Origin of the sequence: Actinopolymorpha sp. B9G3 (assembly GCF_040120725.1) — a bacterium.
Taxonomy (GTDB): Bacteria; Actinomycetota; Actinomycetes; order Propionibacteriales; family Actinopolymorphaceae; genus Thermasporomyces.
On record NZ_JBEEAB010000006.1, the window covers coordinates 169,860 to 285,202 of the forward strand.

A 115,343-nucleotide genomic window follows, 5' to 3' on the forward strand; every position below is an offset into this window, starting at 1 on the left:
GTCGGCGACGGACACCACCGACTGCGCCTCGTCAGCGGCACCGGTCCGCGGCGAAAGCCACCGCGCGGTGGCGGTCGCGACCTCCCCGTGCGCACCGGGCCGGAGGTTCACGACGTAGAGCGCGGTCACGCTGTGCCCCGGACCCACCTCGCCCCCGTCGACGACGTCGTTGCGGAAGTCCTGGTCGGCGACGGCGCGGTTCTCGAAGCCGATGAGCTGGTAGCCGGCAACGTTCTCCGGGTTGAACGCCACCTGCGCCTTCGCATCGCGGGCGCGCACCGAGAGGGTCCCGGGCAGCCGGTCGACGAAGAGCCGCCGGGCCTGCTCCACCTGCGAGACGTAGACCGCGAACCCCTCGCCGTTGTCGGCGAGCTGCTCCATCAGCTGGTCGCCGTACTCCCGGCCCACGCCGACGCAGAGCAGCGCGATGTCCTTGCCGGCGCTCTCGCGTACCTGCGCCAGGATCCCTTCGTGGGTGACGTTCCCGGTGTTGGCGAGGCCGTCGGACAGCAGGATCACCCGGTTGGCGACGCCCTCTCCGAACCCGTCGCGCGCCACCCGGTAGCCCGCGACGAGGCCGGCCTCGAGGTTCGTGCTGTCCTCCGGCGCGAGCTGGTCGACGGCCTGGTGCAGGTCGGCCCGCTCCCACACCGGCGTCATCTCCTGGATCACCCGGGCCTGCGTCGAGTAGGCGACGATGGCTACGGCGTCCGAGGGCCGGAGCTGGTCGATGAGCGTGTGCAGGGCGTCCTGGACGAGGTCGAGCCGCCCGGGTTCGCGCATCGATCCGGAGACGTCGACGACGAAGGTGAGGTGGGCGTTCGGCCGCGTTCCGTACCGCTCCGCGCGGGTCTGCAGCCCCACCCGCATCAGCCGGGTGTCGGTCGCGACGATGCCGCCGTTGTCGACCCTCGGCCCACCCCACGCCGGCAGTCGGAACCCGTCGGTGTGGACGCCGATGCCGTCGCCCGTGGGCTGCGGATAGTCCTGGGCGAACGCGTTGATGAACTCCTCCGGCCGTACCTGCGCCGGATCGGGGAGCGACCCGTCCGAGAGCACCCGGCGGGCGTAGTCGTAGGACGCGGTGTCGACGTCGAGCCCGAACGTCGACAGGTTGTCGTCGTACGGACGGAGAGCGCGGGAGTCGACGGCGGCGTCGCCGTCGGCACGGAGCCCGCTCTCGGGTGCGGCGCCACCCTGCGGAGCCATGGGGGCGGCGCCGGAGTTTCCGTCGTACGCGGAACCACCGCCGGGCGCGCTCTTGCCCGCCTCGCCTGGAGCCGCCCGCTCCCGCCCTTCGCTTCCGGCGGCGCCAGGCGCGGTATCGCCGGAGCAACCGGCGAGCAGGAGCAGGGCGGCACTGGCGGTGACGGCGATCGCGGTACGTAGCTGGGTCACGGCGGGATGTCCCTTCACGCGGGAATGCGATGTGCCGAGGGACGCGCTACCCCCGCCGGACGTTGCCCGCGGGCCCGATTCGCTTCACCCGTCGTCAGTCGCCGGCGGCCCCGCGCGCGACCAGAACCGCGCGTACGGCGTCCGAACCCCGGGCCTGTTCGGGAACCGGCGCGCCCGCGTCGAGCAACAGTTCCACGGTGCGCGGGTAGTCGCCGTGGCGTACCTCCTCCACCGTGCGCATCGAGGGTCCGCCGTGCGGGTCGTGGCAGTTCTCGGACCCGTGGCAGGCCATCTGCACGGAGTTGGAGTGGTACGTCGAATCCACCGCCGCAGGATCCGCGCCTGCCGCCAACAGCAGCTCGACCGCATCGGCCTGGCCACACCACGCGGCCCGTTGCAGCGCCGTCATGACGCCGTCCGGGGCGGCGTCGACGTGAGCTCCCGCGGCCAGTAGGTGCCGCAACAGCGAGACGTTGTTCGCCTGTGCGGCGTTCCGCAACACGTCTGGGTGCGGTTGTACGCCGGCCTCCGGCGACTTCGCACCAGACAGCAACGCAGCGACGGCGCGGTCGTCGTCGCTGGCCAGGGACTCGTCGGCACCGTGGGCGAGCAACAGGTCCACCTGGTCCATCCGCCCGTTGCGGAGTGCCTTGCGAAGGTGCGCGCCGGACTGGTGGTTCGGGTCGGCGCCGTGGGTGAGGAAGAGCTCCACCATGGCAAGGTTGTCGAAGTCCAGTGCCCTGCCCAGGCAGTACGACACCTTCTCCGGGTCCGGTCCGGCATCCAGGAGCAGCCGGGCGCAGGTGATGTCGGTGAACTCCGCCGCGTGGTAGACGGCCTCGTTGCCGCCGTTCTCGTCCGGGTCCGCTCCGGCATCGAGCAGCATCGCCGTGAGTTCGGCGTTGTTGGCGATCCCGGCGGCGGCGTAGAGCGGTACCTGCAGGTGCCCGTGGTCATCGGTGTAGCCGGCGTCCGGATCGGCACCGGCGTCGAGAAGGAGCCGGGCGACGGCGACGATCCGGGCCTCGCGGTCATGATCGGCCTGGCGTGAGTCGGTGCGGAGGAAGCGGGAGAAGCAGGCGTACGTCAGGGGCGGCCAGTCCGACGGCGCAGTCCTGCGGCTGGCGGCTCCAGGGTCGCGGTCAAGCCGGCGGCGTACCTCGTCGACCTCGCCTGTGACGCACGCGGCCGCGAGATCGTGGCGGGCGAGCTCGGGATCGGCGTCGAGCAGGGTACGGGCCGTGCGGATGTCCGAGGAGCACGCCGACCGCACGAGCATCGCGGCACGCTGGTCGAGATCGAGCGCGCGGGTCTCCACGTAGGTCTTGAGGCGCGGCCAGGACGCGAACCCGTGCTCACGCGCAACGGCCAGCTGGGCCTCGGCGAGCTGAGCGAACTCGCCGTCTCGCCGGCGCTTCTTGGCCTCGTCACGCAGCCTGCGCAGGTCCGGCCGCGGAGGCAGCGTACGAAGAGGCCGCGGCGCGGCGGACGGCGGCTGCGACGAGTGGTCGGAGCCTTGGTCAGGGCCACGGCCATCAGGACCACGGCCATCAGGGCCACGGCGATCGGGGCGAGGGCCATCAGGGCCGGGGTGATCGGAGTCAGGGCGATCGGAGTCAGGGCGAACGGGGTCAGACACGACGTGCTCCTTCACCGGCTCCGGGGGTCCGCACACCGAAACCGAGAAGCGTCGCAAGTCGAGGACCGCTCGGTCACCGCTGCACCACTCAGGTGGGCTGTGAGCCCTGTCCGCGGACCGGACGCGCCCTGCGCGCGGCCGCCAGGATAGGCCGCCGCAACCTCACTCGTCCACGGCCGCCCCGGCAGGTGGGAAGCGGCACCCACCCGACTCCGGGCAGGATGGTGGGCATGAGCACACCGCACAACCTGCTGGGCGAACCGCCCGCGACCCGGCTGCCCGAAGACACCGAGGCGCGCGCAGCCCTCGACGGCGGCGCTGATCCCGCGGAGGTCGCCCGCGCCCACCCGACGTACTCCCTCGCCTGGGCGCTCCTCGCGGAGCGCGCACTCGCCGACGGCCGAGACATCGAGGGCTATGCGTACGCCCGGGTCGGCTACCACCGCGCCCTTGACGCCCTACGTCGGAACGGCTGGCGCGGCCATGGCCCGGTGCCGTGGGAACACGAACCCAACCGCGGCTTCCTGCGGGCGCTGGGCTCGCTGGCCAAGGCGGCGGACTCGATCGGCGAGGACGACGAGGCCGAGCGCTGCACGACGTTCCTCTTCGAGTCGAGCAGCACGGCGGCCAAGGAGCTCGGCCTGCACGCCTGAGTCGAAGCGGATCAACGGCGGCGGACCCGGACAGCCCGGCGGCGGATGTCCAGTTCGGCCGCCGCCGATCGTCTCTTCTCCGCGGCGACGCAGCGACGCGGCGACGCGCCTCCGCGGCTACGCGGCGTCGAGGGTGGCGACCTCGTCGGCGGACAGGGAGAGCTCGGGCGCCTGGGCGGAGTCGCGAATCGACTCCGGCCGACTCGCGCCAGGAATCGGGATCACCACCGGCGACTTCGCCAGCATCCAGGCCAGGCAGACCCGCTGCGGGCTGACCCCGTGCGCCTTTGCGATCTCCGCGAACGCCGCATGCCGGGAGCCGAGCTCACCCGCCCGGGAGATCCCGCCGAGCGGGCTCCACGGCAGGAACGCGATCCCCATCTCGTGGCACAGCTCGAGTTCTGGCTCGCTGCTCCGGAACGCCGGGGAGTACTGGTTCTGCACCGAGACCAGCCGCCCCCCGAGCACCTCGTTCGCCTCGCGGATCTGCGCGACCGTGGCGTTCGAGATTCCGGCGCGTAGGATCCTGCCCTCGTCGAGCAGGTCGCGGAGCGCGCCGACCGACTCGGCGTACGGAACATTGGGATCCGGCCGGTGGAACTGGTAGAGCCCGATCGCCTCGACCCCGAGCCGCTTCCGCGAAGCCTCGCACGCGGACTTGAGATAGGCCGGCGAACCGTTGGCCGTCCACGAACCGTCGCCCGGTCGCAGATGGCCACCCTTGGTGGCGACGATGACGTTCGAGGTGTCACCGCCGTAGCTCGCCAGACACTTGGCGATGAGCGACTCGTTGTGGCCGACCTCTCCCGCGTAGAGGTGGTAGGCGTCGGCGGTGTCGATGAGGGTGACGCCGGCGTCGAGCGCGGCGTGAATCGTGGCGAGGCTGCGCGCCTCGTCGGGGCGACCTTCGATGGACATGGGCATCGCGCCCAGCCCGATCGCGCCGACCTGCACATCGCCGAGCTGGCGGAGTTTCATGGACGGTCCCCTTCTACGGTGATCAACGGCTCGCGGGAGTATGCACGTACCCGTTCCGGGCGGTCGCCCGGCGGTTGAGCGCCGGCGTTTCCTCGCCAGGATCGGACCCTCGGCCGCCATCTGTCCAACAGCAGAACGTTCTGGGATTCAGCACGCGAGCTGATGGAAAGCGCAGGTCAGGAACGCCTTGCCCGCCCGTGGCAGCCACCACGTCCCGCGGGACGCCGATCAGGAGACAGGCCCTACGTCCCGGGAGGGGAGGTCGGGTGGGTGGGGACGAAGACCCGCCATCCGTACGCGGGAACGTCGAGCGGATCGGCAATGTCCTCCGGTTCGCCCGGCTCCACCCCCGGCCCCGAACTCGCGCCGATCACCATCCGGGCGATCGAGTCAGCCAGCCCATCCGGGAAGCGGTACGCCTCGTCGGCGACGTTCATCAGCACCACCACCTCGCTGCGTGGTCCGCCCGGCGCAGCTGCGGTGTCCGCCGCCGTCACCCGGTAGGCGAATGCCCGGTTGGTGAGGTGCTCGACCGTGGAACGCCCGTGGACCAGCCACGGATGGCGCCGACGGAGGCCGATCAGCCGCTGATGCAGGCGGTACACCGGCCACCCGGACTCCGACAGCCCGGCAGGTGAGTCCGGGAACACCGGCCGGATCGCGTCGTCACCACCCTCGCGTTCCTCCTTGATCCCCCGGAACCCCTGCTCGTCCCCGGCGTACACACTCGGTACCCCGCCTACGGTGAACAGGACCACGAGCGCATGTCCGACCAACTCGGCACGGTCGAGCCTGCTCGCCAGCCGTGTCACGTCGTGATTGCCGACGAAGGTCAGCGGGCAGAACGCCTCGACGAAGCTGTCGTGCCGCTCCAGCGCCCAGGCCAGTTCGAAGAAGTTCCGGTCGCGGAGTGAGCTCCAGATCGCCTTCCACAGTTCGTACTGCGTCACCGAGTCCAACCCGCTCTCGGCGACGTACCCGGCATAGTCGCCGTGGATCATCTCCCCGACGAACCACGCCTCCGGATTCCGCCGCCGCACCTCCGGCAGGACGCGGCTCCAGAACGTCGGTGCCACCGCGTACGCGGCGTCCAGCCGCCACCCGTCGGCGCCCCGAGCGAGCCAGTGGTTCATGACGTCGATGACGTACGCCGCGACCGCGGGCAGGTCGTGGTCGAGGGCGGCGAGACGGTCGTGCCCCTCGAAGGTGACGTGGCGGCCGTCCGGCCCGCGCCGGAGCCACGCGGCCCGGGTCGACTCCTCCTCCGGTGCCTGCCCACCGCTCGGGAACCCCCGCCCCACATGGTTGAACACGCCGTCCAGCAGGATCCGCAGCCCGCGCTGACGGGCCGCCGCCACCAGCCGGTCGAAGTCGGCGGCGTCGCCGAGTCGCGGGTCGATCCGGAGATGATCCACCGTGTCGTAGCCGTGGGTCTCGGACGCGAAGATCGGCCCGAGCACCAGCCCCGAGCAGCCGAGCTCCACGGCATAGTCGAACCAGGGTTCCAGCCGGCTCAGACGATGCCGGACCTCGGCTCCCGGCGGCAGCGCGACCGGCTCGGCGCCGAGAAAGGGCAGCGGAAGGAGGTGCCACCAGATCGCGTGGTCCACCCAACCGCCCATCGACGCTCCTCACCTCGGATCACTTCCGCCGCGCCGTCGGACACATACCCCGTCGCCGGACACGCGCACCAGGGCGGACGGCGAAAACACCCCCGGCCTAGGCCGGCATGAGCGCCCTGGCGGTGCGCTCCCGCGCCGGGTTCAGGCGGCCGGCACGACCATCCGCAGGCTCTGGGGCACGACCTTCCAGGTACACCGCTGCTCGGTGCCGCTGTCCTGGCCGTCGCAGGTCATCCAGAACCGCTGGCCGCAGACCTTGATCTCCCGCGCCCGGACCGTCTGGATGTCCGTACGAACGATCGGGTGCGGACGGCGGAGCCAGTGCCGTGCCGCGGACACAGGGTCGACGGCGAAGCCCACGACCAGCTCTGCGTGACCGTCCGCTCTCGCCGCGCACGAGGCGACCGTGGACCCGGCACCCGGCCGCGGCGACGAGGCCGACGACATCGCGGACCTGCCGTTGGTGACCGCGACCGACCACACCGGCCGGTCGAAGTCGGTCACCACCTCGTCATCGGCCTCGATGCGTACGTGGAGGGCTCGCGGCCGCACTGACCCACGGCGACGGGCGGGACGACCGAACGCGGACAGGGGCCCGTGGTCGCCGAAGCCGTCCCGGCCACCGCCCAACCCCCACCATCCCGGCGTGCCACGCGCGGGGCAGCGGCCCAGGTGTACGGCATTGACGACTACCGAACCCCGGCAGTCGACGAGCAGATCGAACCGGCGCTCGACGCCGGCGAGCACCGTCTTGGCGGCGACGTCCGGATCAGGCGGAACCCCCGCCCCGCAGGCGAAGCCGCGGCCGGAGCCGTCCGGCAGAACGGCGAGCAACGCGTCGTCCAGCTCGTTGCGTCGGTGCAGGGCGGCGACCACCGAATGGAGGTGCCGGTCACCGCCGGCCACCACCACCGTGCGCCCGCCGCGCCGGTGCAGGGCGCCGTCGAGCTCCCCAGGCAGCCGTACCCGAACCGCCTGGACGTCGGCCTCCGCGCGCAGGGTGTCGATGGCGGCCTGGACCTTGTGCTCGTCCACACCGTCGGCGTCGGGAGGGATCACCACGAGCAGGGACTCCACGCACGGCACCCTACCGCCTGCTCCACTGCCCATGGCGCTGCCGAAAGGGGCCCGGACGGGGGTGGACTATCCTGGGCCCGCAAGAGCCGGCTGCCCCAGGTTCGCTGCGACGAGCCGGGATCCGCGACCCGGCAGCGGAGCGAGCCACCTCACTCCTGGCGCTCGTTCCGCAGGTGGCGGCCGGACGTCCGCCATTCGGAAGGACCCCTGATGCCCGCGATCGTGCTCGTCGGTGCCCAGTGGGGCGATGAGGGCAAGGGCAAGGTCACCGACCTGCTCGGCAGCTCGGTCGACTACTGCGTCCGCTACCAGGGCGGCAACAACGCCGGCCACACGGTGGTCGTCGACGGCGAGTCCTACGCCGTCCACCTGCTGCCCTCCGGCGCCATCACGCCCGGCTGCGTACCCGTGATCGGCAACGGTGTCGTCGTCGACCCGGCCGTGCTGCTGGACGAGATCAGCATGCTCGAGGGCCGCGGCGTGAGCTGCACGAGTTTGCTGATCTCGGCCAACGCGCACCTCATCGCGCCGTACAACACCGTCATCGACAAGGTGACCGAACGCTTCCTCGGCCACAACCGGATCGGCACCACCGGACGCGGCATCGGACCGACGTACGCCGACAAGGTCAACCGTCTCGGCATCCGCGTCCAGGACCTCTTCGACCCCGGCATCCTGCGCCAGAAGGTCGAAGGCGCCCTGCTCCAGAAGAACAACCTGCTCGTCAAGGCGTACAACCGGCGCGCCATCGGTGTCGACGAGATCGTCGACGGGTTCCTGCGCTACGTCGACCCGCTACGTGGCTACGTCACCGACACGTCCGCAGTGCTCAACACGGCCCTGGACGGCGGCAAGGTCGTCCTGCTCGAGGGTGCCCAGGCGACGATGCTCGACGTCGACCACGGGACGTATCCCTTCGTCACGTCCTCGAACCCGACCGCGGGCGGGGCGTGCATCGGCGCCGGAATCGGCCCGACCCGGATCGACAAGGTGATCGGGGTGCTCAAGGCCTACACCACGCGGGTCGGTGCGGGCCCCTTCCCCAGCGAGCTGTTCGACGCCGACGGCGAGCATCTTCGCAAGGTCGGTGGGGAGTACGGCGTGACGACGGGACGGGCGCGCCGGTGTGGCTGGTTCGACGCGGTGATCGCGCGCTACGCCACCCGGGTCAACGCGTTCACGGACTACTTCCTCACCAAGCTCGACGTGCTGTCCGGCTTCGAGCGGGTGCCCGTGTGTGTGGGCTACGACGTCGACGGCACAAGGTATGAGGAGATGCCGATGACGCAGACCGACTTCCACCACGCCCGGCCGATCTACGAGTACCTCGACGGCTGGTGGGAGGACATCTCCGGCTGCCGGTCGTTCGAGGACCTGCCGAAGGCGGCCCAGGCGTACGTCAAGGCACTCGAAGAGCTCATCGGCGCTCCCGTCGCCGGCATCGGCGTCGGACCCGGGCGGGACGAGGTCATCGCCCTGCGGCCACTGCTTTGACCGTACGAAGCGCGGCGCTGGCGGGTGCGGCGTCAACGGCACGGAGCAGCCGGACGGGTGCGGCGCCGACCGTACGGAGCTACCGGCCTGGGACCTTTCGCGTGGCGGCGCCGGTTGCCCTCGCCCGTGGCGGCGCGAATGACCACGCTGAGCATGCCTGTGGAGCCTCACCAGGCGTCGGCGCCTGTTCCGGGTGCCACAGGCATGCTCAGCGTGGTCATTCGCCGGGCCGGCTCGCGGGCGACGTGGAACGGTGGTTCCTGTGAACGGCACCGCCAAGACTCTCCTCATCGTCGATGCGGCGAACGTCGTCGGCTCCGTACCCGACGGCTGGTGGCGGGACCGGCTCGGCGCGACGATCCGGCTCCGCGACACCCTCGCCCCCCTCGCGTCCCGTGGAGTCGACGCGATCGCCGAGCCGCCGCTGGAGGTCGTCCTCGTGGTGGAGGGCGCCGCACGGAAGGTGCCGGCGACGCCGGAGGTACGCGTGATCCCCGCATCCGGCTCGGCGGACGACACGATCGTGGAGTTGGTCGCGGCCGAGGACGCCCAGGACTCCCGCCGGGTCGTGGTGGTGACCGCCGACCGCGGCCTGCGGGACCGGGTGCTGGCGTTCGGCGCCGAAGTCGCCGGCCCGCGAACCGTCTACCCCGCCCCCGACTGACTCCCAGACATCACCGGCCGAAGGCCAACCGTCTGCGCGGCTGAGCGAGTCCGGCGGCGGCGGTCGGGAGGGGTCGTCTAGGGTCGCTTGCCATGGACGTACTCGTCGTGGGCGCCGGCGGCCGCGAACACGCCCTCGCCCTAGCTCTGCGCCGCGATCCCACCGTCGACACCGTGCACGCCGCCCCCACCAACCCCGGCATCGCCGAGGTGGCCGAGGCCCATCCACTGGACATCTCCGACAACGACGCCATCGCCGACCTGGCCGAGAAGCTGGGCGTGGACCTGGTCATCATCGGACCCGAAGCGCCGCTCGTGGCCGGTGCCGCTGATGCCGTACGCAGCAGAGGGATCACCTGCTTCGGCCCTTCGCGACAGGCGGCGCGGATCGAGGGGTCGAAGGCGTTCGCCAAGGAGGTCATGGCGGCTGCCGGTGTACCCACCGCGATGGCGCACGTGTGCGAAAAACCCTCCGAGGTGGCCACCGCCCTCGACGCCTTCGGTCCGCCGTACGTCGTCAAGGCCGACGGGCTCGCCGCCGGCAAGGGCGTCGTGGTCACCGTCGACCGCGACGCCGCCCTCGCCCATGCCGAAGGATGCGACCGGGTCGTCGTCGAGGAGTTTCTCGACGGCCCGGAGGTGTCGCTGTTCGCGCTGACCGACGGCGCCACCGTCATCCCGATGCTGCCGGCCCAGGACTTCAAGCGCGTCGGCGACAACGACGAGGGGCCCAACACCGGTGGGATGGGTGCGTACGCCCCGCTGCCCTGGGCGCCGCCCGGCCTCGTCGACGACATCGTCGCCCGGGTCGTGCAACCCACGGTTGACGAACTCCGCCGGCGCGGGACGCCGTTCGCGGGGCTCCTCTACGCGGGCCTCGCGCTCACCTCCCGCGGCCTCAGGGTAGTGGAGTTCAACGCCCGCTTCGGCGACCCCGAGACGCAGGTGCTGCTCCCCTTGCTGCGTACCCCCCTCGCCCCCGTCCTCCTCGCCGCGGCCACCGGCACGCTGAGCGAGGTCGAGCCGCTGCGCTGGCACGCCGGCGCGGCCGTCACGGTCGTCATCTCGGTGGCTGGCTACCCGGACGCGCCACGGACGGGCGACGTGATCGAGGGGCTCGACGACGCCGCCGCGTTGGACGGCGTGGAGATCCTGCACGCGGGAACGACGCTCGACGCCGCCGGGCGCCTCAGCACGTCCGGCGGGCGGGTGCTGGCTGTCACCGCGCAGGGCAGCGACCTGGCGAGCGCCCGCGACCGGGCCTACGCTGCCGTCTCCCGGATCCACATCGCCGGATCCCACCACCGGCGCGACATCGCGGCCAGGGCGGTTCAGGGCGAGGTACGAACGCCCGGTATGTGACGTCTTCCCCGAGCAGGGGGCTTGTCGTGGCGGAGGTTCCCGCACGCACGTCGGGATCGCAGGAAGGCACGCCCGTCGACGTCACGTTCGGGCGGCGGGACCCTTACGCAGTCAGGCCGGCTGGTAGGTCAGGCAGTCCACCTCGTTGTGCTGGTAACCGACGACGATGCCGGCGGCCTGGCACTCGAGGTTGACGTTGTGCTGGCACTCGGCCATCTTGCAGGCACCGACGTGGCCGACGGACGCGGGATCTCCTCCCTTGAAGGCCACGTCGTAGAACGTGTCGCACTGGGCGCCACGGGAGTCGCCGACCGTGATGGCGAGAGCGTGGCAGGCCTGATCGCGGTTGTACGCACACGACTCCGCTGCACACCGGTTCACTACGGGCATATCCATACCGGCGGCCTTCCCAGATCTTGACGTTTTGTAACGCCCGTCCGGGCCAGCGCAGTCACGCCGGGTCCGAATCCCGCCGGCCCGCCACGCCTGCGCTGGTTAGCGTTCGAAGCCAACGACGTCAGCACAGTAGGAAGGAACCCCGCCTCCATGGACCTGCACCTGTCAGATCGCGTGGCCGTTGTCACCGGCGCCTCGAAGGGCATCGGACTGGCGATTACCCGGACCCTGGTCGCCGAGGGCGCGCGCGTGGTCGCCACGTCCCGCAAGAGCACGCCGGACCTCGATGTCTTGCTCGGGCCGGCCGTCCTTCATGTCGCCGCTGACCTGATGGATCCGGATGCGCCGGCGATGGTCCTGTCGCGCGCTGAAGAGGCGTTCGGGGGTGTGGACATCCTGGTGAACAACGCGGGTGGGCAACCTCCGGGAGTCACCTTCCCCCGTGGCTCTTTCCTGGACGCGACCGATGACGACTGGCGGGCGACGGTCGAGTTCAACCTGTTCTCGGCGGTCCGCGCGGTGCGTGCCGCCATCCCGCTGATGCTGAAGCGGGGCGGCGGCTCGATCATCAACGTCTCCTCCATGATGGCCTGGCAGCCGTCACCGACCAACCTCGACTACTGCGCGGCCAAGGCGGCGATGACCAGTGCCGCGAAGGGTTTGTCGGAGGAGTTCGCACCGCGCGGTATCCGGGTGAACACGGTCTCCCCGGGGCCGGTGCGTACGCCTTGGTGGACCGACGCCGGTGGTGTCGCCGACATGTTCGCAGCTCAGGCCGGCGCTGATCGGGACACCGTGCTGGACACGATCGTCCCGGAGTCGATGCGTCTGTCCACCGGCCGCATGGTCGACCCACAGGAGGTCGCCGACGCGGTCGCCCTGCTCGCCTCGCCGCGTTCTGCCAGCACGACGGGTGCCGACTTCATCGTCGATGCGGGATGTCTCAAGTCCGTGTGACCGCATTCGTTCGCGCCGGGTGACCGCATTCGTTCGCGCCGGCATACGCCACGTCGACACGTCGACGGCTACGAACCCCCGCCTCCACAACCGCCGATGGCGCCGCGATGAACGTCATCTCACGAAGGGGAGCCAAGAGCGGCGTCCTCCTGACTTCCCCTTCGCCTGTGTCACCGCGGAAGCGTGGAGCTTGCGGGCATGAACGCGTCAGGAACCGGAGGAGTTGTACTCGTCCCGCCAGGCGATCCACTTCTCGACCGTGCTCAGGTCGTAGTCGGGTCCGTTGACGCCGAGCGTGAACTGCGTGATCCCGGCGTCGAGCAGCGGCTTGGCGACGTCCTCCGGCGTACCCTCGGGCGCGCCGGCGGACCGCTCGATCTCGGCCGGGTCGCGGCCGATGTCGGCGCACCAGTCGTCGAGGACCTTGCGCTTGCGTTCGAGGGTCGAGGCGTCGCCGAACCCGTGCCAGATGTGGGCGTACTGCGCGGTGTAGCGGAGGGTCTTGCGTTCGCCGCCACCGCCGATGAGCACCGGGATGTCCCGCGTCGGCGCCGGGTTCAGCTTGCCCCAGCGGGCGGTGATCCGCGGCAGGGCCTCGGACAGGTTGTCGAGCCGGCCACCGGCGGTCCCGAAGTCGTAGCCGTACTCGGTGTAGTCGCGTTCGAACCAACCGGAACCGATACCGAAGATCAACCGGCCATCGCTCATGTGGTCGACCGTGCGGGCCATGTCGGCGAGGAGCTCGGGGTTGCGGTAGCTGTTGCAGGTCACCAACGCGCCGATCTCGACCCGGGACGTCTGCTCCGCCCAGGCACCCAGCATGGTCCAACACTCGAAGTGCTTGCCGTCGGGTTCGCCGTAGAGCGGGAAGAAGTGGTCCCAGTTGTAGATGATGTCGACACCGGCCTCCTCGGCGCGCGCGACGGCATCGCGGATCTGGGAGTAGTCGGCATGCTGGGGTTGGATCTGAACGCCAATCCGTACTGGTCTCGTCATGATGTGAACCTAACGGACCGCCGCAACCCCGCTCCCGACGATCACCGGGTCAGAGCCGATCAGCGTTCAGGACGTAGAAAAGTACGAGTACGGCGGCCATGGCAGCGGGGGCGAGGAATGTCCCGATCATGCTGCGGTGCAGTCGGCGGCGCGCGGCGGACAGCGCGTGGCTCGATAACGGTGCGACGACTGGCGCGGCGGCCGATGCCATGGGCATGAGCGGGAGCCACGCGGTGACGGTGAAGCCACCGTCAGTGGGGCGTGCGTCCAGGGTGCCGCCGACGAGCCGGACCCGCTCGTCCAGGCCGATGAGACCGTAGCCCTGGATGCCGTCGGTCTGTGGTGGGGCCATCGGCGGAGCACCGTTGACGACGGTGACGACGATCCCCTGCTCGCCCTCGTCGTGGCGTCGCAGGGTCACCGTCACCGAAGCGCCGGGTGCGTGCTTGATCGCGTTGGTGAGCGCCTCCTGGACCACCCGGTAGGCGGCGCGGGCCGTGACGTCCGGCACGGGTGTGTCGAACTCGGCCGTGGCGTCTTCGAGGGTCACGGCAACTCCGGACGCCGCCGCCTGCGTCACGAGCGACTGCACGGTGCCTCCCGCGGGAACGACGGGCGGCGTCTCGCCGTCGTCCCTCAGCATCCCGATGATCTCGCGCAGCCGATCCGTTGCCGACGCCGCCGCCTGCCGCAGCTCCCCGGCCGCCTGCTGCCCTTGCGGGCCGATCCCCGTGGTCACCTCGAAGCCCGCCGCCCGAACGGCGATCAGGCTCAGCTCGTGGCCGAGGGAGTCATGCATGTCGCGGGCGATCCTGGCCCGCTCCCGCAACCGGACCTGGTTGGCCACCAGACCCTGCTCCCGCTCGAGTCGCTCGGCGAGTTCCCAGCCGGCGCGGAGCAGTTCGGCCCGCTGCAGGACGTACTGGCCGGCGGTCCACGGGAGAGCGACCTGGAGGACCATCGTGCTCGCGAGGGTGAACCAGTCCTGGGCCGTTCCCTCCTGATTCACCACGGCGAAGGCCAGGGCCACGGCGCACAGGGCGGCCAACAGCTGCACCACGGACCGCCCCCCGGCCGTCCGCCGGCCGAGCAGGAATGCCAACGTCACCTGGGCAAGGGTCAGCTGCTCGCAGTAGAACTCCCTGGTCACTGCCAGAGCGAGGACCGTGGGAAGCACCACCGCGACGAGCGGGACGCTCCGGGACACGAGCACGGCGCCCGCCAGCAACGCCACCGCCACGGCCTGGAACATCGGCATGGACAAAACGGAACCCGGCGGCAGGCCGTCGTCGCTGAGGAACACCGGGGCCGTGATGGCGGCCCAGACCAGGAAGTCGACAGCGCGACGACTGCCGAACATCCTCCAGATCCGCTCCACGGGCGACAGGCTACGGGCACGACCGGCGGAAAGAGCTGACGAACGACAGTACGGCTCACTGACGATCGTGCGCAGTCGGGGGCAGCCGACGATCCGTAGGTTCGCGAGCGTGATAAGCCTGAGAGACCTCACCAAGCGCTACGGCGCCAAGACTGCCGTCGACGGACTGACGCTCGAGCTCACACCTGGGACGGTCACGGGGTTCCTCGGCCCCAACGGCGCCGGCAAGTCCACCACGATGCGCTTGATCCTCGGCCTCGACGCTCCGACGGCCGGGACGGCGCTGGTCTGTGGACGCCGGTACGCCGAACTCGACCAGCCCCTGCGTACCATCGGCGCATTGCTGGACGCCAAGGCCGTCCATCCCGCCCGCTCTGGCCGCGACCATCTTCGGGCGATGGCCCGGAGCCAGCGCATCCCCGCGTCCCGGGTGGACCAGGTGCTGGCCCTGACCGGGATGACGGAAGCCGGGCGGCGGCGCGCCGGCACCTACTCGCTGGGGATGAGTCACCGGCTCGGTATCGCGGGCGCCCTCCTCGGTGATCCGCAGATCCTCATGCTCGACGAGCCCGTCAACGGCCTGGACCCCGACGGCGTGCGCTGGATCCGGACTCTGCTGAGGTCACTGGCGGCTGAAGGACGCACCGTCTTCATCTCCTCGCACCTGATGAGCGAGGTGGAGCAGACGGCCGACCGGCTTGTCGTGCTCGGCAAGGGTCGCCTGATCGCGGACGAGCCGATGGCGAACCTGCTCACCGGCACCGGGACGAAGGTGCGCGGACCCCAGCTCCACGCGCTCGCTGACGCGCTGGACGACGCCCGCTGGTCAGGGCCTGACGAGCTCACCGTCACCGGTGTCCATCCCGAGCAGGTCGGTGCGCTGGCCCACGAGCTCGGGCTCATGCTCTACGAGCTCAGTCCGGTCGAGCCGACGCTCGAGGAGTCCTACATGAACCTGACCGCCGACAGCATCGAGTACGGAGCCGAAGCATGACCACGACGTCCTTTCCGCCGGCCGCCACCACGTCCCTTCCGGCGGCCGCCACCGTGGCCTCGACCGCGGCCGCCGAGTGGATCAAGCTGCGCACACTGCGTTCGACCTGGTGGTTCGTGGGCGGCTCCGCCGCCATCATGGCACTCGTCGCCATGCTGGAATCCGACGACGGCGACCCCACGACCGTCCTCGCGGTATCCGTTGCCACGGCAGCCCTGTCCAACTTCCTCCAGTACACGCTCGCGGCGTTCGCGATGCTCGCCATCACAGGGGAGTTCGCCTTCCGGAGCATCGCCGTCACGTGCGCGTGTACGCCCTCGCGCACCCGCGTCATGCTGGCCAAGGCCGTCGTGGTGGGGTCCACGGTCCTGCTCGTCGGCACCGGGGTCGCGGTCCTGGGCGTCGGTGTCGCCGCCGTACGGTTCGGCGAGCTGGGCGCGCTCGACTCGACCCACGTCGCCGACATCGCGGCCATGGGCGTCTACCTGTCCCTACTCGGCGTGCTCGCACTCGGCATCGGCACCCTCGTCCGCCGGACGGCCGGCGGTCTGGCGATCCTCGTCCTCCTGCTCCTCGTCGTCCCCGAGGTCATGGTGCTCGTGTCCGAGCGGCTGGGCGCTCCGGTCATTGCCACGATCGCGGACTACACGCCGTCGCCCGCGGGGTGGCGGCTCATGTCCGGAGACTGGGAGTACGGGCTGGTCCTCGCGGCCTGGGCGACGCTCACGATCGCAACGGGTATCTGGGCCCTGCGCACCCGCGACGTCTGAGCCGCTACTCGCCCTCGGAGTCGTCTACCAGGCCGGCCCCATGGGCGAGCACCGCCGCCTGGACCCGGTTCTTCAGAGCCAGTCGGGCCAGCAACGTACTGACGTAGGCCTTGACCGTCCCCTCGGTCAGGAACAGCCGCTGGCCGATCTCGGCGTTCGACAGTCCTGCGCCCAGGAGGGCCAACACCTCGCGCTCACGCGGCGTCAGCCTGTCGAGGCGTTCCTTCGCCGCCGTACGCCGGGTCACCTGGCCGTCGTTGACCAGCTGGATGACCCGGTGCGCGACCTTCGGCGAGAGGTACGACGCACCGCCGTATGCCGCCCGCACCGCGGCCATGAGTTCGTACGGATCACCCGCCTTCAGCAGGAATCCGCTCACGCCGCTCTCGAGCGCCGCCCCGATGTACTCGTCCTCGGAGAAGGTGGTCAGCATGATCACCGCGGTGTCCGGGACGACCCTGCGCAACTCTGCCGCCGCACTGAGCCCGTCGAGCACGGGCATCCGGATGTCCAGCAGGGCGACGTCGGGCCGGTGCACCCGAGCGGCCTCGACGGCCTCGCGCCCGTTGCCGGCGTCGGCGACCACGTCGATGTCAGGTGCGGCGGCCAGGATGGCCCTGACGCCGGCCCGCATCATCGCCTCGTCGTCCGCCAGCAGCACCCGGATCACGCCCCGACCGTACTACCAGGCACACCCGCTTGGCGGCGTCCAGCGACGCGTCCGAGCTCTGCGCGGCGGTTTCCATGATCATGAAGGAAAGGCGGCTATACGCCCGCAAACTTTCATGATCACGATCATGATCACGGGGGTCGACGCCTTCGGGGAACCGAGGGCGCGAGGGGTGATCCGGGGCGGGACCGCGACCGGCGGGCGGCCTGCGGGAGAATGGGGTACGTGCCGCCACCGGTGATCCCCGACGTCCTCGCCGCCCGCTACGCCTCCGCCCCCCTGGTGGAGCTGTGGTCGCCGGCCCACAAGGTGATTCTCGAACGCCGACTCTGGATCGCCGTGCTCCGGGCGCAACGCGACCTCGGTGTCCCGGTGTCCGACGGCGTGATCGAGGCGTACGAACGAGTAGCCAGCCAGGTCGATCTCGACTCGATCCGCGAGCGGGAGCGCCGCACCCGCCACGACGTCAAGGCACGCATCGAGGAGTTCTGCGCCCTCGCAGGTCACGAGCACATCCACAAGGGCATGACCAGTCGCGACCTCACCGAGAACGTCGAGCAGCTCCAGATCCGCGCCTCCCTCGAGCTCGTCCGCGACCGCATTGTCGCCGCGCTGGCACGGCTCGCGGCGCGGGCCGCCGAACACGCCGAACTGGTGATCGCCGGCCGCAGCCACAACGTCGCCGCCCAGGCCACGACGCTGGGCAAGAGGTTCGCGTCGATCGCCGACGAGCTGCTCGTCGCCCTCGAACGCATCGAGGACCTGCTGGCGCGCTATCCGCTGCGTGGCATCAAGGGTCCGGTCGGCACCGCCCAGGACCAGCTCGACCTGCTGGACGGGTCGCCGGAGAAGCTCGCCGATCTCGAAGACCGCGTCGCCGCACACCTGGGCTTCACCCGTGTTCTCACCAGCGTCGGCCAGGTCTACCCGCGCTCGCTCGACTTCGACGTCCTGTCCGCCCTCGTCCAGGCGACGGCCGCCCCCTCCAACCTGGCGACCACGATCCGGTTGATGGCCGGCAACGAACTCGTCACCGAAGGATTCCAGCCCGGCCAGGTCGGTTCGTCCGCCATGCCGCACAAGATGAACACCCGTTCGGCCGAACGCATCAACGGCCTCGCGGTCGTCGTTCGCGGCTACCTGTCGATGGTCGGCGAGCTGGCCGGCGACCAGTGGAACGAAGGCGACGTCTCGTGTTCGGTGGTCCGCCGGGTGGCCCTGCCGGACGCGTTCTTCGCCACCGACGGGCTGTTCCAGACGTTCCTCACGGTGCTGGAGGAGTTCGGTGCGTTCCCCGCGGTGGCGCAACGCGAGCTTGACAGATACCTCCCGTTCCTCGCGACAACCAAGGTGCTGATGGCGGCGGTCCGGCGCGGCGTCGGGCGTGAGACCGCACACGAGGTCATCAAGGAACACGCTGTCGCCGTCGCGCTGGCGATGCGGGAGAAGGGCGCCGAACGCAACGACCTGCTCGACCGGCTCGCCGCCGACGAACGCCTGGGCCTCAGCCGGGACGAGCTGGGCGGCCTTGTCAACGATCCCCTGACGTTCACCGGTGCGGCTCTGGCGCAGGTGAGTGAGGTCGTGCGCCGGGTGCGGACCGTGGTCGAGCGCTATCCGGAGGCCTCGTCGTATACCCCGGACTCCATCCTCTGAGAGCCCGTCGCCACCCCGTCCCACTCTCCTGCGGCGTGGCCTGGTCATCGGCCAGGAGCGGTCACGTGCGCGGAGGTACCCCTGTCCTCGCGGTCGATCGGCGACCAGGATGGCTGGTATGGCAGCGACCCCACGGAAGCCGAACATCGTCCTGATCGTCTCCGACGACCACGGGTACGCCGACCGTGGCGCGCTCGGTATCGACCCCGACGTGCGTACGCCCTCCCTCGATCGGCTGGCCGCCGAAGGGGTCTCGTGCACGCAGGCGTACGTCACGGCACCGATCTGCAGCCCGTCCCGCGCCGGCCTGATCGGCGGGCAGTACCAGCAGCGGTGGGGCGCCCAGTGGTTCGACTCCAGTGCGTTTCCCGACCACCTGCCCTCGCTCGCCGAACGCCTCCGTGACGCCGGCTACGCGACCGGCTACCTCGGCAAGGTCCACTACGGGCGCGAGGACAAGGGCGACCGCGCATGTCCGCCACACCATGGGTTCGCCGAGAGCTACTACGGCCTTGCTGGCAAGCAGGTGGGCCGGCTCAACTACCTGCGCCATTCCCGCGCGGCCGTGGAGAGCTACGGGCCGGAAGCGTCCCGCACCATGGCGGTGCAACCCCTTCTTGACGGTGACGAGGAGTGCGAGCTGGAGGGCTTCCTCACCGCGGAGCTCGGCCGCCGAGCACGGGACTTCGTTACCAGGCACGAGGATGAGCCGTTCTTCCTGATGCTGGCGTTCAACGCCGTGCACAACTTCTGCTTCCAGCTGCCGGACGACGAGCTGGCCAGGCGCGGACTGGCGAAGTTCCCGGACTGGGATCCCGCGATCTCGTCGTACGTGGACTGGTACGACGGTGCGATCTCGCCCTACCTCCCGAACGGTCGGGCGTACTACCTCGCCCAGCTCGACCTCATGGACGCCCAGATCGGGCTGCTGCTCGACGAGCTCGGCCAGCGCGGACTCGCCGACGACACGCTCGTCGTCTACACCACCGACAACGGCGGTTCGATGTGCAACTTCGGTGTCAACACTCCCTTGCGCGGTACGAAGTACACGTTGTGGGAGGGCGGTATCCGCGTTCCCTACCTCGTGCGGTGGCCCGAGGGCGGCATCACGGGCGGGCGTACGAACGACGCACTGACCAGCACCCTCGATCTCTATCCCACGTTGCTGACCGCGGCCGGCGCACCCCCGGAAGGTTGGGCGCACACGGACGGACTCGACCAGTTGCCGGCGCTGCGCGGCGACACAACCAAGTCGTCAGGCGACGCCGGGGCAGCTGGGCACGAGGCGCTGCACTGGGACTGCGGCTTCCAGTGGGCCGTACGCCTCGGCGACTGGAAGCTCCACCACGCCTCGGCCGGCCCACACGCCGACGCTCTGCGGCGCGGCGAGCACACCGACATCGGTGTCGGCCAGCGGCTCACCCACCTGGGCGACGACATCGGCGAGACCACCGACCTCTCCGCCGAGCATCCGGAGATCGTCGAACGCCTCCGTGCCCGCCACGCGGCCTGGCGTACCGAGGTCGGGCTGGCCTCGCTTCCCACGTGAGGACGACGACCGAGTGATCGTGAGACAGCTGATTCAGGTACTCAGGGGAACGGCAGCCACGCTCCCCGCTCAGGATTGGTCGGCCGTTGTTCTCATGGGTGTGCCAGCCGCCTCTACATGCCTTCCCTTGTCGACGAGATCAGGAGTGATGGGAAAGTCGAAATAGGTGTCCGGATATGGTTCGTCCTTCAGTTCGTAGTGCCACCACTCGCGATCGTACGAATCGAATCCGCAGGCGGACATGATCGATCGAAGGTACTGACGATTTCTCGCCTCGGCCGCTGTGATCCCCGCTGCGCCGTGATGCGAGATCGAATCCATCAGATCATGATCACCACCCATGGGGACGAGGGTTCCGGTGGCGAGCCCAAAGAGCGTCAGGTCGACGGCGCCGCCGCGGCTGTGGCCCGACCTGGCGGCGACATATCCATGGTCGAACAGCTCGGATCTGTCGATGTTCGGATGGTGCCTCGGTTTCGCCCGGCTGTCCTCCGGTTGCTTCGACCACCGCAGAAAGCAGTCCACGGCACGCTGTGGACGGTAACCATCCCAGAGAAGCAGACCGAATCCGAGGGAGGCGGCCTTGTCTCGCGCTCTCTCCAGGGCCGCACACAGGGCCCTTGTGCCGACGATTCGATTCGCTAGGTACCCGTCCACCGGCCGGCGGGTGAAGTTGTCCCAGGTAGCGTACTTGGCATCCCAGCGAATGCCGGATACGACCTCGTCGACGAAGACAAAGTCGTCCTTCATCGCCCGGTTCCCGCCAAGGCCAACGCCACCATCCGGTCGATCACGTCGGAAAGCGGCAACCCCGCGGCGGCCATCATCCTCGGATAACGACTGTAGGAGGTCATGCCCGGCAGCGTGTTGACCTCGTTGAGGACGACCTTCCCATCCCCTGTGAGGAACATGTCCACCCGCGCCAGTCCCCGGCAACCCAAGGCGCGATAGATGGCCTTGGCCGTCTCCCGAACACGCTCACGCACCTCGGCCGGAATGTCCGCGGGAACGATGAAGGTCGCGTTCTCGGATCCGCTTTCGGGATCATCCTCCTGATGGATCTTGAAGAAGCCATGAGAGAGCGAGACTCGGTCCACCTCACCTGTCGCCAGCTCCGAGTCGTTCCCCAGGACGGCACATCCGACCTCGCTGCCGACGACCGCCTCCTCGATCAACACCTTCGAGTCGAACTGTCGTGCGGTTTCCAGCGCACTCGGCAGTTCTTCCTTCCCCGAGACCTTGCTGACCCCGAAGGAGGATCCCGAACGGGCCGGCTTCACGAAGACGGGATAGCTGAGCCGGTCGGCATCGAGGTCGTCGTTCGTCGTGACGGTCCAGAACTTCGGCGTGGCGATTCCCGCGCTGCCGGCAACGATGTAGGCGAGGGACTTGTCCATGCAGACGGCGGAGCTCTGGACATCGCAGCCCACGTAGGGGAGGCCGGAGAGCTCGAGCAAGCCTTGGATCGCACCGTCTTCGCCGAGCTTGCCGTGTAGGACGGGCAGCACGACGTCCAGGCTGATCGTGGCGTACCGCCCCTGCTCCAGCACGAGCAGCCCAGGGACGCTCCGGTCCGGTGACAGCACAACCGAACGACAGTTGCCGTCCTCCCAGCCGCCGTCGGGGCCGTCGCAGAGCATCCAGGCACCGCGCTTCGTGATCCCGATGTAGAACGGTTCATACTTTGCGAGATCGAGGTTCTTGGCGACTTCTCGCGCAGACTTGACGGAGATGGGATGCTCCTCGAAACCGCCCCCGAAGATGATTCCGAGCTTCAACCTATCCATGCTGATTCCTGCTTTCGAATTCCAGGCAGTTGGTGAGGGAGTTTTCCACGGTGTCCCTCAGAGCGTGGTCCGTGTAATAGGCGGTGTGCGGACTGATGAGCACGTTCGGCAACTCCTGGAGTCGCAACAACGCCTTGCTCTCGATGGGTTTGCCTCGGCAGTCTGCGTAGAAGATTCCTTCCTCTCCTTCGAGCACATCCAACCCCGCACCGCCAAGTCGACCGCTTTCCAAGGCTTGAACCAGCGCCTCGGTGTCAAGAAGTGCCCCGCGTCCGGTATTGATGATGAACGCGCCGTGCTTCATCTGCTCGATACGTCGACGATCCAGGAGGTGGTGTGTTTCCGCAGTGAGCGGCGTATGGAGCGTCACCAGGTCGCTCAGCCGCAGCAGTTCATCGAGCGGTACGTAGTCGGCAGCGGTCTCGGGATGAGTGTCATGGGCCAGTATTCGACAGCCAAAACCCCGCAGCCTGTCCATGACCGCCGCGCCGATGCGTCCTGTTCCGATGACGCCGATCCTCAGATCGCGTAGTTCTCTCCCGCGTACACCGCTCAGTCGGTAGTCATGCGTATCCGTGCGGCGGACCATGGACTTTGCATGTCGCGCCGCCATCAGCATCAGCATCAGCGTGTAGTCAGCCACGCTGTCGGGCGAGTAGGTGACGTTTTCCACGGAGATGCCGACGCTCGCCGCGTAGCCCACATCGATGTGGTTGTAGCCAATGCTTCTTGTCGAGATGTATGTGACGCCGACTCGGCTGAGTGCTTGAAGGGTGGAGTCTGTGACGTGAGTCTTGTGATCCACGCTGATGCACCGGTTTCCCAATGCCAGGTCGATATTGGCCTCGGATACCGCTGCCTCGGTGATCTTCGGCATGACGCCGAGACGAGGTGCCAACTCTCGGAACAGAACAGCCTCGTCCTGACCACATCCATAGATGGTGATCCCCATCTTCTGGCCGGCAGAGGAGGACGTGGACGCCAGCGATCGGGTGCGGCGGGCCGCTGTTCGTACTGGTTCGCTGTAGGTCATGCCAGCCAGTCAAGGCGGTGCGGTGTTGCCAGCACGTATCGAGTTTTCGATATGCCGACGATATGCCGCACCGCCTTGACTGGCTGGCATGACCTACAGCGACCCAACCTCTTCCAACCGCTACCTCGTCAGCCTGCTCCCTATCTGCGCGATCTCGATCGGCCGGCTGTCGCTGCGCATCGCCGGCCCTCGCGCCGTCCGGGCATGATCCCGCTCAGCCTCGGCGAGATCGCCGCGGTCCTCGGCGGGACGGTCGAGGGCGACGACGCCGTGACGGTGACCGCGCCGGCCGTGCTCGACGGCAGGCAGGCCAAGCCCGGCGGCCTCTTCGTCGCCTTCGCCGGCGAGTACGTCGACGGCCACGACTACGCCGGCCAGGCCGGCCGGGCGGGCGCGGTGGCCGTGCTCGGCTCCCGGCCAACGTCCCTGCCCACGGTCGTCGTCGCGGACACCCAGGCCGCGCTGCAGGCGCTCGCCGCCCACGTCGTGGCCCGGCTGCGCGACGGGCTGACCGTCGTCGGGGTGACCGGCTCCCAGGGCAAGACCAGCACGAAGGACCTCCTGGCGGCCGTACTGTCGAGCGCCGGGACGACGATCGCCACGATCGGCTCGCTCAACAACGAACTCGGCATGCCACTCACCATGCTGCGCGCCGACGCGGCCACCCGGTTCCTCGTCCTCGAGATGGGAGCCCGCCACATCGGCCAGATCGCCGCGCTCACTGGGCTGGTCTCGCCTGACATCGCCGTCGTCCTCAATGTCGGCCGGGCCCACGTCGGCAAGTTCGGGTCGCGCGCGGCCATCGCCAGGGCCAAGGGCGAGCTTGTGCAGGGGCTGGCGCCCGGCGGCACCGCCGTCCTCAACGCCGACGATCCGCGGGTGGTCGCGATGCGTGCACTCACCGACGGCCCGGTGCTGACCTTCGGCCGGGCGGAGCACGCCGACGTGCGAGTGCTCGACCTGGCGCTGGACCGGCTCGCCCGGCCGTCCTTCGTGCTGCGGACCGCCGACACCTCGGCTCCCGTCACGCTGCCGCTCGTGGGCGCCCACCAGGCGCTCAACGCGTCGGCTGCCGCTGCGGCGGGACAGGCGGCCGGCGTACCCCTCGGCATGGCCGCGGCGGCACTGGCCACCGTCTCGCTGTCGAAATGGCGCCTGGAGCTACGCGACCTCCCGGGCGGCGCGACCCTGCTCAACGACTCCTTCAACGCCCACCCCGAATCGACCCTCGCTGGACTGGACGCGCTGTCGGCGATCGAGGGCGGGCGCCGCATCGCCGTCCTCGGCGCGATGCTCGAACTCGGCGACGACAGCGAGGCCGAGCACCGCGCCGTCGGGGAGTACGCGGCCTCCCGGGCCGACGTGGTGGTCGCGGTCGGCGAGGCCGCCCGGCCGATCGCCGACGGCGCGGGAGAGCGGGCGGTGGCGCTGGCCGGCAACGACGCGGCCGTCGACTGGCTGCGCGACCACCTCGCCGCCGGCGATGTGGTGCTCGTCAAGGCGTCCCGCGGGGCGCGTCTCGACGAGGTTGCCGCCGCGCTGGCGGAGTTCGGCGGGGTGCGCAACTGACCCTGAGAGCGCCGACGGCTCAGGACCTCGGTACCGGAGCGGATCGAGGTCGGTCTGACGGCATGCCCGCTGAGGCGAGCCACCAGCGGCGCGACGCCAGTGCGGCCAGCCCGGCGCCGGCCGCGTTGAGCAGCACATCGTCCACCGAGGACACGCGGTCCAGCCGCAGGACGTACTGAGCGGTCTCGACCAGGACCGAGCAGCCCGCCGCGAACGCCAGGATCCGCGGTACCGACGTCAGTGCCGCGAACCGCAGGGGCGCGAAGAACCCCAGCGCGGCGAACACCAGCACGTTGCCGACGACCTGGCCCGTCGACATCGTGAGCAGGTCCCGCAGCGGTACCAGGCTCACCCGACCAGGGATGGCGCCGGCCCGGCTGCCCGGCAACATGGTCATCCATACCCAGGGCACAGTCCCGTAGACGATGCCGACCTCGGCCAACGACGTGCGCCAGGCCGACGCCGACGTGACGCCGCTGGCACTCCGCCGGCGTGCCAGAGCCCACACCGCCAGCGCGGCCATCGGCAGTACGAGCACCGTCAGGTAGGCCACGCCGGTGAACGTACCGACCCAGCTGTGCCACCCATGCATGGTCACGTTGCCTCCGCTTGCCCGACCGCGATATCCATCCCAGGTCGGAACGATTTGGGTAGGGAGATTCAGCTCATCGCCCGCGCCGCTTCAAGGACCTGCGCCGCCTCATGTAGAGGTCGAAGGCCCGGTAGACCATCGGCCGCAGCGGCAGGTCCCACTCGCCGACGTACCTCACCGCCTGACCGCCGGTGCCGACCTTGAACTGGATCAGCCCGACGTGCGGGTCGTCCGCGTCGAGGGTGGGCGTGATGCCGCGCAGGTCATAGACGTCGCAGCCAGCCGCCAACGAGTCGCGGATCATCGCCCACTGGCAGGCGTTGGAGCCGCGCACCTCGCGCTTTTCGGTGGAGGAGGCGCCGTAGGAGTACCACGCGTGGCCGCCGACGCGGACCAGGATGGCGGCAGCCACCAGGTCGCCCTGGTGGCGGGCCAGGTAGAGCTCGATCCGCTCGGGGTCCTCGGCACTCATCGCCGCGAACATGGCCTCGAAGTAGCGCAGCGGCCGGGGCGTGAAGCGGTCGCGCTCGGCGGTGTGGACGTAGAGGTCGTGGAACGCCTTCAGGTCCTCGCCGACCGTCACCTCGACGCCCTCCTTGGCCGCCTTCTTGATGTTGCGGCGCCACAGCTGGTTCATGCCCGTGAGCAGGTCGTCCTCGGTCCTGCTCTGCCCGTCGAGATTGCGCAGTGGAAGCTCATACGTGAACTGCGGCTGCCCGGCCCCGAATCCGTCCTCCGGGTACTGCGGCAGCCAGCCGGCGTCCCTGAGCTGGCTGGTCACGCGAGCGCCGAGGGGGTCGGTCTGCTGACTGGGCAGCTCGGTGAGCCGCTCGATGCCCGGGTCGGCGATGCCCTCCTTGACCTGGGCCGCGCTCCAGGTGTTCGTACGCACCGGCGGGCCGAGCCGGATCGCGAACGCGCCGTCTGCCTTGAGATGTGCCGCCAGCGGGTCGAGCCACGCGTCGATCTCGCCGGGCGAGTCGATGGCCGGGCCCTGGGGCAGGTAGGCCAGCGTGAAGCGCTCGAGCCGTGGCACTGGGCGGTGCAGGACGAGGCCGGCGCCGACCAACGTCCGGCCGGCGTACCAGCCGAGGGACTCGCTGCGCCACTCGGTCTTGACGCGGCCCCAGGCCGGGGTCTGCAGGAAGCTGACCGACCGCTGTTTTCGCACGAACGCCACATGCTCGGCGGCGCTGATCGGCCCGACGGTCAAACTCACGCCCGACACCGGCTCGATGCCGTGCGTGCTGGTCACTGCTGCATCCTTGGATCGTGCGTGGGGTCGGCGTACATGGGCGGGCAGCCGTGATCGATCGCTTCAGGGCGCAGTTCGTAGTGCCAGGGCTCGTTGCGGTAGATCTGGCACAGCCCGTACCCGGCGCCGTGCTTGGACAGCCACACCGCGGCGTCGGGGGGCCCGATGTCGACCGCGTCCCCGGACACGTGAGCAGACGTGTCGGGGGTGGCCACCCATCGAGCGGCTTCCTCCTCGGAGCCGTACTTGAGGACCGCCTCACGAAACAGCTGATTCTGGTAGTCAGGGGAACGCCAGCCGCTGTTGACGTAGAACGTGACGCCGTCGTCCGCGGCATCCGTCGCGGCTTGGCGGAGGGCACCGAGAAGATCCGAAGCGAGGTTGGCTACGCAGGAGTACTCGTCATCAAACACTGTCACGCCGTCGGGGACGGCACGGTCATCCTCGGGTGGCGTACCACGTGCGGCTCGAGTCATGCGACCAGTCAAGGCAGCGTGGTGTTGTCGGCACGTATGTGGTTTTCGATATGCCGGCGATATGGTCCGGCTCGTAACATCGAGTGTTGCCAGGGGACGCGTCGTGCGTGACGGGGGGCACTGCCGGTTACCGGGGGCGCGGCCGCTGACCGGAAGCGCCGCAATCGTCGGCCCCGGCGGGGGTCGGCGTCGTCTTCGTAGGACCTGCCCCGGCCACCTGGCTGAGCTGGTCGCTGGCGCAGTCGCGGACACAGGCGTCGGGCGGCCGGCGCGCTCTGCAAGGATCGGCGTATGAGCGAATCGGTGCCGGCCTTCGGCCTCCCGCACGTCTATTCGGGCAAGGTCCGCGACATCTACGAGGACCGCGGCGATCTGATCCTCGTCGCCTCCGACCGGATCTCGGTCTTCGACACCGTGCTGCCGACCCCGATCCCGGACAAGGGGCGGATCCTCACCGCTCTCTCGCTGTGGTGGTTCGAGCGTTTGGCAGACCTCGTACCCAACCACGTCATCTCCGCGACCGGCGTCCCGTCCGCGTTCGCGGGCCGGGCGATCCGGTGCCGCCGCCTGGAGATGGTGCCGGTCGAGTGCGTCGCCCGCGGCTACCTCACCGGTTCAGGCCTGGCGGAGTACGAAAAGTCCGGCACAGTCTGCGGCGTCTCCCTCCCGGCCGGCCTCGTCAACGGATCCCAGCTGCCCGAGCCGATCTTCACTCCGACGACGAAGGCGCCCGTGGGTGAGCACGACACCGCCATGACGTACGACGAGGTGGTGGCCAAGGTCGGTGCCGACACCGCGGAGGAGTTGCGCCGGCTCACGGTCGAGGTCTACCGGCGGGGCGCCGCCCTCGCCGCCGAGCGGGGCATCATCATCGCCGACACCAAGATCGAGCTCGGGTTCGCCGGCCCCGACCGCAGCCTTGTCCTCGCCGACGAGGTGCTGACGCCGGACTCGTCGCGGTTCTGGCCGGCGGAGACGTGGCAGCCGGGGCGCGCGCAGTTCGCGTTCGACAAGCAGTACGTGCGGGACTGGGCGGCTTCAAGTGGTTGGAACAAGGAACCCCCCGCTCCGGAGATCCCGCCCCAGGTCGTCGAGGCGACCCGGGACCGCTACGTCGAGGCCTACGAACGACTTACCGGCGAAACCTGGAGCGGCGGCAGCCCTGCTGGATGAGGGGACCCGTCATCCGCTGCTGCTCACCGAACCGCCCCGCACGCCGCCTCATTCTGGATATGTACACTCCAGAATAGGCCACCCATCCGCCGGAGGGCACCAGGCCACGACACTCACACCGGAGAGAGGAACCCACAGCCGATGTCGCACACCCTGGTCAACCCTCCCGCCCTGCACGACCCGGTGCCGTTCGGCTACAGCCATGTGGCCAGCGTGTCCGGGCCCCTGGTCGTCGTCGCGGGGCAGTACGCGTCGGACGCCGACGGCCACGTCGTGTCGGACGACTTCGGCACCCAGGTGGACCGGTCGCTCGCCAACCTGGGCACCGCCCTCGACGCGGTCGACCTCGACTTCCGCCACGTCGTCCAGTTGCGGACCTACGTCGTGGATCTCGACGCCGACAAGCTCGGGATCCTGGTCGAGCGGCTCGAACGGATCTGGGGTGGGAACCCGCCCACGCAGACCCTCCTCGGCGTGGCTGGCCTCGCCCTTCCCGGCATGGCCTTCGAGGTCGACGCCCTCGCAGCCGGGACGTGAGTGTGCGCCGCTGATGGGTGCGTGACGCGCGCTCAGACGTTCAAGCGTTCAGACGTTCAGGCTTGAGGCAGCCAGCAACCGCCTGGTGCGATCACGGACCGCGGGCGCCTTCCGCTCCACGTCGGTCTGTACGTCGGCAAGGGTCTGCCTGGCAAGTTCGCGACGCCAGGCGAGCTCGGCGGTCCCCACCGCGTGGGCTATCACGCAGGTGTCCGTGTAGTCGTCGGCGGGATCGCTTCCCGGCCCGCGACGACGGATCTCGGTACACCGGAAGGCCGGGTCGCGCCCCTCGATCGCGACCACCACGTCGAGCAGGGTGATCGCGTCGAGGTCACGGGCCAGCTGGAAACCACCGCGGGGCCCGGACGTCGAGACCACGATCCCTGCCCGGGCCAGGGCCTGCAGCTGCTTGTTGAGGTACGCCGTCGGCAGTTCGTAGAACTCGGCCAGCCTCGCGGCAGTCACCCGGTGCTCGGGCCCGACCCAGGCCAGGTTCAGGCAGCTGTGGAGCGCCCACTCGACGCCCTCGCTCATCCGCATATCTGGAGCTTACGTATCCAGGACACATGGCTCGCCGACACCGGGCCGCCGGAGGGGCGCCGGACGGGCGGTGGTGGTGGCGGGGGGGTGGGCGGCGGGGCACCTTGTGACTGGCTACCGACTCCTCCGCCGCGGGAACCCAGACGTTTCGCCCGGGTGGCGCCGCACGGACCATCGGCCACGGCTCGATACGCTGGCGGCACGTCGTCTTGTCATGAGATCTGCAGGTGAGGAGCGTGCGACTGTGGCCAGGGTCGTCGTCGATGTGATGCCGAAACAGGCGATCCTCGACCCGCAGGGTCGGGCCGTCGTCGGAGCACTGGGCCGGCTGGGCTTCGCCGGCATCTCCGACGTACGCCAGGGCAAGCGGTTCGAACTCGAGGTCGAGGGCGAGCTCACCGAGGAGCGCCTTGCGGAGCTTCGACGGGCCGCCGAGACACTGCTCGCCAACACCGTGATCGAGGACTTCACGGTCCGGGTCGAGACGGTCGGTGCGGAGCCCGCATGAGCGCGATGAGCCCCCACGCAGGGACGCCGAGGTACGAGGTGTGCCGGAGTGAGGCACCGCAGTGGTCATGCGAAAGGAGACCCGCATGAGCACTCGGGTCGGCGTCGTCACGTTCCCCGGTTCGCTCGACGACCGGGATGCCCGGCGAGCGGTGGAGATCGCGGGCGGCGAGGCCGTCGCGCTGTGGCACGCCGACACCGACCTCGGCGGCGCCGACGCGGTGGTGCTGCCGGGCGGCTTCTCCTACGGCGACTACCTGCGGTGCGGTGCGATCGCCCGCTTCGCCCCGATCATGACGCCGATCATCGAGGCCGCCCGGGACGGGCTGCCGGTGCTCGGCATCTGCAACGGCTTCCAGGTCCTGTGCGAGTCCCACCTGCTGCCGGGGGCGCTCGTCCGCAACGATCGCCGCAAGTTCGTCTGCCGCGACCAGCCGCTGCGGATCGAGAACGCCGGCACCGCGTGGACGTCGGCGTACTCCGCCGGCCAGGAGATCGTCATCCCGATCAAGAACGGCGAAGGTGGCTTCGTTGCCGACGAGGCGACGCTGGACCGAATCGAGGCCGGCGGCCAGGTCGTCGTCCGCTATGCCGGTGACAACCCCAACGGCTCCTACCGCGACATCGCCGGCATCTGCAACGAGGCGGGCAACGTCGTTGGCCTGATGCCGCATCCCGAGCACGCGGTCGAAGAGCTGTGTGGACCCACTACCGACGGCGTCGGGTTCTTCGCCTCGCTCCTGCGCCAGTTCGTACCCGCGACGTCTCCGTGACGACGATCGCGAGCCAGACCGCCGGCCAGCGCTCGATCGGCAACCCCCTGCTCCAGCCCTCTCCCCGTGATCATGATCGTGATCATGAAGCGTTTCGGGGCGTATGGACCCGCTTTCTTTCATGATCATGAAGGACCTTCCTCGACGCCATGCCAGCCAGAACCCGCGGGACACCGAGGCGGTCGAACCAGTCACTCTCCGCAGGAAGGCGAGCCGGAACGGGACGCCCCGAGGGGTGGGGAGCGGTTCTGGATAGCGTGGAGCCTGTCGTACGCGCCCCATCGCCCCTCGTCCGGACGGAGTGCCCCAGGTGACTGTGACCGTCGACACCGTGAAGTACGCCGCGGACAACCCGGACCTCGAACAGCCGTATCGCGAGCTCGGTCTGAAAGACGAGGAGTACGCACGGATCCGCGAGATCCTCGGCCGCCGCCCGACGAGTTGCGAGCTGGCGATGTACTCCGTCATGTGGAGCGAGCACTGCTCCTACAAGTCGAGCAAGGTGCACCTGCGCAAGTTCGGCGAACTGCCTACCGAGACGAGCCTCGGCAAACTTCTCGCCGGCATCGGGGAGCAGGCCGGTGTCGTCGACGTCGGCCAGGGCTACGCGGTGACGTTCAAGATCGAGTCGCACAACCACCCGAGCTACGTCGAGCCCTACCAGGGTGCGGCCACCGGCGTCGGCGGGATCGTCCGCGACATCCTCGCGATGGGCGCGCGCCCGGTCGCGGTGATGGACAGCCTGCGCTTCGGCCCCGCTGAGGCGCCCGACACCCACCGCGTCCTGCCCGGCGTGGTCGCGGGCGTCGGTGGTTACGGCAACTGCCTTGGCCTGCCCAACGTGGGTGGCGAGGTGGTCTTCGATCCGTCGTACGCCGGAAATCCGCTGGTCAACGCGCTCTGCGTCGGAGTGCTGAAGCACGAGGACCTGCACCTCGCCAAGGCTTCCGGCGTCGGTAACCAGGTGATCCTCTACGGCGCCAAGACCGGCGGCGACGGCATCGGTGGAGTGTCGGTGCTCGCGAGCGAGACGTTCGACGCGGCCTCGGGCGACGGCACCAGCGGCCCTGCCAAGCGGCCGAGCGTCCAGGTCGGCGACCCGTTCATGGAGAAGCTGCTGATCGAGTGCACGCTCGAGCTCTTCGCCGAGGACGTCGTCGTCGGCATCCAGGACCTCGGCGGCGCCGGCCTGTCCTGCGCGACGTCCGAGCTGGCGTCGGCAGGTGAGGGCGGGATGCGGGTCTGGCTCGACCGCGTACCCCTCCGCGACTCCTCGCTCGCTCCCGAGGAGATCCTCATGAGCGAGTCGCAGGAACGCATGATGGCCGTGGTGGCGCCCGGCGACGTCGAGAAGTTCCTCGCGATCTGCGCCAAGTGGGACGTGCCCGCCACGGTGATCGGCGAGGTCGAGGACACCGGCCGGCTGACCGTCGAATGGCAGGGCCACACGGTCGTCGACGTACCCCCACGGACGGTCGCGCACGAGGGTCCCGTCTACGAACGCCCGGTACTCCGCCCGCTCTGGCAGGACGACCTGCAGGCCGACGGCCCCGACGTCCTCGCCCGGCCGGTCCTCGAGGAGGACATCCGCGCGGTCCTGCTCCAACTGGTGGCCTCGGCCAACCTCAGCGACCGGTCGTGGGTCACCGACCAGTACGACCGCTACGTCCTCGGCAACACCGTCCTCGCCCAGCCCGAGGACGCCGGCATGATCCGGGTCAGCGAGGACACGTCCCTCGGGGTCGCGCTCGCCACCGACTGCAACGGGCGCTACGCCAAGCTCGACCCCTACGCGGGTACGCAGCTCGCGCTCGCGGAGGCCTACCGCAACGTCGCCGCCACTGGCGCCCGGCCCCTTGCGGTGACCGACTGCCTCAACTTCGGCTCGCCGGAGGACCCGGGCGTCATGTGGCAGTTCGCGCAGGCGACGGAGGGTCTCGCCGACGGCTGCCGCACGCTCGGGCTGCCCGTCACCGGCGGCAACGTGAGCTTCTACAACCAGACCGGCGAGCAGGCGATCCTGCCGACCCCGGTGGTCGGGGTGCTCGGCGTGATCGACGACGTGGCTACGCGCGTGCGGCACGGCTGGCGCACGCCCGGCGCCGAGATCTACCTGCTGGGCACGACGCGGGAGGAGTTTGGCGGGTCCGAATGGGCCCACGTCGTCCACGGGCATCTCGGCGGCACACCGCCGACGGTGGACCTCGACGCCGAACGCGCCCTCGCCGACGTCCTCATCGAGGCCGGTCGGGCCGGTGTCGTCGAGGCGGCGCACGACCTGTCCGACGGCGGGCTCGCCCAGGCGGTCGTGGAGTCCTGCCTGTCCTCGGGCCTCGGCGCGCGACTCACCCTCCCGGCGGAGCTGGGTCCGTTCGTGGCGTTGTTCAGCGAGTCCTCGGCCCGCGCGGTTGTCGCCGTACGTACGCAGGACAAGGAACGGTTCGCCGACCTGTGCGCGGCCCGGGGCGTGCCGTCGACCCTGATCGGGGTCGTGGAGGCGGGCGGTGACGACGCCGCGCTCGTGGTCGGCGACGGCGGGACCGGCGCGCGGTTCCATGTCTCGCTGGCCGAGCTGCGGGCGGCGTGGTCCGGGACGCTACCCGCGCTCTACGAGCAGAGCTGAACCGCCTGCCTTGTTCCCGTTCGGGCCGATGCCCTCCAAGTGGCGGCCGCCAAGCGGGCGGGATGCTGGCGGTTGGCGGGCGGATGCTGGCGAGCCGGCACCCCGGACCTGCGTCGATCCAGAAGGCGTAACGGGCTCAGCCGAGGTCAGGGCCGGAGAAGAGCCAGCGGACGAGGAGTAGCAGCAGGCCGACGATGATCACGACGGCCGGGAGCGCCTGGAGGAGACCCGGCCACCGCCGAGCACCGCAGGAACGCATGATGGCGACGACCCCGCAGCTCATGACAAACACGGTGACGGCGGCAGGAAAGATGATCATCAACGAGATCATGAAGTACCAACTGCCGGCCCGCACGGGGTCGACACCGGGCACGCTGAAGAAGTCGAAACCGACGGCGCCGAGGGTGACGGCGAGGAGCGCACCGACGAGAATCATGGCCCACAGGTAGCCGCGCCCGCCCTTCGGAATGGGCGGCGGCAGCGGACTGAGAGTGCCGGCGCTGTGACTTGACGATGAGGTGGCATTGCCTGGCATGGAGTTCCTTCCCCGGTTCGGCACTTAGATGGTAATGCCGAACATGGACAGTGGACCGGATCAGTCGCCGGTGGATCACGGCGGCCGACCTTCTGGAGGCGTACGAGACGCCATGGCGGTCAGGCGGCAGCCCGAGACGCTGAGGGACCTGCGCAGACGCGATGCCCTGGCGTCGCGCGTGTGCGCCTTGCTGCGGCGGGACCAGCGGGTCGTTGCTGTCGAAGCGTACGGAAGTCTGGCAGCTGGCCGCGCCGACCGCTACTCAGATATCGACCTCGTGGTCCCGGTCGACGGTGCCGGCGGTGCCGGCGGTGCGGGTTGGGGCAGATGCTGGACCTGTGTGTGGCGGGGCACGGCCAGCGTGGGGCGCCCTGCGAGGCGGTGTACGAGCGCTGCGTGAGGCACCGCTAGCCGGGCGGAGCCTAGTCACGCAGGAGGCGTTCCCACCCGGTGGCCGGTGTGCGGTGCCAGGAGATCATGTGGGCGTACACGATGATGTTGTCTGACCAGCCGGTCTTCTTGTCGAAGCTGCCACCGCAGGTGATCAACCGGAGTTCGGATCGGTCACTCGGTGCGTAGATCTGATCCGCCGGGAACTGGTTTTTGGGCTGGATCGACGCCCCGTCGACACGGTAGACGACCGCAATGCCATCGCGGCGGGTGACCGTGACGGTCTCGCCGCGACGCACGGCCCCGAGGTCGTAGAAGACAGCGGCGCCGCTGTACCTGGAGTCCAGGTGGCCCACGATCACGGTGCGGCCAGGTTGACCGGGGGTGGCGCCGGGCGTGTACCAGCCGGCAAGATGCGGCTTGTTCGCCGGCGGTACGTCGATGGCACCGTTGCTCGCAGTACCGACCCCACCGAGCGGCGCGGAGACGCCGATCGAGGGAATGTCCAGGCGTGTCGGCGCTGATCGTGAGTCCAGCAGTGCCGGCGACGGACTGGACGCAGGAGCCTGCGCCTGCTCCCGCGCCTGGGACGCGGGCGACGTCGGCCGGTCGCGCTTAGGTACTGCGGACGCCGCCTCCGGCTGCGGTGGCGGTGTGGTCATGACCGGCATGGGCGGTGGCGCAGGTCGCCCGAGAGTGTCCGCCGCAACCATGCCGAAGCCACTGATCGCCATGAGCACGAGCAAAACCATGGCGGTCCCCCGCCCCCAATGCTGGGGGCGGAGGACCAGCCGCAGATTCGACCGCACTTGTTACGCCTCGGCCGTGCCGTGGCCACGCCGGCGAAGCAGCATGACGCTTCCGGCGGTCAACGCCAGACCGAGCATCCCAGCGCCGGCCATTGCCGTCGGACCCACACCGCCGGAAGCCGACGCTGACGCGCCGTCTCCGGTATTGGGCCCAGTGCTGGACAGCGACGGGCTCACCTCACGAGGCTCGTTAGCGGCCTCGTTGCTTTCCGGCAGCGGCGTGAGCTCCTCGAACCCCTCGCAGCGTGGATCGCCGTTCGGCAACTCGCCATTCGGGTCGAACGGGAAGTTGGCGTTATCCGGGTTCACGGTGCAGACCGTCTGCCAAACCCTTTGCGCTGCGTTGTTCACGGCGTCCTTCACCGAGTGACCATCGGTGACGATCGTGACGTGGAGAGAGTTACCCTGAACCGCGACCGTCGCGCAGATCACGTTCTCGGGAATAGGTGTGGGCTCGGTGTCTGCCGTTTCGACAAACTGAATCCACGGGTCGACACTGCCTGCTCCTCTGTTTTCCTTCCATATCCACAGCTGTCCCTTCTCAGGGACGTAGGCGAGGATTTTGTCGTTGCCTTGAAAGGTGGAGTCGATACAGAGCGCCTTGTTCTTCTTCTTGTGGTCCTTCCCGCCATCGTGCGGCGTACCATCCGCGGCGAACGACCGAGCGGCGCTGCCCGGGTCGATGGCGGTGGCAACGCTCGCCGATGCTGGCGCCGACAGAGCCGCCAGCCCGCCGAGCACCACCGCCGCGCCGATGTGAACGCCTACGGTCCTGCGGTTGATCAGGCTGCGTAGCAACCTGCCCAATGGTGACTTGATCACCCGACTTCCTCCCAACGTGATACGTGGTAGATGCCTTCACCACAATGACGAAATCCGGTCTTCTGCCACGCCGAAAGGTTTGACAATCGGATCTACGTCGCAATGGTGTCCGCCTTGAACTACCCAGCCATTGCCGAACATCACTTGTGGCCAAGTTCGACAAAGAGCGCAAAGAGAATTGGGCGACGATCAGGGCGGCCACAGATCAGCTGGGAGGAATGCCGCATCTCTGGCGGGTGCGACCAATTCACATTTCTGGAATCCGGCGCTTAACCGGCGGAGGTAAGGGCGTATTTTCACCGCTCTTGAGGACCATCCGGGCGGGCTTCAACTGATCCCGAACACACGCTTTGGGTGTCACGGTGCGAACGGTCGCCAAGAATCAGGCAGGCCCGCCTCCGGGCCGATTCCTGACGTTCCGAAGAATCCAGAGTCCCCGATCGTGAGACCACGACAATCGGAAGTACACCCACAAAGCGTCATCTAGAGGCCGACCGCGGCGACAGCGCCCGAAACGGCCAGGACGGTGGTCGCCGCCAGTGCGCCCTGAGCCGCGCCGGTCCAGCGCCGAGCAGGGCTGAGTTGCAGGAGCAGGACGACCAGCCACGCGACACCGGTCGCGAGCGCCGCGAACGGCGCCGACATGAACGCGAGCAGCACAGCCCCGTCGCGCTGGGTGAGCGTGCAGCCGAATCCGAGGCCTTCGCACTGGCCGCCCCCCACCTGATCTCTCGGCCAGGACCACGCGAGCAGGGCGAGGATCGCCAGGACATACGGACCGAGGGTGAAGACGGTGGACCACGCCAGACCGCCGCCGGCGGACGCTCCGGCGTTCGACCCCTGACCGGACGGACCCTGACCGGACGGGCGCTGCACGGTCGAGCCCCTGCCCCTCCCCTCGAGGCCTGCCGGGACCGGCCGTTGTTCGATGTCCATCGGGCAAGAGTGGCGGAGGACCGGTCGAGGGACATCCGTACGGATACTCAGGTCGTACTCAGCACTACTGCGCAAAGAGGACCCCGGGCCGCACCGGTCAGCACGGGGAGCAGCGGCGGGGCGCCGACGCTAGGAGCCCTCCGTCGCCACATTTCGGTCGGGTCCGACGTGCGTCTCATCGGCCATGGCCGGCGAACTGATCAGGAGGGTTGCCACAACGGCGATTGCGACAGGGCCGGAACGCCACACCTGGCGGCAGGCGGCGAGCCGGGCCGGGTGGCCTTCGCCCTTTTCCGGGGCAGCGATGTGCAGGTGGTTCATCGTGGACCTCCAGATCCCTTCGTTTGCACGTGGCAATGCACCAGGGGGAAGGGCCGAGGCCGGGCCCTTCCCGCGTCGTGGCTGCGCACGGGACCCGAACGGGTGGGGGACCCGTGGTCACCGCGGCAGAACGTCAGTGGTCGCCGGAGGGACAGGAGGCGGCGACCACCCGACATCGGTCACCAGGCTTGTGCGGAGCGGGTGACCAGGAATGACGCTAGCGGCCGGACGGGTTACTGCGTGGAGACGCGGCGAGCATCTGTGGACAACGTTCCCATCTCATTTCTTCGACGCATGCGGGAATGCATGTAAGCGTGTAATCAGTTGAGATGGACATGACCACGCTGACACTCCCCCTGCTCTTCCTGGCCGACACCGTCGTCCTTCCCGGCATGGTCGTGCCCGTGGAGCTCGACGGTGACCGCCAGGCCGCCGTCGACGCGGCCCGGCTCGCCGCCCGTGACACCACGCCGGCCGGTGCCTCACGTCCAGACTCTTCGTACGAATCCGGCAGGTCGTACGAATCGAACGGATCCGGCAAGCGCGACACAACCGATGAGACGCCCAGGGTCCTCGTCGTACCCCGCCTCGACGGGAAGTACGGCGCGGTCGGCGCCATCGCCGAGATCGCCCAGGTCGGCCGCCTTCCCACCGGCGAACCGGCCGTCGCCCTCCGCGCCACCGGGCGCGCGAAGGTCGGCGTCGGCGTCAACGGACCCGGCGCGGCCCTGTGGGTCGAGGCCGAGGTTCTCGACGTCCCCACGCCAGATGACGCGACCCGCGAGCTGGCCCGGGAGTACAAGTCCGTCCTGGTCTCGATCCTCACCGCCCGCGACGCCTGGCAGGTCGTCGACGCCGTCCAGCGGATGAACGACCCGAGCGAGCTCGCCGACGCGGCCGGCTACGCCTCGTGGCTCGAGACCGACAAGAAGGTCCAGCTCCTCGAGACCCCCGACACCCGCGAGCGCCTCACGCTGCTCCTCGAATGGGCCCGCGCCCATCTGGCCGAGCTGGAGGTCACGGAGAAGATCCGCGACGAGGTGCGGGACACGATGGACAAGACCCAGCGGGAGTACGTCCTGCGCCAGCAGCTCGCGGCCATCCGCAAGGAGCTCGGTGAGGACGACCCCGAGGGCGCCGACGACTACCGGTCGCGCGTCGAGGCCGCCGACCTGCCGGAGAAGGTCCGCGAAGCCGCGCTCCGCGAGGTCGACAAGCTGGAACGCACCTCCGAACAGTCACCGGAGGTCGGCTGGATCCGTACCTGGCTCGACACGATCCTCGACCTTCCGTGGAACGTACGTACGGACGACACCACGGACATCACCGGCGCCCGTGAGGTGCTGGACGCCGACCACGCCGGCCTCGACGACGTGAAGGACCGGATCGTGGAGTACCTCGCCGTGCGTTCGCGGCGGGCGACCCGCGGGCTGCAGGCCGTCGGGGGCCGGGGCTCCGGTGCCGTCCTGGCGCTGGTCGGCCCGCCCGGCGTCGGCAAGACCTCGCTGGGCGAGTCGGTGGCGCACGCGCTCGGGCGGAAGTTCGTCCGGGTGGCGCTCGGCGGTGTGCGCGACGAGGCCGAGATCCGCGGTCACCGGCGTACGTACGTCGGCGCGATGGCCGGACGTATCGTCCGCGCCATCAAGGAGGCCGGTTCGATGAACCCGGTCGTCCTGCTCGACGAGGTGGACAAGGTCGGCTCCGACTTCCGGGGCGACCCCGCGGCCGCCCTGCTCGAGGTGCTCGACCCCGCGCAGAACCACACGTTCCGTGACCACTACCTCGAGGTCGAGCTGGACCTGTCCGACGTCCTGTTCCTCGCCACCGCGAACGTCGCCGACACCATCCCGCCAGCGCTGCTGGACCGGATGGAGCTCGTCGCGCTCGACGGGTACACCGAGGACGAGAAGGTCGCCATCGCCCGGGACCACCTGCTGCCGCAGGCACTCGACCGGGCCGCGCTGTCTGCCGACGACGTGGCGGTGGAGGACTCCGCCCTTCGGACGGTCGCGGCCGACTACACCCGGGAGGCCGGGGTCCGCGGGCTCGAACGCGCGATCGCGAAGATCCTCCGCAAGGTCGCGACCGCCCTGGCCACCGATCGCGCGAGCGCACCGGTCCGCGTGGGCGCCGACGAGGTGAAGGTCTACCTCGGCAAGCCGAGGTTCCTGCCCGAGTCGGCCCGCGACGGCTCGACCCCGGGTGTCGCGACCGGGCTCGCGGTGACGGGTGCCGGCGGTGACGTGCTGTACGTCGAGGCCGCCACGATGGCGGGCGAGCCGGGTCTCACGTTGACCGGCCAGCTGGGCGATGTGATGAAGGAGTCGGCCCAGATCGCCGTGTCGTACCTGCGGGCGCAGGGCGCCGGACTCGGCGTACCGACCGACGCGCTCGCCGACCACCGTGTCCACGTGCACGTGCCCGCGGGTGCTGTACCCAAGGACGGCCCGTCGGCCGGCGTGACGATGACGGCGGCGCTGGCGTCGATGCTGTCCGGACGGCCGGTACGCCCGGAGGTCGGCATGACCGGCGAGGTCTCGCTGACCGGACGGGTGCTACCGATCGGCGGCGTCAAGCAGAAGTTGCTGGCCGCGCACCGGGCCGGACTCACCGAGGTGATCCTGCCGCGCAAGAACGAGCCCGACCTCGACGACGTGCCGGAAGGCGTCCTCGCCGACCTCACCGTGCATCTCGTCGACGACGCCGCCGAAGTCGTCCGCCTCGCGCTCCGGGACAGTTCCGAGCTGGCGCCGGGAACGGGCGAACAGGTCGGGACCGGCAAGGCCGCTTAGGTCCCTGTCCACCGGGCCGGAGGCCGCCAAGGCCCTGCCGCCGGGCCGGAGGCCGCCAAGGCCCTGCCGCCGGGTCAACGAGAGCCGTCGCCACCTTGCCTGTGTGCGGGGTGGCGACGGCTCTCGCGCACGCTGGCGCTCACCGCCGACGGCCCGGGGAGCTTCACGCGAGGCGAAGCCGACCCCGGGCCGAAACGAGTACCCACATCCAGCCCCCCGGCCGTACGTCCGGACGCGGAACCCGGCCGAGGTGATGGAGGGACGCTTACCACCACGGCACGGCGGCCACCGGATTCCCTTTGGCCTGGGTGGCCGTCGGGCGACCAGGAACCGGTGGACCTGTGATGAGCGACGCGCCCCCTCAGGTGACGGCAGCAGGTCGCCGGTGGGTGCCGGCGGCGGGCTGCTGCTTCGTCCGCCGCGTCGCTCATGTCAGCGAGTTTCGCGTCCATCGCGGTGCGCCCGAATCCGCTGGCGTACTCAACATCGACACCGCACGCGTACTCGGTGGGGCCGCGGGCGCGACCGGCGACGTCGACATGCCTTCCCGCCCTCGCCGAGGACACGGCCGCCCTGCCATGGCGTACACGCGGGAGATTGGCGGCACTGCCGAGTGGGACCGCCGTCGACCCGGGCGAGCACGCGCGAGGCGAAGCCCTGCCCGGGCCGAACTCGGATCCGTACGCCCGCAAACCCCCGTCGTCTTCCAGCGCGGGCGGACCCGGCCGCGGTGGTGGAGGAAGAAGGAACCACCCCGGCTTGGCGGCCACCGGTTCCGTCGGCCTGTGAGGCCGTAGGGCGAACCCGGAACCGGCGGTCTTGGCGAGCGGTACCGAGCGGCACCACTCATGGACCGAGCCTCCCGGCTCGGCCGCCGACGATCACCCGTCGGCGTACTCAATCCGGACTGGGCCACTCCCACCGGCGTCGTGAGTGTTCCGGCTCACCGGCGCCCCACGCGTACGTGGTCCACCGGTCTGGCAGCTTCCTGCCTCCGGCCTCGGCTCGGAGCACGGCGTGCTGCCCGATCGTTGGCGGATTGGCGAGCGGATCCGGATGTCGGAGACACCGGACGGAGACACCGGACGGAGACACCGGACGGAGACACCGGACGCGACCGGTCCGATGCGCTGGCCCGAGCGACCGCCAGCAGGAGGTGGGTAACTCATGACAGTGGCCGACGGCGACACCGAGACGGCGGCGGCCCGTGCGAAGGCCGCGCTCGCACTGACCAGCCGGCTGTGGAGGCAGCGGTTCGGCGTGTGGTGGCTCGGCCGGGTCAGGGGCGACACGCTCAGCCGGGTCTGGCTTCCGGCCGGAATCCTCGATCCGTACCCCCTCTACGCGCGGTTACGTGCCGAGGGTCCGCTGCCGCGGAGCCGGACCGGGGCCTGGGTCGCTGCCCGACACCAGGTGGCCAACCAGGTCCTGCGTGACCGTAGATTCGGCGTCCGGGAGAAGGGCGCCCCCTACCCGCCGGCGGACGACGCCAGAGGCCTGACCTCGGGCAACACAGCTCTCGACGAGTCAAGACCCGAGTGGGACATGTCGTTCCTCGAGCTCGATCCGCCCCACCACTCCCGGCTACGGCGGCTCGTCGCGCCGGCGTTCGGTCCTCGCATGATCGCGGGCTACCGCGAACGCATCGAGCGTACGACCCACGAGCTCCTCGACAAGGCGCTCGCGAACGGCGAGTTCGACCTGATCAGGGACTTCGCTACTCCGCTGCCGATCGCGGTGATCAGCGACCTGCTGGGGATCCCGGACGTCGACGTGGACCGGTTCTCGCGGTACGGCAACATCGTCGGGGCGTCCCTCGACGGCGTCCGCTCCGTTCGGCACGCCCGTGAGCTGCACGAGGCGAAGGCCGACCTCAACGCACTCTTCAGCCGTCTCGTCGAGCAACGCCGCACCGAACCCGGCGACGACGTGATCAGTCGCCTCACCGGGCCACTGGACGAGGAGACACTCGACGGCCGGGAGCTGCTCAACACAGCGCGCCTGCTCCTGGTCGCCGGGTTCGAGACGACCGTCAATCTGATCGGCAACGGCATGCTGGCCCTGCTCGCCCACCCCGACCAGTGGGAGCGCCTCCGCGCCGACCCCACGCTTGCGTCGGGCGTGGTCGAGGAGGTGCTGCGGTACGACCCGCCCGTCCAGGGCACCACCCGGATCGCCCACGAGGAGATCGAGCTGGCGGGGCGCACGGTCCGGCCCGGCCAGTGGGTCGTCGTCCTCCTCGGCGCGGCCGGGCGGGACGCCGAGGTCTACCACGATCCGGACCGGTTCGACATCGCGCGCGAGACCGGCGTCGAGCATCTGGCGTTCTCGAGTGGGATCCACTACTGCGTGGGCGCGCCGCTGGCCAGGCTGGAGGGAGAGGTCGCCTTCCGGGTCCTGGCCGAGCGGCTTCCCGAGCTGGTGCGCGCGGGTCCGGTTCACCGGCGTACGTCGTTCACGATCCGGGGGTTGTCCCCGTTTCCCCTTCAGCTCCGCGTCCCCGCCTCGACCACCCCGTGATCATGATCGTGATCATGAAGTTTGTCGGCGTATCCGCCGCTCTTCCTTCACGATCATGGGGCACTCCATGACCACGGGCCACGTTCACCGCTACGGCAAGGGACGCGCCGATCCTCGCTCAAGAAAGCTCGACACCTCGCCGCCCGGCCTCCACAACGAACCGCTCGGCCGCCGACACCGACCCGTCCTCCACGGCCACCGCGGACGCGACTCGCAACGTCGCCACGATCGCCTCGCGGTCGACGTCGCACACCACGTAGCCACGCCGACCGTCGCCGTACTTCCAGTACGGCGACTCCGCCATGATCTGGTCCCAGGTCCCGTGCCAGTCCGCGGGGGCCAGGTCCCCGCCGGACGAGATCGACGTTCCCACGATCTCCGCGCCGACCACGCGCGCCTCGGGATCGTCGAAGTCGGTCGTCAGGTCGCAGGCCATCGTGAAGTGCCGGTCACCTGTCAGCACCACCGGGTTGGCGACCCGCGACGAGCCGAGGACCTCGAAGAGCCGCCGCCGCTGGGCGCGGTAGCCGTCCCACGGATCCGTCCACAGCACCTGGTCAGGCCCGGCCTTCCGGTCGGTCTGTGCCATCGGCGCCTGGTTGGCGAGGAGGTTCCAGCGCTGCCGGCCGCTGGTCAGCCCGCCAACGAGCCAGGCCTCCTGCTCCGAACCCGTCATGGTGCGCGCCGGGTCGTCGGCCTCGTCCGGCGTGCTGGGCTGGTCGTCGCGGTACTGCCGCGTGTCGAGTACGTGGATCCGGGCGAGGTCGCCCCACTCGAACCGGCGGTACGCCTGGATGCTGGGGCCCTCCGGCGCGACGGACCTGCGTACCGGCATGTGTTCGTACCACGCCTGGAACGCCGCGGCCCGGCGCTCCCGGAACTCCTCGGGCCCCTGTTGGTCGGGGTCCTGCGGGACGGGTCCGGCCCAGTCGTTGTCGACCTCGTGGTCGTCGAACGTCACGATCCACGGGCAGGCGGCGTGCGCCGCGCGGAGGTCGGCGTCGGTCTTGTAGCGGGCGTAGCGGTTGCGGTACTCGACCAGCGAGAACGGCTCGCCTTCGCCCTCGTGCCGGCGTACGCCCGTGTCCGACGGCGGCGACTCGTAGATGTAGTCGCCGAGGAACGCCACCAGGTCGAGGTCCTGTTCGGCGAGGTCGCGATGGGCGACGTAGAAGCCCTGCTGGTAGTTCTGGCAGGAGGCGTACGCAAGCCGCAGCCGGCGGGGCGACGTTCCGGCGGCCGGCGCCGTACGGGTCCGCCCGACCGGCGAGACCTCCGTGCCCGCACGGAAGCGGTAGAAGTACTCACTCCCCGCCCGCAGGCCGCCGGGCTCCACGTGGACGCTGTGGCCGAACTCCGGACGTGCGTGCTCTGTGCCCCGGCGCACGGACCGACGGAAGCGCGCGTCGGTGGCGATCTCCCACTCCACCGGTATCGCCCGGTCCGGCATGCCGCCGCCTTCTAGCGGGTCGGGCGCGAGGCGGGTCCAGAGCACGACGGAGTCCGGCCAGGGGTCCCCGGAGGCCACGCCGAGCCCGAAGAGGTCGGTGGGCAGGCTGCGGGTGACGGCGCCGGGTGCGGCGAGGCGCGAAGGTGTGGAGGCGGCGATGCGGCCGGCGGACTGCCGGACGGGAGCGGCGCTCGCCGAGCCGAACGCCGGCACCACGCCGGACAGTGCGGCTCCGACGGACACGCCGCCCAGGGTCAGTAGACGTCGACGGGACAGCTCAGACATGGGTGTCTCCGCGGGAAGAAGGGGTGGTCAGGCGTCGCGTGCGGCGGTGCACGGCAGGACGAGCGGGACAAGCGAGAGGCAGACGGACCAGCGAGACCAGACGGACCAGCGGGACCAGCGGGACCAGACGGACCAGCGGGATCAGACACCTCAGAGGCTGACGAACGGGACCGAACGTCATCAGGACCGCAGATGGCGCCACAACGGGCACATGGTGAACGCTTGGTCGCTCTCCGTCGCAGGCGTGACGCGGACGAGACCGGCGGCGAACCAGTGGTGAAATCCCGGGTGGCCCCAGCCGTCGGAGACCTGTCCGAAGATCGCGAGCGTGGATCGGGATCCGTTCGTACGGACAACTCCCGATCGACGAGTACCCGGCCAGTCGGGAGGCGGGGAGCCGCGAGCCAGGCGACTCCCCGTGGATCTGGTCATCTAGGCTCCGGCAGGTGCCTTCCCGCCTCCGGCCGGCCGACCCGGACGAAGCCGCCGCCGCACTGAGCCGGGTCCTCGAGGCGCTCGACGCCCTCGACGCCCGGACCGAGCCGGACCGCGATGACCTACGTCTGCTGGTCCGCCACTTCCTCGCGCTGCTCGCCGGCAAGGCGCCGGGCAGGTCGGTGGAGGTGCGGGTTCCGCCGTACGCCGCCATCCAGTGCGTCCCCGGCCCGCGACACACCCGCGGTACGCCACCCGGCGTTGTGGAGATGGATCCGGTGACGTGGATCCTGCTCTGCGCCGGAAGGCGTACATGGCAGGACGCCGTGCACGAGGGCGCCGTTCACGCCAGCGGCGAGCGCACCGACCTCTCCGGTTACCTCCCGCTGCCCGTCCCGCGGAGCGGGAAGGGCTAACCCGGAAATTCTTGCCGAACCACGGAACCGTTCGAGGATCGACGCCGTCTGATCGCCGGTGGTCCGAAGCCATCTGGAGAAGCCCCTCGCGACACCCCCCGACGTGAGGGGCTTTTCTATGCCCGCAGGCCCACGCCGCCGATGCCCTGTCGGACCGTGGGGCTAGCGTCGGCGTGGTGACCGACGAACTCACGGCCTCGCCCGACCAGCTCCGCCAGGACGCCGACGACCTGCTGCGGCGGCTCGTCGGTACGCCCGAGGCGACGTTCCGCGACGGGCAGTGGGAAGCGATCGAGGCCCTGGTCGCCCAGCGCAGGCGGGTGCTCGTCGTCCAGCGCACCGGCTGGGGCAAGTCGGCGGTCTACTTCGTCGCCACCGCGCTCCGCAGAAGCCAGGGCGCCGGTCCGACGCTGATCGTGTCGCCGCTGCTCGCTCTGATGCGCGACCAGGTAGCGGCCGCCGAGCGCGCCGGCATCCGTGCGTTGACCATCAACTCCGCCAATGCCGAGGAGTGGACCGACATCGCCAAGGCGCTGGCCGTCGACGAGGTCGACGTCCTGCTGGTGTCGCCCGAACGCCTCAACAACCCCCGGTTCCGCGAGGAGCAGCTGCCCGACCTCGCGGCCCGCGCCGGACTCCTCGTCGTCGACGAGGCCCACTGCGTCTCCGACTGGGGGCACGACTTCCGCCCCGACTACCGCCGCATCCGCGACCTGCTCGGCGACCTGCCGGACGACACGCCCGTCCTCGGCACGACCGCCACCGCCAACGCCCGGGTCGTCGCCGACGTCGCCGAGCAACTCGGCGGTGGCGAGGTCCTCACCCTGCGCGGACCACTCGCCCGTGACAGCCTGCGTCTCGGCGTACTCCGGCTCCCCACCGCACAGATGCGACTCGCGTGGCTCGTCTCGCACCTCGACGAGCTGACGGGCAGCGGCATCATCTACACCCTCACGGTGAGCGCCGCCGACGACATCGCCGCGCTGCTGCGCGACGCCGGTCATGTCGTCCGCGCCTACACCGGACGTACGGATGACGCCGAACGCCGAGCGGCCGAGGAAGCGCTGCGCGACAACCAGGTGAAGGCACTCGTCGCGACGTCCGCACTCGGGATGGGGTTCGACAAACCCGACCTCGGGTTCGTCGTCCACGTGGGGGCGCCCGCGTCCCCGATCGCCTACTACCAGCAGGTGGGCCGCGCGGGCCGGGCGACCGAACGGGCCGACGTGCTGCTCCTGCCCGGCATCGAGGACGTCGACATCTGGCGCTACTTCGCCACCGCGTCCATGCCGCGACAAGTCCAGGCCGACGCCGTCCTCACCGCCCTCGCCGAGGCGGGGCGACCGATGTCCGCGGCGGCGCTCGAGGCGGTCGTCGACATCCGGCGTACCCGGTTGGAGCTCCTGCTCAAGGTCCTCGACGTCGACGGCGCGGTGCGCCGGGTCTCCGGTGGCTGGACGGCGACCGGCGAGCCGTGGACCTACGACGCGGAGCGCTACGCACGAGTGACGGCGGCCCGCGAGGCCGAAGCCCAGTCGATGCTGGACTACATCGCCAGCGAGGACTGCCGAATGGCCTATCTCCAGCGGGTCCTCGACGACCCCACCCTCGATGGCCACGCTCCCGGTAGCTCCCGTCTCGACGACCGCGACCACCCCGTCGGCGGCAACGACGTCGTCGGCGACCACGCCGCCGCGGATCCCGGTCATGCCGAGCAGAAGACCGGCCGGTGTGGACGCTGCGACCGGTGCGCCGAGCCCTGGTACCCCAGCGACGTCTCGACCGAGGCCCAGCAGGCGGCGACCGGCCAGCTGGCGCGGGTCGGCGTCGCGATCGAGCCGCGCGCGATGTGGCCAGGTGGCATGGATCGGCTCGGTGTCGAGGTCCGCGGCAAGATCCCGGTCGACGAGCGGGCCACGTCGGGCCGTGCCGTCGCTCGACTCACCGATCTCGGTTGGGGCCAGCGGCTCCGCGAGATCCTGGCGCCCCATGCGGCCGACGAGCCGGTGCCGGACGCCGTCCTCACCGCGTGCGTCGACGTCCTGCGTACCTGGGGGTGGGAGCGCCGACCCACCGGCATCGTCGCGGTCGGGTCGCGGCGGCGGCCAGCGCTCGTAAATTCGCTCGCCGCGGGTCTCGCCCGGATCGGCCGGCTGCCCCTGCTCGGAACGCTCACCCCCGTCGACGGCGGCCCGACCGGGGAACCCGGCGGCAACAGCGCGTTCCGGTTGGCGGGTGTGTGGGACCGGCTTGCCGTCCCGCCGGACGTCCGCGATGGTCTGGCATCGGTGGCCGGGGACACCGCGGGTTCCGGGCCGACCATCCTGTTGGTCGACGATCTCGTCGACTCACGATGGACGTTGACCGTGGCCGCGAGGGCCCTCCGCCACGCCGGGGCGGGTGAGGTCCTCCCCTTCGCCCTCGCCGTCGTCGCCTGACCAGAGGGACCCACCGGTCCGGGTCGTCCGCGCTAGGCGGGGACGGCTTCCTCCGCCTCGCCGGCGAGCGTGGCGCGCTCGGCCCGGTGGCTGCGCACCGACCACAGGACCGCCGCGACCCACAGCGCCGCGATGAGGATGTACGCCGTCGCCTGCGTCGGAGCCGGAGCCGCTACCCAGTCCGACTGCAGGATGGTGCGTACGTTGGTCAGGACGATCACGCCACCCACGAGCGAACCGAGGATCCGGCCCGGGATGTGGCGTACCAGCCAGGCCGCGATCGGCGCGGCGATGAGACCGCCGATCAGCAGGGCGGCGACAGCGCTCAGTGGAATGCCCTCGGCACCGAGCCCGATCAGGAAGCCGATGCTGGCGGCCACCGAGACGACGAACTCACTGGTGTCGACCGACCCGACGACCTTCCGTGGCTCCATGCGTCCGCTGGCGAGCAGTGCCGGCGTCGCGACCGGGCCCCAGCCGCCGCCACCGGTGGAGTCGACGAATCCCGCGAAGATGCCGAGTGGGGCCAGGAAGCGCTTGCGTACCGGCTTGCCCAGCTGACCACGCGGCGTGCCCCACGCGGTGAACCGGATCAGGATGTACGCGCCGAGCGCGAGCAGGATGCCCGACATGATCGGCGCGGCGGTCTCGGTCGAGAGTGCGCTCAGGAACGTGGCTCCGGCGAACGCACCGACACCGCCTGGGATCGCGATGCGCAGCACGACGCGCCAGTCGACGTTGCCGAACCGCCAGTGCGAAGCACCCGACGCCAGCGTGGTGCCGATCTCAGCGAGGTGGACGGTGGCCGAGGCGGCGGCGGGCGCGGCGCCAGTGGCGAGGAGGAGCGTCGTCGACGTGACGCCGTACGCCATGCCGAGACTGCCGTCGACCAATTGCGCGGCGAGCCCGACGAGGCCCAAGAGCACGAGTTTGCGCACGAGTGCGACTCCACTTCTCCGATAGTTCCTATACGAATGGTAGGCATTAGAGTAGGGGCCGGTTGGGCGAACACCTATCTGGCGTCCAGATGCAAAGACGAGAGCCCACAAGGGGTGGCGTTTCATGCGTTCGGCGTAACGGGACAGCGGCATCGAAAGGCGACGGAGGACTCCCCGGACGGTGCCAGCTCGGGCCGCTGGGGCAGGTTCCTGCCGATCGAGGCGTACGCTGCGTGATCGTGATCGAAACCGACTCCCAGCGTGCCGTCAGCCGGGTCCTCCCGGGCGTCCGCGAGGTGCTCGAGCACCTGGTCAGGATCCCGTCGGTGAGTGCCAACCCCGCCGCGGCCGACGACGTACGACGCACCGCGGACGCGACCGCGCAGCTCTTCCGCGACGAGGGCGCGGAGGTCGACATCCTCGAGGTCGAGGGCGGTCAGCCGGCCGTACTCGCCCGCGTCCCCGCGCCGCCGGGCAAACCGACCGTCCTGCTGTACGCCCACCACGACGTTCAGCCGACGGGCGACCCTGCACTGTGGACGAGCCCGCCGTTCGAACCAACCGAACGCGACGGCCGGCTCTACGGTCGGGGCGCCTCCGACGACAAGGCCGGGATCGCGATGCATCTTGCCGCCATCCGGGCGTACGACGGAGCACCACCGGTCGGCGTCACCGTCCTCGTCGAGGGTGAGGAGGAGATCGGCTCGCCCACGTTGTCGGCGTTCCTCGAGACCTACCACGACCAACTCGCGGCCGACGTCATCGTCCTCGCCGACTCGGCCAACTTCGACATCGGCGTACCCGCTCTCACCACCACGCTGCGAGGGCTCGCGGACTGTGTCGTAGAGGTCCGCGCGCTCGACCACGGGGTGCACTCGGGGCAGTACGGCGGCGCCGCCCCCGATGCCCTCACCGCCCTGTGCCGGCTCCTCGCGACCCTGCACGACGACGAGGGCAACGTCGCGATCAAGGGGCTGGCCACCGCGGAGCCGCCAGACGTCGACTATCCCGAGGACCGGTTCCGCGCCGAGGCGAGCGTCCTGCCCGGCGTCGAACTGCTCGGCACCGGCAGCATCGCCGAACGGATCTGGGCCAAACCGTCCGCGACTGTCCTCGCGATCGACGCCCCCCGGGTCGCCGACGCGTCGAACACGCTGCACCCTGTCGCCCGGGCGAAGGTGAGCATCCGGCTGGCGCCAGGCGACGACGCCCTACGCGCCCGTACCGCGCTGGTTGACCACCTGCGCGCCAACGCGCCGTGGGGGTGTGAGGTCGAGGTCAGCGTCGGCGACGTCGGTGAGCCGTACTCCGCCAACGCAGAAGGCCCGGCCTATGACGCCGCGCGGGAGGCGTTCCGCGAGTCCTGGGGACGCGAGCCGGTCGACATCGGTATCGGCGGCACCATTCCGTTCATCGCGGAGTTCGCCCGGGCCTTCCCGGCGGCGGCGATTCTCGTCACCGGCGCGGCCGACCCGCACTCCCGGGCGCACGGCGCCGACGAGAGCCTGCACCTGGGCGAGTTCGAGCGGGCATGCCTCGCGGAGGTCCTGTTGCTGTCCAAGCTCGCGAAGGCCACCAGCTCTCCCTGACGGGTCGTCGGCGCTCGCGGCGTTCCGACGTAGCGGCGTTCCGACCGAACGGGCGCTCGCCCCCGCTCATGGCCATGGCGTTCCGACGTAGGAGTTCGCCCCGCCCATGGCGTTCTGACTGACTCGACCCTCGCCGTGCCGGCCCGGCAAATGACCACGCTGAGCAGGACTGCGGTCTCCGGACAGGCGTCGACACCTGTCCAGGGTTCCACAGGCATGCTCAGCGTGGTCATTTCGGCCGGGTCAGGTGGCGATCATGCGTACGTCCGACAGGATGGGCGGCATGGCGGAAGTTCCTCGTTCAACTCCGGTCGGTGTCGTCGGTGCGGGCACGATGGGCGCCGGCATCGCACAGGTCGCGGTCGTCGCCGGCCACCGCGTCCGGTTGTACGACGCCCTGGACGGCGCGGCGGCCCGTGGCGTCGCACAGATCCACGCCCGACTGGACCGGCTGGTCGAGAAGGAACGCATGACCGCCGCCGCCGCGGCCGACGCCAAGGCCCGGCTGGAGGCGGCCGACACCCTCGACACGCTGGCCCCGTGCGGACTCGTCGTCGAAGCGATCGTCGAGCAACTTCCCGCGAAACGCGAACTGTTCGCCGCCCTGGAGAAGGTCTGCGCCGACACCGCCATCCTCGCCACCAACACGTCCACCCTGTCGGTGACCGCGATCGCCTCCGGCCTCCAGCATCCCGGACGTGTCACCGGCATGCACTTCTTCAACCCGGCTCCGCTGATGGCACTGGTCGAGGTCCCAGCGGGCGCCACCACCGACCCAGAGGTCGCGGCGACCGTCGCGGCGACCGCCACCGCCTGGGGCAAGACGCCGGTGCGCTGCGCGTCGACTCCGGGGTTCGTCGCCAACCGGGTCGCACGACCCTTCTACGGCGAAGGCATGGAGGTACTCGAGCAGGGCGGCGCCGACTGCGCCACGATCGACGTCGTACTCAGGGAGGCGGGCGGGTTCCCGATGGGTGCGTTCGAACTCGCCGACCTGGTGGGCAACGACGTCAACCTCGCCGTCGGCCGTTCGGTCTGGGAGCAGACGTTCGGCGACCCACGCTATGCGCCGTTCGTCGCACAGCAGCAGGTGGTCGACGCAGGCTGGTTGGGCCGCAAGACCGGCCGCGGCTGGTACGCGTACGACAGCTCCGAACGACCGCAGCCCCAGACCGCCGAGGCCCGGCCGGCACCCGAGCGAGTCACCTATCACGGCGGGTTCGCCGCCTGCTACGGACTGCTCGACCGGATCGCGGACTCCGGCGTGAGCGTGGAGCGGTACGACACAGGTCCGGCCGGCACACGCGCGGGATCAGGGGAGTTCGAACCCGGAGAGTCGGCGTATGGCATCGAACTCCCCAGCGGCGGCCTGGTCCTCGAAACGCTCGGCGAGCCGGCCACCGTCGACGGCGACGCGGTGGCCCTTGACTGGGTGGGCGACGCCGCCACGGCCAGCCGGGTCTGCCTCGCGCCCAGCGACGCCTGCGAGGCAGCGACGCTCGACGAGGCCGTCGGGATGTTCCAGGCCGCGGGCCTCACCGTCAGTGTGATCGACGACGTACCCGCCCTCATCGTCGCCCGCACGATCAGCATGCTGGTCAACGAGGCCGTCGACCTGGTTGCCCGGCGCGAGGCGGCGGCCGAGGACGTCGATACCGCGATGCGCCTCGGCACCGGCTACCCCCTGGGTCCGCTGGCGTGGGGTGACCGGATCGGCCCCGGCGTCGTCGCCGAGGTCCTCACCACGCTGGCGCGGGCGTGCCCTGGCGGGCGCTACCGACCGAGCCCGCTTCTGGTCCGAGCCGCCCACACCGGGCGCCCCCTCCGCGCCCTCTGAGCCGCGCCCTCGCCGCACCCGCCGCACCCGCCGCACCCGCCGCACCCGCCGCACCCGCCGCACCCGCCGCACCCGCCGTGATCATGAAGGAGAAGGGGCGCATACGCCCACAAAACCTTCACGATCACGATCATGATCACCGGGGGGCTCCGGGGCGGTCGGGTGGCGCGAACATGACGAGTGACGACACGGGCGGCGTGACGGACACTGGGGGCCGACCACCACGAAGGTTTCCCATGCCGAGAAGACGCCCAGCAAAAAGTTCGGAACCGCCCCCGACGTCTGGACATAGACCGGGTGTGGATCAGCTCGAGACCGGCGATGTCGCCGACGGAGAGCTCTGGCGCAGTGCCGCCAAGGGCGACCCGTCGGCGTTCGGGGCCCTTTTCGAGCGGCACGCCGACGCGGTCTACAACCACTGCTTTCGTCGTACCGGATCGTGGGAGGCGGCCGAGGATCTCGCCTCGGTGGTCTTCCTCGAAGCCTGGCGGCGGCGCCGTGACGTGTCCCTCAGCGGCGAGTCGATCCTCCCTTGGCTGCTCGCGGTTGCCAACAACGTCGTACGCAACCGCGACCGTAGCCTGCGGCGGCACCGTCGCCTCCTCGCGAAGCTTCCTCCCGCCGTGGTCGCGCCCGACCCGGCGGAAGAGGCCGCCTCGCGGGTGGACGACGAGCGTGCCATGCGGCGGGTGCTCCAGGTGTTCACCCGCCTACTGCCCGATGAGCAGGATGTGCTCGCGTTGTGCGTATGGGCGGGACTCAGCTACTCCGATGCCGCGGTGGCCCTCGGGATACCGGTCGGCACGGTGCGCTCCCGCCTCTCCCGCGCTCGCGAACACCTCCGGCGGCTCGCCGGGCTCGAGGTGGACGCGGGACATACGGGGGGTCCCGCGCCCACCCCGCGCCCGGCGGGTGCTCTCCCGACCCATCCGTCGTCGGCCAAATGTGGTGAACGGGGACTAATGACATGACCGACATCGACCGGATCCCGCCGCCACGCGCGATGCCGCGCGGGCGCCGTGACGCCATCAGGGAGGCGCTCGAAGCGGAGGTGAGCGGGACCCGCCGCCCGTGGTGGCGGCGTTCCTGGCAGGGCGTGGCCGTGGGTGGCGGCGCCCTCGCTCTGGTACTCGCCGGCGGAGCCGCCACGGCCTACGTCGCGTTCAAGCCCGCCGAGGACAGGGCCAGCGTCATCTGCTACGCCCAACCAGACCTGGATTCCGACAACGTTGCCGGAGCGCGGGTCGCGGTCGGCCGCAACATGCCGGCCGGCGCGAAGGAATCCGACAGCGGCACCGTCGCCATCGCCGATCCGGTGGAGGCGTGTGCACAAGCCTGGCAGGACGGCCAGATCAGTACCGACGGCGCCAGTGAGGTGCCGGAGGACTCGACGGCCAGGTACCAGGTCCCCGACCTCGTGGCCTGCACCCTCGAAGAGGGTGTTGCCGGAGTGTTCCCAGGTTCCCCCTCCACCTGTGAACGCCTCGGTCTCCCCCAGACCACGAGGTAAACCAGCGCAGGGATGGCCGCGCTGCCCCCGGGCGGCAGCGCGGCCATGGGGACCAACCACACTCAGCGGGTACGCCAGGCTCCTCAGCGAGAGCGGGTAGCCGGATCAGCGAGCGGAAGCTCGACCGGGCGAGATTCCTCCGGACGGCACTCGTCCGTACGACCTACGCCGGGTGTCCACCGCTCTCGTTGTGAACGAACGGGTGGTCGTCGTCAGATGAACTTGATCGACGACGTACGGTCGTTCATCGAACCCAGGGACGGGCAGTTCGCGTCACAGTAGGTGTAACTGCCGGTGTAACTCGAGCCGTCGTGATGCTTTCCGAGGCAGTTGGAGTACATCTTCGCCGAGGAGATCCGGTTGTTGAATCCCAGGTCAGCCATGCTGGGGAAGCCGTACCAGTCACCCGAGTAGCATCCGGTCCCGCTGGATCCGTAGAGCACGAGCGAACTGCCGCCGTAGCTACCGTTCTGGTACTCGACGCCGAGCAGCGGTCGTGCCACCTGACTCACTTCCGAAGAGACGGCGCCCGCGGACATGAGTTGCTTCTCACTGACACTGGTCGCGTCCGCGTCGAGTGCCACTCGACCACCGGTCGCGAAGTCGATCGCGGCGGCGAAGGTGTCGAAGCACGTCGGGGCGCTCGCCGACTCGGGTGCTGCCGTGGTGTCGTCGACCGGGGTGGCGTCAAGCGCGACGACGCAATGGTCACCCGCTGCGTCGGCTGGACCGGTCGCCGCATGTGCGACCTGGCCCTGCCAGAAAACGAGAACCAGTGCTCCAAGCGCTGCCCACCACACACTTCGTTGGCGTCGCACGGCGGCCACCTCCTGCAGGGTCGGAAACGTACGCCAAGGACGCATGATGACATGTCGCGAGAAAGGTTGTCCTGACGTGTGTCCTCAATCACCGTACGTATGGGATGTATCGGTCAGCATTCCCGCCATAGGGGACATATCGGCTGACCACCGGAAACGTTCGGACACCACCCGGCCAAGCATTGGCCACTCGTGCGCCGAACGTCGTTGGTGGGTCGCTCATGGGTCTGCCCTAGACAGGGGGCCATGTCCCGACACTCCTCTGCCCACCCAAGCCGCCGTGCCCTCCTCGGAACCGGTCTCGCGGCCGGAATCACCGTGCTCAGCAATGCTCCGGCGCTCGCTGCCGATCGTTCGTACGCTTCGGTCGGCACCCACGAGCGGTCGCTCGCCCGGCGTACGGCTCCGGCGTTCCTGAGGAGCGGCCGGCCCTCCCTCAGCCATGGCATCGCCAGCGGTGACCCGACCGGTGACGGGGCAGTCGTCTGGGCGCGATCGGACCAGGTGGCGCGGATGACCGTCGACCTCAGCCGTACGCCGGACTTCGCTCGGGTCACGACCGTCCCCGGCCCGGTGCTCACGGAGGCGACGAACTTCACCGGCAAGCTCGACCTGCGCGGGCTTCCGGCGGGGCGGGAACTCTTCTATCGCGTGACTCTCGAGGATCCGGACCGCCACGGCGTGGGCGGCGAACCGCTCGCCGGGCGCCTGGTCACCGCACCTCGATCCAGGCGTACGGGCGTGTCGTTCCTCTGGTCCGGCGACATGGTGGGACAGGGGTGGGGCATCAACCCGGACCTCGGCGGCATCACCATCTTCGACCGCATGCGCGCGCTGCGGCCGGACTTCTACCTCAACTCCGGCGACACGGTCTACGCCGACGGCATCCTCACCGAGACCGTCACGCTGCCCGACGGCCGAATCTGGCGCAACGTCACCACCGAGGAGAAGAGCAAGGTCGCGGAGACGTTGGCCGAGTATCGCGGACAGTGGGCGTACAACCTGCTCGACGAGCACGTACGGGCCTTCGCAGCCGACGTACCGCAGATCGCCCAGTGGGACGATCACGAGGTCACCAACAACTGGTATCCGGGCGAGGTTCTCGACGACGCCCGGTATACGGAGAAGCGCGTGGACGTGCTCGCGGCACGGGCGCGACAGGCGTTCTTCGAGTGGATGCCGATCCGGCCGGTACGCAGGGACCCGGACGGCCGCGTCTACCGGAAGATCGCGTACGGCCCGCTGCTCGACCTGTTCGTCCTCGACATGCGTACGTACAAGGATGCCAACACCGACGGGCTCGAGACCGTGCCGGACGGGGGTGTGCTCGGCCGGCGGCAGCAGGCCTGGCTGACCAGCGAACTGCTCGCATCCCGCGCCACGTGGAAGGTGATCGCGAACGACCTGCCGCTCGGCCTGGTCGTGCCGGACGGTGAGACGGCGATCGAAGGTGTGGCGCAGGGCGATCCGGGGCGCCCACGCGGCCGCGAGGTGGAGTTCGCCGGCCTGTTGTCGACACTGCGCCGCCACCGCGTGCGCAACGTCGTCTGGCTCACGGCGGATGTGCACTACGCGGCGGCACATGCGTACTCGCCGGAGCGGGCGACCTTCACCGACTTCAATCCGTTCTGGGAGTTTGTGTCGGGGCCGGTGAACGCGGGTGGGTTCGGACCCAACGCGCTCGATCCGACGTTCGGGCCGGAGGCCGTCTTCGTTCATGCGCCGCCGGTGGCGAACGCCTCGCCGCTGGACGGCTACCAGCACTTCGGTGAGGTGTCGATCGCGGGCGACAGCGGTGAGCTGACGGTCCGGATGCGCGACCAGGACGCGAAGGTGTTGTACGCCAAGACCCTCCAGCCCGCGAAGGCCTAGCGCCCTAGACCCCGGGCGACCCGAACTCGACAGGTTGGTCGAGCGGTCACACACCCCCGGCCCGCCCTCGAGCGACCTCGCCATCGCCTTCGTCGGCGCCGCCATGGCTCCTCCTGGCGACCGCAGCGATGCGTGTGTGGCTGGTCACCCCTCTCGGCCGAGTAGGCCGGCCACGACCTGAATCTGCCATTCGGCGGATACACGGCCGGACCCTCGCCGGCCATCGTCGGTCGTGGAGGTCGTCCGTGGCCGGACTCCCACCCAACCCTGAGAGGGCTCGAACGACAGGAAGTGAGGTCCGATGACTGCCAGTCCATCCTCGGACGGCCCCGGGTCTGGAGAGCGCGACGCACGATGGTGGCCGGCCGTCAGTGTGTCGACCGCCGCACTTCTGGACGCCGCCGCGCACCTCGTCGGTTACCACGAGGTCTCCGGCATGCCGACGTTTCCATGGTGGACCAGCCTCGGCGCTGCGGCACTCGCCCTGGTTGCGGCCGGTCTTCCGGCGCCCGCGGTGCGCGCCACTGTGCTGTGGCTCGGGTCCGGCAGCATCCTGGCACTTTCCAGCCTGCCCGTCTTACCGCACGACCTGCTGGTCATTGTGTCTCATCTGATCGTGCAAGTGAGCGGAGGCAAGGACCTCTTCGCGGTGGATACGCCCTGGCTGGCAGTGATACGCCACCTGGTGGTGTTGACCGCCGCGGGCGCGGCGTGGCATGCCGGTGTCCGGGCCCGGCGCAGGGCGCGCGGCGTGTGCCCTGGCTGCGGGCGGATCGAATCGCGAGAGGCGGCGGTTGGTGGCCGCCTCGCTCGGGTGGGTGGCCTGCTAGCCGTCGTGGCACCTCTGCCCTACGTCTGGCTCAAGCTGGAATGGGCCACCGGATCCACTGTCGGTTTGGCTGATCCCGACTACTTCGACGGTGTCACCTTCTTCACGCCGGGCTTCGGTGACACTGCGCTGTTGGGTGGACTCGGAGTGGTGGTCGCGTCGGCCATGATGACCGTGCCGCGTCAGCGGTTGGTCCGAGCCACGCTGGTCGGCATCGGGGCGATCGGTTCGGTGATGCTTGTCCCGGTCGGCGTACTTGGCGCACTGCTCCTGGGAGCAACCCTCCTCACGGTGATGCCGATGGACGAGGACCTCGCCATCCGCCCCTGGGTATTCACCATGGTGTATCCCAGCTTCCTGCTCTGGGGGGTGGGCCTCGCCCTGGCGACATGGCAGTACTGGAAGGGCACCAAACCCGCCTGCGCCCATCACCGCGATCCTGTGCCATGAGCACCCGGACCGCCGCGGCCATCAGAACCGAGCGGTCCCCGCATTGATGATGGAGTACGACGGCGGCGTGATTGCCCGTTCGTGCGACACATGGACCCTGTCCGGTATCCGTACGCGATGGAGGCAAGCACGATGAGTGGGGCCCACAGGATGAGCGAGATCGCTGGAACGTGGGACACCAGAGTCATCGGGACTTCTGTTCCCGGGAACGTCATCCGTTGCCCCAACACGAAGCGCACCACGGAAGGGATCAACATCGTGGCATAGCCCGACAGGCCAGCGCCACACACCAAGCCCAAGCCGACTGGGAACCACCGGGGAATGGCCTGCCCGCGGAGTGTGGGAATCCAACGAGGCCAGGTTCTACTCCACGGGCGTGTGAGCCCTCAGCACAGCACCCCTCCACCCATCGCCATTCCGGCCAAGGTCAATTCCATGAGAACCGTGCCGTGCCCAGGATTCGCGTCGTTGATCCGTTGCAGAAACTGGGCGCTCGTCCCCGCTGGGACGCCGGCCGCCCACAGAAGCCGAACCGAGGCATAGCCGAGCGGTGCGAGAGCGGCCGCATACGCGGCGAGCGTGGCGAAGCGGGCGAACCTCCGCGGATGCGCAGTGGGCGACCTGCGACCGCAAACGGGGCATCCACCCCCCGTCTTCCGCCCATACCTGAGGGTCACCAGACCGAGAACGAATCCCGTCCCTGCCAGCACTATGACGCTCATCTCGGGCCATCCGACGCGGTAGAGCGCAAGCGGAAGCAGCATCGGAACCAGGTACAAGGACAGGTTGCCGGGAAGGACCAGCGTCAAGAACGTGCAAACTGCCCAGCCCCAAGCCAGCAACAGAGGGCGCCAGGGACCGGCGACCTCGAGTTGCATGGCGGCTATGGCTGCGAGCGTTAGCACTCCTATCCCGAGCGCCGACCAGTTCGTTTGCGCCGCGGCGAGGTCGGCCAGCCAGTGCTCGCGAAACATGCTGTCGGGATCGACACCGCGATCGAAGAAAGAGGTTCCCTCTTTCAAACCAACAACCGCCAACAACACGTGAATGGCAACTACTGCCGTCGCGAAAACGACCGCAACGCGCCAGATGTTCTGGTTCGTCCACCACGTCGTACGTTCTGTTGACTTCACACCAAAGGATGCTGCTCTCAGCCTCCGAGATCCGCACTCTGCCATATGGCAGATATGCCGAGTGGCGCAGCTGCGTCAACATGTGTACGTGCATGAGCAGCGCAGCCTCTGCACACCGTGCGGCAAGCAGCATCACAGGGACGATATCTAGACGAGGATGAATCATGACAGGTACGGTCCAGCAGAGCGACACCCCGAATCGACAGGACTTCCGCAAGGTCGTCGTGTACTCGCTCATCTCCCTCGATGGCGTAGCAGAGGAGCCCGGCGATTGGATGTTCGCCGTCGACGAGGATGTCTTCTCGTTCCTCGGAAGCGTGATCAACCGACAGGACGACGTGCTTCTTGGCCGGGGTACCTACGAATACTGGGTCGACTACTGGCCCACGTCGGACGTCGAGCCGTTCGCAAGCTTCATCAACAACACAACCAAGCATGTCTTCAGCTCCTCTCCGTTGAACGGGAGCTGGGCGAACGCACGTTGGGTCCATTCACCGTTGGAGGACTACGTCCGGCAGTTGAAGAACGGTCGCGGTCGAGACATCGGCGTGCACGGCAGTATCTCTGTTGCGCAAGCTCTCCTTGCGGCAGACCTCGTGGACGAGATTCAGCTGGTCGTCGCACCAACCTTGGCAGGTGATGGCTCCCGGCTCTTCCCGACGTTGGCTGGTGGACCGCGGCGGCTTGAATGCGTCAGCCAGGTTCGAACCCCCAGCGGGGCCATACTTCTGTCGTACCGCCTCGGCGAGCAAGCTGACCTCGCCTGTTCATGAGGTACGGCGGCACGAGGGTCGAACTGAGCGAAGCGCTCTGCCTGTAAGGAAGAATCGGTGCTGCGGTCACGCCGATCTTCTGACCGGAAGGCTCGGGCTGGGGTGGCGCGATGAGACGCCCCCGAGCTGACCTCTCACCGGCCTTGCCGGGCTCTCGCGGAGCCGGACCGCTTGGTTGGGTCAGGCGAGGAGGAGAGCGTTCGCCGGGTCCTCGACGATGCGGGCGACGTCGGTGAGGAACCGCGAGCCCTGTTCGCCGTCCACGACCCGGTGGTCGAACGACAACGACAGCGTCGTCACCCAGCGCGGTACCACCTGGTCGTCGACGACCCACGGCTGTTTGCGGACCGCGCCGAACGCGAGGATTCCGGACTCGCCCGGGTTCATGATCGGAGTCCCGCCGTCCACGCCGAAGACCCCGACGTTGGTGATGGTGAACGTCGTTCCCACCATGTCCTCGGGTGCTGTCCTGCCCTCGCGCGCGGTCTGGGTCAACGCGTTGAGTGCCCGCGCGAGGTCGGGTAGCGGGAGCTGCTCGGCGTCCTTGATGTGCGGCACGGTCAGCCCTCGCGGCGTGGCGGCCGCGATGCCCAGGTTGACGTAGTGCTTGAGCACGATCTCGCTGGCGGCGTCGTCCCAGGTGGAGTTGAGTTCGGGGGTACGCCGGAGGGCCAGCAGGCAGGCCTTCGCGACCACGACGAGCGGGGTGAGCTTGACGTCGGCGAGCTCCCGCCGTCCCTTGAGGCGCGCCAGCAGGTCCATGGTGTTGGTCGCGTCGACGCTCATCCACTCCGTGACATGAGGTGCGGTGAACGCGCTCTGCGTGACGGCCTGGGCCATGGCCCGGCGTACTCCACGGACCGGCACCCGCGTCTCCCGGACGCCCGGGGCCCGCGCTGCCGGCGCTAGGCCTTCTGCCGGAGCAGCCGGAGCGGCCGGGCCGGCCGCCTGGGTCGCGAAGGACTCCACGTCCGACCGGCTGATCGTGCCGTCCGGTCCGGTCGGTGGGACGGTACGCAGGTCGACGCCGAGATCCTTGGCCAGCTTGCGTACAGGCGGCTTCGCGCGGGCGGGTGCGGTCGAGACAACGGATGGCGCCGGCGCGGGTCCAGGTGCCGATGCGGGCGCCGCCGAAGGTTGCCCTGGCGCGGTTGCGGCTGGTGCCCATTCCGCCGGCGCGGGCGGAGCAGCGACCTCTGCGGGCGCTCCCTGCACGGGAACGGTGGCACCCTTGCGGGGACGGCGTCGTGCTGCTCCGGCCCGAGGACCGTAGCCGACAAGGTTGCTGGTCCGTCCTTCGCCGTTCGCCTCCCCGCCGGCTGCGGCAGGCGCTCCGGCCGCGGCGGGAGGCGCTTCTCCAGGTCCGGCGGCAGGCGCTTTCGCAGGCCCGGTGGCTGGCGCTTCCCCAGGTCCGGCAGCCGGTGCTTCCCCAGGTCCGGCGGCGGGCACGGACCCTCCACCGGGCCAAGCAGCCTCGTCAGGCGTGACGCCCTCACCAGCGACCCGGATGAGCGGCGTACCGACCGGCACCACCTGCCCCTCAGGCACCAGCAGCTCCGCGATCGTTCCTGCGTACGGGCAGGGGAGTTCGACCAGCGACTTCGCGGTCTCGATCTCGACAACGATGTCGTTGACCTTCACCGTGTCGCCCGGCTTCACCTTCCAGGTGACGACCTCGGCCTCCACCAGGCCCTCGCCGACGTCCGGCAGCTTGAACTCGCGTACGTTCGCCATCCGCGCCCCATCCCCTCGGTAAGTCAGCCCCTCAGTACGCCATTCCGCTCAGTACGACAGGACCCGGTCGACGGCATCGAGCACCCGGTCGAGGTCGGGCAGATAGTCCTCCTCGGCACGTGCCACCGGATAGGGGGTGTCGAAACCAGCGACCCGCTGTACCGGCGCCTCGAGGGAGTAGAAGCACTCCTGCGCGATCCGGGTGGCGAGCTCCGCGCCCAGCCCACCCGTCACGGGCGCCTCGTGGACGGTGACGACCCGCCCGGTCCGGCGTACCAGCTCATAGACCGGCGAGAGGTCGAGCGGCGAGAGGGTCCGAAGGTCCACCACCGCGAGGCTCCGGCCCTCCTCGGCGGCCGCCGTCGCGGCGTCGAGGCAGGTCTTCACCATCGGCCCGTAGCAGAGCAGGACCGCATCGGTGCCGTCCTGCACGACCCGCGACCGGTGCAGCGGATACGGCGGCTCGGCGAGGTCGGTGTCGACCTCAGCGCGTTCGTAGTACCGCCGCTTCGGCTCCAGGAAGATGATCGGGTCGTTGCTGGCGATGCACTGCTGGATCATCCAGTACGCATCACCGGGGTTGGCGCAGGCGACCACCTTGAGCCCGGCGGTGTGGGCGAAGTACGCCTCGGGCGACTCCGAGTGGTGCTCCACCGCCCCGATCCCGCCACCGAACGGGATCCGGATCACGACGGGCAGGGTGAGCTTGCCCTGCGACCGCAGGTGCATCTTCGCGACCTGGCTGACGATCTGGTCGTACGCCGGGTAGACGAAGCCGTCGAACTGGATCTCGCACACCGGCCGGTAGCCCCGCAGCGCAAGACCGATCGCCGTCCCGACGATCCCGGACTCCGCGAGCGGGGTGTCGATGACGCGGTCCTCGCCGAAGTCCTTCTGCAGGCCGTCGGTCACCCGGAAGACGCCGCCGAGCTTTCCGACGTCCTCGCCCATGACGATGACCTTGGGGTTGTCCTCCATGGCGCGGCGAAGGCCGGAGTTGAGCCCCTTGGCGAGAGTGAGCTGGCTCATCAGATCACCCCCTCCGCGAACTCGGCATCCGCACCTGATTTGGCATCGGCATCAGCGAACGACGCCTGATAGTCGCGGAGCCACTGTTGCTGCGCTGCCAGCTCCTCGGTCTGCTCGGCGTAGACGAGATCGAAGCTGCGGGCGTAGTCCGGTTCGGGCATCGCGTGGGTCCCTTCGCGCACATGCTGGGCGAGGGCGTCGGCCTCGGTTTCGATGCGTACGAAGAAGTCGTCATCGGTGACACCGTTGCGGGTGAGGTACGCCTTGACCCGGGCGAGCGGGTCCTTGAGCTTCCAGTGTTCGAGCTCGTCCTTGAGTCGGTAGCGCGTCGGGTCATCGGTGGTCGTGTGCGCGCCCATCCGGTACGTGAACGCCTCGACGAGTGTCGGACCGCCCCCGTCACGGGCCTGCTGCAGCGCGGCCTTCGCCACGGCGTAGCAGGCGAGGACGTCGTTGCCGTCGACGCGTACGCCCGGAAAGCCGAAGCCGGCCGCTCGCCGGTAGAGCGGGATCCGGGACTGCTTCTCCATCGGCGCCGAGATCGCCCACTGGTTGTTCTGCAGGAAGAACACGATCGGCGCGTTGAACACCGACGCCCAGATGAACGCCTCGTTGACGTCTCCTTGGGCGCTCGCGCCATCGCCGAAGTAGCCGAGGACGGCCATGTCGCGCTCGGGGTCCCCGGTGCCGACGAGGCCGTCGCGCTGGACCCCCATGGCGTAGCCGGTCGCGTGCAGCGTCTGGGCGCCGATCACGATCGTGTAGAGGTGGAAGTTGGTGGTCCTGGGATCCCAGCCGCCGTGGTCCACCCCGCGGAACAGGCTGATGATCGCCAGCGGATCGATGTCACGGCACCATGCGACGCCGTGCTCGCGGTAGGTCGGGAAGATGAAGTCCTGCGCGCGGACCGCCCGGCCGGAGCCGATCTGCGCGGCCTCCTGACCCAGGAGCGAGGCCCAGATCCCGAGCTCACCCTGCCGCTGGAGGGCGATCGCCTCCGCGTCGATCCGCCGGGTCAGCGCCATGTCACGATAGAAGCCCTTGATCGCCTCGTCATCGAGGTCGAACGCATAGTCGGGGTGCTCGCAGCGTTCACCTTCGGGGGTGAGCAGCTGTACGAACTCGGGGCCACCTTCCGCCGGGTCCCCGGGTGGGGACCACAACGCGCCATCCGTCGTCACCGTGCACTCCTTCTCCTCCATCGGTCGGCGGGATCACCGCCTCACCGGGCCGGAGCTCGGCGCGTCGGCACTCACCGTCACCTGTGGGCGCAGATGAGTCCTACGACGCGCACGACTGTGGCACCTTGCCCAGCCGTGGCACCAACGTACCCATCGTGCCCCGTCAGTGCATCCGTTCCGCGGCGTGCGTTCGTCCAGTCCGGCTCCGGCGTACTGCAGTGGTGTCCGCGGGCATCGAGGTGCGCTCGCCGCTCCTCGCGGATCTGCCCGACCTCTGCCGTGCCCCCGGCCCTCGCGATCGGTACCGCGAGGCCACGTGATTCAGGATCGTTCGGGCAGGTGGGGTGACACCATGTCGGAACCCACCGTTCGGTGGTGCGGTTTGGTGTACGCCTTCCACAGTTAGTCGTACGCCCGATTTCTTGGTCGTACGCCCGACTTTCCTTGCCGGCCGTACGCCCGACTCTTCTTTACCGGTCGTCCGCCCGACTTTCCTTGCCGTCGTACGACCGAGTTCCGGTCCCGCCGGCTGCCGTTTCCATGATCATGAAAGTTTTGCGGCGTATACGCACCGCTTTTCCTCATGATCACGATCATGATCACGGAGGGGTGGCGAGGGCGCCGGAGTGGAGGAGGGCGGCCACGTCGGCGTCGGTGAAGCCCCAGTCGCGTAGGGCTTCGCGGGTGTGTTCGCCAGGGTGCGGGGCGGGGCCCTGGACGGCACCCGGCGTGCGTGACAGTTTCGGCGCCGGGCCGGGCTGCAGGAGCGCTCCCACCTCGACGAACGTACGTCGGCTGGCGAGGTGTGGATGCGCGGGCGCCTCGCCCGGGTCGAGGACGGGAGCCACGCAGGCGTCGGTGTCGGCGAACCGCCGGGCCCACTCGTCACGGGTCCTGGTCGCGAACACCGCGGCGAAGCGCTGGTGCAGGACCGGCCAACCGCCGCGTTCGTACTGGTCAGGCAGGTTCTCGCCGTCGGGGCCGGCATCGGTCAGACCGAGGCCCTTCAGCAGTTCGGCGTAGAACCGCGGCTCCAGCGCCCCGACGGCGACGAAGCGACCGTCGGCGCAGGCGTACGTCCGGTAGAAAGGCGCGCCACCGTCGAGCAGGTTCCCACCGCGCGGAGCGGGCCACCCGCCGGCCGCGCGCAGGCCGTGCAGGTGCGTCGACAAGAGCGCCGCGCCCTCGACCATCGCCGCGTCGACGACCTGGCCGCGGCCGGAGCGGTCGCGTTCCCAGAGCGCGGCGAGGATCCCGATCACCGCGAGCATGCCGCCGCCCGCGAAGTCGCCGACATAGTTGAGCGGTGGTACCGGCGGCGCGTCGCCCGGTCCGATCGGGTCAAGGGCACCCGACACCGCCAGGTAGTCGATGTCGTGTCCCGCGGTGTGCGCGAGCGGGCCGTCCTGTCCCCAGCCGGTGACCCGGGCGTAGACGAGACCGTCGTTGCGGGCGAGGCAGGCTGCCGGGCCGATACCGAGACGTTCGCAGACGCCCGGCCGGAACCCCTCGAGGACGACGTCGGCAACGGCCGCCAGGTGCAGGAAGGTGGCGGCCCCGTCGGAGTGCTTGAGGTCGATCGCGACCGAACGCCGACCGCGCGCGAGCGGATCGTCCGGGAGCCCGGCGGCCGGGAGTGCGGACACCGGCTCGGCCGCCACGACCCGGTCGACCCGGAGCACCTCCGCGCCCAGGTCGGACAGCATCATCGCGGCGAACGGCCCCGGTGCCAGGCTCGCCAGCTCCACCACCCGTAGGCCAGTCAGCGGACCAGTCATCGCCCCATCATCGAGCCTCGCCTGCGCGGACGCGAACACGCCGCACGGCCGAGGTCGTCCATTAGTCACCGCGCGACCCCGACCCTGCCAGACCGGCCAGACCTCAGTGAGGACGTCCAGGCCCAGCCAGACCCGCTGGGACTCGGCGGGGCCCGGTCTGGTTCAGCTGGAGTCTCCGAGCATGGCGCGGCTGATGATGTCCTTCATGATCTCCGACGTACCCGCGTAGATCCGCTGCACCCGCGCGTCGGCGTACGCACGGCAGATCGGGTACTCCCACATGTATCCGTACCCACCATGCATCTGCACGCAGTCGTCGACGACTCGGCCGAGCATCTCGGTGGCGAAGAGCTTCGCGGACGCGGCTGAGGCGGCGTCCAGCTCGCCCGCTCCCGCCGCGAGGACGCAGCGGTCGACGTAGGCCTGCGCCACCTCGATCTCCGTCCGCATCTGCGCCAGCCGGAACCGGGTGTCCTGGAATCCCGCCAGGGCGCGCCCGAACGCCTGCCGCTCCTGCACGTACGTCAGCGTGTCCTGCAACGCCACCTCCGCACCGGAGACCGCGCTCATCGCGACGACAAGACGTTCCTGCGCGAAGAGCCGGATGATCTGTGCGAACCCCTCTGCCGGGTTGCCCAGCACGTTGTCCTTGGGGATCCGGCAGTTGTCGAAGAACAGCTCGGCGGTGTCCTGGGTACGCAGGCCGAGCTTGTCGAGCTTGCGGCCGCGGCTGAACCCGGGCGTGCCCGTCTCGACGAGGAAGAGCCCGATCCCGTGCCGGCGGTCGGGTTGGGTCCGCGCCGCCACCAGGACGACGTCGGCGCAGATGCCGTTGGAGACGAACGTCTTCGCACCGTCGAGGACCCAGTGATCGCCGTCGTCGGCGGCCTTCGTCCGCATCGCCGCCGCGTCGGAACCCGCCTCCGGCTCGGTGATCGCGATCGCGAGAACCGCCTCGCCCGTGACGGCCCGGGTGAGGAAGCGGCGCTTCTGCTGACGGGTGCCGGCGTGGATGAGATAAGGAGCGACGATCGCGTTGTGCAGCGCCAGCCCGAACCCCGACTCGTGGACCCGGGCCAGCTCCTCCATCATGATCTGCTCGTACCGGAGGTCGGTGATGCCGAGTCCGCCGTACGCCGGATCGGCCGCCGGTACGACGAAGCCCTGCTGGCCGGCGACCCGCCAGATCTCCTTGTCGACCAGCCCGGCCTTGTCCCACCCCGGCTGCCGAGGAACGACCTCACGTTCGCAGAACGTCCGAAACGACTCGCGGAACGACTCGTGGTCGGCGTCGTAGTATCCAGCCCGCATGGGCCCGATCCTGCCAGGAACGGGCGGCGGGCGGCCGCGCCGTGGGGAATGATCACGTATGCGTGATCATTCCCCACGATGCAGGACGAATGCAGCGCGCATCGTGGGGAATTGACGCGCACTGTCACGGCCTCGGTCCTCCCTCGCTCAGGACCGTACGCAGCCGAACGGCGAACGCGTCGGGGTCCTCGGCGAAGCCGATGTGGCCACCGGGGAACATCGTCGGTTCGATCCCGAGCGCGGCCGAGAGCGCCCTCGACGAACGGTCGCAGAGCTGGCCTGACGAGTCCTCGCCGATGCCGATCAGCACGCGGGTCGCCGCCGAACGCAGGTGGGCGGTGTCGGGCACCCAACGGACCGTCGAACGGATCATGTGCGCGTACTGGAAGTCGTCGTCCGCGGCCTCCTGAGGCGTGCGCTCTCCGGCGAACATCAGCTGGAACACCTCCTCAGGCATCTCGATGTTGGCGATGGCCAGGAACTTCCGCCAGGCGCCCACGACGTCACCGGAGAGGTGGGTGGCGATCAGGTCCTCGGTCCGCTCGCGAAGCTCCTCGTTGTCGTCGAGCCCGTGGTGCAGCGGGGGTTCGTGGGCGATGGCCGTGTGAACCAGCCCGGGGTGGGCCTGGGTAAGGGCCAGGACGCTGACGGCGCCGCCGCTGGAGCCGAGGACCGCTGCCGGGCCGGCGTCGAGGTGGGTGATGAGCCGGGCGAGGTCGTCCGCGCGCAGCTCCGGGGTCGAGTCCCGGTCGCGGTCGTCGACCGTGCTGCGGTTGATGCCCCGTGGGTCGGTGGTGAGGACCGTGTGGTCGGCGGCCAGCAGGTCAGCCAGCGGTTCGAAGGACCTCGCGTCCATCGGGGCCCCGACGAGCACGACGAGCGGGCCGGCCCCCCGTACCTCGTAGTGCAGTGTGGCGCCGGGGACCCGGAGGGTCTCGACGGTGACGGGAGCGGTGGACGTGTGGTTCATCGGATCCTCCTGATATGGGCCGGTACGACGGCTGTGCGAGGCTCGTACGGCGGCTCGAACATGCCTGCTCGGAGGTATGTGACTCCCGCCCTGAGGCAGAATCGTCGCTCGTGAGTGACGCATCTTCCGGGCGGTCGGCGGACATGACGGCCGAGCCCGCCGCCGAGGATCTGGCTCGGGCCCGCGGCGGGGACGACGAGGCGTTCACCCGCCTCGTCGAGCCGTTACGTCGCGAGCTGCACGCCCACTGTTACCGCATGCTCGGGTCGACCCACGACGCCGACGACGCCCTGCAGGACGCCTTGCTCCGAGCCTGGCGCGGGCTCCCGCGCTTCGAGGGGCGCAGCTCGCTGCGCTCGTGGCTCTACACCGTGGTGACGCGTACCTGCCTCGACAGCGTCGCCATGCGCGGGAAGCGGGCGCTGCCTGTCGACCTCAGCCCGTCCAGCGACCATCCGGTGATCGGTGACGTTCCGTTGAGCGAGATCGCCTGGTTGGGGCCCTATCCCGACGCAGGTCTCGACGTCGGTGCGGGCGGACCGGCCGGACCGGACGCGCACTACGAACAGCGCGAAGCGGTCGAACTCGCTTTCGTCGCGGCCCTGCAGCACCTGCCGGGCAACCAGCGCGCGGCCCTGCTGCTCTTCGAGGTCCTCGGCTTCTCCGCCGCCGAGATCGCCACCATCATGGACACGTCGACCACCTCGGTGAACTCCGCCCTGGCGCGTGCACGCAGGATCGTCACGGAGAAGATCCCCTCCGCCACCCAGCAGCAGACGTTGCGGGAGATCGGCGACGCCCGCATGCGGGAGATCGTCACCGGCTACTCCACCGCGCTCGAACGCGGCGACGCCGACGCCCTGGTCGCGCTGCTCACCGAGGATGTCACCTGGTCGATGCCGCCGATGCCGCACTGGTACCACGGGCTCGCGGCCGTCACCGACTTCGCCGTCCAGGTCCCGTTGACCGGGTGTGGCTCCTGGCGACACCTTCCGACCAGCGCGAACGGCCAGCCGGCGTTGGGTTCGTACCTCTGGAACGACGAAGCGGGCGCGCACGGCAGCTGGGCGATCAATGTCCTGACCCTGCGGGGCGACCGGATCGCGGAGATCACCACGTTCATCGGGGCGGCCCATTTCGAGGCGTTCGGCCTGCCCGCGTCGCTGCCCTGACATTCGCTCGCGCGAACCGGGAGGCACCCAGGTCCCGGGAGGTCGGTCAGGTCACGGGGAGGTCGAGGGTACGCGTGGCCGGTCCGCGGACACGAAGTGGTCAGCGGAGGAGGAGCGCGACTCCGGCGGCGGCCGCCGCCCAGAGCAGGCTCGTGAACGTCCCGATGATGAACCGCTCGGCGGCCCCGGGAGCCCGGAGTTCCGGGTACCGGCCGAGGCTCTTCACCGCCAGAACCAGCGCGACGCCTTCCGCGAGTCCGGTGAGCAGGCAACTGGCGATCGCGGCCCGTTCGAGGGCGCCGATCCACAGACCTCCGCGCAGGACCGGCCTCGCGGGCACAGGCGACGTACCGCCGGCGACGGTCGGCCCGGCGGGTTCGGCAGGGTGGGTGATCTGCGGCATTCCCGCCAGCTCCGCTCCGCGCAGCATCGCCGTGGTGACCGGTCCCCCGCCCGCGACAGCGATCACGACGCCGAGGACCGCCGCGAGGCCGCGTGGGAGGCCGGCGCCGGCTGCGGCGAGAAGCGCCGCCAGACCGAAGACCGCTGCGGGCGCGGTGACGACGAGCCACCACGGCAGGCGGGCGAGTCGGGCCGACACCGCGTCATGCCATGCCGCGACGCTGGCGATGGCGAGAAGCAGCAGGAGGACGAGCAGCGCGATCGTGGTCACAAGCGGTCCGCCTCTCCCAGGAGTTGGCTCGCGATCGGGCGAACCCGGCGTTCTTCGTTCCACAGTGCCGCCCGAAGCCGTTGGCTCACGGCCTGCGGGCTGATCCCGAGGCGCTGGGCGACGTCCTTCTGGGTGAGTCCCTCGGCCATCAGATCGACGACCTCCCATCCCTGCCGGCTCCGGCGGTGTACGACCGCACCCAAGAGTGCCAGCAATGCCTGCGCATCCTCGGCCGTGTCGGGGTCGGGTCCGGTCACGGCCAGCCGGGCGACCGTCGACTTCGCCCGCTCCACCGCCGTCCGCGCATTGACGAACGCCGGACCGCTCGCCGCCCGCACACTGGCTGGGATGGGTGTACGGACCTGCCCGACGCCGACGCCGACGTACCAATGGCCCTCGCGTACGAGAGCGAGGGCGAGGTTCACCGCGTCGTCCGGGTTGTCCAACAGTCCCTGGACCTCGTCGCCAGCGGTGCGCTCGAATCCGCGTACGAGCCGGGTCGCTTCCGGCCGCGTTGCCAGACGGGCGAGCAGGTCCTCGATCCGGTCGGCCTCGCGGCGGCTCGCGCGCTGGTCGATCGTGAGGACCAGCATGGGCAGCCTCCCTCGAGCGGGCTTGCCGCGTTTGTGCGCCTACGGCAGCGGCCGGCAGCGCCTTGATCCGGGCCTATCAAGCCTTTACGCTTGTGTGAGCCTAGTCAAGGTTAAGGGCTTGAGTTCGGGCGTCCGGCGCTTTCCAGAAGGAATTCCTCAGCAGGCGACCAATGTGGCAGAGGGGCGCCCTCATCCGGCGGCTCGTGGACTCAGGGGAGACGGGGTGGGTGGAAGCGGTCCCCGTACCGGGTCGCCAGTTCCTCCGCCCGCGCCTCGAATGCCTTCGCCCCGCCGTACGCATCGACGAACTGCGCCGCGCCACCGGTCCACGCCGGAAACCCGATCCCGAAGATGCTGCCCACGTTGGCGTCCCTCGCGGTCGTGACGACCCCCTCGGCCATGCAGCGCAGCGTCTCGATCGACTGGACGAACAGCAGTCGGTCGCGGACATCCTCCTCCGGCACGTCACCCGGCCCGGTCGCGAAATGCCGGGCGAGCTCGGGCCACAGCCGCTTCTTGCCGATGTCGCGGGCGTCGAAGGCGTTCCCACCGTTCGTCACCGGGTAGTCGTAGAAGCCCGCCCCCGCCGCCTTGCCCGGCCGCCCCAGCTCGCTGACCATGCGGTCGACGACCGCGAACGCCGGATGGTCCACCGGCTCCCGTCCCTGCGCGGCGAGATCGGCGACCTCCTCGGACCGGATCCGGGCCACGAGCGCGAGGCTCACCTCGTCGGCGACGGCCAGCGGGCCCACCGGGAGGCCGGCCTTGCGGGCGACGTTCTCGACGACCGCCGGTGGTACGCCTTCGACCACCATGTCGATGCCCTCGGTGACGTACGTACCGAAGACTCGCGAGGTGAAGAACCCTCGGCTGTCGTTGACCATCACCGGGAGCTTGCCGATCTGACGGACGAAATCGAATGCCCGCGCGAGCGTCCCGTCCGAGGTCTGGGCGCCACGGATGATCTCCACCAGCGGCATCCGGTGGACCGGCGAGAAGAAGTGCAGTCCGACGAACCGCTCCGGCCGCTTGATGGCCGACGCGAGCCCCGTGATGGGAAGTGTCGAGGTGTTGGAGGCGATCATCGCATCGGGCGCGGCGGCCCCTTCGGCCGCCGCGAGGACGACGTTCTTCAGGCCGCGGTCCTCGAAGACCGCCTCGATCACGAGGTCACAACCGTCGAGGTCGGCGTCGGTGTCGGTGGGCGTCACCCGGTCGAGCACGCCGTCCCGCCGGTCGGCTGTCAACCTGCCCTTGCTGACGCGTTCGTCAAGCAGGGAAGCGATCCGGTGCTTTCCGGCCTCCGCCGCGCCGACGGAGACGTCCTTCAGAACGACCGGAATTCCGGCGTACGCACTGACATAGGCGATGCCGCCCCCCATCATGCCGGCGCCGACGACGCCGAGCCGCTGCACCGGCCGCTGGTCGTAGCCCGCCGGCCTGGACGCACCCCGCAGGATCTCGTTCCGGTCGAACCACAAGGTGCCGATCATGTTCTTGGCGACCTGGCTCGTCACCAGCTCCAGGAAGTACCTGCTCTCGATCGCCAACGCCGTGTCCATGTCGACGCAGGCGCCTTCCACCGCGGCCGCGAGGATCCGTTCCGGCGCGGGATAGGCACCGTGCGTCCGCTTCGCGAGCATCGCGGGCGCGACCGACAGCGCGCCGTAACTCTTGGCGTCGTTCGGGTCGAGTCCCGGGATCACATAGCCCGGCCGGTCCCACGGCTGCGTCACCTCGGGCTGGTCCTGGCCCTGATCCTGATCCGACCCGGCCTGCGTACGGATCCAGTCCCTCGCCGCCGGCAGCAGCTCGTCCGGCCGTTCCACCACCTGGTGCACGAGGCCGCTGTCGAGCGCCTCCTTCGGGTGCACCTGCGTACCTTCGACGAGGAACGGAAGGGCCGCCTGGAGCCCGAGCAGTCGGACGGTACGCACGATCCCGCCGGCACCCGGCAGCAGCCCGAGGGTCACTTCCGGGAAGCCGATCCTGATCTCCGGATCGGCCAGGACGACGCGATGGTGACAGGCGAGGGCGATCTCGAGGCCGGCGCCGAGAGCCGATCCGTTGAGGGCGGCGACGACCGGGCGGCCCAGGCGTTCGAGTCGGCGGAGCTGGCTCTTGGCCTGGCCGAGGAACCCGGCGAAGTCGCTGAGATTGTCCCGGGTGACCCCGCGCAACAGGTCGAGATCGCCGCCGGCGAAGAAGGTGCGCTTCGCCGAGGTCACGACGACACCGGTGATCTCGTCCCGCTCCCGTTCCAGCCGGTCGACGGCGGCACCCATGGCGGCGAGGTAGTCGGCGTTCAGGACGTTGGTGGAGTGTCCGGGTTGGTCCAGGGTCAGTGTCACCAGGCCGTCGGCGTCCCGGTCGTACCGCACCGCGCCTGTCCTGACGGTGCCTGTCCTAGCGGTGTCTGTCATAACGGTCCTCACCCGCACTCGGTCGGCCTCGGGCACCAGGGCTGACTGCCGCTCCATGCGCGGCCTTCGTTCATCCGCCCGCCGTTGACAGTCCCACCGCATCAGCCACTCGTGCGGGGAAACGTACCCATGCCCAGGCGCGTTCAGTCCAGCCCTATCCGTAAGGAGAATCATGCCCACGTTGAAGAGGACGCGGCGGTCAGCGCGGCCGGGAGAATGACCACGCTGAGCATGTCTGTGGAGCATCAACAGGCGTCGGCGCCTGTCCCGGGTGCCACAAGCATGCTCAGCGTGGTCATTTGCGGCTCTCCTGCGTCATTTGCCGTCACTGACGCGCTGCTAGTGTCCGGGCAGTGAACGTGCTCGCCGCCGCGGCCTCGCCCGACGCCGCGATGCCGGTGGTGGTGACCGTCGTCGTCCTCGTGGCGGCCGTTCTGCATGCCACCTGGAACGCGGTCGCGCACACCCTCACCGACAAGCTGGTCGCCGTCACGGCACTGTCGGCGGCGTTCGTCGTGGGTGGGATCATGGCGCTGCCCTGGGTCGGCTGGCCCGCCGCGGAAAGCTGGCCGGCGCTGCTCGCCTCGGTCGGGGTCCACATCCTCTACAACCTGTCGCTGATGCGGTCGTACCGGCTCGGCGCGTTCAACCAGGTCTATCCGCTCGCGCGCGGCATGTCGCCGTGGTTGGTGGCGATCCTCGCGCTGGTCCTGGTCGACGAGTCGCTGAGCCCTCTGCGCATGCTGGGCGTCGTGGTGGTCTCGATCGGGCTGGGCTGCCTGGTGTTCGCCAACGGGCGGCCGCGGCCGGAGGAGTTCCCTGCCATCCTCGCGGCCTGCCTGACCGGTCTGCTGATCGCGACCTACACCGTGATCGACGGGATCGGCGTACGACGGTCAGGCACGCCGCTGGGCTATGCCGCCTGGTTGTTCATCCTGCACGGCCTGTCGCTGATCATCTTCGCGGTCGCCCGGCGAGGGCCGGGACTCTTCCGGCAGGTGGCGGGCAACCTGCGACTCGGCGCCCTGGCCGGTGCCTGTGCCGTGGTGGCGTACGGACTCGTGCTCTGGGCACAGGCACGGGGCTCGCTCGCGGCCGTCGCGGCGCTACGGGAGACCAGCGTGATCGTGGGGGCGGTGATCGGGGCGGTGGCGTTCCGCGAACCGTTCGGTCGATGGCGTACGGTCGCGACCGTCGTCGTCGTGACCGGGATCGCGCTCCTCAACTTCGGCTGAGCGGGGCGGGCGGACCGCACGGCGCCCGGTGGTCCCGGCCGGCCGACTGGCGGGACGGCGGCCAGGGTGGATCTGGTAGGAAGGCTGCCAGGCTGCCGGACAGTGCCGTCCGGTCCCTCGGTGGTCCAGCAGGCGTCCCACCGCTCGCAGCCGCACTCCGGTTCCGACTGCACCGCCCGACACTCTGACGGACTGACGGACTGACGGAGGAGAATCCGGTGGCTCAACCCTTCCTGCACGAGCTGGTGAGCTGCGTGTGCGCCCCCAGCGTTGCTCTGTCCGGGCCCGACGGGCAGATCCGTGCGGGCGGCGTTCAGGGAGTGATCCGGCACGACCGGAGAATCCTGTCCGAACTCGTCGTCGACGTCGACGGGCACGAGCCGGCCCCGGTCGGTCACAGTCTCGCCGGCGCGGGACTCGCCCGCTTCACCGGCGTCATCCGACACCTCGGCGACGACGGAGCCGATCCGACCGTACGCCTGGAACGGCAGCGGCGGCTCCGGCCCGACGGGATCGACGAGGTACTGACCCTGGCCAACAACGCCCGCGTCCCGGTCGACGCCACCGTCCGCGTGACGGCCGCGGTCGACCTGGCCCCGATGAACGTCGTACGCCGCGGCGACACGCCCGCCCTCCGCTCACCCTCCGAGGTCCGCGACGACGCCGCGGTCTGGTCGGACAGCATGGGCGAGGTAACACTGCGCACCGAGGGTGCCGAAACCGCGCACGCCGGCGTCGCACCGGTGGGGGACGTACGGCCGGTCTGGAGTTGGCGGGTGACGGTGCCGGCCCGGTCCACGTGGTCGGTGACGTACTCCCTGACCGCGACCGAGGACGCCCTCCCGGCGAACACCTTCGGGCCCGGCACTCCCGGCTGGGAGCCGCTCAGCGTCTCCGGTCCGGCCGCCCTCACCCGGTTGGTCGACCAGAGCGTCGCCGATCTCGCTGGCCTCGCCCTCGCCGACCCGGAGGCGCCAGGCGATGCGTTCCTGGCGGCTGGGAGCCCGTGGTTCTTCACGTTGTTCGGGCGGGACTCGCTCTGGGCCGCCCGCCTCACGCTGCCGCTCGGCACCGACCTCGCCCGCGGCACCCTGCGTACGTTGGCCCGTCGCCAGGGCACCCGCCACGACGTCGACACGGCTGAGGCGCCGGGCAAGATCCTCCACGAGGTACGCATGGAGCAGGCCAGCGTCGGCAGCCTCCCTCCCGTGTACTTCGGCACCGTCGACGCCACCCCCTTGTGGATCTGCCTGCTCCACGACGCCTGGCGCTGGGGTCTCGACGACGGCGCCGTCACCGACCTGCTCGATCCGCTGGAGGCCGCACTCGGCTGGTTGCGTACCGACGCCGACGCCGACGGCGACGGATTCTGTGAGTACGTCGACGAGAGCGGCCACGGCCTCGCCAACCAGGGCTGGAAGGACTCCGGCGACTCGATCCAGTTCCCGGACGGCACGATCGCCGAGCCGTCGATCGCGCTGTGTGAAGCCCAGGCGTACGCCTACGAGGCGGCGATCGCGGGGGCCCACCTGCTGGAGGCGTTCGGCCGTCCGGGCGGTGACCGGATGCGGGAGTGGGCGACGGCGCTGCGGGAGCGCTTTCGTACCACCTTCTGGGTGTCGGACCCGCGCGGCACCTTCCCCGCCCTCGCCCTGGACGGCGCGAAGCGCCCGGTCGCGACGGCGACGTCCAACCTCGGGCACCTGCTCGGCACCGGCATCCTCGACGCCGGCGAGGCCGCGAGCGTGGCGGCGCGGATGCGTACGGACGATCTCGACTGCGGCTACGGGCTGCGGACGATGACCGCCGACGTCGCCGGCTTCAACCCGCTCGGCTACCACGCCGGCACGGTCTGGCCGCACGACACCGCGATCGCCATCCTGGGCCTGGCGAGAGACGGTCACGCGCGGGCCGCAGCGTCGCTGGCGGCGGGTCTCGTCCGGGCCGCGCCGGACTTCGCGTACCGCCTGCCGGAGCTCTTCGCGGGTACGAACGCCCGCCGCGACGAGCCGGTGCTCGCCTATCCGGCCGCGTGCCGTCCCCAGGCCTGGTCGGCGGCCGCGGCGATCGCGATGCTTCAGGCGGCGCTCGGTCTGGAGGCCGACGTCCCGCGCGGGGTGCTCCGGGTCGCACCGTCTGCCGAGTTCGCCGACTGGTTCCCGCTGCGGGTGGAGGGCCTGCGGGTGGCGGGGCACGCGCTGACCGTCGAGGTCGACGCGGCGGGCACCGCCCGGGTCGAGACCAGCGCACCTCTGACCGTCGAGACACCTCGGCCTCCCGGCCGCGAATGACCACGCTGAGCATGCCAGCGGTGTCCGGCGAGGTGTCGACGCCTCGCCCGGGTGGCGCAGGCATGCTCAGCGTGGTCATTTGCCAGCACCATTTGCCAGCACCATTTGCCAGCACTAGCCCGAGACTGACCCGCGCCCGCGCCCCGCAACCTCAGCAAGGGAGAGCCAGTGACCGACGACCGGCCGAACATCGTGTTCATCGTGACCGACGACCACGCCGCCCACGCCATTTCGGCGTACGGCAGTGAGTTGCTCCAGACGCCGAGCATGGACCGGATCGCGGCGGAGGGCATGCGGTTCGACGCGATGTACTGCACGAATGCGCTGTGCGCGCCGAGCCGGGCGTCGATCCTGACCGGGACCTACAGCCACGTCAACGGCGTCAGCACGTTGTCGACCCGCTTCGACGCACGCCAGCCGACGTTCGTGTCGATGCTGCGCGACGCCGGCTACCAGACGTGGCTGGTCGGAAAGTGGCATCTCGGCCATGGCGGCATCCACGACCCGCAGGGTTTCGACTACTGGGAGGTGCTGGAGGACCAGGGTCCGTACTGGGATCCCGAGCTGCTGTCGGAAGGCGGCCGCCGGCGCCAGGTGCCCGGCTACACGACGACGGTCCTCACCGACCTGGCGCTGGAACGCCTGACCGAGCGGGACCGCGAGCGGCCGTTCTGCCTCCTGCTGCACCACAAGGCGCCCCACCGCAGCTGGGATCCGGACACCAAGCACGCGGAGTTGTTCAAAGAGGGGGTCCCAGAGCCGCCGACCCTGTGGGACGACCACGCCGGCCACGGCAGGGCCGCCCGCGAGGCGAAGATGCGCATCAGCCATGACCTCAACGAACGCGACGTCAAGCAGCCCTATCCGCCCGGGCTGGAGGGCCGCGAGCGCACGAAGTGGGCGTACCAGCGCTACATGCAGGACTACCTGCGGTGTGTGGTGTCGGTCGACGAGAACATCGGCAGGGTGCTGGACGCGCTCGACGAGGAGGGCCTCGCCGAGAACACCCTCGTCGTCTACACCTCCGACCAGGGGTTCTTCCTCGGCGACCACGGGTGGTACGACAAACGCTTCATGTACGACGAGTCGTTGCTGATGCCGCTGATGATCCGTTACCCGCGCGAGATCCCGGCCGGATCGACCACGGACGCGATGGCGCTCAACATCGACTTCGCGCAGACGTTCCTCGACTATGCCGGCCTGGATCCCCTCCCGCGCATGCAGGGGCGGAGCCTGCGCCCGCTGCTGCGTGGTGAGCGGCCTGCCGACTGGAGGCAGTCGGTCTACTACCGCTACTGGGAGCACGACGACGGCTCCCATCACGTGGTCGCGCACTACGGCGTACGCACGCAGCGGTACAAGCTCATCTACTACTACGGCGACGGGCTCGGTCTGGCCGGCACGTCTGACCGGCGTACGGCTCCTGAGTGGGAATTGTTCGACCTCGAGAACGATCCGGCCGAGCTGCGGAGCGTCCACGACGATCCGGCGTACGCCGACGTGCGGCGCGAACTGGAGGCCGAGCTGGCCCGGCTGCAGGCCGAGTTCGGCGACAAGCCCGTGCTGGCCCCTGGCGGGTCTGGGTGACGACTACGCCGGTGCCGTTGATGCGTCCGCTGCGAGGCGCTTGACTCGTGCCGAGCCCCAGACGCCCAGCGGGCCAAGGGCGTCGTTGAGGGAGCTGCCGTGCTCGGTGAGGGAGTACTCCACCCTCGGCGGGACCTCACGATAGACCTCGCGGTGGATCAGCCCGTCCTCCTCCATCTCGCGGAGGTGCTGGATGAGCATCTTCTCGCTGACACCTGGGAGGCCACGCTTCAGCTCGCCGAACCGGCGGGTGCCGTAGTTGTTCAACTCCCACAGGATCAGCGACTTCCACTTTCCCGACACCACGTCCATCGCGGCATCGATTCCGCAGACGTACGGGCCACGTCGCGTCCTCGACGTCATCAGATCCTCCTGCCTCACCACGCCTGTTTCCACGGCGGGCTTCAATACTTACGAAACAGTAAGTATTGAACAAAATAGTGAGTACTTGTCAAACGGAATGTAGCGACGAAGGATGACGCCAGGCGTACCGATCCGAACCAAGCAGTCCGAAGGAAAACCGATGACAACCAGAACCACGTTCCTGGGATTGGGAGCGATGGGCAGCGCGCTCGTGAGGGCCGTGCTCGACTCCGGGCGGCCCGCGGTGGTGTGGAACCGTACGCCGCAGCGGGCGCAGGCCCTCGGCGAGCGCGGCGCCGCGGTTGCCGGCACCGTCAAGGAGGCGCTCGCCGGCGGCGGAGTGATCGTCGCGTGCCTCTTCGACCACCAATCCGTCCATGACGTTCTCGATCCGGTCGCCGCCGGCCTGTCCGGGCGCACGTTGATCAACCTGACCACCACGACACCGAACGATGCTCGCGAGCTGGCCGCCTGGGCCGCCGACCACGGCGTCGACTACCTCGACGGCGGGATCATGGCCGTTCCGCAGATGATCGGCGGCCCGGGGTCGGCGATCCTCTACAGCGGTTCGACTGCCGCTTTCGAAGAGCACCGGACACTGCTCGAACTGTGGGGCGAGGCCACCTACTTCGGGACCGACGCCGGCATGGCCTCGCTGTATGACCTGGCGATGCTCTCCAGCATGTACGTGATGTTCGCCGGCTTCATGCACGGTGCGGCCATGGTCGGCTCGGAGGGAGTGTCGGCGAAGGAGTTCGCCGCGCGGGCGACGCCGTTTCTCACCGCCATGACCGGGTCGTTCGCGGAGACCGCCGCAATCATCGACGCCAAGGATTACACCGGCGAGGGCCAACAGAGCCTGGAGTTCTCCGACCTCGGCGACATCATGCGGGCGAGCATCGATCAGGGCGTGAGCCTCGAGGTACTGAAGCCTGTGCACGACCTCATCCGTCGGCAGATCGACACTGGATTCGGCGAGCAGGGCTTCGCACGCATTTTCGAGGAGCTGAGGAGCACCGCATGAGCACCGACACGCCCTCACCGGTGACCGTCATCGGGCTCGGCCCGATGGGGCGGGCGATGGCCGGCGCGCTGCTCGAGGCTGGGCACCGGGTCACGTTGTGGAACCGCACTCCGAGCCGTGCCGACACACTCGTCGCGGCGGGTGCCGTGCTGGCGCTCACTCCGGCAGCGGCCGTCGCGGCCAGCGACTTGACCATCCTCAGCCTCACCGACTACCAGGCGATGTACGACATCCTCGGCCCGGCCGTCGACGATCAGGAGTACGCCGGCGTGCTGGCCGGCAGCGTCATCGTCAACCTCAGCTCCGACACGCCTGACGCCTCCCGCGAGGCGGCGGAATGGGCCGCCAGGCATGGAGCCAGCTTCGTGACGGGTGGCGTGATGGTGCCTGCTCCCGCGATCGGCACGCCAGAGGCGTACGTGTTCTACAGCGGACCCACGGAGGTGTTCGACGTCCACGTACCAGTGCTGAGCCGGATCGGCGCACCCAAGTACCTCGGCGAGGACCCGGGCCTGGCCCAGCTCTTCTACCAGGCCCACCTCGACGTGTTCCTCACCGCGATGTCGAGCCTGCTCCACGCCACTGCGCTCGTCACCGCTGCCGGAATACCGGCAGCCGAGTTCCTGCCCGGCGCGCTGACCACCCTCACCGACATTCCGGCGATGATCGGCGACGGTCGTGAACTCGCCCGCCGGCTGGAAGCAGGTGAGCACCCTGGCGAGCTGAGCACGGCCCAGATGATGGGCGCCACGGCTGACCACATCCTGCGCACAAGCGAGAACTCCGGCGTCGACGTCGCGCTGCCGAAGGCGGTCAGGTCACACTACGAACGCGCGATCGCCGCTGGCCACGGCGCCGAAGACTGGACGGCACTCTACGAAGTGATCAAGACGCGCCGCTGAGTCCGGTCCAGGCGGAGCCACACCGCAGGGATCAGCACCTCGGCGGTTTCCGGCGTCGGTCGGTCACGTCGGCGTCAGAGACGTTCGATGATCGTGGCGACGCCCATGCCACCACCCACGCAGAGCGTCACGAGTCCACGGCGGAGGTCCCGTCGTTCGAGCTCGTCGAGCAGCGTGCCGAGCAACATCGCGCCCGTCGCTCCGAGCGGGTGGCCGAGCGCGATGGCACCACCGTTGACGTTGACGATCTCGGGTGAGATGTCCAGCTCCCGCATGAACCGCAGCACCACCCCGGCGAACGCCTCGTTGACCTCGAACAGGTCGATGTCACCGACCGTCAACCCCGCCTTGTCAAGCGCCTTGCGGGCGGCTGGGGCGGGACCGACCAGCATGATGGTGGGATCGGTCCCTACCGCGGCCGCGCTCACGATCCGGGCCCGCGGGGCGATGCCGAGGTCCGCGCCGACGCGTTCGCCGCCGATGAGGACGGCCGCCGCCCCGTCCACGATCTGGGAGGAGTTGCCCGCCGTGTGGACGTGGTTGATGCGTTCGACGCTCGGATAGCGGTCGATCGCCACGGCGTCGAAACCGAGCGCGCCGAGGTCGGCGAAACTGGGCTTGAGGCCGCCCAGAGTCTCGACCGTGGTCTCGGGGCGGATCGCCTCGTCATGGTCGAGCAGCAGCATGCCGTTGTGGTCGACGACCGGGACCAGCGACCGGTCGAAGTAGCCCTTGTCGCGAGCGACCGTCGCCCGGTGCTGCGACTCGGCGGCATAAGCGTCCACGTCGTCGCGGGTGAAACCCTCCAGGGTGGCGAGCAGGTCGGCGCTCACACCCTGGGGTACGAATCCGGTGGCGAGGTTGGTCTCCGGGTCGATGAACCACGCGCCGCCGTCGGAACCCATCGGCACCCGCGACATCGACTCGACACCGCCGGCCACGACGAGATCGTCGAAGCCCGACCTGACCTTCTGTGCGGCCAGGTTGACGGCTTCGAGACCGGACGCGCAGAACCGGTTGAGCTGGGTACCGGGGACCCTGAGGTCCCAGCCGGCCATCAGCACCGCGGTACGAGCCAGGTCGGCCCCCTGCTCACCCACCGGCGTGACGATGCCGAAGACCACATCGTCCACGCGTTCGGTGTCGAGTTCGGAACGCACCCGCAGCGCCTCCAGCACCCCTGACGCGAGGGTCACCGGTTTCACGCTGTGCAGCGCGCCCCGCTTCCCCCGGCCTCGTGGTGTGCGGATCGCATCGAAGACGTACGCCTCCTCGGTCATGAATCCAGCTTGCCCCTTCCCCGGCGGATCAGCCCAGAAGTCGCCCGACCCGGCCGCCTTCGTGCGCAGGAATGATCGCCTATGGGTGATCATTCCCAACGAGGCGCGGCAGATTCACCGGGTTTCGTGGGGATTGCCGCGTCTCGTGGATCTTGCCGTTCGGCCTGCAAGACCGGAGCTCGCGCGGCGTGCCTGTTGGAGCGCGTGCCTATTGGATCAGAGGCACCCTCACGCAAGCGCCCGTTGCCCCAGGGGCACCTTCACGCACACGCCCGTTGGACCAGGGGCCACACATGGCGCGCGGCAACCCGATGCTGGCAGGTCGGCGTACACCCGGGCAGGCTGGGCACATGAGTCGCCAGCGTCGCGTGACCGGGGAGCGCCTCGCAGGTGGCATGGTGAACGACGTCGTACGCATCGGCGAGACGGTACGCCGACCGATGCCGGCGCGCGCGGCCTACATCCACGACGTCCTCCGGCTCTTCGCCCGCCACGGCTGGCCGGCGGCGCCCCGCTACCTCGGCGTCGACGAGGAAGGGCGGCAGACGCTGACCTATCTGTCCGGTCACGTCGCGTGGCAGCCGGCACAACCTCCGGCGGTCTGGTCCGAGGACAGCCTGACCCGGGTGGCCAAACTGGTCCGGCAGTTCCACGACCTGACCGCCGGTACGCCACTGGCGGAGGACGGCGAGGTGGTCTGTCACAACGACCTGTCACCCAGGAACACCGTCTATCGCGACGACGGCGCCGGCCTGCGTCCGTACGCCTTCATCGACTGGGACTTCGCCGCACCCGGCCGGCGGATCCACGACGTCGCCCACGTGTGTTGGCAGTTTCTCGACCTCGGGCCGGGGCGCGCGAGTCCCAACGGCCCGGCGCGGCTGATCGGCCTGGTCGCCGACACCTACGCGCTACGGACGCGGGACCGGCGTGCGCTCGTCGAGACGATCCTGTGGTGGCAGGACCGCTGCTGGCGAGGCATCGACGAGCGGGCCGACGCCGGCGATCCGGCGATGGAGCGGCTCCGGTCAGCAGGGCACGTCAAGGCGATTCAGGAGGCGTACGCCTGGGTCGGCGAGCACCGCTCCGTCCTCGAGTCCGCCCTCCTCTGAACGGGCGGGGCTTGTCGACCGCCACACGAACTTCTCCGTCCCTCAGGTCCTCGAGGTTCGGTCCCTCAGGTCCTCGTGGTTCGATGCCTCAGGTCCTCGTGGTGAAGTACTGGCACGGGTCGGTGGGGCCGGGATCAGGGAACCACGCGCCGGTGCTCGAGTGGATCTCCTTCGGCACGTTGTGGAAGTCATTTCGCACGATGCCGTAGCCCTTGGCGGGAAGATTGATCCCGATGAAGGCGAACTCCTCGGCCGCGATGGCGAGGATCTCCTTCATCAGGTTCGCCTGATCGTCCTCGCCCACCGTCGTCTGCAGCTGGTCGTACAGCGCCATCTGCCGCCGGACCCAGTCAGGCGGCCGCTCGCCCGATGCGCCGCGGGATTCGTACCACTCCACCCACGGGCCGGCATACTCGTTGCCGCTCTGGGGGAAGTACGCGCGAGGATCCATGACCACATTGGTCCCGCCGAACGCCAGCACCATCGAAACGTCCTGTTCGTTCGCCTCCCGCTTGGCCTCGACGAGCGACGGGGACACGGTCTTGACTACGGTGTCGACTCCGACATCGCGCCAGTAGCGCCCGACGAACTCGGCAACCTGTGGAAACTCCGGTCCGTCATTTCCCTCCGACGCGACGTCGAACAGGATTCTGATCCGCTCGCCGTCGGGGCCGAGGCGGAAACCGTCCCCGTCCTTACCGCTGTACCCGGCGCGGTCGAGGTAATCGTTGGCGAGATCGACGTCGTAGGAGATGAACTGCTTCGCGAGCTTCTCGTTGTAGAACCCGGTTTCGCGCCGTGGCGAGCTCTGCCATGGCTCACCTTGCCGCCGGTAGATCGCGGCGATGATCTCCTGGCGGTTCAACGCATGGGAGAGCCCGATCCGAAATTCCCTGTTCCCGAACACACTCCTCTTGACGGCGTCGGTATGAGTCACGTTGAGCATCAGAAGTGCCGTGTTCATCGGATCTGGAAGGAGATCGAAGAATCTGTAGTTGCCCTTCTCCCGATCCCGAGCGAGCACGGGCTTGTTCTCGGCGATGTTGATGTGCCTGCTGTGCATGTCCAACTCACCACCGAGCGCCTTGAGCAGGACCACCTCGGGCGTCTGCAGGACTTGGTACTCGATCCCGTCGAGGTAGGGGAGTTGGTTGCCTTCGGAATCGACCTTCCAGTAATACGGATTGCGCTTCGCGACGACGCGAGTCCCACTGCCGTCGTACGGCGTTTCCAGCGTCCACGGGCTGAGGGTGGGAAGGTCCGGGTTCAGCGACCAGTCGGCGCGATCGAGAAAGAGTGCGACCCAGTCCTCGAATCCCGCGTCCCTGACTTTCCGGTCGATCGTGTCCGGGGCATATTTCTGGTGGAACTGCTCAAGATAGTGGCGGGGCTTGTTGATCAGCTCCAGGCCGTTTCCCCCGGCCAGATAGCGGGCTAGGAGACCATGGGAGATCTGGTATCGGAAGGCCACGGCATGGTCGTCGACCTTCTCGACCGTGGGCGGCTTCCCTGCGCTGAGCAGGAGCGGCGACTTGGTGGGAGTGAGCTCATCGTTCATGAAGACGTCGTCGAACCAGAACGTCACGTCGTCTGCGGTGAACGGTGAGCCGTCTGACCACTTCATACCGTCCCGCAGGTGGAAGACGTACTCGGTCTTGTCGTCATTGACGTCGTAGGACTCGGCGACATCCGGGACCACGCCGCTCCAGTCCCTGCTGTAACGAAGCAGGCCACCGTAGTGCTGCAGCCTTTCCATCCACGCGGCGTCGTCGCTGCCGACCAGCGCGGTGTGCCACGTCCCTCCGTACACCCCCACCCGCTCGACCGGGCGGACGACGAGGGGAGTCTTCGGAAGACGCTCCTTCAGGGGCGGGAGTTTCCCTCCTCGGACCAGGTCGACCAGAGCAGGCGCTTCCTTGGCACCATTCCGCCTCCGACCATCCCGCCCTGATCCGTTGCCCCCCGGGTCTGTCGAGAGGAGGTCACACCCGGTCAGGGTCAGTGCAGCGGCCGCGGAGGCACTCGAACTCAGCAGGGTCCTCCGGGTCATTCTGCCGACGCGCCTGGTCCGCTCGTTCATCCCACCGCCCACCCTTTGAGGACATTCTGTATACCCACTCCGGTATCCGGTCAACAGGTTCCATACGTCACAGAACGGCCAGCCAGGGACGTCGGACACACATTTCCGCGTTCGTCATCAGGGGCGGACACACTTCGGCGGGTACGCCCACCGAAGGAACACCCGAGGTACGACGTCAGCCGGGGAGCGGACTGGGCACGCCCTCGGAGATCCCGGTCGCGAGGTTGACGGTAGGGATGACGGGAGCCTTGGCGCAGCTGGTGCGGCGTTCCGGCTCGGGCGTCTCGACGCGCCCGCTCACCCACCAGGCGCGGGCAGGTCCCGATGGCGCGTTACCGATCGGGTCCGCCGCCCCGCCGTCCTCGGTGGCCGGCACGCGATCCGGGGCGCTGTCCCGCACCCGCACCCGCCAGTCGGCGCCGTCGACCAACTCGTCGTCGATGACCAGCGCGTCGGTCCCGGTTTCCCCCGTCAGAGCGCGGACCGCGAGTTCGGCGACCTGACCGGCAGGACTCCACGTCGATCGACCACGACAGCGCTCGGTCACCATCTGGCCCGAACCCGAGCCGGTGAGCAGCCGATCCGCGAAACCGGCATCCAGCCGGCCATACAGGTACCCGCTGGGGAGCACCACCGCCGTCGGCGCGAACCTGTGCCCACCGGTGTGCGTCGTCTCCCACACCTGCTCGCCGTGGCGGGTTGCCAGGTCGGCGGCGATCGGCCTCCCACGCAGAGCGCAGCAGACGTCGCGGCGGCCGTTGGTGCAGACCAGGAGCAACGTGCGATCGTCGAGACGCCCGAACGACGGGCGGACGCCGGATCCGAGCGCATCGAGATCGAGGTCGAGCAGCTCGCGAGGATCGTCGACGCGCCCATGGACGAGCCACGTCGCGCCAGGCCGGGTGTGCGCGAGAAAGACCTGCCGACGGACGGTCGGTGGGTGTTCGTCGGCATGCCGCCCTGGCCGCCGGATCAGTTGCAGTCGTACGCCCGTCCCGCCCGCGCGGCGGACGAGTTCCGTACCGATCTCGTGATCGAGATGGGATTCGCGTAGGGCGTCGGGACCGTAGGGCCCGGACTGCTCGATGCACATCCACGTCCGCGCCGCCGCCGCCGTGCCCGCCAGGGGTTCTGCCAGCGTCGCTGACAGCACCGAACATGACGTCGCCGGCAGCTCCATCTCCCCACCTGACCAGATCGTGGACAACTCGCGCCCGCTCCACTGTGACAGGACGAGCGGGCAACAGCCAACCGGGCAGTGTACTTCTCGGCCAATGCTGGACCACCCGCGTCCGCACCAGGCCCCGCCCGAGCGTGGGCGTTTCACATCATGGACACGCCGCCGCGGGCACACCGGCAGCCGCACACCTCCTCAGGGCGCATCGCCCTGGTCGGCGAGCACTTCGTAGGTGACCTCCTGCTTGCCCTGACTGCGGGGCACCCCGAGCGCGTCCCAGGTGTCAGGCAGCAGGTCGATCGCGACGCCCGTCCACTCGGCGGGACCCCGGTCGCGCACCGGGGCGATCACACTCCTGCCCGTCTCTTTGCTGGTGATCCGGATCATCGTCCCGCAGGGGACCTCCCACAACGCGACGCCCTCGGTGAGATCCCGGCTGTTGCCGCCGCAGGCCATCGGCTGGTACTCGGACTCGTCACCGAAGTAGCTGGCGAGCCCGCTCACCGTCTCCACGACCTTCGGCGAGATCGACGGTGTCGGCGCGGGCGAGGCACTCCGCGCGGCCCGTTGTGCCCGCCGTTCGGCCGCACGTCGGGCCTTGGACGCCGCCTCCCGCTTCTCCTGCGCGGCCTGTTTCCTGGCCAGTTCGGCCTTGGCGCGCATGTCGTCGGCGTGGTCCTGGAGCGCGTGACCTCGCGCCCTCTTGGCCTCCGACACCGCGGTCCACGTGTCCGCGTCAGGCAACCCGTCCGGAGTGGGGAAGTCGAGCCGGTCGCCGCGGGAGGCCCGCGCCGTGGCATTGGCGCGGGCGTCGCCGTCATGCTCGCCTGCGTACGTCGCCCACAGCGGACTTCCCCCTGCCGACCCGGTGAGGACGTACACACCGCCGCCGACCGCGCCGAACAGGATGAGCGCCAGGGCGATGCCGAAAATCACGGGAGTACGCATCTGCTTCCGGCGGCGGACCCCCGAATTCCGCGGGTGCCGACTGGAGTCACCGCGCGGGGAAGATCTGGGCACCTGCTCGCCTTCCGGTCCGGGATATCGCTGGAAAACTGCGGAACAGATCTCCCCCGACCGCGGACGAACCCGCCCAGGTTTACACAGCTATCGAGATCAATCCAAGACTGTCGGACGAAATGCCTCCTTTGTCGTAAGGGCCGAAAAGAAGGCGAAACGGCCCTGCCCATCGAGGAACGGCGGGAACACCGTGCGGATACGACGGCGCCCGGTGACCACCACTCGGGTGATCACCGGGCGTCCGCGTCAATGACCCGGCCGGAGCCGGAGAACTACTTCGTCAGGTTCGTCACGAAGTCCGGGTTGTCTTCCATCCAGGCCGTGACGCCCTCTTCTTCATTCCCCTCGTTCTGGTTCAGGGCGACGTCCTCCAGCGTGCCGAGGCTCTCGTCGTCCATCGTGAAGTTGGCCATCCAGCCGGCCAACTCGGGGAAGTCCTTCTTGAAGCCCTTCCGACCGATCGCGTGGATCTCTTCTGCCTTGCCCATCGCGCCCTTGGGGTCCTCGAGGTCGCGGATCGGCAGTTTCGCGTACGCCCAGTGCGGACGCCACAGAGTCACGACGACGGGGTCCTTGGCGTCGATCGCCTTCTGCAGTTCGGTGAGCATCGCCGGAGTCGACGATGTCACGAGCTCGTACTCACCCTCGAGGCCGTACTGCGGGATCGCCTCCTCCTTGGTGACCCGGGTCAGTCCGGCACCGGCTTCGATACCGACGACCCGGCCGTCGAACTCGCCCGCACTGCCCTTCAGGTCCTCGATCGACTTCGCCTTCACGTAGTCCGGCACGGCCAAGGCGAGCTTCGCGTTGTCGTACCACACCCCGAGGTCCTCGAGGTCCGCGCTGTACTTCTCCCAGTACGGCTGGTGAGTCACCGGCAGCCAGCCGTCGAGGAAGAGGTCGATGTCACCCTTGGACAGGCCGGTGAAGATCGGTCCGGGGTCGAGCTGAACCAGTTCGACCTCGTAGCCCTTCTCCTCGAGCACCTGCTTCCACATGTGGGTGACGACGACGTCCTCGTCCCACGGAATCCAGCCGATCTTGATCGACTTTTCGCCCGCGGGCTCCTCGGCCTTACCTCCGCCGGTGTCACCGGTGTCGCCTTCGGATCCCCCGATGGTGCCGCAACCCACCGTCACCAGCCCAAAGGCGAGCAACGCCGCGATCAGCATCGTCAGGCGTCTCATCTTCGATTCACGTTGCACGGTTAGCTGTCCTTTCCCATCTTCGGATTGCTCAGGCATCGTGCTGGACCGAACACGTCCTGCTCGCCTGGGACGCCCGCGAACGTCATTGTTCGCCAGCGGCCGCAGCCGCTCGGACGACCGCCGAGCGGCTCGTCAGCGCCGCCGTGAGGCGGTCGAGATAGATCGCCAGGATCACCACCGCTATCCCGGCTTCGAAACCCTCGCCGATCTGCGCGTTGGAGATCGCGGAGTAGACATCGCCACCAAGGCCACCAGCACCCACCAGGCCGGCGATCACGACCATGGACAGGGCGAGCATGATCACCTGGTTGACGCCCGCCATGATCGTCGGAAGGGCGAGTGGAAGCTGGATCCGGGCGAGGATCTTCATCGGTGAAGCGCCGAACGCCTCGCCGGCCTCGACAACTTCACGATCGACCTGACGGATGCCCAACTCCACCAACCGCACGCCTGGTGCCATCGCGAAGATCACGGTCGCAACGGCGCCGGGAACCGGGCCGACCCCGAAGATCAGGATCGCGGGAATCAGGTAGACGAAGGGGGGAAGTGTCTGCATCACGTCGAGGACCGGCCTGATCAGCTGGCTCACCGTGTCGTTGCGCGCGGCGAGGATGCCGACCGGGACGGCCAGGAGGACCGCCAACGCGCTTGCGATCAGGACCAGGGACAACGTCTCCATCGAGGAGTCCCACAGGTCCATTCCACCGATCAGCACAAACCCGATGAGCGAGAACAGACCGAACTTCCAGCCACGTAAGGCGAAGCCGAGGAGGGCGAAGGTCACCGACAGGACGAACACCGGCGGGATGCTCGTCACCGCCGCGAGGTAGCCAAGGACAGCCGCCCCCGCGAACGCGCCCACGCCGATCTTCCAGCCCCGCAGGCCGAAGGCGATGACACCGAACAGGAGCGCGAGCCCGATGATCGTCGGGGTGAGGAGGAACGTGGTCAGCCCGTCATAGGTCCACTCGAGCACCGAGGCAATGGCATCGAGCAGCACCCCGAACGTGGCGATCAACCAGTCGATGACCGCCTCGAGGGCCTCACCGACGGGGATCCGGGGAATCTCGACAGCGGCCAGGTTCATGACGGCACCTCCTCGGTGGACACCGAGGACGGCTCCGCCGCATCCTCTGACGTACTGCTCCCGTCGGACTCCCCTGCGCCGCCGCCGAGGGCGAGCAGCAACGTGACACGGGGTATGACGCCGACCAACCGTTTCTCCTCGTCGACGACCGCGAGCGGCACCGGACACTCCGCGGATGGCGTCAGGAGTTCGGCCACCACGGTGTCGGGTGAGACGGCGACGACATCCTCGGGATCCATCAGACTGGTCAGTGACTCCGAGCCCTGGCGGGTCGCCTCGGCGACGGCGGCGTCACGAACGACGCCCACAAGTTTCCGGTCGCTGTCGACCACGAACGCCGCGGCCACCTGTTGCTCGCGCATGGTACGCAGCGCCTGGCGCGGTCCGGAGCGCGCGCCCACGACGGCGACGGACCGCTCCATCACCGCACTCGCCGTCAGTACGCGTGAACGGTCGACATCTTGCACGAACTGCGCCACATAGTCGTTCGCCGGGTCCTGCAGGATCTCTTCTGACGTACCGATCTGCACGATCCGCCCGTCGCGCATCATCGCGATCCGGTCACCCAACCGCATGGCCTCGTTGAGATCGTGGGTGATGAAGATGATGGTTTTTCCCAACCTGGCCTGGAGTTCCACCAGCTGGTCCTGCATCTCACGCCGGATCAGCGGGTCGAGTGCGCTGAACGCCTCGTCCATCAACATCACGTCCGTGCCAGCCGCGAGCGCTCGGGCGAGCCCGACGCGCTGCCGCATTCCGCCGGAGAGCTGGGTCGGCAGGTGGCTCTCCCATCCGGTGAGGCCGACCATCTCGAGTGCGTTGTTGGCGCGCTCGAGCCGCTCCGCCTTCGGCAGCTGACGAATCTCCAGGCCGTACGCGGCGTTCTCGAGCACGGTGCGGTGCGGCAGCAACGCGAAGTGCTGGAAGACCATGCTGACCTTCTCCTGCCGGAGCGCGCGAAGCTCCTTGCTCGGCAGGCCGGTGAGCTTGGTCTCGTCGATGTAGACCGCACCCGACGTGGGCTCGAGCAGTCCGTTCAGCATCCGGATGAGCGTCGACTTGCCGGAGCCGGACAACCCCATGACGACGAAGATCTCACCGGGCTCGACTTCGAAGGACGCGTCAATGACAGCGGGTGTGACGCCAAGCTTGCCGACGGACTCCTTGTCCTTTCCTTGTTCGAGGAGGCGGACGGCATCGTCAGCGCGACGTCCGAACACTTTGTAGAGCTTTTCGGCACGTACGGCGGGCACTAGCTCCCTCATCGCTTCTCGTCGCGCGCCACTGCACGGCGTCCAAGGCCAGCACGGCGGAGCACTAGGGGCGTTCGACCGCGGCATGCTTGGCGCCTTCGCCGCAGTCCGGCCGGCGTCTGCGCCTCTTCCGACCCTCGTAGTGGGTCGACGCGCGACGTTTCCACCTGCAGTCCGGCCAGCCCCTGGACGGACTTATCGGTAACTGACCGTACCCGGGTCTGGTGGACGAATTCCAGTCCAGCCCGCCCGCCGGGCAGGTCGGCGTTCCACAGAGTGGTATTCCTCACTCTGCGTCGGCACATTAAGCCGTACCGTGCCTGAAAATATGGCCGGTCCGGCGAGCGATGGCGCGCCGCCGGACCGGCAGGAAGGCACTCAGGCGAGACTGTCCAACCACGCCTGATGCAGATCGGCGAACCGTCCGGAATCGGCAATCAGGTCAGACGGCGGTCCGTCCTCGACGATCCGACCGCCTTCCATCACCAACACCCGGTCGGCGATCTCCACCGTGGAGAGCCGGTGCGCGATGATCAGCGCCGTCCGGTCGGCGAGGATGGTACGCAGTGCCCGCTGCACCAGTCGTTCGCTGGGAACGTCGAGACTGGACGTCGCCTCGTCGAGGATGAGGACGGCCGGATCGGCCAGGAACGCCCGCGCGAACGCCACCAACTGCCGCTGCCCTGCCGACAGCCGGCCCCCGCGCTTGCCGACCTCGGTATCGTAGCCGTCCGGCAGGCTGGTGATGAACTCGTCGGCGCCGATCGCCCTTGTGGCGTGAACGATGTCCTTCATCGAGGCGCTCGGCCGGCCGAAGCGGATGTTGTCGGCGACCGTGCCGGTGAACAGGAAGTTCTCCTGCGTCACCATGACGACCGCCCGCCGGAACGTCGCCTCGTCGAGATTGCGGAGGTCGACACCGTCGAGCGTGACCCTGCCGCGGATGGGGTCGTAGAACCGCGACAGCAGCTTCGCCAGCGTCGTCTTGCCGGCACCCGTCGCGCCCACCAGTGCCACCGTCTGCCCGGCCGGCACGCGCAGGTCGAGATGCGGGAGCACCAAGTGCTCCTCCTGCGCTTCACCCTCCGGCCTCTCGGCCTTGTAGCCGAACTCCACACCGTCGAAGTGCACCGTTCCCTTGGCCCGCGGCAGCGGCACCGGATGAGTCGGCTCGGGCACGTCCGACTGTTCCTCGAGCACACCCGACAGCTTCTCCAGTGCCGCACTCGCCGACTGGAATGTGTTGTAGAACTGGCTGATCTCCTGCATGGGCTCGTAGAACTGGCGCAGGTAGAGCAGGAACGCCGTCAGCACGCCGACCGTCACGGCGTCGTGGAACGCCAGCCAACCGCCGTACAGCAAGACCGCGGCCACGGTGAGGTTGCCGATCAGCTTGATGCCCGGCATGAAGACCGCGATCAGCCGCATGCCGCGCATGTTGGCGTCCCGGTAGGCCTCGTTGACCTCCTCGAAGATCTCCTGGTTCCGCGGCTCGCGACGGAACGCCTGCACCGCGCGGATCCCGTTCATCGACTCGACGAAGTGCACGATGACCGCCGCGACGGTCTCCCGCGTACGCCGGTACGCGATGCTGGACTGCTTGCGGAACCACTGGGTGAAGAGGAACAGGATCGGGATCGGAATCAACGCCACCAGGCCGAGGTGGACATCGAGCACCAGCAGCAGGATCGCGGTACCGATGAGCGTGAGCACCGCGGAGACCAGGCCGTCGAAGCCGGACTGGAGCAGCTCGTAGATCGCGTCGATGTCGGAGGTCAGGCGGGAGATCACCCGACCCGAGGTGTACTTCTCGTGGAACCGCAGCGACAGCTTCTGGAAGTGGTTGAAGACCCGCCGGCGCAGCTCCAGCAGGATGTCCTGACCGATGCGACCGGACAGTTGCAGGAAGGCCTGTCGCGCAAGCGCCTGACCGATCGCCGCTACGAGGATGACGGCCACGACCGTGATCAGCGTCCGCGCGCCCTCACTGGCGAGGATGGGCGGAATACCGCGGTCGATCCCGACCTTCACGAGGTACGGAATCGCCAGCCGGGCAGCGTTTTCGGCGATGACGATCGCGATCAGCGCGAAGATCAGCTTCTTGTGTGGCCGCAGCAGGTCGCCCAGCAGCCGGCGGGAACGTTCGCGCAGGAGTAGAGACACCTTCTCGGTGATCTCGTCCTGCTGCTCCGCGGCGACGCCGCGCCAGTCCGACCCGTCCGTACGGCCGTCGTCGCCGTTGCCGCCGTGCCTGCGGTCCTGATCGGTCCGGTCGGTCGCCTCGGTCGAGGATGCGGTCACGACATCACCTCCTCGGCGTCGAGATCGGCGTCCTGGCCGAGCAGTTCGCGATACTCGGGCACCTGGTCGAGGAGCTCGTGGTGGGTGCCGACGTGAGTGACCGTGCCGTTCTGCAACAGCGCTACCTTGTCGGCCAGCAGAACCGTCGACGCGCGGTGCGCGACGACGATGCCGGTCGCGTGCTCGAGTACCTTCCGCAACGCCTCCTCCACCAACGCCTCGGTCTCGACGTCGAGGGCGGACAACGTGTCGTCGAGGACGAGCACCTTCGGCTTGGTCAACACCGCGCGGGCCAACGCGAGCCGCTGCCGCTGCCCACCGGACAGTGACATGCCCTGCTCGCCGATCCGGGTGTCGAGTCCCCAGGGCAGGTTGTAGACGAACGTCGCCTGCGCGACCTCGAGCGCCTGGGCGATCTCGTCGTCCGTCGCGTCCGACCGGCCGAGCGTGAGGTTCTCCCGCACGCTCATGGAGAACAACGTCGGCTCCTCGAACGCCGTGGCGACGACCGACCGGAGGGTCGGCAAGGTGAGATCGCGGATGTCGTGACGGTCCACGGTGATCCGGCCCGCCGTGACGTCGTAGAGCCGCGGCACAAGTGCCGTCAACGTCGTCTTGCCCGAGCCCGTGGCGCCCACCACTGCAAGGGTTTCGCCCGGCTGAACGTCGAGCCAGACATCTCGCAGGACCGGAGTCTTGTCGTCAGGGAAGTGGAACCCGACGCCCTCGAAACGCAGGTGCCCCCTGAGGCGCGCGACCTCCTTGGTGCCGCCGGCGATCGTGGGCTCGGTGTCGAGCACCTCCATCACCCGGTCGGCGGCGGTCATCGCCTCCTGCGCCATCGCCAGGATGTGGCCCATCGACGCGATCGGCCACACCAGCTGGAGCATCAGGGTGGTGAACGCGACGAGGGCTCCCAGCGTCAGCGCGCCCCGCCCCACCGCGAGCGCGCCGAGCAGCAGGACCAAGGCGAGGGTGACGTTGGGAACGAACCCGAGCACGGTCCAGAACCGGGACGAGAGCCGGACCTTCTCCATCGAGGTGGCGTAGACGTTGCAGGCACCCTCGTCGAACGTGTCGTAGACGTGGTGCCGTCGTCCGAACGACTTGATCACCCGGATGCCGACGGCACCCTCCTCGATGACCGTGGCGAGGTCACCCTGCTCGTCCTGCACCTGGCGGGAGATCCGGATGTAGCGGCGTTCGAACCGTCCGGAAGCGATGACGATCGGGATGGCCGACGCCGCGACGACGAGGCCGAGTGGCCAGTACATCCGGAAGAGCAGCACGGCGACGACACTGAGCTGCACGATGTTGGTGATGAGGAACAGGACACCGAACCCGAGGAACCGCCGGATCACCGACAGGTCCGTCGTCGCCCGCGACAACAGCTGACCGCTCTGCCAGCCGCCGTGGAACGCCATCGGCAACCGCTGCAGGTGGGCGTAGAGGTCGTCGCGGATCTGCGTCTCGAGACCCAGGACCGCGCGGGACTGGATCCACCGCCGGACGAAGATCAGGAACGCCTCGGTGATACCGAGGCCGGCGGCGAGGAGACCGAGCAGGATCAGTCCGGTGACTTCCCGGTGGGCGATGGGACCGTCGATGATCTCCTTCGTGACCAGGGGGATCGACAAGCTCGCGCCGACACCGACAAGGGCCGCGAGGAGCATCAGGACCAGGCGCCCGGTGTAGGGACGGAGGTACGAACGAAGCCGCCACAGATTGGTCACGCCGGCGAAACGGCGTCTGCCACCTGGCGGTGTGGCTGGCTGGCCCTCGGAACTGTTTGGATCTGAACTGTCTGGGTCTTGGCTTCCTGGATCTGGACTTTCTGACTGGTGGGCGCCGAGCGCCGGTCTATCTGATGGCATCGTCGGGCAGGCCGCTCCTCACCGGGTATCAGTGGACTGCGCTGTCGGTCGACTGCGCCGTCATGGCTGACTGCGCTGTCAGGCCGAAGTGAACTGCTGCCGGATCTGTGCGCGAGACCCCTCCCCGACGATCCGGTCAGGTCAACAGATGACCCAACAAGAGTAAGCCAACACGTCAACCGAGTAAGGGCGTTGACGCCACGTGGCGGACCCCTGTGACCGGTGACACCGCCGGACCTGTGACCGGATCTGGTCAGTACCGAGGTGATTCGCCCGGGCCATTGCCCTGCTGGCCGGTACTGCGTTCGCCCGTGCGATCGTCACGTACGGCCTCACCTTGGTGGTCTCCGGGCCCATCGGTGGGGCGATCGGCTTGCTGGTCGGGCCCATCGCCGGGTCGGTCGAATGGCCACTCGCCTGGCCAGTCGCCGAGTCCATGGCGGGCCGGATCGCTCGTCCACTCGACGGCTGGACGCGCCTCGGTGGGAGGGTCGCTCGCGATCGGCCGCGGCGGCTCGGAGAACCAGTCACCGACACCGGAACGGGACGCCTCGTCGGGGAGGTCGGACGTTTCCTTGCTGGCGGCATCGTCGGACCACCCGGAGGTGGCCGGTTGCTGACCAGGCTGGCTCGTCCACTCAGCGGGCGCACCCTGCTGACCCGACTGACTCGGCCACTCGCCTGCGGTTTGCTGCGAGTCACCCGCCGTCTGCGGGGTGGGGGTCTGATTCCACTCGGCGACGCTCTGCTGCCCCGACTGGTTCGGCCACTCGGCGACGGGCTGTGTCGTTGGCTGGGTGGACCAGGCCCCGCCGCTCTGCTGACCGGACTGGTTCGGCCACTCGCCTGCGGTCTGGTGGGAGTCACCCGCCGCCTGCTGCGTGGTGGTCTGACTCCACTCGGCGACGCTCTGATGCGCTGGCTGGTTCGGCCACTCGGCGACGGCACCCTGCTGGCCGGGCTGGCTCGTCCACGCACCGCCGCTCTGCTGCGCTGGCCACCCTGCCGGCGCGGGTGGGTGGGCCTGCCAGGCCACGCCGCCCTGCTGCCCCACCTGACCCGCCTGACCTGACTGGCCTACCTGACCCGCCTGACCTGACTGGCCCGCCTGGCCCGCCTGACCCGACTGGCCCGCCTGCGCCGGCCATTCGGCGGCCGGTTGTGCGGCCGGCTGGCCGGAGGACCATTCACCGACTCGGCGCTGATCCGACTGGAGCCACTCGCCGACACCCTGCCCGCGCCGGGACCATTCGCCCACACCCCGTCCGGCATCGGCGGGCTGCTCGGCTCCCGACCACGAGGGGATCGCGTCCGCACGCCCGGCGTCGCCGTACCGCTGTCCGACCGGTTCGCTCCCACCCGACTGCACTGGCTCGCCGTAGCTCGGCCGTCCCGACTCAGCCCGGTCCTGCCACTGTGCTCCGCCGATCGCCTGTGCGGGCGGAGGCTGGTCACCGTCCGCCGGCCACCGGTCCTGCGCCACCGCACCGCTGGCCTCCGCGGCGTCCGCCTCGGTGCCGGCGGCGGGCGCGGGGAACCTGGTGGTCTCCGTCATGCCAGCCTCGGCACGTTCCTGCGGTGCGGGTCGTTCGGTGGTCCTGTCGTACGGAACGACCTCTGCCCGCCCGCGGCGGCGGATCGCACCCGCGACCGCACCGATCGCCAGCGCACCCGCCGCGATCTCGAAGCCCAGGCCGATCCAGGGATAGAGATCCCGCTGTTCGGCGGTCAGCTCGGCGGGGCCGAAGTCGATCGAGAGGAACATCTGGAGGCCGACGAGGACCTGCAGCGCAAGACCGACGACGACAAGCAATCCGCGTACAAGTTGCCCTAGGACCGTCATGGCGAGGAAGCCTAACCATCGTGACCCGATCGGTCGCGCCCCCTGGGCCGGGAAGATTGGCCCACCCGGGGGACCGCTGGCCGTGTCGGTGCAGATGACCGCTTCCGGCCATCGCCCGGTTGCCGGTCAGGCCGACCAGCGGCCGGCCACCTCGAGCACCAGGTCGTTGGCGGCCGGTTCACCGATGCTCACCCGACAGCCCGCTCCGGGGAACGCACGGACGACGACACCCTCGGCCTCACAGGCCTGCGCGAACCGGTCAGCGTCGTCACCGAGCGGCAGCCAGACGAAGTTGGCCTCCGTCGCGGGGACGGCAAACCCCTGTGTACGAAGGGATTCCGCGACCCGGTAGCGCTCCTTGACGAGCTGCTCCACGTACGCGAACAGCACGTCCTCGCACCCCAGCGCGGCCAGTGCCGCCTCCTCCGCCACGGTCGACACCGCGAACGGAGGGGTGCAGGCGCGGAGGGCGTCGGCGACCGGTTCGTGGGCAATCGCGAAACCGACCCGCAGGTTGGCCAGGCAGTACGCCTTGGAGAACGTACGAAGGATGCAGACGTTCGGGTGCTGCCGGTAGAGGGCGAGGCCGTCGGCCGCGTCAGGGTCACGGATGAACTGCAGGTAGGCCTCGTCGACCACGATCAGAACATCGTCCGGGACCCGGGCGAGGAAGTCCGCCAGCTCGTCGTGGTGGACGACCGGGCCGGTCGGGTTGTTCGGCGTACAGACGATGACGACCCGAGTGCGATCGGTGACCGCCGCTGCCATCGCAGGGAGGTCGTGCCGCGCCTCGGCGGTGAGCGGCACCCGCACCTGGGTCGCGCCGGCCGCCTGCGACGCGATCGGATAGGCCTCGAACGACTGCCACGCGTAGACCACCTCGTCGCCGGGTTCGCAGGCCGCCTGCATGAGGTGGTAGAGCAACGCGACCGATCCGGTGCCGGGCGCCAGATTGCTCACCGGCACGTCGAGGCGGCGGGACAGCTCGCCGGTAAGACGTCCGCAGGAAAGGTCCGGGTAGCGGTTCATGGTGCCCGCGGCCGCACGCGCAGCCTCGAGCAGTTCGGGAGGCGGCGGGTAGGGGTTCTCGTTGCTCGACAGCTTGTACGTCGGCCGGCCCTTGGCGGGAGCGGCCGGCCGACCTGGCTTGTACGAGGGGATGCCCTGCAAGCTGCGACGCAGGCGAGGTCCGGACGGGCGCGCGGTCATGGACCCACCTTAGAGCGCAGGTCGGGTTGGCCTATTGCCGACTGCGAAGGCCCCGACGTTGCGTACTTAGGGCAGGCTTAGTCACGTGCAGGTGCACGAGAAGAAGCAACCGGACATCGCGCAGCCGGAGTCACTGGCCCGGCTCCTCGGCGGTTGGCGGGCGTCCACGGACGCGACGCTGCCGCCGGTGGCGTTCGTCGCCGGCTGGCTGCTGACCGGGCATTCGGTGGCCTGGGGAGCGGTGGCCGCGTTCGGTGTGAGCGTTCTACTCGGCGTCTACCGGCTACTCCGGGGTACGCGGCCGCGGGCGGTTCTCCTCGGTCTCCTCGGTGTCGCCATCGCCGCCGCCGTCGTCCTGCGGACCGGACACGCCGCCGACTTCTTCCTCGTCCAACTGGCCACCAACGCCGCGAGTGCGCTCGCCTGGATCGTCAGCATCGTCGTGCGCTGGCCCCTGCTGGGCGTGGTGGTCGGCACCGCACTGCGTCAGGGTGGTCGTTGGCGGCGGGACCCCGCGTTGCTGCGGGCGTACGCGACGGCGTCGTGGGTGTGGGTCGGTCAGTACGTCGTGCGGGTCGCCGTCCTCGGGTCGCTCTACCTGGCCAACGCCGTCGTCGCCCTCGGTATCGCGAGAGTCGCGCTGAGTTGGCCGCTCGTCGCAGGGTGCGTGGCGGTGAGCGCGTGGATCCTGGCCCGCGTCCTCCCGTCCGACCACCCCGGCTTCCGCAGCCCACGGGCCTGAGCAACCCACAGGTCCAAGCGGGCCGCGGTCCAAGCGGGCCGCGGTCCAAGCGGGCCACGAGACCTCGCGCGCGCAAACCGGCTCTTTCGTACGACCAACCAGTGGGTCTGGCACTCCGGAGGGCCTTGTCGGCGCTGTATCGGCGATATATCGTGAACCATCGTTAGCATGGCATCGAACGAAGGAGTCGCGCCCATGAAGAGGTTCATGAATCAAGGGCCGTTCCGGGATCGGGGTCCTGGCGGGCGGCGTGGCGACAACGCCGGTTGGCCGGGTCCCGACTTCCCTGCGGAGGGCCGTCACGGTGAGCCCGCCGGCCACGGCGAGCACCACCACGAGCACCATGACGAGCACCACCACGAGCGCCGTCGCGAGCGTCGGGAGCGCCGCGAGCGGCGCCGCGATGAGCGCAGCAGCCACCACGAGCATCACGAACACGGCAGGAACCACGGCGGCTTCGGCCCAGGCGGGCCGGGATTGGCGGGCCTCGGCCCGGGCGGGCCGGGGTTCGGTGGCTTCGACTTTGGCTTCGGCCCGGGTTTCGGCGGCTCTGGTGGGTTCGGCGGCTTCGGAGGCGGTGGACGGCGCGGCGGATGGGGTCCGCCGTTCGGGTTCCCGGGCCGTCGCGGCCCGCGCGCCCGCCGCGGCGACATCCGCGCCGGGATCCTGCACCTTCTCGCCGACTCGGACCGGCCGATGCATGGCTACGAGATGATCCGCGAGCTCCAGGAACGCACCGGCGGTGCGTGGCGACCGAGTGCCGGCTCGATCTATCCGACCCTGCAACTCCTCGAGGACGAAGGGCTCGTCGCCTCCACCGAGGACACGGGCAAGCGGCTGTACTCGCTCACCCACGCCGGCCGCGAAGAAATCGCCAGGCGTGGCGGTTCAGCCCCCTGGGAGGAGTTCACCGAGCCGACCGACTCGCCGTGGCACGAACTCCGCAACGCCGGCGCGGGCCTGATGACGGCGGCCATGCAGGGCGCCCACGCGGCGAACGAGCAACAGTTGCACCGGATCACCGAGACCCTGCGGGAAGCCCGGTCGCGGATCTACCGGATCCTGGGCGAGGACGAGCCCACCGAGCACGACCGGCCTGGGCGCGACAGCGACGCCCACCATCACACCGACGCCCACCATCACACCGACGCCCACCACCACAGCGACGCCCACCGCGACACGGGCGACGACCCGCGAGGGGACGACACGAGCAAGTAGCCCGCCGGAGGCGGCGACACCACTACCCAGCTGTACGAACTACCCAGCTGTACGAACGCGCATCCCTGCCGCCTGCTGCACACTTCACCTACGCTTCGGTCACGCGAATGCGCTGAACCCCTTACGTAGCGTAGGCGAAACGCCCTAATATCGGACAATGGCTCGGCAAGCAAGCATCGCGTTCCACGTCGAAGAGGTCCTCAACACTCCCGTCATCTCGACCAATCCCGTCGCCGGCGGCGACGTGTGCATCGCCACCCGGGTACGCCTCGGCGACGGCCGAAGCGTCTTCGTCAAGGCCCGCCCCGGCGCACCCGCAGGCTTCTTCGCCACGGAAGCACGGCACCTGACCTGGCTCGCCGCCGCCGGTGAAGGGGCGGCACTGACACCGGGCGTTCTCGGTTACGACCACGAGTGCCTCGTCCTGGAGTGGGTCGAGACCGGGCGTCCCTCCGCCGAAGCCGCCGAGAGGCTGGGCCGCGCACTGGCGGTCACTCATCGAAGTGGGGCACCGGCGTTCGGAGCCGGAGCCGAAGGTTTCATCGGACGGCTGCCGCAACCCAACGCCCCGACCGACAGTTGGCCGGAGTTCTACGCCCGGCACCGGGTCGAGCCGTACCTCCGGGTGGCGTTCAACCGCGGCCGACTCGACGCGAACGAGGCGAACGCCATCTGCGCACTCCTCGAGCGCCTCGAGGAACTCGCCGGACCACCCGAGCCGCCCGCGAGAATTCACGGCGACCTCTGGTCGGGCAACATCATCTGGGCGACCGACGGGCAACCGCGCGTGGTCGACCCGGCTGCCTACGGCGGTCATCGCGAAACCGACCTGGCCATGCTCATCCTGTTTGGTACGCCGCACCTCGACCGGCTCCTCGCTGCCTACGACGAGGTGTTTCCCATCGCCGACGGTTGGCGCGACCGGCTCGCCATCCATCAGCTGCACCCGTTGCTCACCCACGCGGCGACCTACGGCGGTGGGTACGGAGCGCGGGCCGGGCGGGTCGCCCGCGACCTCCTCGCCAGGAATCCCGTCCAACGGCCCGACCCGCGTCCCGTCTGACTCCTCGCTGCCCCGTCGGGTGGGTGGAGGATTCGCCGGGCTGGAAGCAGCCGAACCTCCACCCGATTCCGGCAGCGCGTCAGCGGTGGCCGCGTCAGCTGCGGCGTCGTCAGCTGTGGCGGATGGCGACGACGGAGTACGGCGTCGTCGGTTCGGGCGGGGTGGTGAAGCGGGCGTTCGCGAGATACAACCGGTCGCCGTACGCCGCGACCGTGGTGGGGACGTCGAACCGCTCGTCGGTCAGGCGGTCCACCACCCTGGCCCGCGTGCCAGTGGAGTTCAGGCAGAGGACGGCGACGGTGTTGAGCCGGTTCTGAACGGCGTACAACGTGTCTCCCCGCAGCAGCAGCCCGTCGCCGTTCGTCAGTACCTCGCCACCGAGGTCGACGGTCGTCGTGACCCCGGTCTTCGGGTCGACGTGGAACAGCATGCCGGTGGACGACTGGACGACGAGGAGCGCCCTTCGGTCCGGCGTACGCACCAGTCCGTTGGTGTTGATGCCCGCGCCGAAGACGATGTCGCCGCTCAAAGGCAGGCGTACGACCTCATCGGCGGCCGGAAGGTGGCCCCGGCCCAACGGCAGTTGGTAGAGGACCGGGTTGGTCGAGTCGGTGAACCATGCCGCGTCGCCGGTGAGCACGACGTCGTTGACGAAGCTGGCGCCGGGGGCGAACTGGTACGACGCGAGGATCTCACCGGTCCGCCGATCGATGACCCTGCCGTCACCGCCCGATCCACCGGAGACGAAGATCCGGTCCTCGTCGGTCTTCAACCCGAGCGACGGTGTGCCCGGGCCGGTGCTGAGGATCCGTCCGCGGCCGTTCGCCAGGGACGCCTCGTAGATGGACCCGTCCAGGCGCGAGCCGAAGTACGCCACCGGGCCGGGACCGATGGCGATGCCCTCCGGCTGGAAACCGTCCGGCAGCGGGAAGGTCGTCGGGAAGCCGTTCGACCCGCCGCCGTGGTGAACGGATGCCTGGGCGGTCGTGGGTACGCCGGCAAGGCCGAGCAGGCCTCCCAGCGCGGCAGTGGACAGGAAGCTGCGTCGATGCATGGCGACCCCTCGGTTCGATACGGCGTCGAGCTGTGGTTGGCCGTGGCGCTGCAGGTTGGCCGTGGCGCTGCAGGTTGGCCGTGGCGCTGCAGGTTGGCCGTGGTGCTGCAGGTTGGCCGTGGTGCTGCAGGTTGGCCGTGGTGCTGCAGGTACGGCGACGAGCTGACGTGGGCGGATCGTTGGTGTCCCGGACAACGGCGACGAGGCCCCGCCGGCCGCGCCACGTATCGACGGGGACCGGCAGGCGACGCGGCCAGTGCGGGACCTCGTCCACTGTCACGGACGGCGGGTCGAGTCGGTTCGACGGCGGGCCGAAATCCGCCGGGGTCACCCCGCGCACCATCCGGCGGACCGCGCACCACACGCCCGGGTGGGCTCAGTCGAGCGCGGACGCGCCGCCGCTGATCTGCGCCTGAGCGAGCGCCGCGGCCTCCGCCAGGACGGACTTCACCGGGCGGCCGGTCCGCTCTGCGAGTGCGGCCACGTCGTCGTACTCCGGCTGGACGTTGACGACCGCGCCGGCATGCGTCGCGACCTTGACGCGCACGGGTCCGTCCGGGAGAGCGACCGTGCGGATCTCGCGGTCGAGCGGTTGCTTGCGTACCTGGTGGCTTCGTACGCCGATCGCCGAGGTCTCGGTGAAGATGACCTGGCACACCGCGTCCAGCCGGTCCGGGTCGACGAGGACCGCCAGCAGGTGCGCCGGGCGGCCCTTCTTCATCAGGATCGGCGTCAGCCAGGCGTCGGCGGCCCCGGCAGCGAGGATGCGCTGGAGGACCGCGGGCCAGATCCTGGGGTCGAGGTCGTCGACGTTGGACTCGACGACGACCTGGGTGGAGGTCGGCGGTCCCTGCGCTGCGGCGCCCTGTGCGGCCGAGTCGGGCACCGTGCCGAGGACAAGGCGCACCACGTTGGCCCGGCCGGGGACCTCGCGCGTCCCGGCACCGAATCCCTGACCACTGACCTGCATCGGCGGCTGCCCGCCCCATCCGGTCACGTGGGTGGTGAGCAGCGCTGCTCCGGTCGGCGTGCACAGTTCACCGAGGGGCGCTGCCTCGCTGCCGGTCTCGCCGGCGTACGACGGTGCGCCCGCGCCCGCCAGCAGCTCCACGACCGCGGGAACGGGGACCGGAAGCCGACCGTGGGCGGCGCGGACGAAGCCGGACCCGACGGCGACCGGTGAGGCGGACACCGCGTCGAGTCCCAGGTGGGCGAAGCCCGCGCACACCCCAACGACGTCGGCGATCGCGTCGAGCGCGCCCACCTCGTGGAAGTGGATCGCGTCGGGCGTGGTGCCGTGGACCTTCGCCTCCGCCTCGGCAAGACGCCGGAACGTCTCGTGTGCCTGCTGGCGTACGGCGTCGTCGAGCTCGGACTCGTCGAGCAGCTTGCGGACGTCGGCCCAGGTGCGGTGATCGGTGGAGTCGGTGCCGTCGACGCTCACGTGCGTGGCGGCCAGCCCGTTGCGGGTGACCCGTGCGGCGGTGAGTTCGACGCTCTCCGGCGCGACCATGTCGACGGCCGTCGTGAGGACCTCGAGGGGTACGCCGGCTGCCACGAGCGCACCGAGCAGCATGTCGCCGCTCGCGCCCGAACCGCAGTCGATCCAGGCGATCCGGCGGTCCACCGGTTGGCTCCTCACCGGTCCACCACGCGGTGCTCGGACGGGTGCCGCGTACCAGCGCTGTGGTCGGAGGCCCGGTGATCGGTGGCCTGGTGATCGGTCGCCTGGTGATCGGTCGCCTGGTGATCGGTCGCCTGGTGGCTCACGGCCTGCCCGTTCCCGGCGCGGCGAGCTACCCGGGCGGCGAACACCCCGGCGCCGAAGCCGTTGTCGATGTTGCTGACGACCACGCCCGGAGCGCAGGAGTTGAGCATCGCCAGCAGCGCGGCGACCCCGCCGAACGACGCGCCGTAGCCCACGCTCGTCGGCACCGCCACCAGGGGTACGCCGGTGAGCCCGCCGACCACCGACGGCAGGGCGCCCTCCATACCGGCGACGACGATCAGGCAGTCGGCGGCGTCGAGCTGGTCCTTCGCGTCGAGGAGGCGGTGGACGCCGGCCACGCCGACATCACTGATCCGGTGGACGCCACCCCCGAACGACTGGACCGTGAACGCCGCCTCCGCCGCCACCCGGGCATCCGACGTACCCGCCGCGACCACGCACACCATGCCTGTCGGCTCGGGCAACGGCCCCACCGTGGCTGCCCTGGCAGTCTCGTCGATGCGTGCGTCGGGAAACGCCGACCGGATCAGAGTGATCGCGTCGGCGTCGAGTCTGGTGGCGAGCGCGGCCCGACCGGGATGAGCGTCCCGAAGCGCCCGGAGCAGATCCACCACCTGGGCGGGGGACTTGCCGGCGCCGTAGACCACCTCCGGGTCGCCGGTACGGGAGAGCCGGTCCGTGTCGAGGCGTGCGTACCCCAGATCGACGTAACCCGGATCGACGGGTGCCGGTTCAGTGGTCCCGTTGCGGGTGCCAGCCTGCCCGTCGCCTCCTACCGGCGACCCTGGCGAGCCAGGCAACCCGCCGGGAACGATATCGCGGGAGGTCATGGCTCGACCTTAGGTCGGCGCGCGAGCGGGACCCGATGCGGGTCGACGAACGGGAAGGTCACATAGCCGAGAATGGACCACGTTCGAGTGCGTACGGAAGCTTCGCCGGCGAAAGGGACCGGAACAGCGAAGCCGTGAAGACCGCGGGGAGCGATACGTGAAGACCGGGAGGAACGCAGCGTGAAGACACTGATCACGGGCGGGGCGGGCTACATCGGCAGCACCATCGCCTCAGCGTGTCTCGACTCCGGCATCAGGCCGGTGATCCTCGACGACCTGAGCACCGGGCGGGAGGAGTTCGCCGAGGGCCGGGCGTTCTACCGCGGCGACATCGCCGACGGCGCCCTCCTCGACACGGTGTTCCGCGATCACCCCGACATCTCGGCCGTCATCCACTGTGCCGCGAAGATCGTCGTGCCGGAGTCGGTGCGCGACCCGCTCGGCTACTACGCCAACAACGTCTCGGGAACCATCGCGCTGGTGCAGCATCTGCTGCGGCACGGCTGCGAACGGTTCCTCTTCAGTTCGTCCGCGTCGATCTACCAGCCCGGTCCGGATCTCAGCGTCGACGAGTCGTCACCGGTCGACCCGCAGAGCCCGTACGCCGCAACCAAGATGATGGTCGAACGCGTCCTCGCCGACGCCGCGGCGACGCTTCCGCTCCGGGTGATCTCGCTGCGCTACTTCAACCCGGTCGGCGCCGACCCCTTACTGCGTACCGGCCTGCAGAGTCCCGCCCCGACCCACGCCCTCGGGAAACTGATCGAGGCGTACGAACGAGGGACGCCGTTCACGATCACCGGCACCGACTGGCCGACCCGTGACGGTTCGGGTATCCGCGACTACATCCACATCTGGGATCTCGCAGAGGCACACGTGCGGGCGCTGGAGAGGTTCGACGAGGTGGTGCCTGCGCCACGGGGATACGAGGTCATCAACCTCGGGACGGGACGGGGTACGACGGTCCGCGAGCTTGCCAGCGCGTTCCAGGACGCGGTCGGTGACCGGCTCCAGGTGCGGGAGGCGGGTCCCCGGCCGGGTGACGCCGTGGGGTGCTTCACCCGCAGCGACAAGGCGGCAGCCCTGCTCGGGTGGAGCGCGACGAGGACCGAGAAGGACGGCGTGCTCGACTCGCTGGCCTGGGCGCGGAAGCGTCCCACCATCCTCGGCCGCTGAGTCGATGGCAGCGGGCCGCTGAGTCCATCCCGGACGCTGAGCCGACCGCCGAGCCGACCGCCGAGCCGACCGCCGAGCCGACCGCTGAGTCGATCGCCGACCGCTGAGTCGATGGCAGCGGGCCGCGTGCTGAGCGTTGGGAACCACCGACAGACCGCGGTTCATGATCAAGAGGCAGAAAACGGGGAAAAGACGCCCACAATCGCCCGGTTTCTGCCTCTTGATCATGGACCGCGGCGGCGCCACGCGGGCGTTCTGCGGGGCCCTCGACAGCAGCCCGGGCGCTTCGACGACCTGTGCAAAACATTGTTCGTGCGGCTGTCGGTGGCTGCCGCCAGAATGGGCGGTCATGTCCGCCGACCCGCCAGCCGGCCCAGCATCGCCGCCTGCTCCGGCCCAACCAACCCAGCCAGCCCAACCAACCCAGCCAGCCCAACCAACCCAGCCAGCCCAGCCAGCCCAACCGACCCAACCAGCCCAACCGACCCAGCCAGCCGATCCAACCCACCCGGCGGACCCGACCCAACCGGTCGACCTCGATGCCCTCGCCGGCAGCTCCGTCCGCCTCCGCGCCCTCGACGAGGGCGACCTGCCGCAGCTGTGTGCCTGGTGGGCCGATCCGCGGATCACGCCGTACCAGGTCGTCGGTCCGCCGCATCCGCGCCCCGCCAGCGTGCTCGCCGAGTGGTTCCGCTCCCGGGGTGCCAACGACGGCATGGACTGTGGCTTCTGCATCGTGACCAAGGACTCTGGTGAGCTGGTCGGCCAGGCCGCCCTGTTCGGCATCGCGCCGAAGGACCGGTGCGCGACGTTGGGGATCTTCCTCGGGCCAGTGCACCAGGGCCGCGGCTACGGCTCCGACGCGGTGCGCACCCTCGTCCGCTACGGGTTCGCCCAGCTCAACCTGCACCGGGTCGAGCTGGGCGTGTTCGGCTTCAACGCCCGCGCAATCGCCACGTATCGCAAGGTCGGCTTCGTCGAGGAGGGCCGGCGCCGGCAGGCGATCTACCGCAGCGGAGCCTGGCACGACGAGGTGCGGATGAGCATTCTTCGTTCGGAATGGGACGCCTCGAGCATCCCTTAGCAGTCATCCGCAAGCTCGAGCGTCCACTGACAGAGGAGGACCGCGGTGGTGTGTGTTTCCATGCCGTACGAAGGAGTCGCGCGGTGACCGCCGAGCGTCGGGCCGCGGCGGACAGCCATGATGTGATCCAGGTCCGCGGCGCCAGGGAGAACAACCTGGCCGACATCTCCGTCGACATCCCCAAACGCCGGCTCAGTGTGTTCACCGGCGTCTCCGGGTCCGGCAAGTCCTCGCTGGTCTTCGGCACGATCGCCGCGGAGTCACAGCGGTTGATCAACGAGACCTACACCGCGTTCGTCCAGTCGTTCATGCCGAACGTCGGCCGCCCTGATGTCGACGCCCTGCACAACCTCAGCGCGGCGATCGTGGTCGACCAGGAACGCATGGGCGCCAACTCACGTTCGACGGTCGGCACGGCGACCGACGCCCACACGATGCTGCGGATCATCTTCAGCCGACTGGGCGACCCGCACATCGGCACCTCTGGCGCGTTCAGTTTCAACCTGCCCGACGGCATGTGCCCCGAGTGTGAAGGCATCGGCCGGGTGTCCGCGATCGACATCAACGAGCTCGTCGACGTCGAACGTACGCTCAACGAGGGCGCGATCACCGCGCCGAACTTCCAGGTGGGCTCGTGGTACTGGCAGACGCTCGCCCACTCCGGCTTCGTCGATCCCGACATCAAGCTGAAGGACTACACCCCGCAGCAGTGGGAGGACTTCCTCCACAAGCCCGCCACCAAGGTCAACAACGGCACCTTCAACACCACGTACGAAGGCCTTGTCGTCAAGGTGCAGCGGCTCTACCTCTCCAAGGAACGCGAGTCGATGCAGGCCCACATCCGGGCGTTCGTCGACCGGATTGCCACGTTCGACACCTGCGGCGGATGCAAGGGCGCCAGGCTCAATCCAGCGGCGCTCTCGTCGAGGATCAACGGACTCAACATCGCCGAGTGCTCCGCCATGCAGATCAGTGACCTGGCGGAGTTCGTCCGCGGCGTCACCGACGAGTCGGTGGGCCCGTTGATGTCGACCCTGCGCGAGACTCTCGACTCGCTGGTCGAGATCGGCCTCGGCTACCTGAGTCTGGACCGGGAGTCCGGCACGCTGTCCGGCGGTGAGGCGCAGCGGGTGAAGATGGTCCGGCATCTCGGGTCCAGCCTGACCGACGCCACGTACGTGTTCGACGAACCCACGATCGGGCTGCACCCGCACGACATCGCACGGATGAACGACCTGCTGCTCCGGCTGCGCGACAAGGGCAACACCGTGCTGGTCGTCGAGCACAAGCCCGAGGTGATCCAGATCGCCGACTACGTGGTCGACCTGGGCCCTGGCGCTGGTGCGGCGGGTGGGCAGGTGTGCTTCACCGGCGATGTCGCCGGACTCCGGAGATCGGGGACGCTGACCGGGCAGTACCTCGACCATCGGGTACGCCTGCGCGAGAAGCCACGCCAGTCGCTTGGGCAGCTGTCCATCAGGGGCGCCACCCTGCACAACCTGCGGGACGTCGACGTCGACATCCCGCTCGGCGTCATGACCGTGGTCACCGGCGTCGCCGGATCCGGCAAGAGTTCGCTGATCCACGGCTCCCTGGTCCAGGGTTCACAGCCCGGCCGTGAGGGCGTGGCAGTCGTCGACCAGTCCGCGATCCGCGGGTCGAGGCGCAGCAACCCGGCCACCTACACCGGGGTGCTCGATCCCATCCGCACCTCCTTCGCCAGGGCCAACGGGGTCAAGGCGGCGCTGTTCAGCGCGAACTCCGAGGGCGCCTGCCAGACCTGCAAGGGAATCGGGCTCGTCTACACCGACCTGGCCATGATGGCCGGCGTGGCGTCGACCTGTGAGAAGTGCCAGGGCAAGCGGTTCACTCCGGAGGTCCTCACCTACAAGCTGCACGGCAAGGACATCAGCGAGGTCCTGGCGATGTCGGTGACCGAGGCGCGGGAGTTCTTCGCCAGCGGCGCTCGACAGGCGCGGGTCATTCTCGAGCGCCTCTCCGACGTGGGCCTGGGCTACCTCAGCCTCGGCCAGCCACTGACCACGCTCTCCGGAGGCGAGCGGCAGCGGCTCAAGCTGGCCATCCAGATGGCGGAGAAGGCGACGACGTACGTCCTCGACGAACCGACCACCGGCCTGCACCTGGCCGATGTCGACCAGCTCCTGGCGTTGCTGGACCGGCTTGTCGAGGACGGCAACACCGTCATCGTCATCGAGCACCACCAGGCGGTGATGGCGCACGCCGACTGGCTCATCGACCTCGGCCCTGGCGCGGGCCACGACGGCGGTCGGGTGGTGTTCGCAGGAACCCCCGCCGATCTCGTCGCACAGGGCGACTCGCTCACCGCCCAGCACCTGCGTACCTATCTCGACCTTGTGGCCACCACGTAGTGCCCGGTTGCCCAGGGTGGGTGGGCGGCGACCGGCTGTCCACACGCCGTCGTGTTCGCGTGCGCGTGCGTAGGCGACCGCACGTAGGTCTGGCGCGGTGTGCGGGCTCCGATCAGGGGCGGCGGCTCGCAAGGACGCAGAACTCGTTCCCCTCTGGGTCGGCAAGCGTGACCCAGCTCTCATCGCCGGTTTGGCCGACGTCGGCGTGTCGAGCACCTAGGTCGAGCAGGCGACGGACCTCCTCGTCCTGCTCCCTGTCGGTGGGGTTCACGTCGAGGTGGAGCCTGTTCTTGCTGGTCTTGCCCTCGGGCACGCGCGCGAATGTCAATGTCGGCGGCACTGGACCAGGGTGGTTGGTGGCGTCAGGCACCGTAGCGGGGCCAATAGCGACAATGCCGTCGTCTTCGTCTTGCACCTCGTAGTCAAGGACCGCGCACCAGAACCGGGCCAGACCGTTCGGATCGGCACAGTCGATCGCAAGCTCGGTGAACTTACTGGTCATGTCAGGACCTCCCAGGTCACGTAACGGCTCCGCCAATGAGACTTCTAGCCTCGGGAGGCTAGATGGCCCGGTATTGGTCGCGGATCCCAGGGAGTTGCTGGAAGCCAGCTGAGGAGTAGGTGGCGACGGCACCGACATTGGAGCTCGCGGTGCAGACGATCGCGCTCGACGAGCCCAGCTCCTGGAGTGCGGCCGCCGCGGCGACGGTGATCGCCTTGCCGTAGCCCTGACCGCGATGTTCCCGGTGCACGCCCATCGGCTCGAGCAACCCGGGCTTCCCCGGACCGGCCGACCACACCGTCACCGCGGCAACCGCGTTGCCCCGGTCGTCGTACGCGACCAGACACCGGGCGTCGGCGTACGGCAACCCGGCCGCCATCGCGTGCCAGCGCTCGTCCGTGAACGTCGACCTGTCGAACGACGCCCGCTGTACGGCGGCCCGCACGTGCGCCTGCTCCGGCCCGACCACCTCGATCCGCACGTCTGGGTCCTCCACCGGCCGCGTGAGGTCGCGGCGCAGCGGTGTCCGCGGCTCGTCGGAGTTCCAGCCGGCTTCGAACAACAGATCTTGGACCAGTGCGCCCAGTGGCGCTTCGACGTTGACGGTCCCCTCTCCCAGTACGCCGCACCCCGGCTCGGTCACGTCCCGGGCCAGCTGTTGCGCCAGTTCCCCGTCCCGCCGAGCGTCTGGCGCGATCGTCAGCCGCAACAGCTGGGGACCGTCAAGCAGCCCGACGGCGAGAATCTGCCCGTCCCGGCTCCAGGTCCGGACCGCCGCGGCCGTCGCCTCTGCGCCGAACCGCCAGAACCAGCCCAGGTCGCCCGGATGCAGTTGCATCGGCGCCCCGTCGTCCTGCCACTCCCGCAGCACGCCCACAGCCTCGCTCAGCCCGTCGACTCTCGGCTCGTCCCGCACAATCGCCATCCGCCGATCACACACCACCGGCTCGACAGTCCGCGCCTGGTTTCGGCCGTCCGGCGTGGTGTGGTCGGGCTCAGAGCGCCAGCCGTGCCGGCTCGAAGCCCTGGCGTTGGCGCAGCACGCTGCTGGGGTAAGGGCGGCCAGCTTGTGTCGCAAGCGGTTCGCTAGCCGGACGTCGCGTCGCGTTCGTTTCTTTGGGCGAGGCTCTGGGCTTGCCCTGCGTGTATGTCGCTTACCCATTCCCAGCCGGGCTTGGCCGATGGGCCGATCCGCGGGTCATCGGGAGCATGGCCGTCACGCAGGGCTTGCACGTACGCGCGGTCCTGTTCGATCCGTGCGCGTACCTGATCAGCTCCGACGACGGACCCATGACCGGGGATGAGGACATGGACGTCGTCCGCCACGTCCTCGAGCAGCCGCAGCCCAACGAGGTAGTCCTCGATCGGGTCATTGGTGCTGTTGAAGTCGTCGAGCATCGGAATGAAGACATCGGACAGCATGTCGCCGGCGACAAGAACACCGCGTTCCTCGATCAACAGTGCCGCATGGCCCGGGGCATGCGCCGGATGCTCGATGATCCGGACTCGAGGGCCATCCCAAGGAACCTGCGCAGTTTCGGCAGGCAGAGCGGTGATGAGGCCGAACGGGTCCAGCGGTATCTCCTCGGCGATTTCCGGCGGTAACCCGTCGGCGACGCGGGCCTTCCAGTCCGCGTTCGACCGCAGATCTCGCATATGAGCCGCGCAGCGGGCTGTGCCGTATCGGGGCGCTTCGCCGAGTTCGGCGTGCCAGAGCACGTGATCCCAGTCAGGATGCGTCGAGAAGCCTGCCGCGACGGTCTGGCGCCACTCGCGAAGGTCGTTCGCGAGGCAGGTCATTTCATCGCCTGTTATCCCGGGGTCGATGAGTAACACGCCGGCCCTGCCCTGCACGACAACGGTGTTGTTCTGGAGCAACTCGCTCTGGTGGACCAACACACCTTCCGCAACCTGCGTCAGCATGGGGCTCCTTCCGCTTGTGCTTCCTGGTGTCGATCCTCACGCATGTGGGTTGATCTCGGCTGTGGTGAGGTCGGCGAGTCGTTGTGCGGTGTTGAAGTGGGGGGTGAGCCGGTTCTTGGTCAGGGCGAAGGAGGTGCCGGTGGCGGTGTCGGCGTAGACGTAGCTTCCGCCACCACCGACCCAGCCGAACGTGGTAGGTGTCTGTTCCGTGCGAGTACCGATCCGGCCGAGCGGATAGCCCGGGGCCAGCCGCGCATGGTTACCGAAGACCTTGGGTCGATCACTCAACATGAGAGAGATATGCCTGCCGCGGCGTGCAGGCCCGCTTGGGTCACAGGTCGCCGGTCAGTACGGCTTTGCCGGTCTCGCCCTCGAAGGGCACTGAGGCGTGCTCGTGGACGATCTTCCAGCTGTCGTCGAGTTTGCGGAGACAGCTGGTCGCGCGTACCCACATGCCGACTTCGGTGCCGTCGAGCATCGTGCCGCTGATCCGGACCAGGAAGTGGCAGAAGGCGAGGTCGGCGTTCGCCGTGATCGTCAGGTCGCGGATCTCGTGGCCGATGCCGGTGCGGTACGCCGCGAGCCACTCCCGCTTTCGCGCTGTCGACTCGGCGCCACGATGGGCGAAGGGGGCGACGGCATCGAACACCACGACATCGGCGTCGTTCGCGGCGGCCAGCGTGGTGGCGTCCTTGCCGGCAAGTGCCTGCGTGCGGGTCTCGAACAGCTCGCGGATCTCGGCTTCGGCGTTCGGGTCGTTCGTTCTGTGCATGGGGGACACTCCCTTCAGGACTGGCCGAGTTCGCGGCCGAGTGCGTCGAGCCAGTCGCCGGTGCCTTGTTGGCGCCACTCGGGCTGTTCCTGGTCGTCGAGGAAGGTGTCCTGTTCGGTGAGCACCAGGTGCGTGCCGGTGCCGTTGGAGACGAACTCCACGGTGGTCACCGACACGGTCGCCAGCACACCGCGGCCGTACAGCAGGGTGGTGTAGACGATGCGCTCGTCGGTCAGGATGTCGCGGTAGACCGACTCGGCGACGATCTCTGCGCCGTCGTCGGTGCGTCCGTGGGCGGCCTCGGCGCCACCGACGCGGAAGTCGAGGGTGTAGTCGGCGTCGTCGGCAGCGAACCACTTCGCCTTCGTGTCGCGATCGGCCCAGGCCGCGAAGACCTGTGCGGGCGAGGCGGAGTAGGTCCGCTCCAGCGTGAACGTGCTGTGTTTCACCGAGTGCTCGGTCATGATCTGGGCTCCTTCGAGGGGTCGTCCGGGGGTGTGGTGGTCGTGGTGTGGTCGGCCGCGCTCTCGCCGAGGACGTCGCCGAGGCGATCGAGGCGGTGCTCCCATGTCGTTCGCTGGAGGCGCAGCCACTCCTCGGCGCGCCGCAGGCCTGATGGATCGATCTGGCAGGTGCGGACGCGTCCGGCCTTCTCCGATCGGACCAGCTCGCTCGTCTGGAGTACCTGCAGGTGCTGGACCGTGGCCGCGACCGTCACGCCGAGGAGGCGCGCCAGCTCACTCACCGTCGCCGGGCCGCGGGTCAGGCGCTGGATGATCGCCCGGCGGTTGGCCTCGGCGAGAGCGTGGAACACCCGATCCGCGGCCGCCGACTCATGGTTAAGCATGCACTTAACCGTAGGGGTGACCCTCCAGAAAGTCAAGTCTTCGCTTAAGCTTTTGCTTTCGGCTCGACTGGGCACGGACTTCAGTCGCGGGCATCGGTGTCCGGCCATCGCCCCCTCGAGGTAGGCCTGCCGTGGCGTGAGGTCGCCGAGGGTCCGGGTGGCCGGATCGTGTTGTAGAGCTGGCGGTTCCTACGTGGGGTCACGCCAGAAAGCTTGGCGCAGTAGAGATTGACACCATCGAACGTACGTTCGATGATGGAGTGGTGGCTGGTTCTGCGCAGGGACGCACCCTCGACGTCGTACGCACGTCGGCAAGCCAGCCTGCCGTGGCCGAACGCACCGGATCGAAACCCGGCATCGCGGACCACAGTCGGGCGAGGCGCAACCGTGCGGCGGTGGTGGAGGAGCTGCGGGCCGAGCTCGCGGCCCGCCCGGCGACTGCCACGGGATCCGGCCGGGCGGTGCCCACCCTCCCCGCGCTCCCGGCCTTCGGCGACCTGCTGCCAGAGCGGGGACTTCGCCGGGGCGCGAGCTATTCGGTCCAGCGTTCGGCGATGCTCACCATGGCGCTCCTGGCCGGAGCGTCCCGGGCGGGCTCCTGGTGCGGGATGGTCGGGATGCCCGGTTTCGGCGCGGAAGCCGCGGCCGGGCTGGGCATCGACCTCACCCGGGTCATCCTGGTCCCGGCGCCGGGACGACAGTGGCTCAACGTTGTCGCGACCCTGGTCGACGTCCTCGACCTCGTGGTCGTCCGCCCACCTGCCCGCCCCTACGACGCGGAGACGCAGCGGCTGGCCGCCCGAGTACGCGAACGCGGCGCCGTCCTTCTCGTCCAACGCCCGGACTGGCCGGGATGCGAACTGCGGATGGCGATCACGTCGAGCACCTGGCACGGCCTCGGCGCCGGGCACGGGCACCTGACGTCTCGCGAGGTGACCGTCGAGGCGACGGGGCGGGGCACCGGCGGGCGACGTCGTACGACCCGGTTGTGGCTGCCCGACCGCGCCGGGGACGTCCGCGTCGCCGGACCGGCGGATCGCGCCGACCTCGCTCCGCTCACCGAGCTTGCTGAGCTTCCCGACCTTGCTGACCGTCCCGGTCGCACCAGCCTCCCTGGCCGCCGGTGGGAGCGCGCGGGATGAACGCCGTACGCACGATCGTCGTCTGGTTCCCCGACTGGCCGGTGACTGCTGCCGGGCGAGACGCCGGGCAACCACCGGACGCTCCCCTCGCGGTCCTCGACAAGGGGCAGATCTTCGCCTGTTCGCACGCCGCGCGCGCGCATGGCGTAAGACGCGGGCTGCGGGTCCGCGAGGCGCAGGCGCGGTGCCCTGACCTGGTGACGTTGGCGTACGACCCGGCTGTCGACGCCCGGGAGTTCGAACCGGTCGTCGCCGCGATCGAGGCCCTCGCCCCTGGCGTCGAGGTCATCCGACCAGGGCGGTGCGCGCTCGCGGCCAAGGGGCCGAGCCGCTACTACGGCGATACGTTCGGGCAGATCCTGCGTACGCACCTCGAGGAGGCCGGCCACAGCTGCGTGATCGGGATCGCGGACGGGCCGTTCGCGGCGGAGCAGGCGGCGCGGCTGGCCGAACGCTCCGGCGAACGGGAGCTGGCCTTCCCGCCCGGGGAGTCCGCCCGCTGCCTCGCCTCGCTCCCGGTCGACACACTCGACCGGCCCGAGCTCGTCGACCTGCTGCGCCGGTTGGGTATTCGTACGTTGGGTGCGTTCGCCGCGCTGCCCGCCCGACAGGTGCTGGCCCGGTTCGGCAACGACGGTGTCGCCGCGCACCGGCTCGCCGCCGGCCGTGACGACCGACCGCTGGCGACGCGGCGGCCGCCGCCCGAGCTGGCGACGGACGCCGCGTTCGAGCCGCCGGTCGAGCGGGTCGACCAGGTGGCGTTCGCGATCCGCGGCACCGCCGAACGCCTGGTCGCCGGGCTCGCCGAACGCGATCTGGTCTGCACCTGTCTCCGGGTCGAGATCGACACCGAACGCGACGAACCGCGCAGCCGGCAGTGGCGGCATCCGCGGTGGTTCAGCGCGGCCGATGTCGTCGACCGGGTGCGCTGGCAACTGCAAGGGACCAGCACTCGTGCGTCCGACACCTCGGCCGCGACGTCGGTAGGCGGAACATCGGTGGGTGGCGGCTCGACCGGCGCAACCGGCTCGGATGGATCGGATGGATCGAGCGGATCGGGTGGCGGCTCGGGCGATGGCAGACCAACCGAGGAACTGACCTCCGGTGTCGTACGCGTCCGGCTGATTCCCGACGACGTGGCCCCAACCGGGGCGTACCAGGACGGTCTGTGGGGCGACCAGGCACCCGACGAACGCATCCACCGCGCCTTCACCCGGGTGCAGAGCCAACTCGGGCACGAAGCGGTGGTGACCGTCGTTCTGTCAGGAGGGCGGGCACCGGCCGAACGCATGACGTTGGTGCCGTGGGGCGACGACATCGCACCTGCCCGCCCGACCGGGCAACCGTGGCCGGGGCATCTCCCGCCTCCTGCCCCGACCACGGTCCTGGCCACGCCCGAACCCGTGCGGGTCCTCGGTGCGACCGGCCACCTGGTCGAGATCAGCGAACGCGGTGCCTTGTCGGAGGACTGCCGCCTGCTCGAGCGGGACAGCTCTGACAACTCGGTCATCACGGGCTGGGCGGGTCCCTGGCCGGTCGACGAGCGCTGGTGGGATCCGGTGGCGGCCAGCCGCTGCGCGCGATTCCAGGTCGCATGCGCTGACGGGCGGGCGTTCGTCCTCCGGTACGAAGCCGGCACCAGGTCCACCGCCGACCCCCTCGCCAACAGCATCAGCAGCGTCTCTGGCTTCAACGGCCATTCTCCCGACGGGACCACTTCCTCTGGGAACAATGCCAGCAGCATCCCTGACGCTGACGCCCGCTCCAGCACCGGAAAACCCAGTGCGGGCACGAGCGCTCGGGGTACCACGGCCTCCCACGTGCAGGACGCTGAAACCGGCCGATGGTGGATCGAGGCCTGCTATGACTGAGCTCCTCCTTCTCTCCACCTCGCGCGCCGCTCATGATCATGCGTCACTTTCAGGGCTTTTTCGGCGTGAAGAAGCCCTGTTTCTCACGCATGATCATGAAGCCGCCCCCGGATTCACCGGCCGACCCATCCGAGGGCGGCACTGATGGGCTGGGACAACCCGCAGGTCCCGTGGTCAGAGCTCGAACGCAAGCTCTCCGGCCGGCGACGCCCCGGTGGTCCGCCACCACACGCCGACGGCGGCGACAGCCCGGCGTGGACCTCCGTACGTCCGCC

At 69.4% G+C, this 115,343-nt stretch carries 97 protein-coding genes and 1 pseudogene (2 of these 98 cut by a window edge); 43 read left to right on the plus strand and 55 right to left on the minus strand.

The features are described from left to right. Both ABNF93_RS13285 and ABNF93_RS13290 read right to left on the minus strand, forming a co-directional pair. Nucleotides 1-1,416: the 5' portion of a vWA domain-containing protein gene (locus ABNF93_RS13285; RefSeq protein WP_349328283.1), read on the minus strand. The gene continues 405 nt to the left of window position 1, outside the view; 1,416 of the gene's 1,821 nt are visible here — the first part of the coding sequence; the start codon lies at nucleotides 1,414-1,416; the stop codon falls past the left edge of the window. A gap of 76 nt (nucleotides 1,417-1,492) precedes the next feature. Further along, nucleotides 1,493-3,037, minus strand: a complete 1,545-nt coding sequence (locus ABNF93_RS13290; protein ID WP_349328284.1) for an ankyrin repeat domain-containing protein — start codon at nucleotides 3,035-3,037, stop codon at nucleotides 1,493-1,495. Between the two features lie 230 nt (nucleotides 3,038-3,267). Here ABNF93_RS13290 and ABNF93_RS13295 point away from each other — a divergent pair, with 230 nt between their 5' ends. After that, complete coding sequence (locus tag ABNF93_RS13295; protein ID WP_349328285.1) at nucleotides 3,268-3,690, plus strand: DUF3151 domain-containing protein; 423 nt, start codon at nucleotides 3,268-3,270, stop codon at nucleotides 3,688-3,690. 117 nt (nucleotides 3,691-3,807) lie between these two features. Here ABNF93_RS13295 and ABNF93_RS13300 read toward each other — a convergent pair whose 3' ends face one another. The 3 genes from ABNF93_RS13300 to ABNF93_RS13310 form a co-directional block, all read right to left on the minus strand. Next, entirely contained in the window at nucleotides 3,808-4,668 is an 861-nt protein-coding gene (locus ABNF93_RS13300) for an aldo/keto reductase (RefSeq protein WP_349328286.1), read from the minus strand. 242 nt (nucleotides 4,669-4,910) lie between these two features. Beyond that, on the minus strand, nucleotides 4,911-6,290 hold the full coding sequence (locus ABNF93_RS13305; RefSeq protein ID WP_349328287.1) for an alpha-amylase family protein: 1,380 nt from the start codon (nucleotides 6,288-6,290) through the stop codon (nucleotides 4,911-4,913). 141 nt (nucleotides 6,291-6,431) lie between these two features. Continuing rightward, entirely contained in the window at nucleotides 6,432-7,367 is a 936-nt protein-coding gene (locus ABNF93_RS13310; RefSeq protein WP_349328288.1) for a diacylglycerol/lipid kinase family protein, read from the minus strand. 210 nt (nucleotides 7,368-7,577) lie between these two features. On the opposite strand from ABNF93_RS13310, the gene ABNF93_RS13315 reads away from it, so the two are divergent. From ABNF93_RS13315 to purD, 3 genes are all read left to right on the plus strand, one after another. Further along, complete coding sequence (locus ABNF93_RS13315; RefSeq protein WP_349328289.1) at nucleotides 7,578-8,861, plus strand: adenylosuccinate synthase; 1,284 nt, start codon at nucleotides 7,578-7,580, stop codon at nucleotides 8,859-8,861. Between the two features lie 262 nt (nucleotides 8,862-9,123). Beyond that, nucleotides 9,124-9,525: a PIN domain-containing protein gene (locus ABNF93_RS13320; RefSeq protein WP_349328290.1), complete on the plus strand. Its 402-nt coding sequence runs from the start codon at nucleotides 9,124-9,126 to the stop codon at nucleotides 9,523-9,525. A 92-nt stretch (nucleotides 9,526-9,617) separates the two neighbouring features. Next, entirely contained in the window at nucleotides 9,618-10,886 is a 1,269-nt protein-coding gene (gene purD, locus ABNF93_RS13325) for a phosphoribosylamine--glycine ligase (protein ID WP_349328291.1), read from the plus strand. A gap of 111 nt (nucleotides 10,887-10,997) precedes the next feature. Here the strand turns inward: purD and ABNF93_RS13330 are convergent, their stop codons facing one another. Next, nucleotides 10,998-11,282 (minus strand): DUF1540 domain-containing protein, encoded by a 285-nt coding sequence (locus ABNF93_RS13330; protein ID WP_349328292.1) that lies wholly within the window; start codon nucleotides 11,280-11,282, stop codon nucleotides 10,998-11,000. Nucleotides 11,283-11,432: 150 nt separating this feature from the next. On the opposite strand from ABNF93_RS13330, the gene ABNF93_RS13335 reads away from it, so the two are divergent. After that, complete coding sequence (locus tag ABNF93_RS13335) at nucleotides 11,433-12,239, plus strand: SDR family NAD(P)-dependent oxidoreductase (protein WP_349328293.1); 807 nt, start codon at nucleotides 11,433-11,435, stop codon at nucleotides 12,237-12,239. Nucleotides 12,240-12,446: 207 nt separating this feature from the next. On the opposite strand, the gene ABNF93_RS13340 is transcribed toward ABNF93_RS13335, so the two are convergent. Beyond that, nucleotides 12,447-13,235 carry an LLM class F420-dependent oxidoreductase gene (locus ABNF93_RS13340; RefSeq protein ID WP_349328294.1) on the minus strand — a complete coding sequence of 263 codons (789 nt, stop codon included), beginning with the start codon at nucleotides 13,233-13,235 and terminating at the stop codon, nucleotides 12,447-12,449. A gap of 49 nt (nucleotides 13,236-13,284) precedes the next feature. Next, nucleotides 13,285-14,613 (minus strand): sensor histidine kinase, encoded by a 1,329-nt coding sequence (locus tag ABNF93_RS13345; protein ID WP_349328295.1) that lies wholly within the window; start codon nucleotides 14,611-14,613, stop codon nucleotides 13,285-13,287. Nucleotides 14,614-14,722: 109 nt separating this feature from the next. Here ABNF93_RS13345 and ABNF93_RS13350 point away from each other — a divergent pair, with 109 nt between their 5' ends. Together ABNF93_RS13350 and ABNF93_RS13355 are read left to right on the plus strand one after the other, a co-directional pair. After that, nucleotides 14,723-15,607: an ABC transporter ATP-binding protein gene (locus ABNF93_RS13350; RefSeq protein ID WP_349328296.1), complete on the plus strand. Its 885-nt coding sequence runs from the start codon at nucleotides 14,723-14,725 to the stop codon at nucleotides 15,605-15,607. Then, complete coding sequence (locus ABNF93_RS13355) at nucleotides 15,604-16,377, plus strand: hypothetical protein (RefSeq protein WP_349328297.1); 774 nt, start codon at nucleotides 15,604-15,606, stop codon at nucleotides 16,375-16,377. Before ABNF93_RS13350 ends, ABNF93_RS13355 begins: the two co-directional genes overlap by 4 nt. Before the next feature lie 4 nt (nucleotides 16,378-16,381). Here the strand turns inward: ABNF93_RS13355 and ABNF93_RS13360 are convergent, their stop codons facing one another. Next, nucleotides 16,382-17,047, minus strand: a complete 666-nt coding sequence (locus tag ABNF93_RS13360) for a response regulator (RefSeq protein ID WP_349328298.1) — start codon at nucleotides 17,045-17,047, stop codon at nucleotides 16,382-16,384. Nucleotides 17,048-17,263: 216 nt separating this feature from the next. Here ABNF93_RS13360 and purB point away from each other — a divergent pair, with 216 nt between their 5' ends. Both purB and ABNF93_RS13370 read left to right on the plus strand, forming a co-directional pair. Next, nucleotides 17,264-18,703 (plus strand): adenylosuccinate lyase, encoded by a 1,440-nt coding sequence (gene purB, locus ABNF93_RS13365; RefSeq protein ID WP_349328299.1) that lies wholly within the window; start codon nucleotides 17,264-17,266, stop codon nucleotides 18,701-18,703. A gap of 118 nt (nucleotides 18,704-18,821) precedes the next feature. Next, nucleotides 18,822-20,252, plus strand: coding sequence for a sulfatase family protein (locus ABNF93_RS13370; RefSeq protein ID WP_349328300.1), 1,431 nt, complete (start codon nucleotides 18,822-18,824; stop codon nucleotides 20,250-20,252). 69 nt (nucleotides 20,253-20,321) lie between these two features. Here ABNF93_RS13370 and vanX read toward each other — a convergent pair whose 3' ends face one another. Genes vanX through vanH form a run of 3 tightly spaced genes read right to left on the minus strand, consistent with a single transcriptional unit; the run spans nucleotide 20,322 to nucleotide 22,991 of the window. Beyond that, nucleotides 20,322-21,002: a D-Ala-D-Ala dipeptidase VanX gene (gene vanX / locus ABNF93_RS13375; RefSeq protein ID WP_349328301.1), complete on the minus strand. Its 681-nt coding sequence runs from the start codon at nucleotides 21,000-21,002 to the stop codon at nucleotides 20,322-20,324. Beyond that, nucleotides 20,999-22,039 (minus strand): D-alanine--(R)-lactate ligase, encoded by a 1,041-nt coding sequence (gene vanA / locus ABNF93_RS13380; protein WP_349328302.1) that lies wholly within the window; start codon nucleotides 22,037-22,039, stop codon nucleotides 20,999-21,001. The genes vanX and vanA overlap by 4 nt, the downstream gene beginning before the upstream one ends. Beyond that, nucleotides 22,032-22,991, minus strand: coding sequence for a D-lactate dehydrogenase VanH (vanH, locus tag ABNF93_RS13385; protein WP_349328479.1), 960 nt, complete (start codon nucleotides 22,989-22,991; stop codon nucleotides 22,032-22,034). The genes vanA and vanH overlap by 8 nt, the downstream gene beginning before the upstream one ends. A gap of 285 nt (nucleotides 22,992-23,276) precedes the next feature. Between vanH and ABNF93_RS13390 the strand changes: the two genes are divergently transcribed. Beyond that, complete coding sequence (locus ABNF93_RS13390) at nucleotides 23,277-24,641, plus strand: UDP-N-acetylmuramoyl-tripeptide--D-alanyl-D-alanine ligase (RefSeq protein WP_349328303.1); 1,365 nt, start codon at nucleotides 23,277-23,279, stop codon at nucleotides 24,639-24,641. A 19-nt stretch (nucleotides 24,642-24,660) separates the two neighbouring features. Here ABNF93_RS13390 and ABNF93_RS13395 read toward each other — a convergent pair whose 3' ends face one another. From ABNF93_RS13395 to ABNF93_RS13405, 3 genes are all read right to left on the minus strand, one after another. Continuing rightward, nucleotides 24,661-25,233, minus strand: coding sequence for a VanZ family protein (locus ABNF93_RS13395; protein WP_349328480.1), 573 nt, complete (start codon nucleotides 25,231-25,233; stop codon nucleotides 24,661-24,663). 73 nt (nucleotides 25,234-25,306) lie between these two features. Beyond that, nucleotides 25,307-26,452 (minus strand): lipid II:glycine glycyltransferase FemX, encoded by a 1,146-nt coding sequence (locus ABNF93_RS13400; RefSeq protein ID WP_349328481.1) that lies wholly within the window; start codon nucleotides 26,450-26,452, stop codon nucleotides 25,307-25,309. Nucleotides 26,453-26,484: 32 nt separating this feature from the next. After that, the gene (locus ABNF93_RS13405; RefSeq protein ID WP_349328304.1) at nucleotides 26,485-26,964 is read right to left on the minus strand and encodes a M15 family metallopeptidase; all 480 of its coding nucleotides are present in this window, start codon (nucleotides 26,962-26,964) and stop codon (nucleotides 26,485-26,487) included. Nucleotides 26,965-27,255: 291 nt separating this feature from the next. On the opposite strand from ABNF93_RS13405, the gene ABNF93_RS13410 reads away from it, so the two are divergent. Beyond that, nucleotides 27,256-28,137 carry a phosphoribosylaminoimidazolesuccinocarboxamide synthase gene (locus ABNF93_RS13410; RefSeq protein WP_349328305.1) on the plus strand — a complete coding sequence of 294 codons (882 nt, stop codon included), beginning with the start codon at nucleotides 27,256-27,258 and terminating at the stop codon, nucleotides 28,135-28,137. 141 nt (nucleotides 28,138-28,278) lie between these two features. After that, nucleotides 28,279-28,674 carry a RidA family protein gene (locus ABNF93_RS13415; RefSeq protein WP_349328306.1) on the plus strand — a complete coding sequence of 132 codons (396 nt, stop codon included), beginning with the start codon at nucleotides 28,279-28,281 and terminating at the stop codon, nucleotides 28,672-28,674. 48 nt (nucleotides 28,675-28,722) lie between these two features. Here the strand turns inward: ABNF93_RS13415 and ABNF93_RS13420 are convergent, their stop codons facing one another. Then, nucleotides 28,723-29,214 carry an RrF2 family transcriptional regulator gene (locus tag ABNF93_RS13420; RefSeq protein WP_349328307.1) on the minus strand — a complete coding sequence of 164 codons (492 nt, stop codon included), beginning with the start codon at nucleotides 29,212-29,214 and terminating at the stop codon, nucleotides 28,723-28,725. Between the two features lie 244 nt (nucleotides 29,215-29,458). Between ABNF93_RS13420 and purS the strand changes: the two genes are divergently transcribed. From purS to purL, 3 genes are all read left to right on the plus strand, one after another. Continuing rightward, nucleotides 29,459-29,722 carry a phosphoribosylformylglycinamidine synthase subunit PurS gene (gene purS / locus ABNF93_RS13425; RefSeq protein WP_349328308.1) on the plus strand — a complete coding sequence of 88 codons (264 nt, stop codon included), beginning with the start codon at nucleotides 29,459-29,461 and terminating at the stop codon, nucleotides 29,720-29,722. Nucleotides 29,723-29,807: 85 nt separating this feature from the next. Continuing rightward, nucleotides 29,808-30,494, plus strand: coding sequence for a phosphoribosylformylglycinamidine synthase subunit PurQ (gene purQ, locus ABNF93_RS13430; protein WP_349328309.1), 687 nt, complete (start codon nucleotides 29,808-29,810; stop codon nucleotides 30,492-30,494). A 316-nt stretch (nucleotides 30,495-30,810) separates the two neighbouring features. After that, nucleotides 30,811-33,117 carry a phosphoribosylformylglycinamidine synthase subunit PurL gene (gene purL, locus ABNF93_RS13435; RefSeq protein WP_349328482.1) on the plus strand — a complete coding sequence of 769 codons (2,307 nt, stop codon included), beginning with the start codon at nucleotides 30,811-30,813 and terminating at the stop codon, nucleotides 33,115-33,117. Nucleotides 33,118-33,253: 136 nt separating this feature from the next. Here the strand turns inward: purL and ABNF93_RS13440 are convergent, their stop codons facing one another. Further along, nucleotides 33,254-33,652 carry a hypothetical protein gene (locus ABNF93_RS13440; protein ID WP_349328310.1) on the minus strand — a complete coding sequence of 133 codons (399 nt, stop codon included), beginning with the start codon at nucleotides 33,650-33,652 and terminating at the stop codon, nucleotides 33,254-33,256. A gap of 112 nt (nucleotides 33,653-33,764) precedes the next feature. Between ABNF93_RS13440 and ABNF93_RS34915 the strand changes: the two genes are divergently transcribed. Further along, the gene (locus ABNF93_RS34915; protein WP_502877580.1) at nucleotides 33,765-34,052 is read left to right on the plus strand and encodes a nucleotidyltransferase domain-containing protein; all 288 of its coding nucleotides are present in this window, start codon (nucleotides 33,765-33,767) and stop codon (nucleotides 34,050-34,052) included. Between the two features lie 22 nt (nucleotides 34,053-34,074). Here ABNF93_RS34915 and ABNF93_RS13445 read toward each other — a convergent pair whose 3' ends face one another. The 3 genes from ABNF93_RS13445 to ABNF93_RS13455 all read right to left on the minus strand — a co-directional run bounded on the left by ABNF93_RS13445 (nucleotide 34,075) and on the right by ABNF93_RS13455 (nucleotide 36,609). Further along, nucleotides 34,075-34,776: a class F sortase gene (locus tag ABNF93_RS13445; protein WP_349328311.1), complete on the minus strand. Its 702-nt coding sequence runs from the start codon at nucleotides 34,774-34,776 to the stop codon at nucleotides 34,075-34,077. Nucleotides 34,777-34,854: 78 nt separating this feature from the next. After that, nucleotides 34,855-35,673: a hypothetical protein gene (locus tag ABNF93_RS13450; RefSeq protein WP_349328312.1), complete on the minus strand. Its 819-nt coding sequence runs from the start codon at nucleotides 35,671-35,673 to the stop codon at nucleotides 34,855-34,857. Nucleotides 35,674-36,156: 483 nt separating this feature from the next. Then, nucleotides 36,157-36,609, minus strand: a complete 453-nt coding sequence (locus ABNF93_RS13455; RefSeq protein ID WP_349328313.1) for a hypothetical protein — start codon at nucleotides 36,607-36,609, stop codon at nucleotides 36,157-36,159. A gap of 656 nt (nucleotides 36,610-37,265) precedes the next feature. Here ABNF93_RS13455 and lon point away from each other — a divergent pair. Both lon and ABNF93_RS13465 read left to right on the plus strand, forming a co-directional pair. Further along, nucleotides 37,266-39,722 (plus strand): endopeptidase La, encoded by a 2,457-nt coding sequence (gene lon, locus ABNF93_RS13460; protein WP_349328314.1) that lies wholly within the window; start codon nucleotides 37,266-37,268, stop codon nucleotides 39,720-39,722. Between the two features lie 1,167 nt (nucleotides 39,723-40,889). Next, entirely contained in the window at nucleotides 40,890-42,242 is a 1,353-nt protein-coding gene (locus ABNF93_RS13465) for a cytochrome P450 (RefSeq protein ID WP_349328315.1), read from the plus strand. 118 nt (nucleotides 42,243-42,360) lie between these two features. Here ABNF93_RS13465 and ABNF93_RS13470 read toward each other — a convergent pair whose 3' ends face one another. Next, a complete protein-coding gene (locus tag ABNF93_RS13470; RefSeq protein ID WP_349328316.1) occupies nucleotides 42,361-43,977 on the minus strand; it encodes an alkaline phosphatase D family protein in 1,617 nt (538 codons plus the stop codon). A gap of 446 nt (nucleotides 43,978-44,423) precedes the next feature. Here ABNF93_RS13470 and ABNF93_RS13475 point away from each other — a divergent pair, with 446 nt between their 5' ends. Together ABNF93_RS13475 and ABNF93_RS13480 are read left to right on the plus strand one after the other, a co-directional pair. Continuing rightward, nucleotides 44,424-44,828, plus strand: a complete 405-nt coding sequence (locus ABNF93_RS13475) for a sterol carrier family protein (RefSeq protein ID WP_349328317.1) — start codon at nucleotides 44,424-44,426, stop codon at nucleotides 44,826-44,828. Between the two features lie 146 nt (nucleotides 44,829-44,974). Continuing rightward, nucleotides 44,975-47,266 (plus strand): RecQ family ATP-dependent DNA helicase, encoded by a 2,292-nt coding sequence (locus tag ABNF93_RS13480; RefSeq protein WP_502877583.1) that lies wholly within the window; start codon nucleotides 44,975-44,977, stop codon nucleotides 47,264-47,266. 32 nt (nucleotides 47,267-47,298) lie between these two features. Here ABNF93_RS13480 and ABNF93_RS13485 read toward each other — a convergent pair whose 3' ends face one another. Continuing rightward, a complete protein-coding gene (locus tag ABNF93_RS13485; RefSeq protein ID WP_349328319.1) occupies nucleotides 47,299-48,204 on the minus strand; it encodes a sulfite exporter TauE/SafE family protein in 906 nt (301 codons plus the stop codon). A 239-nt stretch (nucleotides 48,205-48,443) separates the two neighbouring features. Between ABNF93_RS13485 and ABNF93_RS13490 the strand changes: the two genes are divergently transcribed. The 4 genes from ABNF93_RS13490 to ABNF93_RS13505 all read left to right on the plus strand — a co-directional run bounded on the left by ABNF93_RS13490 (nucleotide 48,444) and on the right by ABNF93_RS13505 (nucleotide 53,140). Then, nucleotides 48,444-49,793, plus strand: coding sequence for a dipeptidase (locus tag ABNF93_RS13490; RefSeq protein WP_349328320.1), 1,350 nt, complete (start codon nucleotides 48,444-48,446; stop codon nucleotides 49,791-49,793). A gap of 283 nt (nucleotides 49,794-50,076) precedes the next feature. Continuing rightward, the gene (locus tag ABNF93_RS13495) at nucleotides 50,077-51,630 is read left to right on the plus strand and encodes a 3-hydroxyacyl-CoA dehydrogenase (protein WP_349328321.1); all 1,554 of its coding nucleotides are present in this window, start codon (nucleotides 50,077-50,079) and stop codon (nucleotides 51,628-51,630) included. 299 nt (nucleotides 51,631-51,929) lie between these two features. Continuing rightward, nucleotides 51,930-52,601 (plus strand): RNA polymerase sigma factor, encoded by a 672-nt coding sequence (locus ABNF93_RS13500; protein ID WP_349328322.1) that lies wholly within the window; start codon nucleotides 51,930-51,932, stop codon nucleotides 52,599-52,601. Further along, the gene (locus ABNF93_RS13505) at nucleotides 52,598-53,140 is read left to right on the plus strand and encodes a hypothetical protein (RefSeq protein ID WP_349328323.1); all 543 of its coding nucleotides are present in this window, start codon (nucleotides 52,598-52,600) and stop codon (nucleotides 53,138-53,140) included. The genes ABNF93_RS13500 and ABNF93_RS13505 overlap by 4 nt, the downstream gene beginning before the upstream one ends. Nucleotides 53,141-53,352: 212 nt before the next feature. Here ABNF93_RS13505 and ABNF93_RS13510 read toward each other — a convergent pair whose 3' ends face one another. Beyond that, nucleotides 53,353-53,958: a hypothetical protein gene (locus ABNF93_RS13510; RefSeq protein ID WP_349328324.1), complete on the minus strand. Its 606-nt coding sequence runs from the start codon at nucleotides 53,956-53,958 to the stop codon at nucleotides 53,353-53,355. Between the two features lie 246 nt (nucleotides 53,959-54,204). Between ABNF93_RS13510 and ABNF93_RS13515 the strand changes: the two genes are divergently transcribed. Further along, entirely contained in the window at nucleotides 54,205-55,830 is a 1,626-nt protein-coding gene (locus ABNF93_RS13515; RefSeq protein WP_349328325.1) for an alkaline phosphatase D family protein, read from the plus strand. Nucleotides 55,831-56,131: 301 nt separating this feature from the next. Further along, the gene (locus tag ABNF93_RS13520) at nucleotides 56,132-57,109 is read left to right on the plus strand and encodes a hypothetical protein (protein WP_349328326.1); all 978 of its coding nucleotides are present in this window, start codon (nucleotides 56,132-56,134) and stop codon (nucleotides 57,107-57,109) included. Between the two features lie 386 nt (nucleotides 57,110-57,495). Here ABNF93_RS13520 and ABNF93_RS13525 read toward each other — a convergent pair whose 3' ends face one another. Beyond that, the gene (locus ABNF93_RS13525) at nucleotides 57,496-58,242 is read right to left on the minus strand and encodes a hypothetical protein (RefSeq protein ID WP_349328327.1); all 747 of its coding nucleotides are present in this window, start codon (nucleotides 58,240-58,242) and stop codon (nucleotides 57,496-57,498) included. A gap of 224 nt (nucleotides 58,243-58,466) precedes the next feature. Between ABNF93_RS13525 and ABNF93_RS13530 the strand changes: the two genes are divergently transcribed. Next, nucleotides 58,467-59,015: a dihydrofolate reductase family protein gene (locus ABNF93_RS13530; RefSeq protein ID WP_349328328.1), complete on the plus strand. Its 549-nt coding sequence runs from the start codon at nucleotides 58,467-58,469 to the stop codon at nucleotides 59,013-59,015. A 180-nt stretch (nucleotides 59,016-59,195) separates the two neighbouring features. On the opposite strand, the gene ABNF93_RS13535 is transcribed toward ABNF93_RS13530, so the two are convergent. The 6 genes from ABNF93_RS13535 to ABNF93_RS13560 all read right to left on the minus strand — a co-directional run bounded on the left by ABNF93_RS13535 (nucleotide 59,196) and on the right by ABNF93_RS13560 (nucleotide 67,018). After that, nucleotides 59,196-60,749, minus strand: a complete 1,554-nt coding sequence (locus tag ABNF93_RS13535) for a dihydrolipoamide acetyltransferase family protein (RefSeq protein ID WP_349328329.1) — start codon at nucleotides 60,747-60,749, stop codon at nucleotides 59,196-59,198. 48 nt (nucleotides 60,750-60,797) lie between these two features. Further along, nucleotides 60,798-61,778 carry an alpha-ketoacid dehydrogenase subunit beta gene (locus ABNF93_RS13540; protein WP_349328330.1) on the minus strand — a complete coding sequence of 327 codons (981 nt, stop codon included), beginning with the start codon at nucleotides 61,776-61,778 and terminating at the stop codon, nucleotides 60,798-60,800. Next, a complete protein-coding gene (gene pdhA, locus ABNF93_RS13545; RefSeq protein WP_349328331.1) occupies nucleotides 61,778-62,959 on the minus strand; it encodes a pyruvate dehydrogenase (acetyl-transferring) E1 component subunit alpha in 1,182 nt (393 codons plus the stop codon). Before pdhA ends, ABNF93_RS13540 begins: the two co-directional genes overlap by 1 nt. 599 nt (nucleotides 62,960-63,558) lie before the next feature. After that, nucleotides 63,559-64,737, minus strand: coding sequence for a CaiB/BaiF CoA transferase family protein (locus ABNF93_RS13550; protein WP_349328332.1), 1,179 nt, complete (start codon nucleotides 64,735-64,737; stop codon nucleotides 63,559-63,561). Between the two features lie 162 nt (nucleotides 64,738-64,899). After that, entirely contained in the window at nucleotides 64,900-66,048 is a 1,149-nt protein-coding gene (locus tag ABNF93_RS13555) for an acyl-CoA dehydrogenase family protein (protein WP_349328333.1), read from the minus strand. Nucleotides 66,049-66,172: 124 nt separating this feature from the next. Then, nucleotides 66,173-67,018, minus strand: coding sequence for an alpha/beta fold hydrolase (locus ABNF93_RS13560; RefSeq protein ID WP_349328334.1), 846 nt, complete (start codon nucleotides 67,016-67,018; stop codon nucleotides 66,173-66,175). A 110-nt stretch (nucleotides 67,019-67,128) separates the two neighbouring features. On the opposite strand from ABNF93_RS13560, the gene ABNF93_RS13565 reads away from it, so the two are divergent. Beyond that, nucleotides 67,129-68,190, plus strand: a complete 1,062-nt coding sequence (locus tag ABNF93_RS13565) for a sigma-70 family RNA polymerase sigma factor (RefSeq protein ID WP_349328335.1) — start codon at nucleotides 67,129-67,131, stop codon at nucleotides 68,188-68,190. A 100-nt stretch (nucleotides 68,191-68,290) separates the two neighbouring features. Here the strand turns inward: ABNF93_RS13565 and ABNF93_RS13570 are convergent, their stop codons facing one another. From ABNF93_RS13570 to ABNF93_RS13580, 3 genes are all read right to left on the minus strand, one after another. Continuing rightward, on the minus strand, nucleotides 68,291-68,863 hold the full coding sequence (locus ABNF93_RS13570; RefSeq protein ID WP_349328336.1) for a hypothetical protein: 573 nt from the start codon (nucleotides 68,861-68,863) through the stop codon (nucleotides 68,291-68,293). Further along, the gene (locus ABNF93_RS13575; protein WP_349328337.1) at nucleotides 68,860-69,456 is read right to left on the minus strand and encodes a SatD family protein; all 597 of its coding nucleotides are present in this window, start codon (nucleotides 69,454-69,456) and stop codon (nucleotides 68,860-68,862) included. Before ABNF93_RS13575 ends, ABNF93_RS13570 begins: the two co-directional genes overlap by 4 nt. 209 nt (nucleotides 69,457-69,665) lie before the next feature. Beyond that, entirely contained in the window at nucleotides 69,666-71,837 is a 2,172-nt protein-coding gene (locus ABNF93_RS13580) for a 3-hydroxyacyl-CoA dehydrogenase NAD-binding domain-containing protein (RefSeq protein WP_349328338.1), read from the minus strand. Between the two features lie 395 nt (nucleotides 71,838-72,232). On the opposite strand from ABNF93_RS13580, the gene ABNF93_RS13585 reads away from it, so the two are divergent. The 3 genes from ABNF93_RS13585 to ABNF93_RS13595 all read left to right on the plus strand — a co-directional run bounded on the left by ABNF93_RS13585 (nucleotide 72,233) and on the right by ABNF93_RS13595 (nucleotide 76,992). Beyond that, a complete protein-coding gene (locus ABNF93_RS13585) occupies nucleotides 72,233-73,114 on the plus strand; it encodes an EamA family transporter (RefSeq protein ID WP_349328339.1) in 882 nt (293 codons plus the stop codon). Nucleotides 73,115-73,332: 218 nt separating this feature from the next. After that, nucleotides 73,333-75,405 (plus strand): amylo-alpha-1,6-glucosidase, encoded by a 2,073-nt coding sequence (locus ABNF93_RS13590; RefSeq protein WP_349328340.1) that lies wholly within the window; start codon nucleotides 73,333-73,335, stop codon nucleotides 75,403-75,405. A 168-nt stretch (nucleotides 75,406-75,573) separates the two neighbouring features. Further along, nucleotides 75,574-76,992 (plus strand): sulfatase family protein, encoded by a 1,419-nt coding sequence (locus tag ABNF93_RS13595; protein ID WP_349328341.1) that lies wholly within the window; start codon nucleotides 75,574-75,576, stop codon nucleotides 76,990-76,992. 3 nt (nucleotides 76,993-76,995) lie between these two features. On the opposite strand, the gene ABNF93_RS13600 is transcribed toward ABNF93_RS13595, so the two are convergent. Beyond that, the gene (locus tag ABNF93_RS13600) at nucleotides 76,996-77,355 is read right to left on the minus strand and encodes a winged helix-turn-helix transcriptional regulator (protein ID WP_349328342.1); all 360 of its coding nucleotides are present in this window, start codon (nucleotides 77,353-77,355) and stop codon (nucleotides 76,996-76,998) included. A gap of 160 nt (nucleotides 77,356-77,515) precedes the next feature. Between ABNF93_RS13600 and ABNF93_RS13605 the strand changes: the two genes are divergently transcribed. Continuing rightward, nucleotides 77,516-78,379 (plus strand): NAD(P)-dependent oxidoreductase, encoded by an 864-nt coding sequence (locus ABNF93_RS13605; RefSeq protein WP_349328343.1) that lies wholly within the window; start codon nucleotides 77,516-77,518, stop codon nucleotides 78,377-78,379. After that, nucleotides 78,376-79,281 (plus strand): NAD(P)-dependent oxidoreductase, encoded by a 906-nt coding sequence (locus ABNF93_RS13610; protein ID WP_349328344.1) that lies wholly within the window; start codon nucleotides 78,376-78,378, stop codon nucleotides 79,279-79,281. The genes ABNF93_RS13605 and ABNF93_RS13610 overlap by 4 nt, the downstream gene beginning before the upstream one ends. A gap of 74 nt (nucleotides 79,282-79,355) precedes the next feature. On the opposite strand, the gene ABNF93_RS13615 is transcribed toward ABNF93_RS13610, so the two are convergent. Next, nucleotides 79,356-80,561 carry an acetyl-CoA C-acetyltransferase gene (locus ABNF93_RS13615; protein ID WP_349328345.1) on the minus strand — a complete coding sequence of 402 codons (1,206 nt, stop codon included), beginning with the start codon at nucleotides 80,559-80,561 and terminating at the stop codon, nucleotides 79,356-79,358. 350 nt (nucleotides 80,562-80,911) lie between these two features. Between ABNF93_RS13615 and ABNF93_RS13620 the strand changes: the two genes are divergently transcribed. Next, nucleotides 80,912-81,673 (plus strand): phosphotransferase, encoded by a 762-nt coding sequence (locus tag ABNF93_RS13620; RefSeq protein ID WP_349328346.1) that lies wholly within the window; start codon nucleotides 80,912-80,914, stop codon nucleotides 81,671-81,673. A gap of 88 nt (nucleotides 81,674-81,761) precedes the next feature. Here the strand turns inward: ABNF93_RS13620 and ABNF93_RS13625 are convergent, their stop codons facing one another. The 10 genes from ABNF93_RS13625 to hisC form a co-directional block, all read right to left on the minus strand. After that, complete coding sequence (locus tag ABNF93_RS13625; RefSeq protein ID WP_349328347.1) at nucleotides 81,762-83,489, minus strand: ABC transporter substrate-binding protein; 1,728 nt, start codon at nucleotides 83,487-83,489, stop codon at nucleotides 81,762-81,764. A 439-nt stretch (nucleotides 83,490-83,928) separates the two neighbouring features. Next, a complete protein-coding gene (locus ABNF93_RS13630) occupies nucleotides 83,929-84,933 on the minus strand; it encodes a ferredoxin family protein (protein ID WP_349328348.1) in 1,005 nt (334 codons plus the stop codon). A gap of 192 nt (nucleotides 84,934-85,125) precedes the next feature. Continuing rightward, nucleotides 85,126-85,878, minus strand: a complete 753-nt coding sequence (locus tag ABNF93_RS13635) for a septal ring lytic transglycosylase RlpA family protein (RefSeq protein ID WP_349328349.1) — start codon at nucleotides 85,876-85,878, stop codon at nucleotides 85,126-85,128. A 344-nt stretch (nucleotides 85,879-86,222) separates the two neighbouring features. Further along, the gene (locus tag ABNF93_RS13640; protein WP_349328350.1) at nucleotides 86,223-87,137 is read right to left on the minus strand and encodes a glycine betaine ABC transporter substrate-binding protein; all 915 of its coding nucleotides are present in this window, start codon (nucleotides 87,135-87,137) and stop codon (nucleotides 86,223-86,225) included. A gap of 103 nt (nucleotides 87,138-87,240) precedes the next feature. After that, complete coding sequence (locus ABNF93_RS13645; protein ID WP_349328351.1) at nucleotides 87,241-88,245, minus strand: ABC transporter permease; 1,005 nt, start codon at nucleotides 88,243-88,245, stop codon at nucleotides 87,241-87,243. Further along, entirely contained in the window at nucleotides 88,242-89,510 is a 1,269-nt protein-coding gene (locus ABNF93_RS13650) for a quaternary amine ABC transporter ATP-binding protein (protein ID WP_349328352.1), read from the minus strand. Before ABNF93_RS13650 ends, ABNF93_RS13645 begins: the two co-directional genes overlap by 4 nt. Nucleotides 89,511-89,876: 366 nt before the next feature. Further along, a complete protein-coding gene (locus ABNF93_RS13655; RefSeq protein ID WP_349328353.1) occupies nucleotides 89,877-91,799 on the minus strand; it encodes an ABC transporter ATP-binding protein in 1,923 nt (640 codons plus the stop codon). Next, nucleotides 91,796-93,532, minus strand: a complete 1,737-nt coding sequence (locus tag ABNF93_RS13660) for an ABC transporter ATP-binding protein (RefSeq protein ID WP_349328354.1) — start codon at nucleotides 93,530-93,532, stop codon at nucleotides 91,796-91,798. Before ABNF93_RS13660 ends, ABNF93_RS13655 begins: the two co-directional genes overlap by 4 nt. A gap of 394 nt (nucleotides 93,533-93,926) precedes the next feature. Further along, the gene (locus ABNF93_RS13665) at nucleotides 93,927-95,516 is read right to left on the minus strand and encodes a hypothetical protein (RefSeq protein ID WP_349328355.1); all 1,590 of its coding nucleotides are present in this window, start codon (nucleotides 95,514-95,516) and stop codon (nucleotides 93,927-93,929) included. Between the two features lie 126 nt (nucleotides 95,517-95,642). After that, on the minus strand, nucleotides 95,643-96,725 hold the full coding sequence (gene hisC, locus ABNF93_RS13670; RefSeq protein WP_349328356.1) for a histidinol-phosphate transaminase: 1,083 nt from the start codon (nucleotides 96,723-96,725) through the stop codon (nucleotides 95,643-95,645). Between the two features lie 85 nt (nucleotides 96,726-96,810). Between hisC and ABNF93_RS13675 the strand changes: the two genes are divergently transcribed. From ABNF93_RS13675 to ABNF93_RS13685, 3 genes are all read left to right on the plus strand, one after another. Further along, the gene (locus ABNF93_RS13675; RefSeq protein WP_349328357.1) at nucleotides 96,811-97,467 is read left to right on the plus strand and encodes a DUF3159 domain-containing protein; all 657 of its coding nucleotides are present in this window, start codon (nucleotides 96,811-96,813) and stop codon (nucleotides 97,465-97,467) included. 195 nt (nucleotides 97,468-97,662) lie between these two features. After that, nucleotides 97,663-98,685 carry a PadR family transcriptional regulator gene (locus ABNF93_RS13680; RefSeq protein WP_349328358.1) on the plus strand — a complete coding sequence of 341 codons (1,023 nt, stop codon included), beginning with the start codon at nucleotides 97,663-97,665 and terminating at the stop codon, nucleotides 98,683-98,685. A 157-nt stretch (nucleotides 98,686-98,842) separates the two neighbouring features. Beyond that, nucleotides 98,843-99,748 (plus strand): fructosamine kinase family protein, encoded by a 906-nt coding sequence (locus ABNF93_RS13685; protein WP_349328359.1) that lies wholly within the window; start codon nucleotides 98,843-98,845, stop codon nucleotides 99,746-99,748. Between the two features lie 109 nt (nucleotides 99,749-99,857). On the opposite strand, the gene ABNF93_RS13690 is transcribed toward ABNF93_RS13685, so the two are convergent. From ABNF93_RS13690 to larB, 3 genes are all read right to left on the minus strand, one after another. After that, nucleotides 99,858-100,802 carry an NHL repeat-containing protein gene (locus ABNF93_RS13690; RefSeq protein WP_349328360.1) on the minus strand — a complete coding sequence of 315 codons (945 nt, stop codon included), beginning with the start codon at nucleotides 100,800-100,802 and terminating at the stop codon, nucleotides 99,858-99,860. Nucleotides 100,803-101,178: 376 nt separating this feature from the next. Then, nucleotides 101,179-102,429, minus strand: coding sequence for a nickel pincer cofactor biosynthesis protein LarC (gene larC, locus ABNF93_RS13695; protein ID WP_349328361.1), 1,251 nt, complete (start codon nucleotides 102,427-102,429; stop codon nucleotides 101,179-101,181). Between the two features lie 11 nt (nucleotides 102,430-102,440). Next, the gene (larB, locus tag ABNF93_RS13700) at nucleotides 102,441-103,361 is read right to left on the minus strand and encodes a nickel pincer cofactor biosynthesis protein LarB (protein WP_349328362.1); all 921 of its coding nucleotides are present in this window, start codon (nucleotides 103,359-103,361) and stop codon (nucleotides 102,441-102,443) included. Nucleotides 103,362-103,541: 180 nt separating this feature from the next. On the opposite strand from larB, the gene galE reads away from it, so the two are divergent. The 3 genes from galE (at nucleotide 103,542) to ABNF93_RS13715 (ending at nucleotide 108,011) form a co-directional block, all read left to right on the plus strand. Further along, complete coding sequence (gene galE / locus ABNF93_RS13705) at nucleotides 103,542-104,537, plus strand: UDP-glucose 4-epimerase GalE (protein WP_349328363.1); 996 nt, start codon at nucleotides 103,542-103,544, stop codon at nucleotides 104,535-104,537. A gap of 349 nt (nucleotides 104,538-104,886) precedes the next feature. Further along, nucleotides 104,887-105,621: a GNAT family N-acetyltransferase gene (locus ABNF93_RS13710; RefSeq protein ID WP_349328364.1), complete on the plus strand. Its 735-nt coding sequence runs from the start codon at nucleotides 104,887-104,889 to the stop codon at nucleotides 105,619-105,621. A gap of 83 nt (nucleotides 105,622-105,704) precedes the next feature. Then, entirely contained in the window at nucleotides 105,705-108,011 is a 2,307-nt protein-coding gene (locus ABNF93_RS13715) for an ATP-binding cassette domain-containing protein (RefSeq protein WP_349328365.1), read from the plus strand. 112 nt (nucleotides 108,012-108,123) lie between these two features. Here the strand turns inward: ABNF93_RS13715 and ABNF93_RS13720 are convergent, their stop codons facing one another. From ABNF93_RS13720 to ABNF93_RS13750, 7 genes and pseudogenes are all read right to left on the minus strand, one after another. Then, nucleotides 108,124-108,513 (minus strand): VOC family protein, encoded by a 390-nt coding sequence (locus ABNF93_RS13720; RefSeq protein ID WP_349328366.1) that lies wholly within the window; start codon nucleotides 108,511-108,513, stop codon nucleotides 108,124-108,126. Nucleotides 108,514-108,571: 58 nt separating this feature from the next. Continuing rightward, nucleotides 108,572-109,438, minus strand: a complete 867-nt coding sequence (locus tag ABNF93_RS13725) for a GNAT family N-acetyltransferase (RefSeq protein WP_349328367.1) — start codon at nucleotides 109,436-109,438, stop codon at nucleotides 108,572-108,574. A 161-nt stretch (nucleotides 109,439-109,599) separates the two neighbouring features. After that, entirely contained in the window at nucleotides 109,600-110,436 is an 837-nt protein-coding gene (locus ABNF93_RS13730; RefSeq protein ID WP_349328368.1) for an MBL fold metallo-hydrolase, read from the minus strand. A 36-nt stretch (nucleotides 110,437-110,472) separates the two neighbouring features. Next, nucleotides 110,473-110,739, minus strand: a pseudogene (locus ABNF93_RS13735) (hypothetical protein); the annotation flags it as partial. A gap of 28 nt (nucleotides 110,740-110,767) precedes the next feature. Continuing rightward, a complete protein-coding gene (locus ABNF93_RS13740; protein WP_349328369.1) occupies nucleotides 110,768-111,208 on the minus strand; it encodes a YybH family protein in 441 nt (146 codons plus the stop codon). A 14-nt stretch (nucleotides 111,209-111,222) separates the two neighbouring features. Then, complete coding sequence (locus ABNF93_RS13745) at nucleotides 111,223-111,672, minus strand: SRPBCC domain-containing protein (RefSeq protein ID WP_349328370.1); 450 nt, start codon at nucleotides 111,670-111,672, stop codon at nucleotides 111,223-111,225. Continuing rightward, nucleotides 111,669-112,055 carry an ArsR/SmtB family transcription factor gene (locus tag ABNF93_RS13750; protein WP_349328371.1) on the minus strand — a complete coding sequence of 129 codons (387 nt, stop codon included), beginning with the start codon at nucleotides 112,053-112,055 and terminating at the stop codon, nucleotides 111,669-111,671. The genes ABNF93_RS13745 and ABNF93_RS13750 overlap by 4 nt, the downstream gene beginning before the upstream one ends. Nucleotides 112,056-112,318: 263 nt before the next feature. Here ABNF93_RS13750 and imuA' point away from each other — a divergent pair, with 263 nt between their 5' ends. The 3 genes from imuA' to ABNF93_RS13765 all read left to right on the plus strand — a co-directional run. After that, nucleotides 112,319-113,197 carry a DnaE2-dependent mutagenesis accessory factor ImuA' gene (imuA', locus tag ABNF93_RS13755; RefSeq protein WP_349328372.1) on the plus strand — a complete coding sequence of 293 codons (879 nt, stop codon included), beginning with the start codon at nucleotides 112,319-112,321 and terminating at the stop codon, nucleotides 113,195-113,197. After that, nucleotides 113,194-115,068 carry a DNA polymerase Y family protein gene (locus tag ABNF93_RS13760; RefSeq protein ID WP_349328373.1) on the plus strand — a complete coding sequence of 625 codons (1,875 nt, stop codon included), beginning with the start codon at nucleotides 113,194-113,196 and terminating at the stop codon, nucleotides 115,066-115,068. Before imuA' ends, ABNF93_RS13760 begins: the two co-directional genes overlap by 4 nt. Nucleotides 115,069-115,212: 144 nt before the next feature. Further along, nucleotides 115,213-115,343, plus strand: partial view of an error-prone DNA polymerase gene (locus ABNF93_RS13765; RefSeq protein WP_349328374.1) — the beginning only. It continues 3,475 nt past the right edge of the window; the window shows 131 of its 3,606 coding nt (coding positions 1-131); its start codon is at nucleotides 115,213-115,215; its stop codon lies off the right edge, out of view.

Excerpts from the sequence above, each read along its gene's own strand:
- ABNF93_RS13540 (WP_349328330.1), bottom strand. The coding sequence starts at position 61,778 with ATGAGCCAGCTCACTCTCGCCAAGGGGCTCAACTCCGGCCTTCGCCGC.
- ABNF93_RS13640 (WP_349328350.1), bottom strand. The coding sequence starts at position 87,137 with ATGAGACGCCTGACGATGCTGATCGCGGCGTTGCTCGCCTTTGGGCTG.
- ABNF93_RS13630 (WP_349328348.1), bottom strand. The coding sequence starts at position 84,933 with ATGGAGCTGCCGGCGACGTCATGTTCGGTGCTGTCAGCGACGCTGGCA.
- ABNF93_RS13725 (WP_349328367.1), bottom strand. The coding sequence starts at position 109,438 with ATGGCGATTGTGCGGGACGAGCCGAGAGTCGACGGGCTGAGCGAGGCT.
- purQ (WP_349328309.1), top strand. The coding sequence starts at position 29,808 with ATGAGCACTCGGGTCGGCGTCGTCACGTTCCCCGGTTCGCTCGACGAC.
- ABNF93_RS13395 (WP_349328480.1), bottom strand. The coding sequence starts at position 25,233 with ATGCATGGGTGGCACAGCTGGGTCGGTACGTTCACCGGCGTGGCCTAC.
- ABNF93_RS13415 (WP_349328306.1), top strand. The coding sequence starts at position 28,279 with ATGTCGCACACCCTGGTCAACCCTCCCGCCCTGCACGACCCGGTGCCG.
- hisC (WP_349328356.1), bottom strand. The coding sequence starts at position 96,725 with ATGACCGCGCGCCCGTCCGGACCTCGCCTGCGTCGCAGCTTGCAGGGC.
- ABNF93_RS13455 (WP_349328313.1), bottom strand. The coding sequence starts at position 36,609 with ATGGACATCGAACAACGGCCGGTCCCGGCAGGCCTCGAGGGGAGGGGC.
- ABNF93_RS13710 (WP_349328364.1), top strand. The coding sequence starts at position 104,887 with ATGTCCGCCGACCCGCCAGCCGGCCCAGCATCGCCGCCTGCTCCGGCC.
- ABNF93_RS13750 (WP_349328371.1), bottom strand. The coding sequence starts at position 112,055 with ATGCTTAACCATGAGTCGGCGGCCGCGGATCGGGTGTTCCACGCTCTC.
- lon (WP_349328314.1), top strand. The coding sequence starts at position 37,266 with ATGACCACGCTGACACTCCCCCTGCTCTTCCTGGCCGACACCGTCGTC.
- ABNF93_RS13440 (WP_349328310.1), bottom strand. The coding sequence starts at position 33,652 with ATGCCAGGCAATGCCACCTCATCGTCAAGTCACAGCGCCGGCACTCTC.
- ABNF93_RS13520 (WP_349328326.1), top strand. The coding sequence starts at position 56,132 with ATGACTGCCAGTCCATCCTCGGACGGCCCCGGGTCTGGAGAGCGCGAC.
- ABNF93_RS13730 (WP_349328368.1), bottom strand. The coding sequence starts at position 110,436 with ATGCTGACGCAGGTTGCGGAAGGTGTGTTGGTCCACCAGAGCGAGTTG.
- ABNF93_RS13745 (WP_349328370.1), bottom strand. The coding sequence starts at position 111,672 with ATGACCGAGCACTCGGTGAAACACAGCACGTTCACGCTGGAGCGGACC.
- ABNF93_RS13610 (WP_349328344.1), top strand. The coding sequence starts at position 78,376 with ATGAGCACCGACACGCCCTCACCGGTGACCGTCATCGGGCTCGGCCCG.
- ABNF93_RS13690 (WP_349328360.1), bottom strand. The coding sequence starts at position 100,802 with ATGCATCGACGCAGCTTCCTGTCCACTGCCGCGCTGGGAGGCCTGCTC.
- ABNF93_RS13505 (WP_349328323.1), top strand. The coding sequence starts at position 52,598 with ATGACCGACATCGACCGGATCCCGCCGCCACGCGCGATGCCGCGCGGG.
- ABNF93_RS13635 (WP_349328349.1), bottom strand. The coding sequence starts at position 85,878 with ATGCGTACTCCCGTGATTTTCGGCATCGCCCTGGCGCTCATCCTGTTC.
- ABNF93_RS13600 (WP_349328342.1), bottom strand. The coding sequence starts at position 77,355 with ATGACGTCGAGGACGCGACGTGGCCCGTACGTCTGCGGAATCGATGCC.
- purD (WP_349328291.1), top strand. The coding sequence starts at position 9,618 with ATGGACGTACTCGTCGTGGGCGCCGGCGGCCGCGAACACGCCCTCGCC.
- ABNF93_RS13300 (WP_349328286.1), bottom strand. The coding sequence starts at position 4,668 with ATGAAACTCCGCCAGCTCGGCGATGTGCAGGTCGGCGCGATCGGGCTG.
- ABNF93_RS13550 (WP_349328332.1), bottom strand. The coding sequence starts at position 64,737 with ATGACTGGTCCGCTGACTGGCCTACGGGTGGTGGAGCTGGCGAGCCTG.
- ABNF93_RS34915 (WP_502877580.1), top strand. The coding sequence starts at position 33,765 with ATGGCGGTCAGGCGGCAGCCCGAGACGCTGAGGGACCTGCGCAGACGC.
- larB (WP_349328362.1), bottom strand. The coding sequence starts at position 103,361 with ATGACCTCCCGCGATATCGTTCCCGGCGGGTTGCCTGGCTCGCCAGGG.
- purB (WP_349328299.1), top strand. The coding sequence starts at position 17,264 with ATGGGGTACGTGCCGCCACCGGTGATCCCCGACGTCCTCGCCGCCCGC.
- ABNF93_RS13355 (WP_349328297.1), top strand. The coding sequence starts at position 15,604 with ATGACCACGACGTCCTTTCCGCCGGCCGCCACCACGTCCCTTCCGGCG.
- vanA (WP_349328302.1), bottom strand. The coding sequence starts at position 22,039 with ATGGATAGGTTGAAGCTCGGAATCATCTTCGGGGGCGGTTTCGAGGAG.
- ABNF93_RS13295 (WP_349328285.1), top strand. The coding sequence starts at position 3,268 with ATGAGCACACCGCACAACCTGCTGGGCGAACCGCCCGCGACCCGGCTG.
- ABNF93_RS13305 (WP_349328287.1), bottom strand. The coding sequence starts at position 6,290 with ATGGGCGGTTGGGTGGACCACGCGATCTGGTGGCACCTCCTTCCGCTG.
- ABNF93_RS13465 (WP_349328315.1), top strand. The coding sequence starts at position 40,890 with ATGACAGTGGCCGACGGCGACACCGAGACGGCGGCGGCCCGTGCGAAG.
- vanX (WP_349328301.1), bottom strand. The coding sequence starts at position 21,002 with ATGAAGGACGACTTTGTCTTCGTCGACGAGGTCGTATCCGGCATTCGC.
- ABNF93_RS13340 (WP_349328294.1), bottom strand. The coding sequence starts at position 13,235 with ATGACGAGACCAGTACGGATTGGCGTTCAGATCCAACCCCAGCATGCC.
- ABNF93_RS13470 (WP_349328316.1), bottom strand. The coding sequence starts at position 43,977 with ATGTCTGAGCTGTCCCGTCGACGTCTACTGACCCTGGGCGGCGTGTCC.
- ABNF93_RS13410 (WP_349328305.1), top strand. The coding sequence starts at position 27,256 with ATGAGCGAATCGGTGCCGGCCTTCGGCCTCCCGCACGTCTATTCGGGC.
- ABNF93_RS13615 (WP_349328345.1), bottom strand. The coding sequence starts at position 80,561 with ATGACCGAGGAGGCGTACGTCTTCGATGCGATCCGCACACCACGAGGC.
- ABNF93_RS13605 (WP_349328343.1), top strand. The coding sequence starts at position 77,516 with ATGACAACCAGAACCACGTTCCTGGGATTGGGAGCGATGGGCAGCGCG.
- vanH (WP_349328479.1), bottom strand. The coding sequence starts at position 22,991 with ATGGGGATCACCATCTATGGATGTGGTCAGGACGAGGCTGTTCTGTTC.
- ABNF93_RS13645 (WP_349328351.1), bottom strand. The coding sequence starts at position 88,245 with ATGAACCTGGCCGCTGTCGAGATTCCCCGGATCCCCGTCGGTGAGGCC.
- ABNF93_RS13665 (WP_349328355.1), bottom strand. The coding sequence starts at position 95,516 with ATGACGGTCCTAGGGCAACTTGTACGCGGATTGCTTGTCGTCGTCGGT.
- ABNF93_RS13445 (WP_349328311.1), bottom strand. The coding sequence starts at position 34,776 with ATGGCGATCAGTGGCTTCGGCATGGTTGCGGCGGACACTCTCGGGCGA.
- ABNF93_RS13370 (WP_349328300.1), top strand. The coding sequence starts at position 18,822 with ATGGCAGCGACCCCACGGAAGCCGAACATCGTCCTGATCGTCTCCGAC.
- ABNF93_RS13685 (WP_349328359.1), top strand. The coding sequence starts at position 98,843 with ATGGCTCGGCAAGCAAGCATCGCGTTCCACGTCGAAGAGGTCCTCAAC.
- ABNF93_RS13390 (WP_349328303.1), top strand. The coding sequence starts at position 23,277 with ATGATCCCGCTCAGCCTCGGCGAGATCGCCGCGGTCCTCGGCGGGACG.
- ABNF93_RS13720 (WP_349328366.1), bottom strand. The coding sequence starts at position 108,513 with ATGACCAGTAAGTTCACCGAGCTTGCGATCGACTGTGCCGATCCGAAC.
- ABNF93_RS13535 (WP_349328329.1), bottom strand. The coding sequence starts at position 60,749 with ATGGCGAACGTACGCGAGTTCAAGCTGCCGGACGTCGGCGAGGGCCTG.
- ABNF93_RS13620 (WP_349328346.1), top strand. The coding sequence starts at position 80,912 with ATGAGTCGCCAGCGTCGCGTGACCGGGGAGCGCCTCGCAGGTGGCATG.
- ABNF93_RS13515 (WP_349328325.1), top strand. The coding sequence starts at position 54,205 with ATGTCCCGACACTCCTCTGCCCACCCAAGCCGCCGTGCCCTCCTCGGA.
- ABNF93_RS13760 (WP_349328373.1), top strand. The coding sequence starts at position 113,194 with ATGAACGCCGTACGCACGATCGTCGTCTGGTTCCCCGACTGGCCGGTG.
- ABNF93_RS13555 (WP_349328333.1), bottom strand. The coding sequence starts at position 66,048 with ATGCGGGCTGGATACTACGACGCCGACCACGAGTCGTTCCGCGAGTCG.
- ABNF93_RS13680 (WP_349328358.1), top strand. The coding sequence starts at position 97,663 with ATGAAGAGGTTCATGAATCAAGGGCCGTTCCGGGATCGGGGTCCTGGC.
- ABNF93_RS13495 (WP_349328321.1), top strand. The coding sequence starts at position 50,077 with ATGGCGGAAGTTCCTCGTTCAACTCCGGTCGGTGTCGTCGGTGCGGGC.
- ABNF93_RS13315 (WP_349328289.1), top strand. The coding sequence starts at position 7,578 with ATGCCCGCGATCGTGCTCGTCGGTGCCCAGTGGGGCGATGAGGGCAAG.
- ABNF93_RS13560 (WP_349328334.1), bottom strand. The coding sequence starts at position 67,018 with ATGAACCACACGTCCACCGCTCCCGTCACCGTCGAGACCCTCCGGGTC.
- ABNF93_RS13330 (WP_349328292.1), bottom strand. The coding sequence starts at position 11,282 with ATGGATATGCCCGTAGTGAACCGGTGTGCAGCGGAGTCGTGTGCGTAC.
- ABNF93_RS13405 (WP_349328304.1), bottom strand. The coding sequence starts at position 26,964 with ATGACTCGAGCCGCACGTGGTACGCCACCCGAGGATGACCGTGCCGTC.
- ABNF93_RS13335 (WP_349328293.1), top strand. The coding sequence starts at position 11,433 with ATGGACCTGCACCTGTCAGATCGCGTGGCCGTTGTCACCGGCGCCTCG.
- ABNF93_RS13740 (WP_349328369.1), bottom strand. The coding sequence starts at position 111,208 with ATGCACAGAACGAACGACCCGAACGCCGAAGCCGAGATCCGCGAGCTG.
- ABNF93_RS13420 (WP_349328307.1), bottom strand. The coding sequence starts at position 29,214 with ATGCGGATGAGCGAGGGCGTCGAGTGGGCGCTCCACAGCTGCCTGAAC.
- ABNF93_RS13650 (WP_349328352.1), bottom strand. The coding sequence starts at position 89,510 with ATGAGGGAGCTAGTGCCCGCCGTACGTGCCGAAAAGCTCTACAAAGTG.
- ABNF93_RS13575 (WP_349328337.1), bottom strand. The coding sequence starts at position 69,456 with ATGCTGGTCCTCACGATCGACCAGCGCGCGAGCCGCCGCGAGGCCGAC.